Annotated in this window: 82 protein-coding genes, 1 rRNA gene and 1 riboswitch (1 of these 84 only partly in view); of the genes, 41 read left to right on the forward strand and 42 right to left on the reverse strand. The window is 71.0% G+C overall.

All coding sequences use genetic code 11. The features are described 5' to 3' along the window. The 6 genes from ACIBEJ_RS46775 to ACIBEJ_RS46800 all read left to right on the forward strand — a co-directional run. Positions 1-274: the final stretch of an NAD(P)-dependent oxidoreductase gene (locus ACIBEJ_RS46775; RefSeq protein ID WP_397189473.1), read on the forward strand. The gene continues 569 nt to the left of window position 1, outside the view; the window shows 274 of its 843 coding nt (coding positions 570-843); its start codon lies beyond the left edge, outside the window; it ends in the stop codon at positions 272-274. Then, positions 271-1,032, forward strand: coding sequence for an amidohydrolase family protein (locus tag ACIBEJ_RS46780; protein WP_397189474.1), 762 nt, complete (start codon positions 271-273; stop codon positions 1,030-1,032). Before ACIBEJ_RS46775 ends, ACIBEJ_RS46780 begins: the two co-directional genes overlap by 4 nt. Beyond that, a complete protein-coding gene (locus ACIBEJ_RS46785; protein WP_397189475.1) occupies positions 1,029-2,024 on the forward strand; it encodes a Gfo/Idh/MocA family protein in 996 nt (331 codons plus the stop codon). The genes ACIBEJ_RS46780 and ACIBEJ_RS46785 overlap by 4 nt, the downstream gene beginning before the upstream one ends. Beyond that, positions 2,021-2,770 carry a creatininase family protein gene (locus ACIBEJ_RS46790; protein WP_397189476.1) on the forward strand — a complete coding sequence of 250 codons (750 nt, stop codon included), beginning with the start codon at positions 2,021-2,023 and terminating at the stop codon, positions 2,768-2,770. Before ACIBEJ_RS46785 ends, ACIBEJ_RS46790 begins: the two co-directional genes overlap by 4 nt. Next, positions 2,767-3,489 carry an NAD-dependent epimerase/dehydratase family protein gene (locus ACIBEJ_RS46795; RefSeq protein ID WP_397189477.1) on the forward strand — a complete coding sequence of 241 codons (723 nt, stop codon included), beginning with the start codon at positions 2,767-2,769 and terminating at the stop codon, positions 3,487-3,489. The genes ACIBEJ_RS46790 and ACIBEJ_RS46795 overlap by 4 nt, the downstream gene beginning before the upstream one ends. A gap of 100 nt (positions 3,490-3,589) precedes the next feature. Then, a complete protein-coding gene (locus tag ACIBEJ_RS46800; protein WP_397189478.1) occupies positions 3,590-4,345 on the forward strand; it encodes a putative protein N(5)-glutamine methyltransferase in 756 nt (251 codons plus the stop codon). 11 nt (positions 4,346-4,356) lie between these two features. On the opposite strand, the gene ACIBEJ_RS46805 is transcribed toward ACIBEJ_RS46800, so the two are convergent. Both ACIBEJ_RS46805 and ACIBEJ_RS46810 read right to left on the reverse strand, forming a co-directional pair. Continuing rightward, on the reverse strand, positions 4,357-5,475 hold the full coding sequence (locus tag ACIBEJ_RS46805; protein WP_397189479.1) for a sensor histidine kinase: 1,119 nt from the start codon (positions 5,473-5,475) through the stop codon (positions 4,357-4,359). Continuing rightward, entirely contained in the window at positions 5,472-6,116 is a 645-nt protein-coding gene (locus ACIBEJ_RS46810) for a response regulator transcription factor (protein WP_397189480.1), read from the reverse strand. The genes ACIBEJ_RS46805 and ACIBEJ_RS46810 overlap by 4 nt, the downstream gene beginning before the upstream one ends. An 89-nt stretch (positions 6,117-6,205) precedes the next feature. Between ACIBEJ_RS46810 and ACIBEJ_RS46815 the strand changes: the two genes are divergently transcribed. The 4 genes from ACIBEJ_RS46815 to ACIBEJ_RS46830 are packed head-to-tail and all read left to right on the forward strand — an operon-like array spanning position 6,206 to position 9,586. Next, positions 6,206-6,706 carry a hypothetical protein gene (locus ACIBEJ_RS46815; protein ID WP_397189481.1) on the forward strand — a complete coding sequence of 167 codons (501 nt, stop codon included), beginning with the start codon at positions 6,206-6,208 and terminating at the stop codon, positions 6,704-6,706. Beyond that, positions 6,703-7,758 carry a peptidoglycan-binding protein gene (locus ACIBEJ_RS46820; protein ID WP_397189482.1) on the forward strand — a complete coding sequence of 352 codons (1,056 nt, stop codon included), beginning with the start codon at positions 6,703-6,705 and terminating at the stop codon, positions 7,756-7,758. The genes ACIBEJ_RS46815 and ACIBEJ_RS46820 overlap by 4 nt, the downstream gene beginning before the upstream one ends. After that, positions 7,755-8,411 carry an ABC transporter ATP-binding protein gene (locus ACIBEJ_RS46825; protein ID WP_397189483.1) on the forward strand — a complete coding sequence of 219 codons (657 nt, stop codon included), beginning with the start codon at positions 7,755-7,757 and terminating at the stop codon, positions 8,409-8,411. The genes ACIBEJ_RS46820 and ACIBEJ_RS46825 overlap by 4 nt, the downstream gene beginning before the upstream one ends. Beyond that, positions 8,408-9,586, forward strand: a complete 1,179-nt coding sequence (locus tag ACIBEJ_RS46830; RefSeq protein WP_397189484.1) for an ABC transporter permease — start codon at positions 8,408-8,410, stop codon at positions 9,584-9,586. The genes ACIBEJ_RS46825 and ACIBEJ_RS46830 overlap by 4 nt, the downstream gene beginning before the upstream one ends. An 11-nt stretch (positions 9,587-9,597) precedes the next feature. Here ACIBEJ_RS46830 and ACIBEJ_RS46835 read toward each other — a convergent pair whose 3' ends face one another. After that, positions 9,598-10,650, reverse strand: a complete 1,053-nt coding sequence (locus ACIBEJ_RS46835) for a quinone-dependent dihydroorotate dehydrogenase (RefSeq protein WP_397189485.1) — start codon at positions 10,648-10,650, stop codon at positions 9,598-9,600. Positions 10,651-10,656: 6 nt separating this feature from the next. Further along, entirely contained in the window at positions 10,657-11,307 is a 651-nt protein-coding gene (locus ACIBEJ_RS46840; RefSeq protein ID WP_397189486.1) for a response regulator, read from the reverse strand. Between the two features lie 19 nt (positions 11,308-11,326). Between ACIBEJ_RS46840 and ACIBEJ_RS46845 the strand changes: the two genes are divergently transcribed. Both ACIBEJ_RS46845 and lpdA read left to right on the forward strand, forming a co-directional pair. Then, positions 11,327-11,701 (forward strand): tautomerase family protein, encoded by a 375-nt coding sequence (locus ACIBEJ_RS46845; protein WP_397189487.1) that lies wholly within the window; start codon positions 11,327-11,329, stop codon positions 11,699-11,701. 20 nt (positions 11,702-11,721) lie between these two features. Beyond that, a complete protein-coding gene (gene lpdA / locus ACIBEJ_RS46850; protein WP_397189488.1) occupies positions 11,722-13,101 on the forward strand; it encodes a dihydrolipoyl dehydrogenase in 1,380 nt (459 codons plus the stop codon). A 93-nt stretch (positions 13,102-13,194) separates the two neighbouring features. On the opposite strand, the gene ACIBEJ_RS46855 is transcribed toward lpdA, so the two are convergent. Then, entirely contained in the window at positions 13,195-13,632 is a 438-nt protein-coding gene (locus tag ACIBEJ_RS46855; protein WP_397189489.1) for a DUF1772 domain-containing protein, read from the reverse strand. 69 nt (positions 13,633-13,701) lie between these two features. Beyond that, complete coding sequence (locus ACIBEJ_RS46860) at positions 13,702-14,412, reverse strand: TetR/AcrR family transcriptional regulator C-terminal domain-containing protein (RefSeq protein ID WP_397189490.1); 711 nt, start codon at positions 14,410-14,412, stop codon at positions 13,702-13,704. Positions 14,413-14,522: 110 nt separating this feature from the next. Between ACIBEJ_RS46860 and ACIBEJ_RS46865 the strand changes: the two genes are divergently transcribed. After that, the gene (locus ACIBEJ_RS46865; RefSeq protein ID WP_397189491.1) at positions 14,523-15,965 is read left to right on the forward strand and encodes a DHA2 family efflux MFS transporter permease subunit; all 1,443 of its coding nucleotides are present in this window, start codon (positions 14,523-14,525) and stop codon (positions 15,963-15,965) included. 53 nt (positions 15,966-16,018) lie between these two features. After that, a complete protein-coding gene (locus ACIBEJ_RS46870) occupies positions 16,019-16,213 on the forward strand; it encodes a heavy-metal-associated domain-containing protein (protein WP_397189492.1) in 195 nt (64 codons plus the stop codon). A 66-nt stretch (positions 16,214-16,279) separates the two neighbouring features. On the opposite strand, the gene ACIBEJ_RS46875 is transcribed toward ACIBEJ_RS46870, so the two are convergent. From ACIBEJ_RS46875 to ACIBEJ_RS46890, 4 genes are all read right to left on the reverse strand, one after another. Beyond that, positions 16,280-17,878 carry a beta-N-acetylhexosaminidase gene (locus ACIBEJ_RS46875; protein WP_397189493.1) on the reverse strand — a complete coding sequence of 533 codons (1,599 nt, stop codon included), beginning with the start codon at positions 17,876-17,878 and terminating at the stop codon, positions 16,280-16,282. After that, complete coding sequence (locus tag ACIBEJ_RS46880) at positions 17,875-18,702, reverse strand: N-acetylmuramoyl-L-alanine amidase (protein ID WP_397189494.1); 828 nt, start codon at positions 18,700-18,702, stop codon at positions 17,875-17,877. Before ACIBEJ_RS46880 ends, ACIBEJ_RS46875 begins: the two co-directional genes overlap by 4 nt. Before the next feature lie 28 nt (positions 18,703-18,730). After that, the gene (locus tag ACIBEJ_RS46885) at positions 18,731-18,979 is read right to left on the reverse strand and encodes a hypothetical protein (protein WP_184970160.1); all 249 of its coding nucleotides are present in this window, start codon (positions 18,977-18,979) and stop codon (positions 18,731-18,733) included. 93 nt (positions 18,980-19,072) lie between these two features. Further along, positions 19,073-20,110 carry a LacI family DNA-binding transcriptional regulator gene (locus ACIBEJ_RS46890; protein ID WP_397189495.1) on the reverse strand — a complete coding sequence of 346 codons (1,038 nt, stop codon included), beginning with the start codon at positions 20,108-20,110 and terminating at the stop codon, positions 19,073-19,075. Positions 20,111-20,255: 145 nt separating this feature from the next. Here ACIBEJ_RS46890 and ACIBEJ_RS46895 point away from each other — a divergent pair, with 145 nt between their 5' ends. Further along, the gene (locus tag ACIBEJ_RS46895; RefSeq protein WP_397189496.1) at positions 20,256-20,927 is read left to right on the forward strand and encodes a TetR/AcrR family transcriptional regulator; all 672 of its coding nucleotides are present in this window, start codon (positions 20,256-20,258) and stop codon (positions 20,925-20,927) included. Positions 20,928-21,081: 154 nt separating this feature from the next. On the opposite strand, the gene bldC is transcribed toward ACIBEJ_RS46895, so the two are convergent. Further along, positions 21,082-21,285: a developmental transcriptional regulator BldC gene (gene bldC / locus ACIBEJ_RS46900; protein WP_013133571.1), complete on the reverse strand. Its 204-nt coding sequence runs from the start codon at positions 21,283-21,285 to the stop codon at positions 21,082-21,084. A 334-nt stretch (positions 21,286-21,619) separates the two neighbouring features. Beyond that, positions 21,620-22,486 carry a hypothetical protein gene (locus ACIBEJ_RS46905; protein ID WP_397189548.1) on the reverse strand — a complete coding sequence of 289 codons (867 nt, stop codon included), beginning with the start codon at positions 22,484-22,486 and terminating at the stop codon, positions 21,620-21,622. Between the two features lie 108 nt (positions 22,487-22,594). On the opposite strand from ACIBEJ_RS46905, the gene ACIBEJ_RS46910 reads away from it, so the two are divergent. From ACIBEJ_RS46910 to ACIBEJ_RS46920, 3 genes are all read left to right on the forward strand, one after another. Beyond that, positions 22,595-23,674, forward strand: a complete 1,080-nt coding sequence (locus tag ACIBEJ_RS46910) for a Leu/Phe/Val dehydrogenase (protein ID WP_397189497.1) — start codon at positions 22,595-22,597, stop codon at positions 23,672-23,674. Between the two features lie 150 nt (positions 23,675-23,824). Beyond that, positions 23,825-24,058, forward strand: coding sequence for a DUF3073 domain-containing protein (locus ACIBEJ_RS46915; protein ID WP_397189498.1), 234 nt, complete (start codon positions 23,825-23,827; stop codon positions 24,056-24,058). Positions 24,059-24,138: 80 nt separating this feature from the next. Next, positions 24,139-24,546: a PPOX class F420-dependent oxidoreductase gene (locus ACIBEJ_RS46920; RefSeq protein ID WP_397189499.1), complete on the forward strand. Its 408-nt coding sequence runs from the start codon at positions 24,139-24,141 to the stop codon at positions 24,544-24,546. Here the strand turns inward: ACIBEJ_RS46920 and ACIBEJ_RS46925 are convergent. Together ACIBEJ_RS46925 and ACIBEJ_RS46930 are read right to left on the reverse strand one after the other, a co-directional pair. After that, positions 24,534-25,079: a dihydrofolate reductase family protein gene (locus tag ACIBEJ_RS46925; protein WP_397189500.1), complete on the reverse strand. Its 546-nt coding sequence runs from the start codon at positions 25,077-25,079 to the stop codon at positions 24,534-24,536. The genes ACIBEJ_RS46920 and ACIBEJ_RS46925 overlap by 13 nt on opposite strands. 71 nt (positions 25,080-25,150) lie before the next feature. After that, positions 25,151-25,774 (reverse strand): maleylpyruvate isomerase family mycothiol-dependent enzyme, encoded by a 624-nt coding sequence (locus ACIBEJ_RS46930; protein WP_397189501.1) that lies wholly within the window; start codon positions 25,772-25,774, stop codon positions 25,151-25,153. Positions 25,775-25,834: 60 nt separating this feature from the next. Here ACIBEJ_RS46930 and ACIBEJ_RS46935 point away from each other — a divergent pair, with 60 nt between their 5' ends. Further along, the gene (locus tag ACIBEJ_RS46935) at positions 25,835-26,806 is read left to right on the forward strand and encodes a sigma-70 family RNA polymerase sigma factor (RefSeq protein WP_397189502.1); all 972 of its coding nucleotides are present in this window, start codon (positions 25,835-25,837) and stop codon (positions 26,804-26,806) included. 142 nt (positions 26,807-26,948) lie between these two features. Here the strand turns inward: ACIBEJ_RS46935 and ACIBEJ_RS46940 are convergent, their stop codons facing one another. After that, positions 26,949-28,433 (reverse strand): MFS transporter, encoded by a 1,485-nt coding sequence (locus ACIBEJ_RS46940; RefSeq protein WP_397189503.1) that lies wholly within the window; start codon positions 28,431-28,433, stop codon positions 26,949-26,951. A gap of 59 nt (positions 28,434-28,492) precedes the next feature. On the opposite strand from ACIBEJ_RS46940, the gene ACIBEJ_RS46945 reads away from it, so the two are divergent. Beyond that, on the forward strand, positions 28,493-30,571 hold the full coding sequence (locus ACIBEJ_RS46945; RefSeq protein ID WP_397189504.1) for an AfsR/SARP family transcriptional regulator: 2,079 nt from the start codon (positions 28,493-28,495) through the stop codon (positions 30,569-30,571). Here the strand turns inward: ACIBEJ_RS46945 and ACIBEJ_RS46950 are convergent. The 5 genes from ACIBEJ_RS46950 to ACIBEJ_RS46970 are packed head-to-tail and all read right to left on the reverse strand — an operon-like array spanning position 30,554 to position 34,622. Next, positions 30,554-31,156 (reverse strand): GNAT family N-acetyltransferase, encoded by a 603-nt coding sequence (locus ACIBEJ_RS46950; protein WP_397189505.1) that lies wholly within the window; start codon positions 31,154-31,156, stop codon positions 30,554-30,556. The genes ACIBEJ_RS46945 and ACIBEJ_RS46950 overlap by 18 nt on opposite strands. Before the next feature lie 16 nt (positions 31,157-31,172). Then, positions 31,173-31,766 carry a DNA-binding response regulator gene (locus ACIBEJ_RS46955; protein ID WP_397189506.1) on the reverse strand — a complete coding sequence of 198 codons (594 nt, stop codon included), beginning with the start codon at positions 31,764-31,766 and terminating at the stop codon, positions 31,173-31,175. Continuing rightward, positions 31,763-32,989 carry a sensor histidine kinase gene (locus tag ACIBEJ_RS46960; RefSeq protein ID WP_397189507.1) on the reverse strand — a complete coding sequence of 409 codons (1,227 nt, stop codon included), beginning with the start codon at positions 32,987-32,989 and terminating at the stop codon, positions 31,763-31,765. The genes ACIBEJ_RS46955 and ACIBEJ_RS46960 overlap by 4 nt, the downstream gene beginning before the upstream one ends. 23 nt (positions 32,990-33,012) lie before the next feature. Continuing rightward, a complete protein-coding gene (locus ACIBEJ_RS46965) occupies positions 33,013-33,738 on the reverse strand; it encodes an ABC transporter permease (protein WP_397189508.1) in 726 nt (241 codons plus the stop codon). Then, positions 33,738-34,622 carry an ATP-binding cassette domain-containing protein gene (locus ACIBEJ_RS46970; RefSeq protein WP_397189509.1) on the reverse strand — a complete coding sequence of 295 codons (885 nt, stop codon included), beginning with the start codon at positions 34,620-34,622 and terminating at the stop codon, positions 33,738-33,740. Before ACIBEJ_RS46970 ends, ACIBEJ_RS46965 begins: the two co-directional genes overlap by 1 nt. Before the next feature lie 133 nt (positions 34,623-34,755). Between ACIBEJ_RS46970 and ACIBEJ_RS46975 the strand changes: the two genes are divergently transcribed. Next, the gene (locus ACIBEJ_RS46975; protein WP_397189510.1) at positions 34,756-35,577 is read left to right on the forward strand and encodes an SAM-dependent methyltransferase; all 822 of its coding nucleotides are present in this window, start codon (positions 34,756-34,758) and stop codon (positions 35,575-35,577) included. On the opposite strand, the gene purM is transcribed toward ACIBEJ_RS46975, so the two are convergent. Beyond that, the gene (gene purM / locus ACIBEJ_RS46980) at positions 35,574-36,602 is read right to left on the reverse strand and encodes a phosphoribosylformylglycinamidine cyclo-ligase (protein WP_397189511.1); all 1,029 of its coding nucleotides are present in this window, start codon (positions 36,600-36,602) and stop codon (positions 35,574-35,576) included. The genes ACIBEJ_RS46975 and purM overlap by 4 nt on opposite strands. After that, positions 36,599-38,035: an amidophosphoribosyltransferase gene (gene purF / locus ACIBEJ_RS46985; protein ID WP_397189512.1), complete on the reverse strand. Its 1,437-nt coding sequence runs from the start codon at positions 38,033-38,035 to the stop codon at positions 36,599-36,601. The genes purM and purF overlap by 4 nt, the downstream gene beginning before the upstream one ends. A 663-nt stretch (positions 38,036-38,698) precedes the next feature. On the opposite strand from purF, the gene ACIBEJ_RS46990 reads away from it, so the two are divergent. Then, positions 38,699-40,000, forward strand: a complete 1,302-nt coding sequence (locus ACIBEJ_RS46990) for a hypothetical protein (RefSeq protein WP_397189513.1) — start codon at positions 38,699-38,701, stop codon at positions 39,998-40,000. Positions 40,001-40,002: 2 nt separating this feature from the next. On the opposite strand, the gene ACIBEJ_RS46995 is transcribed toward ACIBEJ_RS46990, so the two are convergent. After that, positions 40,003-40,440 carry a sterol carrier family protein gene (locus ACIBEJ_RS46995; RefSeq protein WP_397189514.1) on the reverse strand — a complete coding sequence of 146 codons (438 nt, stop codon included), beginning with the start codon at positions 40,438-40,440 and terminating at the stop codon, positions 40,003-40,005. Positions 40,441-40,618: 178 nt separating this feature from the next. On the opposite strand from ACIBEJ_RS46995, the gene ACIBEJ_RS47000 reads away from it, so the two are divergent. Both ACIBEJ_RS47000 and ACIBEJ_RS47005 read left to right on the forward strand, forming a co-directional pair. After that, positions 40,619-42,580, forward strand: coding sequence for a PhoX family protein (locus tag ACIBEJ_RS47000; RefSeq protein WP_397189549.1), 1,962 nt, complete (start codon positions 40,619-40,621; stop codon positions 42,578-42,580). A 44-nt stretch (positions 42,581-42,624) separates the two neighbouring features. Beyond that, complete coding sequence (locus tag ACIBEJ_RS47005) at positions 42,625-44,505, forward strand: ABC transporter ATP-binding protein (protein WP_397189515.1); 1,881 nt, start codon at positions 42,625-42,627, stop codon at positions 44,503-44,505. On the opposite strand, the gene ACIBEJ_RS47010 is transcribed toward ACIBEJ_RS47005, so the two are convergent. After that, on the reverse strand, positions 44,469-45,878 hold the full coding sequence (locus tag ACIBEJ_RS47010; protein ID WP_397189516.1) for an MFS transporter: 1,410 nt from the start codon (positions 45,876-45,878) through the stop codon (positions 44,469-44,471). The genes ACIBEJ_RS47005 and ACIBEJ_RS47010 overlap by 37 nt on opposite strands. 73 nt (positions 45,879-45,951) lie before the next feature. Here ACIBEJ_RS47010 and ACIBEJ_RS47015 point away from each other — a divergent pair, with 73 nt between their 5' ends. The 3 genes from ACIBEJ_RS47015 to ACIBEJ_RS47025 are packed head-to-tail and all read left to right on the forward strand — an operon-like array spanning position 45,952 to position 47,203. Beyond that, a complete protein-coding gene (locus ACIBEJ_RS47015) occupies positions 45,952-46,608 on the forward strand; it encodes a TetR/AcrR family transcriptional regulator (protein WP_397189550.1) in 657 nt (218 codons plus the stop codon). After that, positions 46,605-46,778 (forward strand): hypothetical protein, encoded by a 174-nt coding sequence (locus ACIBEJ_RS47020; RefSeq protein WP_397189517.1) that lies wholly within the window; start codon positions 46,605-46,607, stop codon positions 46,776-46,778. Before ACIBEJ_RS47015 ends, ACIBEJ_RS47020 begins: the two co-directional genes overlap by 4 nt. A gap of 11 nt (positions 46,779-46,789) precedes the next feature. Further along, positions 46,790-47,203 carry a methylenetetrahydrofolate reductase gene (locus ACIBEJ_RS47025; RefSeq protein WP_397189518.1) on the forward strand — a complete coding sequence of 138 codons (414 nt, stop codon included), beginning with the start codon at positions 46,790-46,792 and terminating at the stop codon, positions 47,201-47,203. 30 nt (positions 47,204-47,233) lie between these two features. On the opposite strand, the gene ACIBEJ_RS47030 is transcribed toward ACIBEJ_RS47025, so the two are convergent. The 3 genes from ACIBEJ_RS47030 to ACIBEJ_RS47040 form a co-directional block, all read right to left on the reverse strand. Then, positions 47,234-48,625 carry an MFS transporter gene (locus ACIBEJ_RS47030; RefSeq protein ID WP_397189519.1) on the reverse strand — a complete coding sequence of 464 codons (1,392 nt, stop codon included), beginning with the start codon at positions 48,623-48,625 and terminating at the stop codon, positions 47,234-47,236. 88 nt (positions 48,626-48,713) lie between these two features. Further along, positions 48,714-49,376: a Crp/Fnr family transcriptional regulator gene (locus ACIBEJ_RS47035; RefSeq protein ID WP_397189520.1), complete on the reverse strand. Its 663-nt coding sequence runs from the start codon at positions 49,374-49,376 to the stop codon at positions 48,714-48,716. 33 nt (positions 49,377-49,409) lie between these two features. Beyond that, positions 49,410-51,419 carry an adenylate/guanylate cyclase domain-containing protein gene (locus ACIBEJ_RS47040; RefSeq protein WP_397189521.1) on the reverse strand — a complete coding sequence of 670 codons (2,010 nt, stop codon included), beginning with the start codon at positions 51,417-51,419 and terminating at the stop codon, positions 49,410-49,412. Between the two features lie 226 nt (positions 51,420-51,645). Here ACIBEJ_RS47040 and ACIBEJ_RS47045 point away from each other — a divergent pair, with 226 nt between their 5' ends. Beyond that, positions 51,646-52,530, forward strand: a complete 885-nt coding sequence (locus ACIBEJ_RS47045; protein WP_397189522.1) for a hypothetical protein — start codon at positions 51,646-51,648, stop codon at positions 52,528-52,530. 51 nt (positions 52,531-52,581) lie between these two features. On the opposite strand, the gene purL is transcribed toward ACIBEJ_RS47045, so the two are convergent. From purL to ACIBEJ_RS47075, 6 genes are all read right to left on the reverse strand, one after another. Beyond that, positions 52,582-54,837 carry a phosphoribosylformylglycinamidine synthase subunit PurL gene (purL, locus tag ACIBEJ_RS47050; protein ID WP_397189523.1) on the reverse strand — a complete coding sequence of 752 codons (2,256 nt, stop codon included), beginning with the start codon at positions 54,835-54,837 and terminating at the stop codon, positions 52,582-52,584. Next, on the reverse strand, positions 54,834-55,514 hold the full coding sequence (gene purQ, locus ACIBEJ_RS47055; protein ID WP_397189524.1) for a phosphoribosylformylglycinamidine synthase subunit PurQ: 681 nt from the start codon (positions 55,512-55,514) through the stop codon (positions 54,834-54,836). The genes purL and purQ overlap by 4 nt, the downstream gene beginning before the upstream one ends. A gap of 180 nt (positions 55,515-55,694) precedes the next feature. Beyond that, complete coding sequence (locus ACIBEJ_RS47060) at positions 55,695-56,078, reverse strand: ATP-binding protein (RefSeq protein ID WP_397189551.1); 384 nt, start codon at positions 56,076-56,078, stop codon at positions 55,695-55,697. A gap of 221 nt (positions 56,079-56,299) precedes the next feature. Next, positions 56,300-56,545, reverse strand: a complete 246-nt coding sequence (gene purS, locus ACIBEJ_RS47065) for a phosphoribosylformylglycinamidine synthase subunit PurS (RefSeq protein ID WP_379613994.1) — start codon at positions 56,543-56,545, stop codon at positions 56,300-56,302. Beyond that, positions 56,463-57,839 carry a hypothetical protein gene (locus tag ACIBEJ_RS47070; protein ID WP_397189552.1) on the reverse strand — a complete coding sequence of 459 codons (1,377 nt, stop codon included), beginning with the start codon at positions 57,837-57,839 and terminating at the stop codon, positions 56,463-56,465. Before ACIBEJ_RS47070 ends, purS begins: the two co-directional genes overlap by 83 nt. Further along, the gene (locus tag ACIBEJ_RS47075; RefSeq protein ID WP_397189525.1) at positions 57,736-59,109 is read right to left on the reverse strand and encodes a hypothetical protein; all 1,374 of its coding nucleotides are present in this window, start codon (positions 59,107-59,109) and stop codon (positions 57,736-57,738) included. Before ACIBEJ_RS47075 ends, ACIBEJ_RS47070 begins: the two co-directional genes overlap by 104 nt. Positions 59,110-59,477: 368 nt before the next feature. Here ACIBEJ_RS47075 and pdhA point away from each other — a divergent pair, with 368 nt between their 5' ends. The 5 genes from pdhA (at position 59,478) to ACIBEJ_RS47100 (ending at position 67,168) form a co-directional block, all read left to right on the forward strand. Then, a complete protein-coding gene (pdhA, locus tag ACIBEJ_RS47080) occupies positions 59,478-60,569 on the forward strand; it encodes a pyruvate dehydrogenase (acetyl-transferring) E1 component subunit alpha (protein ID WP_397189526.1) in 1,092 nt (363 codons plus the stop codon). Beyond that, positions 60,566-61,546 (forward strand): alpha-ketoacid dehydrogenase subunit beta, encoded by a 981-nt coding sequence (locus ACIBEJ_RS47085; RefSeq protein ID WP_397189527.1) that lies wholly within the window; start codon positions 60,566-60,568, stop codon positions 61,544-61,546. Before pdhA ends, ACIBEJ_RS47085 begins: the two co-directional genes overlap by 4 nt. 14 nt (positions 61,547-61,560) lie before the next feature. After that, positions 61,561-63,192 carry a dihydrolipoamide acetyltransferase family protein gene (locus tag ACIBEJ_RS47090; protein ID WP_397189528.1) on the forward strand — a complete coding sequence of 544 codons (1,632 nt, stop codon included), beginning with the start codon at positions 61,561-61,563 and terminating at the stop codon, positions 63,190-63,192. A 132-nt stretch (positions 63,193-63,324) separates the two neighbouring features. Next, complete coding sequence (locus tag ACIBEJ_RS47095; RefSeq protein ID WP_397189529.1) at positions 63,325-66,864, forward strand: glycosyl hydrolase 2 galactose-binding domain-containing protein; 3,540 nt, start codon at positions 63,325-63,327, stop codon at positions 66,862-66,864. A gap of 10 nt (positions 66,865-66,874) precedes the next feature. Further along, a complete protein-coding gene (locus tag ACIBEJ_RS47100; protein WP_397189530.1) occupies positions 66,875-67,168 on the forward strand; it encodes a Dabb family protein in 294 nt (97 codons plus the stop codon). Here the strand turns inward: ACIBEJ_RS47100 and ACIBEJ_RS47105 are convergent. The 3 genes from ACIBEJ_RS47105 to ACIBEJ_RS47115 are packed head-to-tail and all read right to left on the reverse strand — an operon-like array spanning position 67,165 to position 70,245. Continuing rightward, positions 67,165-67,389: a hypothetical protein gene (locus ACIBEJ_RS47105; RefSeq protein WP_397189531.1), complete on the reverse strand. Its 225-nt coding sequence runs from the start codon at positions 67,387-67,389 to the stop codon at positions 67,165-67,167. The two genes, ACIBEJ_RS47100 and ACIBEJ_RS47105, sit on opposite strands and share 4 nt — an antisense overlap. A 60-nt stretch (positions 67,390-67,449) precedes the next feature. After that, complete coding sequence (locus ACIBEJ_RS47110) at positions 67,450-68,385, reverse strand: MBL fold metallo-hydrolase (RefSeq protein ID WP_397189532.1); 936 nt, start codon at positions 68,383-68,385, stop codon at positions 67,450-67,452. A 54-nt stretch (positions 68,386-68,439) separates the two neighbouring features. Beyond that, entirely contained in the window at positions 68,440-70,245 is a 1,806-nt protein-coding gene (locus ACIBEJ_RS47115; RefSeq protein ID WP_397189533.1) for an acyl-CoA dehydrogenase, read from the reverse strand. A gap of 103 nt (positions 70,246-70,348) precedes the next feature. Here ACIBEJ_RS47115 and ACIBEJ_RS47120 point away from each other — a divergent pair, with 103 nt between their 5' ends. From ACIBEJ_RS47120 to ACIBEJ_RS47140, 5 genes are all read left to right on the forward strand, one after another. Beyond that, the gene (locus ACIBEJ_RS47120; protein ID WP_397189534.1) at positions 70,349-71,167 is read left to right on the forward strand and encodes a class I SAM-dependent methyltransferase; all 819 of its coding nucleotides are present in this window, start codon (positions 70,349-70,351) and stop codon (positions 71,165-71,167) included. Between the two features lie 4 nt (positions 71,168-71,171). Continuing rightward, a riboswitch (guanidine-III (ykkC-III) riboswitch) is annotated at positions 71,172-71,230 on the forward strand. A 35-nt stretch (positions 71,231-71,265) separates the two neighbouring features. Then, on the forward strand, positions 71,266-71,592 hold the full coding sequence (locus ACIBEJ_RS47125) for a DMT family transporter (protein ID WP_397189535.1): 327 nt from the start codon (positions 71,266-71,268) through the stop codon (positions 71,590-71,592). Positions 71,593-71,688: 96 nt separating this feature from the next. Next, entirely contained in the window at positions 71,689-72,072 is a 384-nt protein-coding gene (locus ACIBEJ_RS47130) for a VOC family protein (RefSeq protein WP_397189536.1), read from the forward strand. A gap of 24 nt (positions 72,073-72,096) precedes the next feature. Continuing rightward, positions 72,097-72,564, forward strand: a complete 468-nt coding sequence (locus ACIBEJ_RS47135) for an SRPBCC family protein (RefSeq protein ID WP_397189537.1) — start codon at positions 72,097-72,099, stop codon at positions 72,562-72,564. Beyond that, positions 72,561-73,475, forward strand: coding sequence for an NADPH:quinone oxidoreductase family protein (locus tag ACIBEJ_RS47140; RefSeq protein ID WP_397189538.1), 915 nt, complete (start codon positions 72,561-72,563; stop codon positions 73,473-73,475). Before ACIBEJ_RS47135 ends, ACIBEJ_RS47140 begins: the two co-directional genes overlap by 4 nt. Here ACIBEJ_RS47140 and ACIBEJ_RS47145 read toward each other — a convergent pair. Continuing rightward, positions 73,444-73,884, reverse strand: coding sequence for a hypothetical protein (locus ACIBEJ_RS47145; RefSeq protein WP_397189539.1), 441 nt, complete (start codon positions 73,882-73,884; stop codon positions 73,444-73,446). The genes ACIBEJ_RS47140 and ACIBEJ_RS47145 overlap by 32 nt on opposite strands. Before the next feature lie 75 nt (positions 73,885-73,959). Between ACIBEJ_RS47145 and ACIBEJ_RS47150 the strand changes: the two genes are divergently transcribed. Continuing rightward, positions 73,960-74,889 (forward strand): GNAT family N-acetyltransferase, encoded by a 930-nt coding sequence (locus tag ACIBEJ_RS47150; protein ID WP_397189540.1) that lies wholly within the window; start codon positions 73,960-73,962, stop codon positions 74,887-74,889. Here the strand turns inward: ACIBEJ_RS47150 and ACIBEJ_RS47155 are convergent. From ACIBEJ_RS47155 to ACIBEJ_RS47165, 3 genes are all read right to left on the reverse strand, one after another. Continuing rightward, positions 74,876-76,867, reverse strand: coding sequence for a molybdopterin-dependent oxidoreductase (locus ACIBEJ_RS47155; protein ID WP_397189541.1), 1,992 nt, complete (start codon positions 76,865-76,867; stop codon positions 74,876-74,878). The genes ACIBEJ_RS47150 and ACIBEJ_RS47155 overlap by 14 nt on opposite strands. A gap of 54 nt (positions 76,868-76,921) precedes the next feature. Next, positions 76,922-78,475, reverse strand: coding sequence for a M20/M25/M40 family metallo-hydrolase (locus ACIBEJ_RS47160; protein ID WP_397189542.1), 1,554 nt, complete (start codon positions 78,473-78,475; stop codon positions 76,922-76,924). Positions 78,476-78,569: 94 nt separating this feature from the next. Next, positions 78,570-79,658, reverse strand: a complete 1,089-nt coding sequence (locus ACIBEJ_RS47165; protein WP_397189543.1) for a M28 family peptidase — start codon at positions 79,656-79,658, stop codon at positions 78,570-78,572. 415 nt (positions 79,659-80,073) lie between these two features. Between ACIBEJ_RS47165 and ACIBEJ_RS47170 the strand changes: the two genes are divergently transcribed. After that, positions 80,074-82,479, forward strand: a complete 2,406-nt coding sequence (locus tag ACIBEJ_RS47170) for a flippase-like domain-containing protein (RefSeq protein WP_397189544.1) — start codon at positions 80,074-80,076, stop codon at positions 82,477-82,479. A 55-nt stretch (positions 82,480-82,534) separates the two neighbouring features. Here ACIBEJ_RS47170 and mgrA read toward each other — a convergent pair whose 3' ends face one another. Both mgrA and ACIBEJ_RS47180 read right to left on the reverse strand, forming a co-directional pair. Beyond that, on the reverse strand, positions 82,535-83,527 hold the full coding sequence (gene mgrA / locus ACIBEJ_RS47175; RefSeq protein WP_397189545.1) for an L-glyceraldehyde 3-phosphate reductase: 993 nt from the start codon (positions 83,525-83,527) through the stop codon (positions 82,535-82,537). After that, positions 83,524-85,572 carry a S9 family peptidase gene (locus tag ACIBEJ_RS47180; protein WP_397189546.1) on the reverse strand — a complete coding sequence of 683 codons (2,049 nt, stop codon included), beginning with the start codon at positions 85,570-85,572 and terminating at the stop codon, positions 83,524-83,526. The genes mgrA and ACIBEJ_RS47180 overlap by 4 nt, the downstream gene beginning before the upstream one ends. 412 nt (positions 85,573-85,984) lie before the next feature. Here ACIBEJ_RS47180 and ACIBEJ_RS47185 point away from each other — a divergent pair. Further along, positions 85,985-86,050 (forward strand): 16S ribosomal RNA (locus tag ACIBEJ_RS47185); the annotation flags it as partial.

Genomic DNA, 86,050 nt, shown 5'->3' on the forward strand with positions numbered 1-86,050 from the left:
CGGCGGTCTCGACGTGGAGAAGGTCCTGGCCTCGGTACGGCCCGGCGTGGCCGGCTCGCCCCTGCTGGACTTCCTGTGGGGCAGGCTGCGCGCGGGCGACCTGGAGCCCGGCTTCAAGCTCGACCACTTCATCAAGGACCTCACACTGGCGAGGGAGGCGGCGGGCGAGCTGGACCTGTCCGGGCTGGCCCAGGTGATCGAGGTGGCCGAGCGGGTCAGGGCGGTGCACGGCGGCGACCGGGGCACGCAGGCGCTGGTCAGGGCGGCCGAATGATCATCGACTCGCACGTGCACGTAGGCACCTGGAAGTATCCCGAAATTTCGGCCTACATCCCGGAAATGACGGACGTACAGGCCGCCGTCCTCGTCCAGTTCGTCGGCAACACCGACAACTCCTACCTGCTGCGCTGCGCCGAGGCCCACCCCGGCAGGTTCGCGGTCGTCGCCATGGTCGACACCGACACTCACGGCGCCCCCGCGCACGTCGCCCGCCTGGCCGCCTCCCCCCACGTCAAGGGCGTGCGCCTGTGGGCGGCCACCCGCTCGCCCGGCCCCGACCCCTACGCGCTGTGGCGGGCCGTCGCCGCCGCCGGGCTCGTGGCCAGCGTGCGCGGCCCGCTCGCCGACCTCGCCGACCCCGCCTTCGCCGAACTGCTCGACGAGGTGCCCGGCCTCAAGGTACGGCTGGAGCACCTCGGCTTCACCACCTACCCCGACGCCGACCGCGCCCACTTCGCCCGCTTCCTGGCGCTGGCCGAACGCCCGCTCGTCCACACCATGTGGGCCGGGTTCTACGCCAACAGCGGCCGGCCGTACCCGCACCCCGACGCCGACCCGTTCCTGCGCGAGGCGGTCGCCGCCTACGGCGCCCGGCGCATCACCTGGAGCGGCGACTGGAACCGGCCCGACCCCGCGCCTGGCGACTACAAGGCCGCGATCCACCACGTGCTGGAGCGCCCGTACCTCACCGACGAGGACAAGGACTGGATCCTCTCCGGCTCGTCCGCCGCGCTGTTCGGGCTGGGCCGATGACGCCCCGCCTGGGCATCGTCGGCCCCGGCGCCATCGCGGAACGGCACGCCGCCGCGCTCACCGAGGCCGGCGCGGACCTGGTCGCCGTCGCGGGTCCCGACCGGGAGCAGACCGCCGCGTTCGCCGCGCGGTTCGGAATCGGCCGCACGTACGGCGCCGCCGCCGACCTCTACGCCCACCCGGGACTCGACGCGGTCGTCATCGCCACCCCGCACGCCCACCACGCCGCCCAGACCATGGCCGCGCTCGACGCCGGCCTGCACGTGCTGTGCGAGATCCCGCTCGCCCTGAGCCTGGCCGACGCCGAGGCGGTCGCCGGACGGGCCCGCGCCGCCGGCAGGCAGGTCGCGGTGGCGCACACGCTGCGGTTCTGCCGGCCGTACCTGCGGGTGAAGGAGGAGATCGAGCGCGGCGCGCTGCACGCCACGCACGTGGTGGCGCGCACGCTGATGCTGCGCCAGGACGACACCGGCATGGGCGGACGGCCGCGCGGCTGGACCGACGACGTGCTCTGGCACCACGGCGCGCATACCGTGGACGCGGCCCTGTGGCTGCTCGGCGCCACCCACGCCGACCCGCACGGGACCCGCGCGGAGATGCAGGGAACCGGCTTCGAGGCGCACGGAACCGGCGTCGAGGTGCACGGGACGTGCGGTGAGCCTTGGCGGGACGGCCCGCCCATGGACGCCGGGGCGGTGCTGCGCGTCCCCGGCGGCGCGCTGGCCACGATCGCGCTGTCCTACCATTCGCGGCTGCCCGCCCGCGAGCTGACCGTCATCGGCGAGGAACGCACCCTGCACCTGTCCGGCGGCCTGCTGCGCGAGCACGACGGCACGGTCCTCGCCGACTGCGGCGACCGGATGGAGGCCGACGGCCTGGCCCGCCAGGACGCCGACTTCCTCGACGCGATCACCACCGGACGGCCGCCCGGCTGCTCCGTGGCCGACATCCTGCCCGCGATGCGGGTGCTGCACGAGTGGGGAGCACGATGAACGAGCTGGCCGCCATGGTCGCCGAGGAGGCCGCCGAGGCGCTGCGCACCGCCAGGCTGGCGCTGCTGCCGATCGGGGCGACCGAGCAGCACGGCAGGCACCTGACGCTGGAGACCGACTTCGCCATCGCCGCCGCCTTCGCCCGCCGGCTCGCCGCCGACCTGGGGCCGGACGCGGTGCTGTGCCCCGGCGTGCCGTACGGGCTGTCGGAGCACCACCTGGGCTTCCCCGGCACGATGACGCTGCGCCCCGAGACGCTGCTGGCCCTGCTGCGCGACCTGGCCGAGTCGCTGGCCGAGGCGGGCGTGCGCAAGGTCCTCGTGGTCAACGGCCACGGCGGCAACGTCGACGCGGTACGGCTGGCCGCCCGGATCCTGCGCCGCGACCACCGGGTGACGATGGCCCACGTCATGTGGGCGGGCCTGGCCGGCGACGTCATCGCGGAGCTCATGGGCAGCGAGCGCTACGGCCACGCCTGCGAAGGCGAGACCTCGGTGGCCATGGTGCTCGCGCCGCACCTCGTACGCGCCGACCGGATCGGCCCGCCCGCCGAGCCCCTGCCCGTCCTCCCGCACGCCGCCCCGCCCACGCCGAGGGTGGACATGGCGCTCGCCTACCACCGCCTGTCCGCCACGGGCGCGCTCGGCGACGCCCGGCTGGCCACGCCCGAGATGGGCCACAAGATCGTCGACACCGCCTACGGCCGGGCGCTGGAGTTCGCCCGCGCCTTCGCCGAGGAGGAATGATGCGGGTCCTGGTCGCCGGGGGTTCGGGGGCGGTCGGCGCGCTGGTGCTGCCCGCTTTGGCCGCCCGCCACACGGTACGCGTCCTGGACCTGCGCCCGCCCGCCGAGCCCGTCGGCTACGTGGAGTTCGTGGAGGGCAGCGTCACCGACCCCGCCGCGCTGAAGCGGGCGGCCGACGGCCAGGAGGCGCTCGTCTACCTGGCCATGGGCAGGAAGACCGGCTGGCGCGACGGCCTCGAATGGGCCCGCACCCACTTCACCGTCAGCGTCACCGGCCTCTACCTGACCGTCGAGGCGTGCGTCGAGGCCGGCGTGCGCCGCGTCGTCCTCGCCAGCAGCATGTCCGTCTTCGCCGACTACCAGGCCCGCGACTACGCCGCCGCCCCCCAACCCGACGCCACCGACGCCTACGGCCTCAGCAAGCGCCTGGGCGAGCAGGTCTGCGCCGCCGCCGTCACCGAGCACGGCCTGAGCGCCACCGCGCTGCGGCTGGTCGGGCCAATGAGCGACGAGGAGTGGCAGGGAGCCGGCGTCCCCGCCGTGATGACCTCGGGCAGCGACGTGGCCGCCGCCTTCCTGGCCGCCCTCGACCACAAGCGGCCCGGGTTCTCCGCCTACACGATCACCGGCGACCACGAGCGCCGCGTCCTCGACTGGTCGGCGGCCGAGCGTGACCTGGGGTGGCAGCCACGAGCTCGAAGGCGTCCGGATATCCTGTGAGCGACTTGAGGGGGTGAGACCGATTTCCGCATCAGAGACGCGGGCGATCTCACCAACCCTGTTCGGAGACGCCCGCCGGTAACCCCGAGAGGCGTCCCCTGTGTCACCCGAAGAAGTCATCACCAAGCTCCGTGCCGCCGGTTGCGTGTTCGCCGAGGACGAGGCGGAGCTCATCCTCTCCACCGCCGCCGACCCCGGCGAACTGGCCGCCATGGTCGCCCGGCGGGCCGAGGGCTTCCCCCTGGAGCAGGTCGTGGGCTGGGCGGAGTTCTGCGGACTGCGCGTGCGCATCGATCCGGGCGTGTTCGTGCCGCGCCGCCGTACCGAGTTCCTGATACGGCAGGCCGCGCGCCTGGCCCCCCACCCCGGCGTGATCCTCGACCTGTGCTGCGGCTCCGGCGCCATGGGCGCCGCGCTGGCCGTGCTGACCGGCGGCGAACTGCACGCGGCCGACGTCGAACCCGCGGCGGTCGCCTGCGCCCGCCGCAACCTGGGCGAGAACGTCTACCAGGGCGACCTGTTCGACCCGCTGCCGCCGAGGTTGCGCGGGCGGGTGGACGTGCTGCTGGCGAACGTCCCCTATGTCCCCACGGCCGACCTGGGCCTGCTGCCCACCGAGGCCAGGGACCACGAGCCCCGCGTCACCCTGGACGGCGGGCCCGACGGCCTGGACGTGCTGCGGCGGGTCACCGGGCAGGCCCCGCTGTGGCTGGCCCCCGGTGGGCTGCTGCTGTTCGAGACCAGCGAGCGCCAGGCGGACCACGCCGTCGAGGCGGTCAGGGACAGCGGGCTGAAGGCGCGGGTGCTGCGCTCGGAGGAGTTCCACGCCACGGTGGTCACCGGCCAGAAGCCCTGAGGCCCTGACGCTCAGCCGGGCAGGCGCACCGTGACCGACAGGCCGCCCTCGGAGCGCGGCTTGGCGGTCACGGTGCCGCCGTGGGCCTCGGCGATCGCCCGCACGATCGACAGGCCCAGGCCCGCGCCCCGTCCGGACTGCACCCGGTCGCCGTTGCGCCTGAACGGCTCGAACAGGTCCTCCACCTCGAACGGGGAGACCATCGGCCCGGTGTTCTCGACGGTGACGGCGCCGCCCCCGCCGTACGACTCGCGCAGGGTGATCCACACGTGCCCGTCGCGGGCGTTGTACTTGATCGCGTTCTCCACGAGGTTGAACACGCAACGCTCCAGGAACAGCGGATCGCCCTCGACCACGGCGGGCCGCAGGTCCTCGTGGACCGTCACGCCCCGCTTGGCCGGGGTGAGCTCCAGCGCGGTGCGCACCACCCGCTCAAGCTGGACGGGTTTGCGCGTGGTGAGCTCCTGCTCCGACTGCGCGAGCAGCAGCAGGCCCTCGATCAGCCGTTCGTAGCGCGCGTTGGTGCCCAGCAGCGCCCTGGCCAGCGCCTTCAGGTCGGGGGACGCCTCCGGCTCCTCCAGCGACACCTCCAGCACCGTCCGGTTGATCGCCAGCGGCGTGCGCAGCTCGTGCGAGGCGTTGGCGATGAACCTGCGCTGGGCGTCGAAGACCCGGTGCAGGCGGCCGAGCATCGCGTCGAAGGTGTCGGCCAGCCGCTTGACCTCGTCCTGCGGGCCCTCCAGGGCGATCCGCTCGTGCAGCGTGCTCTCCGACAGGCGCCGCGCGGTCTCGGTCACCGTGTTCAGCGGCTTCAGCGCCCGGTCGGCCACCAGATAGCCGATGACGACCGCGGCCAGCCCGATCATCACCATCGCGCTGATCGACCACTGAAGGACCTCGTTGAGCGCCTTGTCCGCGCGCTGTTCCATCTCGATCTGGGTCTGCTGGAACATCACGTCGCTGTCGGGCGCGGCCGAGCCGGGCGGCCTGGCGCCCAGGACCTTGACGAACTTCCCGTTCAGCGAGCGGGCGGTCAGCAGATAGGTGATCCACAGCAGCGCGGAGCCCGCGAGGAAGAAGAGGCCGCCGTAGATCAGGGTGAGCCGCATGCGCAGCCCGAGCCGCTTCACAGGCGGTACCCGCGGCCCGGAACGTTCACGATCACCGCGGGCGGGCCGAGCTTCTTGCGCAGGGAGGTCAGCGTGACGCGCAGCACCCCCGTGCCGCCCTCGGCGAACTCGTCCCACACGCTCTTGCGCAGCTCGGCCGAGGTCACCAGCGCGCCGTCCGCGCGCAGCAGCTCGTGCAGGACGTCGAACTCCTTGCGGTTCAGGCTCACGTCCCTGCCGTCGCGGGTGACCGTACGGCGGGCCGGGTCCAGCCGGATGCCCGCTCGCTCGACGACCGGCGCGCCGGCCCGGCCGGCCCGGCGGGCCAGCGTACGCACCCTGGCCACCAGCTCGGCGAAGACGAACGGCTTCACCAGGTAGTCGTCCGCCCCGAGCGTCAGCCCGTCCACCCGGTCGTGCAGTTGCCCGGCGGCGGTCAGCATGATGATCCGGCTGCGCGTCATGAGCTCGCGGCAGACGTCGTCCCCGTGCACCTCGGGCAGGTCCCGGTCCAGCACGATGACCGAGTAGTCGACGTAGGAGGCCAGATCGAGCGCCTCCTGCCCGTCGTAGGCCACGTCGACGGCCATCGCGTTGAGCCGCAGCCCCCGCGCGATGGCGTCGGCCATCTGTTCCTCGTCTTCCACGACAAGCACCCGCATGCTGCAAAGACTCACCGATGCGGTGTTAGAGCGGGGTAAGCCCGGCGGCTTATCCGCGTTTAGCACCCGCTCCGGTGAAGTGCGGTGCCATGAACCTTCGACTCGTTCCCGCCGCGGCGGCCATGCTCATGGCGCTCGCCGCCTGCGGTTCCACCAGCGCCACCACCGGCACCGGCGCCACCTCGGCCGGCGCCTCCGCCAGCCCGTCGGGCAACGCCCGCGACGCCCAGCTCAAGTTCGCCCAGTGCATGCGCGAGAACGGCGTCGACATGGACGATCCCGCCGAGGACGGCCGCATCGTCATGAAGGCCAAGCCCGGCACCGACCGCGCCAAGATGGAGAAGGCCCAGCAGGCGTGCCAGAAGCACCTCAAGGGCGTCATGGGCGACGGGGGCCAGAGCATGGACCCGGCCAGGCGCGACCAGATGGTGAAGTTCGCCCAGTGCATGCGGGAGAACGGCGTCGACGTCCCCGACCCCACCGCCAACGGCGGCATCATGATGACCGGCGGCCCCGGCGACGAGGAGAAGATGAAGAAGGCGCAGGAGTCCTGCAAGGAGTTCCGGCCGGGCGCGGAGAAGCAGTCGTGAGGAAGCTCCTGGCAGCGGCGGCGGTCGCGCTCGTGGGCGCGGCCGCCGCCTGGACGGCGACAGCCGTACTGAGTGACAGCGGCACGGGAACGGCGGCGCCCACGCGCCCGCCCGTGCCCGCCACCGCGGAGATCACCAAGCAGGACCTCGTCGACACGCAGACCGTCGACGGGACGCTCACCTACACCGACGAGCGCACCGTCGCCACCGACGCCCGCGGCACCGTGACCTGGGTGCCCGAGGAGGGCGCGCTGATCAAGCGCGGCCGCTCGCTGCTCAAGGTGGACCGCAAGCCCGTCACCCTCATGTACGGCAAGCTCCCCCTCTACCGCACCCTCGAACGCGGCGTGGAGGGCCCCGACGTGACCCAGTTGGAGCGCAACCTCAAGGCGCTCGGCTACGGCGACGACCTGACCGTGGACGACGAGTTCACCTACGCCACCTACCTGGCGGTCCTGGAATGGCAGGAGGACCGCGACCTGGAGGAGACGGGCAGGGTCGACGCCACGCAGGTCGTCTTCCAGCCCGGCGAGGTACGCGTCGGCGACGTCAAGACCGCCGTCGGCCGCAAGGCCGTGCCGGGACAGGAGGCCCTCAAGGTCACCGGCACCCAGCGGCTCGTCCACGTCGACCTCGACACCGACGAGCAGCAACTCGCCAGGAAGGGCGCCAAGGTCACCGTCGAACTCCCCGGCGGCGAACGCGCCAAGGGCAGGATCACCGAGGTCGGCACCGTCGCCCAGACCTCCGGCCGCGACGAGAACCAGACCACCACCATCGACGTCGACATCACCCTGGACAAGAAGCCCAAGACCAGGCTCGACCAGGCGCCCGTGGACGTGGAGCTGGAGAGCGAGCGGGTCAAGGGCGTGCTCACCGTCCCGGTCGAGGCGCTGCTGGCCACCCGAGAGGGCGGCTTCGGCGTCGAGGTCGTCGAGGGCTCGGGCAGCCGGATCGTCCCGGTCGAGCTGGGCGCGTTCGGCACCGGCCGGGTCGAGGTCAAGGGATCCGGCCTCGCGGAGGGCATGAAGGTCGGGGTGCCCGCGGCATGAGCGTCATCGAGCTGCGCGAGGTGACCAAGACGTACAACGGGGGCGTCCACGCCCTGCGCGGCGTGGACCTCAAGGTCGACTACGGCGAGCTGGTCGCGATCGTCGGACCCTCCGGCTCCGGCAAGTCCACGATGCTCAACCTGATCGGCACCCTCGACCGGCCGACCAGCGGGGTGGTGCGCATCGCCGGGCACGACATCTCCAAGCTGAGCGACCGCCAGCTCTCGGCGCTGCGCGCCAAGAACCTCGGCTTCGTCTTCCAGCAGTTCCACCTGTCGCCCGGCGTCAGCGCCCTGGACAACGTGGCCGACGGCCTGCTCTACACCGGCACGCCCCGCCGCGTACGCCGCGAGAAGGCGGCCGCCGCGCTCGAACGCGTGGGACTCGGCCACCGGCTCGACCACCGCCCCAACCAGCTCTCCGGCGGCGAACAGCAGCGCGTGGCCGTCGCCAGAGCCGTGGCGGGCGACCCGCCGCTGCTGCTGGCCGACGAGCCCACCGGCAACCTCGACTCCGCCTCCGGCGCCGAGGTCCTGCGCATCCTCGGCGAGCTGCACGCCTCGGGCACCACCATCGCGATCATCACCCACGACATGGACGTGGCCGCCTGGTGCCCGCGCCAGGTCAAGGTGCGGGACGGAGCCGTGTCATGAAGCCCGCCAGGCTCAGCCCCTCCGACGTCCTGCGGGTCGGCGCGGCCGGTCTGCGCAGCCGTCCGACCAGGGTCGTGCTGTCCGCGCTCGGCATCGCCATCGGCATCGCCACGATGATCGCGGTCATCGGGATCTCCTCGTCCTCCAGGGAACAACTGCTGCGCCAGCTCGACCAGCTCGGCACCAACCTGCTCACGGTCTCGGCCGGGCAGACGCTCTTCGGCCAGGCGTCCCAGTTGCCCGAGGACGCCGCCGGCATGGTCGAACGCATGGAGCACGTACGGACCGCCGGGGCCACCGGCGCCGTCAAGACCAACGTGCGCAGGACCAGCCACATCCCGGAGGCGGTCACCGGCGGCATCGCCGTACAGGCCGCGACCGTCCCCCTCCTCAAGACCCTGGAAGGCAGCGTGACGCAGGGGGCCTGGCTGAACGCCGCCACCGGCCGCCAGCCCGCCGTCGTCCTGGGCGCCAAGGCCGCCGAACGGCTCGGCATCACCAGAACCGGCGTGCGGGTCTGGATCGGGGACCGGTGGTTCACGGTCCTGGGCATCCTCGGCCCGATGCCGCTGGCCCCCGAGATCGAACGCTCCGCCCTGGTCGGCTTCCCCTCGGCGGAGAAGTACCTGGGCTTCGACGGCCACCCGACCACCATCTACGAACGCTCCGACGACGCGGCGGTGGCCGCCGTACGCGAGGCCCTGCCCCGCACCGTCAACCCGGAGAACCCGAACGAGGTGGAGGTCAGCCGCCCCTCCGACGCGCTGGCCGCGAAGGCCGCCGCCGCGGGCGCCTTCACCAACCTCCTGCTGGGCCTGGGCGCGGTGGCTCTCCTGGTCGGCGGCGTAGGAGTGGCCAACACCATGGTCATCTCCGTCCTGGAACGCCGCAAGGAGATCGGCCTGCGCCGCTCGCTGGGCGCCACCAGGGGCCAGGTCCGCATCCAGTTCCTGGCCGAGTCGCTGCTGCTGTCGGCGCTGGGCGGGGTGGCCGGCGCGTTCCTGGGCGCGGTGGCCACGGTGGGCTACGCGGTCTCCCGCGACTGGCCCCCCGTGGTCCCGCCGTGGGCGATCGGCGGCGCGGTGGCCGCCACCCTGGTCATCGGCACGGTGGCCGGCATCTACCCGGCGATGCGCGCCGCCCGCCTCTCCCCAACCGTCGCCCTCACGGTCTAACGGCGGGGCGGTCAGGCGGTGCGGGCTATGGCTTCGGTGATGGACTTCATGCCGTGGCGGCGCAGGCGGCGGCTCAGCTGGCGGTTGATGCGGGACGGCCAGAGCGGGCCGTTGTAGATCCAGCCCGTGTAGCCCTGGACCAGGGTGGCGCCGGCGAGGAGGCGTTCCCACACGTCGTCCACGTCCTCGACGCCGCCCACCGACACCAGCGTGAGCCGGTCGCCAACCCGGGCGCGCAGGCGGCGCAGGACCTGGAGGGAGCGGGCCTTCAGGGGGCGGCCGGACAGGCCGCCCTGCTCGCCGTCGTGCCTGATCGTGGTGTTGGTCGCGATGATGCCGTCCAGGCCCAGCTCAAGGGCGAGGTCCGCCACGGCGTCGACGTCCTCGTCGGCGAGGTCGGGCGCGATCTTCACCAGCAAGGGGGTACGGCGCGGCGTACCGTCGGCCACCTCCTTGACCGCCGCCAGCAGGGGCCGCAGCAGCTCGACCGCCTGAAGGTTGCGCAGACCGGGGGTGTTGGGCGAGCTCACGTTGACCACGAGGTAGTCGGCCAGCGGCGCGAGCCGCCTGGCACTGGTCACGTAGTCGGCGGCGGCCTCGGACTCCGGCACCACCTTGGTCTTGCCGATGTTGACCCCGACCACCACCGGCAGCCCCCGCGTACGGCGCAGCCGCCGCTCGGCCGCCGCCGCGCCGTGGTTGTTGAAGCCCATCCTGTTGATGACCGCCGCCTGCCCGACCCGGCGGAACAGTCTCGGCCGGGGGTTGCCCGGCTGCGCGTGGGCGGTGATGGTGCCGACCTCGACGTGCCCGAAGCCGAGCGCGGAGATCGCCTCGGCGCAGGCGGCGTCCTTGTCGAACCCGGCGGCCAGCCCGAACGGCCCGGGGAAGTGCACGCCGAACGCGCTCACCCGCAGCGCCGGGTCGTGCGGCGCCAGCCACCGGTGCAGCAGGCGCTTGAGGAACGGCAGCGCGGACAGCACCGCGAGCGCGCGGACGGTGGCGTGGTGCACGCTCTCGGCGTCGAACCGGCGCAGGACGAGCGTGAAGAAGAGGCGGTACATCACAGGTCAGGCTACCAATCCGGCCTCGTGGGCGATGATCGCGGCCTGCACCCTGTTGCGCACGCCGAGACGGGTCAGGATGGCGCTCACGTACGCCTTGACGGTGCCCTCGACGATGAAGAGCCTGGCGGCGATCTCGGCGTTGGACAGGCCGGCGCCGACGAGGGCGAGGACCTCGCGTTCGCGTTCGGTGAGCGGTTCGACGCGGTCGCGGGCGGCGGCGCCGCGCGACATCTGGCCGCCGGCGAGCTGGGTGATGACCCGCTGGGCGACCTTGGGGGAGAGGTAGGCGGCGCCGTCGGCGACGGCGTGGATGCCGGCCAGGAGTTCGCGCGGGTCGCCGGACTTGAGCAGGAAGCCGCTGGCGCCGACGTCGAGCGCCTTGGCGATGTAGTCGTCCTCGCCGAACGTGGTCAGCATGACGACCGCGCTGCCCGGCGCGGCCCGGCGGATCTCGGCGGCGGCGGCCAGGCCGTCCATCTTCGGCATGCGGATGTCGAGCAGGACCACGTCGGGGTGGTGGCTGATGGCCAGGTCGACGGCCTCCCTGCCGTCGGCGGCCTCGGCGACCACCTCCAGCTCGGGGTCGGCGCCGAGGATGGCTTTGACGCCGGCCCTGATCATGGTCTCGTCGTCGGCGAGGAGGATGCGAATCACGCTCTCTATATTGGCCGACATGGCACAGCTGAAGATTTACGGGCGCCGGGACGTGTGGGCCGAGCGGCGGCGCGAGGTGTCGGACTGGCTGCACGCGTGCCTGCGCGAGGCGTGGGGGCTGCCGGAGGACAAGCGGTTTCACCGGTTCCTGCTGCTCGACGAGGAGGACCTCGTCTGTCCGCAGCGCGGTGCCGAGTATCTGGTGGTCGAGGTGGTGTGTTTCACGGGCCGCAGTGATGACGCCAAGCGCGCACTTATCCGGAAAATCTATGAAAAATCGCCCCTCCGTCCCGAGGACGTGGAGGTGACGATCATCGAGATGCCCAAGGTCAACTGGGGCATCCGGGGGGTTCCGGCGGACGAGCTGGCACTGCCGTACAAGGTGGAGGTCTAGCGGACGGTATCGTCCGACGCATGAGCACTCACTATGACGTCGTCGTTCTAGGCGCGGGTCCCGGGGGATACACGGCTGCGGTCCGCGCCGCCCAGCTTGGCCTCAAGGCTGCGGTCATCGAGGAGAAGTACTGGGGTGGCGTCTGCCTGAACGTGGGCTGTATCCCCTCCAAGGCGCTGCTGCGCAATGCCGAACTGGCCCACATCTTCACCAAGGAGGCCAAGACCTTCGGCATCAACGGCGAGGTCACCTTCGACTACGGCGCCGCCTTCCAGCGCAGCCGGAAGGTCGCCGACGGCCGGGTCAAGGGCGTGCACTTCCTGATGAAGAAGAACGGCATCAAGGAGTACGACGGCCGCGGCCAGTTCCTCGACGCGAACACCCTCCAGGTGAACGGCGAGACGGTCACCTTCTCGCACTGCATCATCGCCGCCGGCGCCACCACCCGGCTCATCCCCGGCACGTCGCTGTCGGAGCGGGTCGTGACCTACGAGGAGCAGATCCTCAGCGAGAACCTGCCGAGCAGCATCATCATCGCCGGCGCGGGCGCCATCGGCGTCGAGTTCGCCTACGTGCTGCACAACTACGGCGTCAAGGTGACGATCGTGGAGTTCCTCGACCGGATCGTGCCGCTGGAGGACGAGGAGGTCTCGGCGGAGCTGGCCAAGCGCTACAAGCGGCTCGGCATCGAGGTGCTCACCTCGACCCGCGTGGAGAACATCGAGGACACCGGCTCGTCGGTCAAGGTCACGGTCACCCGCGACAAGCAGACCCAGGTGCTCGAAGCGGACAAGGTCCTGCAGGCCATCGGTTTCCAGGCGCGGGTCGAGGGCTACGGGCTGGAGAAGACCGGGGTCGCGCTGACCGACAGGGGCGCCATCCAGGTGGACGGCCGGGGCCGTACCAACGTGCCGCACATCTTCGCCATCGGCGACGTCACCGCGAAGCTCATGCTGGCCCACGCCGCCGAGGCCATGGGCGTCATCGCCGCCGAGACGATCGCGGGCGCGGAGACCATGGAGATCGACTTCGCGATGGTGCCGCGGGCCACGTACTGCCAGCCGCAGGTCGCGAGCTTCGGCTACACCGAGACCCAGGCCCGTGACCTGGGATACGACGTCAAGGTCCAGAAGTTCCCCTTCACCGCGAACGGCAAGGCCCACGGCCTGGGCGACGCCAACGGCTTCGTCAAGATCATCGCGGACGACACCCACGGCGAGATCATCGGCGCCCACCTGATCGGCCCCGAGGTCACCGAACTGCTGCCCGAGCTGACCCTGGCCCAGCAGTGGGACCTCACCGTGCACGAGGTGGGCCGCAACATCCACGCCCACCCCACCCTGGGCGAGGCCGTCAAGGAGGCCATCCACGGCCTGGCCGGCCACATGATCAACATGTGAGCGCGGGTCAGACCATCAAGAAAACCCCAGCCATGAGTCTGGGGTTTTCTTGATGCTCTGACCTGATCGGGTACTCGATCGACATGCGACCGCCTACAGGTAGGCGATGCCGACACCGACCAGGACGACGGAGGCGAAGCCCGCCACCGCGCGCAGCGTGTTCCAGCCCGTCCACCGGGGCGCGTACTCGGGGTACGACATGGTGCCCGCGTCCAGCTTGTTGTTCATCGGCACGTTGACGACGACGGTGACCAGGAACGAGCCGACGAAGTTCACGCCGGCGGCGAGGAAGAACCACAGGGCGGCCGGGGAGCCCGCCAGGAACCCGGCCACCAGCGCCGCGACCGGAGCCCCCATGAAGGGGATGTAGAGCCACGGGTTGAGGATCTTCCGGTTGATGCTCCGCATGGCCGTCTCGGCCGCGGCGGGGTCGATGGCGTTGAGTCCGGGCATGACCGACATCGAGAAGGTGTAGAAGAGACCGGCGATGGCGGCGTGCAGGACCAGGGTGATCAGCGCGAGTGTCATCATGCGACCATCGTGGCCCACCCGGCATGAGACGGTCCATGGCCTGAACGCTAATTGCCATACGAGTGCGTCTTACTTCATCCGGGCGGCCATGCCCTCGATCATGAGGTCGAGCCCGTACTCGAACCGTTGCTCCCCGTCGGGGTCGGTCAGCTCGTCCACATAGGTTGTGAGCATGGGGAACTGCTCGGGCGGCAGCGACTGGTAGTAGTCCTTGATCTGGCCCACGAAGTTGCGGATGTACTCCTTGCGGTCGTTCAGCCCCTGGGCGCGCATCCGCGCGAAGTGCAGCGAGCCCTCGAAGGCGTCTCCCGCGATGTAGAGCGACAGCCGGTCCACGGTGAACGAGGCGTCGCGCGGGTCCATCCCGGCCGAGATCAGCAGCGACATCATGTACTCGCCCAGCCTGAGCGCGTTGGGCCCGGTCGGCACCGACGACATGGCCGCCCTGGCGACGTCGGCGTGGCGGCCCAGCACCTGGTGCGACTCCAGCGCGTACGCGCGCAGTTGCGCCTTCCAGTTGGCGGGGTCGGGCTCGCCCACCTCGATCTCACCCAGGATCAGGTCGTAGATCAGCTCCAGCAGCTCGTCCTTGTTGGACACGTGCGCGTACAGCGAGGCCGGGCCCGTGCCGAGCTCCTGGGCGACCCTGCGCATGCTCAGCGCGTCGAGTCCTTCCGAGTCGAGGATCCGCAACCCGGTCTCCACGATCAACGCCTGACTGAGCTGCTGCTTCACCGGTTTGGGCGACTTGCGCCACGGCGGGGTGGGCACTGATGTCATGTTCTCCTCCTCGTGGAACAGTGTACTTGACACGAACGCTGTTCGTCATTAGAACAGTGTCTGTACACGAACGCTGTTCGTTCTAAGAACGTTGTTCCCCAGGAGTTCGCATGACCGTGACCACCGCCGCGGGCACCCCCGCGGACACCCAGCCCTACAGATGGCGCTGGGTCGCCCTCTTCGTCATCCTCGCCGCCGAGGTGATGGACCTGCTCGACGCGCTGATCACCACGATCGCCGCCCCGACCATCCAGCGTGAGCTGGGCGGCTCGAACGCGCTGGTCCAGTGGCTGACCGCCGGCTACGCGCTGGCCATGGCCGTCGGCCTGATCACCGGAGGCCGGCTCGGCGACCTCTACGGCCGCAAGCGCATGTTCGTGATCGGCGCCTTCGGCTTCACCGCCGCCTCGCTGCTGTGCGGCGTCAGCGGCACCCCCGAGATGCTGATCGCCTTCCGCGTCCTGCAAGGACTGTTCGGCGCCGTGATGATCCCGCAGGGCCTCGGCCTGATCAAGGAGATGTTCCCGCCGAGCGAGATCGGCAAGGCGTTCGCCGCCTTCGGCCCCGTCATGACCATCTCGTCCGTCGGCGGGCCCGTGCTCGCCGGCTGGCTCATCGACGCCGACCTGTTCGGCACCGGCTGGCGCATGATCTTCCTGATCAACCTGCCCGTCGGCCTCGCCGCCGCGTTCGCCGCGATCAAGTTCCTGCCCGAGTTCCGGCTCTCCAACGCCACCAAGCTCGACCTGGTCGGCATGCTGCTGGTCTCGGTGGCGGCGTTCCTGCTGATCTTCCCGCTCATCCAGGGACAGGAGCACGACTGGCCCGCCTGGACGTTCGTCTCCATGGGCGCCTCGATCATCGTCTTCGCCCTCTTCGGCCGCTACGAGACCGCCCGCGTGCGCAACGGCAAGGACCCGCTCGTCGTGCCCGCCCTCTTCCGCAAGCGCGCCTTCACCACCGGCCTCATCGCCGGGCTCGCGTTCTTCTCCGGAATGGTCGGCTTCGGCGTGGTCTTCAACCTCTTCACGCAAATCGGCCTCGGCTGGGGACCGCTCCAGGCCGGGCTCGCCGGCCTGCCGCAGGCCATCGGCGGCGTGATCGGCTTCGGCCTCGCGATGTCCGGCCTGCAGGCCAAGCTCGGCCGCGGCCTCATGCAGATCGGCTCGGTCGTGATGGCGCTCGGCGCCGCCACCCTCGCCCTGTTCATCCACCTGAACGGCACGCAGATCGGCTACTGGGAGCTGGCCCCCGGGCTCGCCCTGGTCGGCATCGGCATGGGCCTGACCATGGCGCCGTTCTTCGACATCATCCTGGCGGGCGTCGAACCCCACGAGTCCGGTTCGGCCTCCGGCACCCTCACCGCCGTCCAGCAGCTCGGTGGCGCGCTCGGCGCCGCCGTACTGGGGACGCTGTTCTTCAACCTGCTCAAGAGCCGGATGGCCTTCCCCGACGCGCTCCAGATCACGATCGCGGTGGAGATCGGCCTGCTGGCCGCCACGTTCGCGCTGTCGTTCCTGCTGCCCAGATTCGCCCGCGCGGAAGGACATTGAGCTTGTACGGCACATGCCCCCGGCATACCGGCCGGGGGCATACGATTGTCCCCATGAGCACCACGTACAACGTCACCGGCATGACCTGCGGCCACTGCGTCGCCTCCGTCAAGGAGGAGGTGGGGGAGGTCGCGGGCGTCACCGACGTGGACGTCGACCTGTCCACCGGCCTCGTCACGGTCACCGGCGCCGCCGACGACTCCCTCGTCCGCGCCGCCATCAAGGAAGCCGGCTACCAGGTCACCTGACCCCCGCACAACCATCCTTCCTCCGGGCGTGAACACCTCCGAAGGGGTTTCCAGGACCGTGGGCGGTCACATGCTGGGGCGGGTGGAGGTGGCGCTCTGGGCGAGTTGCTCCACGTGGTCCATGACCTCGGTCACCGAGACGACCCCCGGCCGGTGGGGACGGCCGCGCTGCCAGGGGCTGGGCCCCTCCAGCGACCGGTACTCCACCCCGAGCGCGTCCAGCCGCCCAAGATGCTCGCGGAGCCGTTCAGAGAAATCGGGACCCGCGGACCCCGACCAGCCCACCTCGGCCAGCGCGCACGCCCTCGGCCACGCCTTGTAGTCCAGCGTGCGCGCGTCCGGGATGCGCTCGCTCCACAACTGCGCCTGCAGCCCGAGCACGTGCCGGCGCTCGGCCAGCTCCCATGAGGAGGGCGCGGGGTCGAAGGCGGCCACGTCCGCGACGGTGACCGCGTCGCCGATCGCCAAGGGCTCGTCGGTCGAGGCGGCCTCGGCGTAGTCGAAGTACAACGGGAAGACCGGCGTGGCCACCACGTCGTGCCCGGCCGCCGCGGCCCGCCGCCCGACCGGCATGCCGCGCCACGGCATCACGACGGTGTCCGGCCGTAGGTCGCCGGCCACGAACGCCTCGTCCCACACCACGGCCCGCGTGCCCCGCTCGGCCAGCGCGTCGGCCAGCCGCCGCAGGAACCACGCGTGCAGCGCCGCCACCGACTCCAGCCCCAGCTCCCGGGCGTAGTCGCCGATCTCGGGGGAGGACTCCCACTGGTCGAGGACGACCTCGTCCCCGCCGACGTGCAGGTACGGCGTCTCGCCCAGCGCGCCCAGCAGCTCGTCGAAGATCGTCGTCAGGAACTCGACGGTGGCGGGCAGCGGCGACAGGATCGCGGGGGAGATGCCCCACCGGTCCAGCACCTCGACCGGCTCGCCCGTCGCCCCGAACTCGGGGTGGGCCGCCAGGATCGCCGAGGCGTGCCCCGGCACGTCGATCTCCGGCACGACCGTGACCGCCCGCGCCCGCGCGTACGCGCCGATCTCCGCGAGGTCGTCCAGCGTGTAGTAGCCGCCATGGGGAAGGCCGTCGTACGCCTCCGGCTGGCCGTAATGGTGCGTCGCGGTGCGCGGGCGGTGCGAGGCCACCTCGTGCAGGCGCGGGAAGGCCCGGCTCTCCACCCGCCAGCCCTGGTCGTCGACGAGGTGCAGGTGGAGCCGGTTGAGTTTGTGCACGGCCATCAGGTCCACGACGCGCAGGATCTCCCGCTTGGGGAAGAAGTGCCGCGCCACGTCCACGTGCAGGCCACGCCAGGAGTAGCGGGGCGCGTCCTCGATCCGCACACCGGGCACCCGCCACTCCGCCCCAGCCGTCCAGCGGTAGGAGGCGGCGGGCAGCAACTGGTGCAGCGACTGCCCGGCGTAGAACGCCCCCGCCCGGTCACCGGCCGCGATCTCGACGCCGCGCGAGCCGACCGTCAGCCGGTACGCCTCGGGCCCGAGAGCCGGGTCGAGCCGGATGTCGACGGCGCCGGAGTCGCCCGGCCGCAGGTCGAGGACGGGCAGCGCCAGGCGGGCCGCCTCGACGAGGTCGGCGGGGCCGGACACGACGGCGCCCGTGGCCAGCTCGTAGGAGCCGGACAGGCGGCTCAGCAGATTGGGGCGAGGAATCATGCCTTGAGATACTGCTGCAACCCGTTGGCCAACGCCAACGCGATGCGCTGCCGGAACTCGGGGTCGCGGAACTTCGCGGCCTCACCGGCGTTCTTCATGTTCCCGCACTCGACGAAGATCTTCGGCACCGTCGACAGGTTGAGCCCGCCGAGGTCGTTGCGGAAGTCGAGCGCGTCCTTGCCGATGTAGGTCGAGTACCGCAGGCCCGTGCCCTTCTTGAACGCCTGCCGTACCGCCAGGCCGAGCTTCTTGGAGTCGCCCACCACCGGGTCCACCGGACCGCCGATCTTCTCCGGCATGATCACGTGGAAGCCGTGGTTGCCCGGCGCGGAGCCGTCGGCGTGCACCGAGAGCGCGGCGTCGGCCTTGGCCTTGTTCCCGATGGCCGCGCGCTCGGTGATGCACGGGCCGACGCTGGTGTTGTCGGCCCTGGTCAGCTTCACGCTCGCGCCCCGCTGCTTGAGGATCTTGACCAGGCGGTTGGACACGTCCCAGGTGAAGGCCGCCTCGGTGTAGCGGTCGGCGGTCTCGGTGCCGGTGGTGTCGCACGCCTTCCACTTGGTGAGCACGTTCACCTTGCGGTTGACGGCCTTGGGGTCGCGGAAGTTGCCGCCGTTGTGGCCGGGGTCGATGACGACGACCTTGCCGTCGAGCGGCTTCGCGGCCTTGGCGGTCGCGGCCGGCGCGGGCTGCTGTGGCTGCGCCTGTACGTCCAGGCTCTGGCCGCCCGCGGCGTCACTGTTGGAGACGCCGTTGGCGACGCCCCCGCAGGCGGCGGTGGCCAGGCCGAGCAGGGCGAGAACGGTGGCAGGTAGAGCACGCATGCGCTCCAAGGTACGTCACGATCCGGTATCACCAGACGTGTTCGCCCACTTCCTGCCGCTGGAGCAGGGCCGCGAGCTCCCTCGCGTCCTCCGCGTCGAGGCCGAGCACCACGCGCGGGCGGCCCCACGGATGGTCGAGGGAGTGGGCGACGTAACTGGCCACGGATTCGGCGCCGACGTCGCTCCCCCTGCCCCTGCCGGCGCGCCAGTGTGCCCAGGCGCGTTCGAGCTCGGCCGCCGCGCGCTGGGCACAGGACACCAGTTCTGGATCACGCATGACTGTTCCCCCCGGAAAAGACGCCATGACGCTGACGAGTAAAGCGGGGAGACCCGCCATGGCATCCGGGATTGACCAGCCCTTGGGTAGCTCTTAGGCGGGTCCCGTGCTCCGCCGTACGATCAGCTCGGGGGTGACCTCACGGAGCCTGGCGGCCTTCGAGGGGTCGCCGATGCGGTCGCTGAGCAGGGCCGCGGCCGAGCGGCCCATCGTACGTCTGGGCTGGTCGACCGAGGTGAGCGAGATGTGGCGCGAGGCCGCGAGATGGGTGTTGTCGTAGCCGATCACCGACAGGTCCTCGGGGATGCGCAGCCCGAGGTCCGCCGCCGCCGACATGACACCCAGCGCGACCACGTCGTTGGCCGCGAAGATCGCGGTGGGCCGCGGCTCGCGGGTCAGCAGCGCCGTCGCCGCGTCCCTGCCGCTGTCCTCCGTGCACTCCGCGTGCTCGACCATGATGTACGGCGCCAGCGCGTGCCGCCGCATCGCGACCAGATACCCCTCGCACCGCGAGGAGCGGTTGCCCTCGATGTGCGCGATGCGCTTGTGGCCGTGTTCGACCAGGTGGTCGATGGCAAGCCGGGCGCCGAGCTGGTCGTCGTCGACCACGATGTCGACGCCGTCGAGCTCGATGTCACGTTCCCCTACGACGACCGTGGGCGTGTAGGAGGTCGCCTCGATGAGCGTCTCGCTGGTCGGCGCTATGCCTAAGAGCACCAGGCCGTCGACCCGGAGCTCCAGGAAGGCTTCCACCGCTTCGTCCTCGAACGCGGGGTCCCACTGGCTGTTGCCGATCAGCATGCGTAGCCCGTCGCCGTGCAGGCTCTCCTGGAGCCCGTCGAGAAACTCGGCGTAGAACGGGTTGTGTAGGTCGGCGACGAGCGCGCCGACGAGATGGGTACGGCCTTCGACGAGGCTGCGCGCCACGGCATTGGGGCGGTAGCCGAGCTCGCGCGCTGCCGCGAGCACGGCTTGCCGCCGATGCTCGCTCACGTGGGGGGACCCACGCAGCACGAGTGAGACGAGCGATTTGGAGACGCCTGCTCGCTCGGCGACGTTGCGGATGGTTGGCCTGGGCCGGGGCAGGGTGTCTACCTCGGCGACGGTCGTGTTGACGGGCGGTCCTGACATGTGTCTCCCCCGCGATGCGGATACGGGCACCTGTCTCACTGAACGATCGAGTTCGCCGCAGGGTACGGCTTTCATCAGGTAAGCCTGATCTCGACCCCGGCGGCGGGCGGCCGTTATTGGGCATGGAGTCGGATACTGTGCAGGTGTGACACCCGGGAAGTCCTCCGCCGAAGCGGCGCGCCCCGCACGGCGCAGGCTCAGCGTCGACCGGCGTCGGGAAGAACTCATGGCCGCGGCGCTTGAGCTGTTCAGCAAGCGCGATGCGGAAGACGTCTCCATCGACGACGTGGCGAGCGCCGCGGGCGCCTCACGGGCGCTCGTGTACCACTATTTCGGCGGCAAGCAGGAGCTGTATGTCGCCGCGCTGAAAAGCGCGGCAGAACAGTTGGAGTCCCGGCTTCGGCCGCAGGAGGGCGGCAGGCCGCTCGACGAGCTGGCCGCGGGCCTCAGGCGCTACTTCGACTTCGTCGAGGAGCACGCGGCCGGGTTCGCCGCGCTGCTGCGCGGGGGACCGGCCAACCGGGCCGGCGAGGTCGGCGAGATCGTCGACGGGGTCCGGCAGCGGTTGTTCCGCCTCATCCAGAAGCAGATGCGGGTCGAGCGGCCCACGCCCGTGCTGCGCACCACGATCGTGTCGTGGATCGCCTCCGTGGAGACGGCGGGGCTGGACTGGCTGGAGCACCGCGACATCGAGCGTCCCGTGCTGGAGAAGATGCTCGTGGACCAGATGATCGCGCTGCTCGGCGTCGCGGCCACCTACGACCACGAGGTGCGGACCCTGTTCGAGAGCCTGGCGAGCAAGCAGTTCCCCGCCTGACCCGGAGCGGGAAGGATGGCGCCGGGCGGGCGGCGCCAACTCCCGTTTGCGTCCCCCGACGCGCGGGGCGACATGACGTCGTCACGCTGGTGGACCGGGCCGGAGACCCTGGCCCACCGTGAAACCCCCCTATAGGTCCGTGACGACCTCGGAGTTACTCCGAGCGCTGCTGCGGAATCCCCGCCAGCAGCGCCCGGACCTCGGTCTCCCGGTATCGCCGGTGACCGCCGAGGGTACGAATCGACGTCAACTTGCCCGCCTTGGCCCACCGGGTAACGGTCTTGGGGTCGACCCTGAACATGGTCGCGACCTCGGCGGGCGTGAGCAGTGGCTCGGCCTCGGGTGTACGAGCTGACATTTGTGCGGCCTCTCCTCCGTGTGGACCGGCATCTGCGATCCTGCGACTGCCTTTGCGCGTGTCACGGATGTCCCCCTATGGCCCAGAGCGTGCGGCTTTTCTGAGCCATATGCGGCATCACCCGAAGTGACCATACCGCCACGCAGAGCGATTGGCGAGCCCTTCTTTGACCCAACTGCCCGCCCACATGGCGATGTCACGCTCGGTGATTCTAGCGACACGTTTCGTGGTATCGCAGTGAAAACGGCAAACTACTCAGTTCGCAGAAGCCAGCAGGCCTGACACGTGACCCACTCATGCCATGCTCTTGCTGGTCAGGACCCCTGTATGGGGTTCAGTTGGCAGATTCCAGAAGTTGCATTGACTTCCAGCGCAGGATCACCCGCTGATACATCGCGAACGCAAGTTCTTCTTGACCCGTGTCCAAACCGGTCAAAGCGGCAGAAAGCTCCGCTACAGACTGGTCCGCCTGAAGCGCGTCGTCGTCCATCAGATGGACGAGACCGCCGTAGTCGAGTTCGACCAGCGAGTGCGGATGGAACTCCTCCAGCCAGCGGGCCACGTCCTCCACGTCGAGCCCCGCCGCGACGTCGCCCAGATGCTTGCGCAGCACCTGCAGCGCCTTGGCCGAGCGCCGCCTGGCCTGCGCCATGGAGGTCACGTAGATGAGGTTGCGGCCGGTGGTCGTGGTGAGGTCCTGGCCCTTGGGCGGCGTGGAGCCCAGCACCAGCCACCGCTCGTTGCCGTCGAAAGGGATGAACCACGCCGGTGGCACGTGCCAGGTCGTGGTCCTGATGTGGGTGCGCAGCACCGACGAGCCACCCGTGCGCTTGAACCGGTCGAAGTCGTCGGCCGTCTGCTCGGCGATCGTCTTCGGGACGAAACGGTCCATCATCTTCACCGGAACCGTCCCGCGCAGCCGTGAGAACGCCAGCCACGAGCGCAGCCGCGTCTGCCAGGGGCAGACGTACAGGCGATCCTCAACGCGGCGCAAATAGGCGTTGGGGCTCTCCTGGGCGGGTGCGGGGTGCGGCGGCATGCCGAGCAGACGCCGGACGGACTCGCCGTGCTCGGCCTGCAGCGCGGTCGCCCGGCGCGGGCGGTCGCGCGACTCGGCGTATTCGGCCCAGACCTTCCGCTCAGACTCGCTGAAGGCGGTCAGCGGCTCATAGACGCGGAGGTACGCGGCGTAGGGCAGCACGGAAGGCATCGTGTCATGAAGACAGCCTGCTTGCACCGTTGCTGCCACTACCCTGAGAGGTGATCTCCGCCGCGAAGGGGCGGCGGAACCGGACAGGGAGTCACTACCGTGACCGACGTCTTCGGCACGTCCCACAAGGACGTTCACGAACAGGTCGTCTTCTGCGCCGACGAGCAGAGCGGCCTCCGCGCCATCATCGCGATCCACAACACCCAGCTCGGCCCGGCCCTCGGGGGCACGCGTTTCTACCCCTACGAGAGCGAGGGGGCGGCGCTGGCCGACGTACTGAACCTGGCCAAGGGCATGGCGTACAAGAACGCCCTCGCCGGCCTCGACCACGGCGGCGGCAAGGCCGTCATCATCGGCGACCCCGCGACGCAGAAGACCGAGCCCCTGCTGCGGGCCTACGGCCGCTTCATCGAGTCGCTCGGCGGGCGCTACATCACCGCCTGCGACGTCGGCACCTTCAGCCCCGACATGGACGTCGTCGCCAGGGAGTCGCGCTTCGTCACCGGCCGCACCGTGGAGCACGGCGGCGCCGGCGACTCCTCGATCCTCACCTCGTTCGGCGTCTTCCAGGGCATGCGCGCCTCGGCCGAGCGGGTCTACGGCACGCCGTCGCTGCACGGCAGGCGGGTCGGCGTCGAGGGCGTGGGCAAGGTCGGCCACCGGCTGGTCGACCTCCTGCGCGAGGACGGCGCCGAGGTGGTGGTCTGCGACGTCAGCGAGGCGGCGATCGAGCGGGTGCGCCTGCGCCACCCCGAGGTCGAGGTGGTGGCCGACGCCGCCGCCATGGCCGTCGCCGACATCGACGTCTTCGCGCCCTGCGCGCTGGGCGGCGCGCTGACCGACTCGGTCGTGGAGACGCTCCGCGCCAAGATCGTGTGCGGCGCGGCCAACAACCAGCTCGCCCACCCCGGCGTGGAGAAGCAGCTCGCCGACCGCGGCATCCTCTACGCTCCCGACTACGTGGTGAACTCCGGCGGGGTCATCCAGGTCGCGGACGAGATCGAGGGCTTCAACATGGACCGCGCGCGCTCCAGGGCGGCCAGGATCTACGACACGACTTTGAAGATCTTCGGAATCGCCGCGGAGGAGGGCGTACCTCCGGCTGTCGCAGCCGATAGGCTGGCAGAGCGCAGAATGTCGGAAGTCGGGCGAATCAGGGGCATTTGGCTGGGCGCCTGACGCCCCGCGCCCATACGACGTACCGAGCTGGGCACAAAACAGGTACGGTAATAGGCGAACGAGAGGCTGACGTCCGAAGACAGCGGCGTCAGCGAGTGGTGCGTTAGCGACGAGGGGTCGGGGACGACCCCACACGAGGGGGTCGAGCCAATGGGGCGCGGCCGAGCAAAGGCCAAGCAGGTCAAGGTTGCTCGCCAGCTGAAGTACAACAGCGGTGGCACAGATCTTGAACGTCTTCGCGATGAACTCGGGGTCGGAGACTCCAGCCACAACGACGACGACGCCGACGACCTCAACGATGAGCTGGCGGATCGCTATGCCGATTACGCCGACGACTACGGCGCTGAGGACGACGACGACGACCGTACGTCCGGCCGCCGGTAGCCGCTCTCCCGGTTGACGTCTTTCATCAGGCACCCGGCGCGACAACCCCGCGCCGGGTGCCTGTGTGATGTGATCCACTCATGAGCATGCCCTTGAGTGACATCGCCAGGAAGATCCTTGACGCTCCCAACATCGGCATCCTGGCCACCCTCAACCCCGACGGCAGCCCGCAGACCTCCGTGGTGTGGGTGGGCACGGACGGGGACGACGTCGTGATCTCCTCCCAGGCGGGCCGGCGGAAGGTCCGCAACCTGGAGCGCGACCCGCGCGCCAGCCTCAGCGTGTTCGACCTGGCGGACCCCGACCAGTACGTCGAGGTCCGCGGGGTGGCGACGGTCGCCGAGGACGAGGGCCGGCGGCTGGCGGTGGAGCTGGCGGAGAAGTACGAGGGCGAGGGCGCCGGTCAGGAGTACCTGGACCTGCCCCCGGACGTGGTCCGCGTGGTGGTCAGGCTGGCTCCCCGGCGTGTGATCGGTCACACGGGCTGACCCTGCCGGTAGTGCAGGTGCACCACCCCGGTGGTGAAGGTGGCCGAGCCGGCCAGCTCCAGCGGCAGGCGGCCGGTCGACGCGTCGAACAGCCTGGTCCCCGTTCCCAGCACGATCGGGTGGACGTACAGGTGCAGGTCGTCGACCAGCCCGGCGGCGAGCAGCGCGCGGGTGAGCGTGACGCTGCCGGTCATGCCGATGTTCCCGCCGGGCCCCGCCTTGATCCGGCGCAGTTCCTCGACCGCGTCGCCGCCGATCAGGGTGGAGTTGTTCCAGTCCGCGGCGCGCAGGGTGGTCGAGACGACCAGCTTGGCGACGTTGTTGAGGTGGTCGGCCATCGGGTCGCTGCGGTGGGGCCACGTCGAGGCGAACGCCTCGTACGTGGCCCGCCCGAGCAGCAGGGTGTCGGAGCCGGCCTGCTGGGCCATGACGGCCGTGGTCATCTCGTCGTTGACGTAGGGGAAGTGCCACTTCTCCGGCGACTCCACCACTCCGTCCAGCGAGACGAACAGTCCAGCGACGATCTTCCTCATCTTCGTTCTCCTTCTCGGTGGTCTCTGCTTCCACGTCGATCGGGAGATGTGACAGGGAACGCGGGCCGCGGTCAGCCCTTGCGCAGGATCGCCACGCCGTCGCCCGACAACTCGTCGAGATAGGCGTCCCGCCCGGTCATCGCCATGATCAGGGCCAGCGTCGAGCCGGTCACCGACGGCCCGGAGCCGCTCGCGAACGGCCCGTCGTCGGCGGCCAGCCGCAGCCCGCGCACCCGCCCCTTGGCCAGGACGATCTGGTCGGAGCCCACGTAGTACTCGGCCAGGCGGGTGAGCGTGCCGATCGGGTGGTCGCGGCGGATGCCCAGCGGGCGGCGGATGTCCGCGCCGTGGACGACGGTCTCGCCCAGCATCGCGATGAGCGGCAGCGGCGGCTTGGTCCTGCTCGTCACCGCGGCGCGGAAGCGCTCCAGCGTCTCCGCCGGCGACCCGCCCAACTGCTCGCGCAGCCGCATCACCACCTGCCGGTCGAAGTCGAACCGGCACCGCACCACGCCCGCCAGCCACCGCATCGGGGTGAGCCGGGCGCCCGAGGTCAGATGGGCCAGCACCTCGCGCACGCTCAGCCCCTCGCACAGGGACGGCGTCGCCCACCCCTCGTCCGTCAGCGCCGCCAGATCGGCCGCCAGAGCCGCCCGCTCGGCGTGGATCAGCGCCCAAAGTCCGGAATCTGTCATGTCAGAGCACCTCCTGTCGTCGCCAGGTAGGACTGCGGGCATGATGCAGAATCGTCGCCTGTGACGGAAAACACCGATCTGGCGCGGGCGCGGGCGGGGGACGACGCGGCGTTCACCCGGCTCGTCCAGCCGCTCCGGCGGGAACTGCACGCCCACTGCTACCGGATGCTCGGCTCCGCGCACGACGCCGACGACGCCGTGCAGGAGGCGCTGCTGCGGGCCTGGCGCGGGCTGGCCCGCTTCGAGGGGCGCTCGACGCTGCGGTCCTGGCTGTACACGGTGGCCACCCGGACCTGCCTGGATCTGGTTAAGGGGCGTGAGCGGCGGGCCATGCCCGTGGACCTCGGGCCGTCCAGTGAGCACGCGGTGCTCGACGCGGCTCCGGTGACCGAGCAGCGGTGGCTGGGGCCGTACCCGGACGTGGGGTTGAGCTATGAGCAGCGTGAGGCCGTCGAGCTCGCGTTCGTGGCGGCGCTGCAGCACCTTCCGGGCAACCAGCGTGCCGCGCTGCTGCTGTTCGACGTGCTGGGGTTCTCGGCCGCGGAGATCGCCGCGATGATGGACGCCTCGACGGCCTCCGTGAACTCCGCCCTGGCGCGGGCGCGCAGGGTCGTGGCCGAGCGGGTGCCGGGGCCCGGCGGGCAGGCCGGCGGCGACGCCCGCGCCCGGCAGCTCGCCACGGGGTTCGCGACCGCGCTCGAACGGGGTGACGCCGACGCGCTGGTGGCGCTGCTCACCGCCGACGTCACCTGGTCGATGCCGCCGCTGTCCCAGTGGTACGGCGGGCTGCCCGCGGTCACCGACTTCGCGGTCGAGGTGCCGCTGACCCGGTGCCCGAGCTGGCGCCACCTGCCCACGAGCGCGAACGGCCGGCCCGCCGTGGCCTTCTACCTCGGCGAGTCGGCCGGCGCCGTGCACGGGGCCTGGTCGATCACGCTGTTCGGGATACGCGACGACCGGATCGCCGAGATCACGTCCTTCCTCGGCGCCGACCACTTCCCGGCCTTCGACCTGCCCGTGGAGCTGCCCTGAGCGCCTTCCGGCACGCCGGCCCGCCCGTGGAGCTGTCCTGAGCGCGTCAGGCGTCTCCGAGCGGGGCCAGGCGTTTCTGAGCGCGTCAGGCGTCTCCGAGCGAGCCAGGCGTCTCCGAGCGAGCCAGGCGTCTCCGAGCGTGTCAGGCGTCCTGGCCGATCGGGCGCAGGTGCTTGAGCATGGTCAGCGCGCAGACCGCCAGGACCAGCACCAGCACCGCGCTGATCGCCGCCACGACGAGCAGCCCCTGGGAGAAGGCGCCCTGTGCCTCGGCCAGCAGCGCGGCGGCCTGCGCGGGCGGCAGGCCCGTGGCCGCGTCGATGGCCTCGCCCAGCGAGCCGCCGGCCTGCGGCGAGGTGACGATGCTGCCGTAGACGGCGGTGCCGACGCTGCCGAGCAGCGCGATGCCGAGCGCGATCCCCAGTTCGCCGCCGCACTCCGCGATGGCCGAGGCGGACCCGGCCCGCTCCTGGGGCGCGGAGCCGACGATGAGGTCGAGCCCGAGCGCGCCCACCGGCGCCATGCCGAGGAAGGCGATCGTGACGCCGGTGACCAGCATGGCGAGCCCGTCGCCCGCCACCACGACGGCGAACCCGGCCGCCGACACCACGAGCCCGGCCCCGACGACCACGCCGGGACGGAACCTGCCCGCGATGACCGGCGCCGCCAGCGAGCCGCCGACCAGGCCGAGCGCGGGCAGCGCCATCCACAGGCCGGCGGTCAGCGGCGACAGGCCCTCGACGAGCTGGAGGTGCTGGCTGACGAAGAGGTATACGCCGCCCTGCATCACCATGGCGAGCGCCAGGATCAGCAGCGCCGTTCTGAAGGACCGGTTGGCGAACAGGCTCGTGTCCACCAGCGGCTCGGCCAGCGTGCGCTGCCGCCGTACGAACGCGACGCCGCACGCCAGCCCGACCAGGACGGCCACGTACGCCACGACCTGGGCCGGATCGTCGGCCAGTTCCTTGAGCCCGTAGACGAGCGGCAGGAGCGCGGCCATCGACAGGGCCACGCTGGCCAGGTCGAGCCGGGCCGAGCCGCCGCCCGAGGTCTCCGGCAGGAAGGCGAGCCCGCCCAGCACGACCAGCGCCATGATCGGCACGCCCATCAGGAACACCGAGCCCCACCAGAAGTGCTCCAGCAGCAGCCCGCCGATCACCGGCCCGGCGGCCGCCCCGCCCATGAAGCACGCGGTGAACACGCCGATGGCGATGGCCCGCTGCCGGGCCCCGGGGAACAGCCCCGCCACCAGCGCCAGCGCCGAGGGCCCGATCGCCGCCCCGGCGACGCCCAGGAGCACCCGGGCGACGATCAGCATGGTCGTCGAGGTCGAGTACGCGGCCAGCGCGGAGGCGGCGGCGAAGGCGACCGAGCCGAGCAGCAGGAGCCTGCGGCGTCCGATCCGGTCGCCGAGCGAGCCCATCGTGATGATGAATCCGGCGATCATGAAGCCGTAAACGTCGGTGATCCACAGCAGTTCGATGGCACTGGGATTCAGATCGGCGGCCAGATGGGGCAGAGCCAGCATCAGAACGGTGTTGTCCACAGCGAGCAACAACGTCGCCAGGGCGAGCACGGTCAGTCCCAGCCATGCTCCCGCCCCGGTACGGGGAAGAGTAGTAGTCATGTGATCAGCCTCAAGGGCGGACGTTCGGAAAATGTTCGGAGGTGTTTAGGGTGGGCTTCATGCGCTTCGCCGTACTGGGGCCGCTTGAGGTGATCGCGGACGGCCACGCCGTCGCGGTGCCCGAGCGCAAGGTCCGGGCGCTCCTGGCCGGGCTGCTCGCCCACAACGGGCGGGTCGTGCCCGCGGTGCGGCTGATCGAGAGCCTCTGGGGGCCGGAACCCCCGGGCAACCCGCTGGCCGCGCTGCGCGCCAAGGTCTCGCAGCTACGCCGCGCGCTGGACGAGGCCGAGCCCGGCGCCAGGCTGCTCGTCGTCACCCGTGCGCCCGGCTACCTGATCGAGGCCGACACCGACGCGCGCCGCTTCCAGACGACGCTGGACCGCCTGCCGTCCGTGGACGACCCGGCCGCGCGGGCCGCCGTGCTCGCCGAGGCGCTGGAGTGGTGGCGCGGGCCCGCGTTCGCCGACTTCGCCGACGCGCCGCTCGTGCGCAGGACCGCCGACCGGCTGGAGGAGCAGCGCCTGGCCGCGGTCGAGGAGTACGCCGACGTACGGCTCGCGCTCGGCCAGGACGCCGCGCTGGTCGGCGAGCTGACCGAACTGGCCGCCCAGCACCCCCTGCGCGAACGTTTCCACGCGCTGCTCATGCGCGCCCTCTACCGGTCGGGACGGCAGGCCGAGTCGCTGGAGGTCTACCGCGCCCTGCGCGAGCGCATGCGCGACGAGCTGGGCCTGGACACCGCCCCCGAACTCGCCGCCCTGCACCAGGCGATCCTGGAACAGCGTCCCGCCCTGCGCCGCCCCGCCGCGCCCGCACCCGCGCCCGCCCCCTCCCGCCTGCCCGAGCCGCTGACCGAGCTCGTCGGCAGGGAGAAGGCGCTGGCCGACCTGCTCGCCCTGCCCGCCTCCGCCCGGCTGGTCACGCTGACCGGCAGCGGCGGGGTGGGCAAGAGCCGCCTGGCCCTGGAGGCCGCCCGCCGCCTGGCCGACGCCCATCCCGACGGCGCCCACCTGGTCGAGCTGTCCGCGTCCGCGGCGCCCGAGGTGACCGAGGCGGTCGCGGCGGCGCTCGGGCTGCGCGCCGACGGGCTCGCCGCCGCCCTGGGCGCGCGGCGGACGCTGCTGATCCTCGACAACTGCGAGCACGTCGTCGAGCCCGTGGCCAAGCTCGCCGACCTGCTGCTGCGCGCCGGTCCCGACCTGCGGATCATCGCCACCAGCAGGGAGCCGCTGGGCGTGGCGGGCGAGGTCGTGCGCGAGGTCGCGCCGCTCGACCCCGTCGCCGCCGCCCGGCTGTTCACCGCCCGCGCGCTCCCCGGCACACCGCTGCCGCCCGAGGACGCCGAGGCCGTCGAGGTGATCTGCCGCCGCCTGGACGGCATCCCGCTGGCGCTGGAACTGGCCGCGGCGCGCGTGCGGTCGATGGGCGTGCGCGCGCTCGCCGACCGGCTGGACGACCGGTTCCGCCTGCTGTCGGCCGGTCGCCGGGCCGGGCCCGCCCACCAGCGCACCCTCAAGGCGGCCATCGACTGGAGCTGGGACCTGCTGAGCGAGCCGGAGCGCGTGGTGTTGCGGCGGCTGGCCGTACAGGTGGGCGGGTGCACGCTGGAGGCGGCCGAGCGCGTCTGCGCGGTGCCCATGCCCCTGCCGGACGGCCCGCCCGGCGACGTCGAGCTGGCCGCGCAGGCGCAGGCGGCGGGGCTCGGGCCCGACCACCTCGACCCGGCCACGGTCGCCGACCTGCTGGCCCGGCTGGTGGACCGCTCGCTGGTCGTGCGCTCCGGGGGGCGCTACCGGCTGCTGGAGTCGGTGTCGGCCTATGGCATGGAACGGCTGCGCGAGTCCGGCGAGCACGACCTCGTCCTGCGCTGGTACGCCACGTACTACACGCAGCTCGCCGAGTGCGCCGAGGCGTACCGGACGGGGCCGGCCCGGCACCGCTGGGTGGGCAGGCTGGACGCGGAGGGCGCGAACCTGCGCGGCGCGCGGGAGGCGGCGGCCCTGCTGGGCGACACCCGGCTGGCCGACCGGCTCACCGGCTCGCTCGGCTGGTACTGGACCCAGACGGGACGCACGGACGCCCCGCCCGCGCCTTCGAGGCCCTCCGGCGCGCTGGCCACGCTAGGGGTTGGGGAGTGAGGGGTGGGCGGGCCAGGGCGAGGGGTTGAGGAGGGCCCAGCGTTCGTGGTCGCGCCAGGCGCCGTCGATGAACAGCAGCCCCTGCGAGGAGCCCTCGTAGTGGAAGCCGAGGCGCTGGATGAGCTTGAGCGAGGCGTGGTTGTCCGGCTGGATCTGGGCGTCCAGGCGGTGCAGGCGCAGTTGCTCGAAGGCGTAGCGCACGACGAGGGCCAGGCCCTCGCCCATGTAGCCGTGCCCGGCGGTGGGGGCGAAGGCCGCGTAGCCGAGCGAGCCGTTCTGGAAGCGGCCGCGGATGATGCTGTTGATGTTGACCATGCCGGCGATGTCGCCGCTGTCGCGCAGGCACACCAGCAGGCGGCGGGTGGTCGCGGGGTCGAAGTGGGTCAGGTAGGTCCTGAACTCCTCGGCCGTGCCGGGCAGCGACATCCACGGGTGGTGCAGCTCCTGGCTGGCCCTGGTCAGCGCGACGAACTCGGCCTCGTCGTGCCTGGTCATCGGCCGCAGCGTCACCCGCGCGGACCCCGGTTCCAGGCTCGCCAGGAAAGCCTCCACCTCGGCCGCGATCTGCACCAACCCCTCAGTCATGCGTGGCACTGTACAACTACAGCCAACCCCGCGACTCGGCCAGGTGCACCGCTTCGGCGCGGTTGCGGGCGCCGGTCTTGCCGATCGCCGACGACAGGTAGTTGCGCACCGTCCCCTCGGTCAGGAACAGGCGCCGGGCCAGGTCGGCCACGGTCGCGCCGTCGCGGGCCGTGCGCAGCACCTCGCGTTCCCGCTGCGTGAGCGGGCTCGGCCCGACGGCGCTCGCGCTCACGGCCAGCTTGGGGTCGATCACCCGCGCACCCTCCATCACCTGTCGTACGGCTGCCGCCAGCTCCGCGGCCGGGGCGTCCTTGACCACGAACCCGGCCACCCCGGCCTCCAGGGCCCGGCTCAGGTAGCCGGGGCGGCCGAACGTGGTCACGATGACCACCCGCTGCCCCCGCAGCCGCTCGGCCACCTCCAGGCCGGACATTCCCGGCATCTCTATGTCGAGCAGGACGACGTCCGGCCGGTGCTCGGCCACCGCCGCCTCCACCAGGTCGCCCCTGCCCACCTGGGTCACCACCTCGATGTCCGCCTCCAGATCGAGCAGCGCGGCCAGACCGCCCCTGACGAGCTCCTGGTCGTCGGCGATCAGCACGCGGATCACGGGACCTCCAGCGGGACCCGGGCCACCAGACGGTACCCACCCCCGGGCAACGCCCCGGCATCCAGCGACCCACCCACCCCGGCCACCCGCTCAGCCAGCCCGGTAAGCCCGTTCCCCCGCCCACTACCCCCACCACAAGACCCGCCAATCCCGCCAGGAGACCCGCCAAGTCTGCTTGGAGACCTGCCATCAAGCCCGCCGTCCAGCCCGTCACGAGGCCCGCCGTCAAGCCCGCCACGGGGCTTGTCTTCATGGTCTGGTGCTGGGCCGTCGTCGCGGACCTCCAGGCCCGCCCATGCCGGGTCCACGCTCAACGTGATCCAGCAGCGCCGCGCGCCGCTGTGGCGCAGGACGTTGGTGGCCCCCTCGCGCACCGCCCACGCCAGCAACGTCTCCACCGGACCGGGGATGGGCCCGCCCGCCGGGCGCACCTCCACCTCGACCCCGGCCAGCTCCAGCCCCCGCGCCGCCTTCTCCAGCTCCTCCGACAGCGCCGGGGCGCGGTAGCCGGCGACGGCGTGCCGTACCTCGTCGAGGGCCTGGCGGGCGGCGGCCTCGACGTCGCCCATCTCCCGCGCGGCCCGGCCGGGGTCGGTGCGGGCCAGCCGCGCGGCGAGCTGGCTCCTGATGGTGATCGAGGTCAGCGTGTGGCCGAGGGTGTCGTGCAGGTCCCTGGCGAAGCGCAGCCGCTCGTTGTCCACGGCCAGCCGCGCCACCTGGGCCTGCGCGGCGTCGAGCCGGGCGATCAGGCGGCCCATGTGCTTCAGCCCGTGGACGGCCCCCGCCTCGGCCAGGATGACGAGCAGGAGCCACCACGCGGGCTGACCGTGGTCGAGCAGGACGGCCATGGTCACCGCGGCGGTCAGAGCCACCCCGGCCGCGAACCCCGCCCCGCCGAGCGTCGCGGCGAGGCCGGAGACGACGTAGAGGAAGGCGACGAAGGCCCAGGGCGCCCCGAGCACGGGCGCCAGCGCGAGCGCGGCCGCGACCAGCCCGGCCAGCGCCCACCGCCTGGGCACCCCGCTCCTGTCGCTGAGCAGCCGCCAGACGATCGCGACCCAGCACCAGGCGAACAGCGCGAACCAGACGAGCGCCCACCCCGCGCGCAGCGGATCGGGCCCGGCGGAGAAGAACGCCCCCATCGGCCAGAGCGCCACCAGCAGCCACCCGCACATGCCCGCGCGTGCCGCCTGACGGCCCCGGGCGAAGTCGGCGCTCCGCACAGCGCTCCTCCGCACAGCGCTCCTCACAGTGCCCGACGGTAGCGCCAGGCGGCCAGTCCCGTGAACAGCAGCGTCCACGCGGCCAGCACGATCAGCGACCGCCCGGTCGGCCAGTCGCCCGCCAGGGCCCGCCAGCCGAGGGAGCCGGCCTGGTAGGCGGGGCTGTACTCGGCCAGCGTCCGCACGAACTCCGGCATGAGCCGCACCGGCAGCCACAGGCCGCCCAGGACGGACAGGCCGAAGTAGACGCCGATCATGGCCAGGTTCGCCGCCTGCCCGCTCATCGTGTAGCCGAAGGCGATGCCCAGTGCGGCGAACGGCATCACACCAGCCCAGATCAGCGCCACGAGCACGGGCCAGGTGGCGGGCGGCAGCCGTACACCGGAAAGGAGGCCGCCGGCGGCGAGCACGACGAGGATGCTCGGCAGGACCCCGGCCGCGCCCGCCAGCAGCTTGGCCGAGATGTAGCCGTGGGCGGGCAGCGGCGTGACGGCGAGCTGCCGCAGCCAGCCCTTCGAACGCTCCATGGCGATCGCGCCGCCGATGAACAGCGCGCCGCCCATCGCGCCGTAGAGGGCCATCGAGACCATCGAGTACGCGGCGAAGTCCACCTGCTGCGGCCCCTCGGGCACGATCCGCAGGACCTTCGTCCACAGCAGGTAGAGGGCGAGCGGGAAGGCGGTCAGGATGATGAGGCCGGCCGGGTTGCGGGCGGCCCGCCGCAGTTCGAGCCTGAGGTAGGAGCCCATCACTCGCCTCCCGTCAGGCTCACGAAGGCGCTTTCGAGGTCGGTTCCGGCCGTGCGGACGTTCCTGGCGTCGGCGAAGCCCGCGAACAGCGCGCGCAGCGTCGCGTCGGAGTCCTTGGTCCGCAGTACGGCGCCGCCGCCCTCCACCCGGACCTGGCGCACCCCCGGCAACGCCCCGAGCGCGTCCGCCTCGGGCCGGTCCAGCGTGACGTGGATCTCGCTGTCCCCGACCAGTTCCTTGATCTTCTCGACCGGCCCGTCGGCCACGACCCTGCCCCGGGCCAGCAGGATCACCCGGTCGGCGTAGTCGTCGGCCTCGGTGAGGTAGTGGGTGGCGAAGACGGCGGTGTGGCCCTGGGCGGTGCGCGCGCTCACCTCCTGCCAGAGGGCGCGGCGGCCGTCCACGTCGAGGCCGACGGTGGGCTCGTCGAGCACGAGCAGGCGCGGGTCGCCGACCAGGGCGAGGGCGAAGCGCACCCGCTGCCGCTGGCCGCCGGAGAGCCGGCCGATCCGCTGCCGCGCGAGGTCGTCCACGCGGGCGGCGCGCATCGTGTGCTCGACGGGCAGCGGCTTGGCGTACATGCCCGCGGTGGCCTTGACCAGTTCGTCCACCCGGACGTCCTCCAGCAGCCCCGACTCCTGCAGCAGGACGCCGACCAGGCCCCTGCGCAGCGCCTCGGCGGGCGGGTGACCGAAGACCGCGGCGGTGCCGGAGGTGGGCGGCAGCAGGCCGAGGGCGATGGAGAGCAGGGTGCTCTTGCCGGCCCCGTTCGGGCCGAGCACCGCGATCGTCTGGCCCTCCACGGCGGTCAGGTCGACGCCGTCGAGGGCTCTGGACTGGCCGTAGCGTTTGCTGACGGCGGTGAGTTCCAGCGCGTTTGGCATGGGAAAAGGCTGCGCGACCGGGTCATACCGACGGTAGTGCCGTATGTCAGGGTTGCGGCTACAGGGTAGCTGTGAGCGGAATATCCAGAATCATCCGCCGATCATGGGACCTGCGCCGCATACGATGGTTCCTGTGACCGAGCTAGAACGTGTTCCGCCCGGCGTCGATCCTTCCGTCCCCAGCTCCGCGCGTGTCTACGACTACCTCCTCGGTGGCAAGGACAACCTCGCGGTGGACCGGGCGGTCGCCGACAAGTTACTGGCCGTCGCGCCGGACACGAAGCTCGTCGCCCGCGCCGCCCGAGCCTTCCTGGTACGCGCCGTGCACCACCTGGCCCAGCAGGGCGTCCGGCAGTTCATCGACCTCGGCACCGGCATCCCCACCTCGCCCAGCGTGCACGAGGTGGCCAGGCGGACCAACCCCGCCTGCCGGGTCGTCTACGTCGACTACGACCCCGTCGTACGGCTGCACGCCGAAGTGCTGCTGGCCAGCGCGCCGGGCGTGGCCGGAATCCTGGCCGACGTCAGGGACCCCGACGCCATCTTCGCCGACCCGCACATCACCGGCCTCATCGACTTTGAGCAGCCGGTCGGGGTGCTGATGGTCGGCCTGCTCCACTTCGTCCTGGACGAGGAGGACCCCCTCGGCATCGTCAAGCGCTTCCGCGAGCGGATGGCGCCCGGCAGCCACCTCGTGCTCACGCACGGCATGCACGACAGCGACCCCGAGGCGAAACGGCAGCTCAGCGTGGCCACCGCCGGTTCGCCCATCCAGTCGGTGTTCCGCACCCGCGAGCGGGTGCTGGGCTTCTTCGACGGGTTCGAGCTGATCGGGCCCGGGTTCGTGCCCGTGCAGGACTGGCGGATGCCGGAGGACGAGGAGCCGGCCGTACCTCTGCTGGACGGCCCACCCCACGTGCTGATCGAGGCGGGAGTGGGCCGGATCCCCGGTTAGGAGGAGTAGCGGGCGACGCCGGTGCCCGGGACGATCTCGCCCAGGACCCACGCCGGCAGCCCGCGCGACTCCAGCAGGCGCAGGGCCGCGTCGGTCGCCTCGGGGGCGACGATCGCGGCCATGCCCACGCCCAGGTTGAACGTGCGGTCCATGGCCTGCTGCCCGATCGAGCCGTGCCCGGCCAGGACCTGGAAGACGGCGGGCACCGTCCAGGAGCCCCGCGACAGCACCGCGTCCAGGCCCGGCGGCAGGGAACGGGACAGGTTGCCCTCGACGCCGCCGCCGGTGATGTGGGAGTAGGCGTGCACCCCGACCGAACGGGCCAGCTCCAGGCAGTCGAGCGAGTAGATGCGGGTGGGCTCCAGCAGTTCCTCGCCCAGCGGGCGGCCCAGCTCGGGCAGCTCGTCGTCCAGCGACAGCCCGGCGTTCTTCACCACGTGCCGCACCAGCGAGTAGCCGTTGGAGTGGATGCCCGACGAGGCCAGGCCCAGCACCACGTCGCCCGCGCGCACCCGGTCGGGGCCGAGCAGGTCCGCGGCCTCGACCACGCCGGTGCCGGCGCCGGCCAGGTCGTACTCGTCGGCGCCCATGGCGCCCGGGTGCTCGGCGGTCTCGCCGCCGACCAGCGCCGCCCCGGCCAGGCGGCAGCCCTCCGCCACGCCGCCGACGATCTCGGCGACGCGCTCGGGCACCACCTTGCCGCAGGCGATGTAGTCGGTCATGAACAGCGGCTCCGCGCCGCAGACCACCAGGTCGTCAAGGACCATGCCGACCAGGTCGATGCCGATCGTGTCGTGCTTGCCGTACTGCTGCGCGATCATGACCTTGGTGCCCACGCCGTCGGTCGACGTGGCCAGCAGTGGCCGCTTGAAGCGCAGCAGGAGCGAGGCGTCGAACAACCCGGCGAAGCCGCTGGCGTCGTCGACCACCTCGGGCCGCCGCGAGCGCGCGACCTTCGCCTTCATCAGCTCGACGGCGCGCTCGCCCGCCGCGATGTCGACGCCGGCGGCCTCGTAGGTGCTCACTTGGTGCTCTCCAACACGTACTTCCCGACGTTGTCCTGGTCGATCGGGATCGGGTAGCTGCCGTCGAAACAGGCGCGGCAGAGGCGGTCGGCGGGGATCGTCGTGGCCTGGGTCAGGCCCTCCAGGGAGATGTAGCCGAGCGAGTCGGCGCCCAGGGAGGCCCTGATCTCCTCCACCGACAGCGAGCCGGCGATCAGCTCGGCGCGGGTGGCGAAGTCGATGCCGTAGAAGCACGGCCAGGAGACCGGCGGGGAGGAGATGCGCACGTGCACCTCGCGCGCGCCCGCCTCGCGCAGCATCTTGACGATCGCGCGCTGGGTGTTGCCGCGCACGATCGAGTCGTCGACGACGACCAGCCGCCTGCCCTCCACGACCTCGCGCAGCGGGTTGAGCTTCAGCCGGATGCCGAGCTGGCGGATGGTCTGCGACGGCTCGATGAACGTGCGGCCGACGTAGGAGTTCTTGACCAGGCCCTGGCCGTAGGGGATGCCGGACTCCTCGGCGTAGCCGACGGCGGCAGGGGTGCCCGACTCGGGCGTCGGGATCACCAGGTCGGCCTCGACGGGATGCTCGCGGGCCAGGACCCTGCCGACCTCGACGCGGGTCACCTGCACGCCGCGCCCGGCGATCGTGGTGTCGGGGCGGGCCAGGTAGACGTACTCGAACAGGCAGCCCTTCGGCTCGGCCACCGCGAACCTGCGCGAGCGCACGCCGCGCTCGTCGATCGTGAGCAGCTCGCCCGGCTCGACCTCGCGCACGAACGTGGCGCCGACGATGTCCAGCGCGGCCGTCTCGGAGGCGACCACCCAGCCACGCTCCAGGCGGCCGAGGACCAGCGGGCGGATGCCCTGCGGGTCGCGTGCCGCGTAGAGCGTCTTCTCGTCCATGAACACCAGCGAGTACGCGCCGAGCACCTGCGGGAGCAGTTCGGCGGCGGCGTCCTCGATGGAGCGGGAGCGGTCCTGCGCGAGCAGGGTGGTGAGCACCTCGGTGTCGGTGGTCGCCCGGGTGGTGCCCGGCTCCAGGCGCTGGGCCAGGACCGGGGTGTTGATCAGGTTGCCGTTGTGGGCGAGCGCGAGGCCGCCCTCGTCGGTGGAGCTCAGCGTCGGCTGGGCGTTCTCCCAGACGCTGGAACCCGTGGTGGAGTAGCGGCAGTGCCCGACGGCCAGGTGGCCGCGCAGGGTTCCGAGCACCGACTCGTCGAAGACCTGGGCGACGAGCCCCATGTCCTTGTAGACGAGGATCCGGCTGCCCTCGCTGACCGCGATGCCCGCGGACTCCTGGCCGCGGTGCTGCAGCGCGTACAGCCCGTAGTAGGTGAGTTTGGATACTTCCTCGCCTGGGGCCCACACGCCGAAGACACCGCAGGCGTCCTTGGGAGCACGGTCTTGGGGGTCCAGGTCATGGCCGAGTCGGCCGTCGCCCTTCAGCACATGCCTCAGTTTAGGTCGGAGGCTTCCGTGCTCGCACACCCGGGTGCGGGCGTGCCCTCCTCCTTGGAGCGCGCCAGCGGTTTTACGGCAACGTGTGCCAACCCTGGGCGGACTCTTACCGTGTCGCGCGGTTGCCCGGAGCGCACGCGCGCAAAGGTGGGGTATCCGGCTATGACGACCCCGTCGGGAGACGCAATCGTGACCACACCTGGGGACCCGGACGAGCCGCGCCCACCTGCGCACGGCCGTCCCGCACCAGACGCGCCAGACCAGCCGCCGCCCTCGCCGCCGCGCGGGTCCGGGCCGGACGACGACCTGCCGCCCGAGCCGCCCGACTCCGACGCGCCCTCCTCCTGGTGGGTGGAGGAGTCGGTGCCTTCGGGCGAGGACGAGACGGCGCCGCCGTACCGGGGCTCGCCGTACGAGCCGCGGGGATACGGCGCCGATGACCCTTACGGCGCTTCCGGGCAGGGTTACGGCGGTGAGCGGGCGTCCGGTTCCGGTACTTCCGGTGCTTCCGAGCCTTCAGGGCCTTCCGAGCCTTCAGGGCCTTCAGGGCCTTCCGGGGCTTCCGGGGCTTCCGGGGCTTCCGGTGCTTCTGGTCAGGGGCGGGAAGAGTCTGAGGCTTGGGGTGGTGCGGCGGCTGAGGAGCCGATCCAGCCTGTGCCGCCCGTGGTGCCGCCGACCTCGCCGCCCGCGCCCGCGCCCGAGCCGTCTCCGTGGAGCGATCCCGACGTGCCCGCGCCGCAGGACACCACCGCGTACGAGATCCCGGAGTGGGCCCGCGACGACACGCCTCCGGCCGGGACGCCCGAGCCGGACCGGCCGTGGGAGAGCCCGCAGGGTTCCGACGCGGGGGAGACGCAGGCGTACCCGGTGCCGGGTTCCACGCCGTCGTACCCGGGGTGGGAGAGCTCGTCGCCGTCGTCGGGCTGGGAGAGCCAGGGCGGTTCGCCGTCGTCCGGGCCGCAGCCGTCGCGCTACGACCCGCCGACCCCGCCAGAGCGCCCGACGTTCGCTCCGGCCAGCCCGTATGAGGGCGGCCCCAAGGAGTACGGCACCGGCGCCACCTACGGCGAGCCCACCGAGAGCGGCACCCCGGGCTCTGGCCCGGCCGGAGCGGCTGGCGCAGGTGGCACGGCTGGCGCGGCCGGTGCGGCCGGGGCCGCTGGTGTGGCGGCAGGCGCTGCCTTCGGCGCGGAGTCCCCAGGCGAGCGGCGCACCGGCGAGAGCCAAGGCGACCAGGGCGCCGGCGGACAGAGCGCCGCAGGTCAGGGCGCTGCGGGTCAGGGCGCCGGTGGACAAGGTGACCAGGGCTACGGCGGCCAGGCCGCGGGTGGACAGCCCTCCGGTGGCTATGGCGCGGGCGGTCAAGGCGCTGCTGGTCAGGGTCAGGGCGGTCAGGGTGGTCAGGGTGGGGAGGTGCCTTATGGGGCGGGGCCGCCTCGGGATCCCTACGCGGCCGCGGCCCAGAGTCCGGCGGAAGGTCCGGTCCCCGGCGCCTCACCCTACGGCGGCGCCGACCCGTCGGTCCCCGGCTCGACCCCGTCCAGCCCGTACGGCGGCGCCCCGGGCGGTCCCGCCCAGCCGCCCTCCGGCGGGCCCGCCTACACCCCGCCGCCCGGCGGCGCGAGCCCGTACCCGCAGGACTGGCAGCCCAAGAAGCCCGGCAGCGGCCTGGCCGTGGCGTCGCTGGTGCTGGGTGTGGCGAGCCTGTTCCTGCTGCTGGTGTGCTTCACCGGCGTGCTCACCGCGATCATCGCGATCGTGCTGGGCGCGGTGGCGCTGTCCAAGGGCGGCAGCAAGGGCATGTCCTGGACCGGCATCGGCCTGGGCATCCTGACGCTGGTCCTGGCGATCTGCGGGTTCTTCGCGATCCGCGCGTACTTCTCGGAGTGCGCCAACCTGCCGCCGCAGCTCAGTGAGCGCTGCGTGCAGAACAAGCTCCCCTGGAGCACCCCCTGACGTCATAGGGGGAGAAAGTCCGACAGATTGGCACGGGCGCCGCTCGCTGAGACGGCGCCCTTCGCCATTGCCTCGTCCCATCCGATGCGGCCGAGCGCCAGGTCGATCCAGGTGCGCGCGTCGGTCTCGACCACGTTGGGCGGCGTCCCCCTGGTGTGCCTGGGCCCTTCGATCGCCTGCACGGCGGCGTGCGGCGGCACTCTGACCTCGACGGTGCGCCCGGGCGCCTCGGCGGCCAGCCGTTCCAGCAGATGCCGCACGGCCAGCCGCTCGGCGGCGCGCTCTGGAGCGGTCCCGCGGTCGTAGGCGGTGACCACGGCCCCGACGAGCGCGTCGGCCAGCCGGGCCGCGGGCCCGTCGTATTCTGGCTGGTCGTTGGCGATGAGCTGGGCGTCGAGCGCGGCCCTCAGCTTGTCGGGGTCGATCTTCCTGGCTGCCACGTCCCCATTGTCCAACACCCCCAGCCAGCGTTCATCGAGGCGGTGAGCGTCGTTCACCGGTGGTTCCGAATGCGGCCGTAACGTCCCGGCGGAACGATTGCGCACCACCTTGGAGGACCCCGTGTTGCTGCCCCTGCTCAACGACTCGCACAAGGGCGGCCGATCCGCCCTCACGTGCATGTTCCGATGCGGCAACGCCTGCGCGCACGACGTCGCCAACCGCAGCGGCAACGCCTACTTCAGCGACATCGCCACCGAGGCCCTGTCCCGCCGCGGCGCCCTGCGGGCCGGCGCCCTTGGCGCGCTGGTCGTCGGCGCGGGGGTGGCGGGAGCCGTACCCGCGATGGCCGAGCCTGGGGAGCCGGAGGGAGAGCTGTCCGCGGCCGGGTGGCACCACCACGGCGACCTGCGCTTCACGCCCGTCGCGCCGAACAAGGACGACGCGCTGCGCATCCCGAACGGCTACCGCTCCTCCGTCGTGGTGCGCTGGGGCGACCCGGTGCTGCCCGACGCCCCCGAGTTCGACTTCGACAACCAGACGGCCGAGGCGCAGGCCAAGCAGTTCGGCTACAACTGCGACTACGTGACGCTCTTCGAGATGGGGCGCAACCGCGGGCTGCTGTGGGTCAACCACGAGTACACCGACGAGTCGCTGATGTTCCGCGGGTACACGGCGGCGACGGCCACGCCGGAGCAGATCAAGATCGCGCTGGCGGCGCACGGCGGCTCGGTCGTGGAGGTCGAGCGCGTCCGCAACACCGGCGAGTGGAAGCTGGTGACGAAGGGGCGGCGGCGCTACAACCGGCGCATCACCGCCCAGACCCCGATGCGCTTCACCGGTCCCGCCGCGGGCCACGACCTGCTGAAGACGGCGGCCGACCCGGCCGGCCGCAAGCCGGTCGGCATGCTGAACAACTGCGCCGGCGGCACCACCCCCTGGGGCACCGTGCTGACCGCCGAGGAGAACTTCGACCAGTACTTCGTCAACGGCGACAAGAACAACCCCAACACCGCCCGCTACACGATCCCGACGAACATCCAGGCGAGCAACCGCCGCTTCGACAAGGTCGAGGAGCGTTTCGACCTGTCCAAGCACCCGAACGAGGCCAACCGGTTCGGGTGGATCGTGGAGATCGACCCGTTCGACCCGGACTCGACGCCGATCAAGCGCACCGCGCTCGGCCGCTTCAAGCACGAGGCCGCCACCACGTCGGTCGGGCGTGACGGCCGCCTGGTGGTGTACATGGGCGACGACTCCCGCTTCGAGTACATCTACAAGTTCGTCTCGAAGAGCCGCTACATCCCGGGCTTCGACCGCCACAACCGCTCGCTGCTCGACGAGGGCACGCTGTACGTGGCCAGGTTCTCCGGCGACAGCCCCAAGGAGGAGATCGACGGCTCCGGCAAGCTGCCCGCCGACGGCGCCTTCGACGGGTCCGGCGAGTGGATCCCGCTGGTGTCCGGCGCGGAGTCGCACGTACCGGGGATGAGCGCGGCCGAGGTGCTGATCTACACGCGCACCGCCGCCGACAAGGTGGGCGCGACCAAGATGGACCGGCCCGAGGACATGGAGCGCAACCCGGTCACCGGCGCGGTCTACGTGGCGCTGACCAACAACACCGCCCGTACCCCCGCCCAGGTGGACGAGGCCAACCCGCGCCCGTCGAACAAGCACGGCCACGTGCTGGAGATCGTCGAGGGCCGCGGCAACGGCTTCGCCTGGTCGCTGCCGCTGGTCTGCGGCGACCCGAACGACGCCTCGACCTACTTCGCCGGGTACGACAAGACGAAGGTCTCGCCGATCTCCTGCCCGGACAACCTGGCCTTCGACCGCGACGGCAACCTGTGGATCTCCACGGACGGCAACGCGCTGGGCAGCAACGACGGCCTGTTCGTCACCCCGATGCGGGGTCGCGAGCGCGGGCACGTACGCCAGTTCCTGACCGTGCCGGTGGGCGCGGAGACCTGCGGCCCGATGGTCACCGACGACCAGCGCAGCGTCTTCGTCGCCGTCCAGCACCCGGGCGAGATCGACGGCGCCACCCCGGACAACCCCGCCAGCCGCTGGCCCGACGGGGAGCAGCCGCGCCCCTCGGTCGCCGTCGTCTGGCACGGCCAGGGCCGCAAGATCGGCTCCTGAAAGGCGCTTGACCTCAAGTTTGGTTGAGGCCCTACGGTCGATCCATGAGCATGGAGATGACCGCATGGCACCAGCTTTACTCGATGAACAACAACCAGCGTGACCGAAGACGCCTGTCCAAGGCCACGCTGAAACGCATAGGCGGCTTCGCCCGCCCTCACCGCCGCAGGATCACCCTGTTCCTGGTGCTCAGCGTGGTGATGGCGGGCCTCGCCGTACTGGCCCCCGTTCTCGCGGGCCGGGTCGTGGACGCCATCGTCAAGGCGCAGCCCCTGAGCGTCGTGATCGGGCTGGCCGCGCTCATCGCCGGGCTCGCGCTGGCCGAGGCCGGCCTCGGGCTGGTCAGCCGCTGGCTGTCGGCGGGCCTGGGCGAGGGGCTGATCCTCGACCTGCGCACCGCGGTGTTCGACCACGTCCAGCGCATGCCGGTGGCCTTCTTCACCAGGACGCGCACCGGCGCGCTGGTGAGCCGCCTGAACAACGACGTCATCGGCGCCCAGCGCGCCTTCACCGACACCCTGTCCAGCGTCGCGGGCAACGTGGTCACGCTTCTGCTGACCCTCACGGTCATGATCGGGATCTCCTGGCAGATCACGCTGCTGGCGCTGCTCCTGCTGCCGATCTTCGTACTGCCGGCCCGCCGGATGGGACTCAGGATCGCCGACCAGCGCCGCGAGGCCGCCGACCACAACGCGGCCATGAGCACCCAGATGACCGAGCGGTTCTCGGCGCCTGGCGCGACGCTGGTGAAGCTGTTCGGACGCCCGGCGCGGGAGTCGGCGGAGTTCTCCGCCAGGGCCAGGCGGGTGCGCGACATCGGGGTGCGCACCGCGATGACCCAGTACGTCTTCGTCACCGCCCTCACCCTCGTCTCGGCCCTCGCGCTGGCGCTCGTCTACGGGCTCGGCGGCTTCTACGCGCTGCGCGGCCAGCTCGACCCCGGCTCCGTGGTGGCGCTGGCGCTGCTGCTGACCCGCCTGTACGCGCCGCTGACCAGCCTCGCCAGCGCCCGCGTCGACGTCATGAGCGCCCTGGTCAGCTTCGAGCGGGTCTTCGAGGTGCTCGACCTGGAGCCGCTGATCAAGGACAGGCCGGGGGCGCGGGCCGTACCCGATGGTCCGGTGAGCGTGGAGTTCGACGACGTGCGCTTCGCCTACCCCGCGGCGGACAAGGTCTCCCTCGCCTCCCTGGAGGAGGTCGCGACGCTCGACACCCGGGGCGGCGAGCGGGTGCTGCACGGCATCTCCTTCACCGCCGAGCCCGGCCAGATGATCGCCCTGGTCGGCTCCTCGGGCGCGGGCAAGTCGACGATCGCGCAGCTCCTGCCGCGTCTGTACGACGTCGACGAGGGCACGGTACGGCTCGGCGGCGTGGACGTGCGCGACCTGAGCGCCGACTCCATCCGCCGGACCCTCGGCATGGTCACCCAGGACGGCCACCTCTTCCACGACTCCATCCGCGGCAACCTTCTGTTCGCCCGCCCGGAGGCCACCGAGGAGGAGATCTGGGACGCCTTGCGCAGGGCCCGGCTGTCCACGCTGGTCGAGTCGCTGCCGGACAGGCTGGACACCGTGGTCGGCGAGCGCGGCTACCGCCTGTCCGGCGGCGAACGCCAGCGCCTCACCATCGCCCGCCTGCTGCTGGCCAGGCCGCAGGTGGTGATCCTGGACGAGGCCACCGCCGCGCTCGACTCCACGAACGAGGCGGCCGTGCAGGCGGCGCTGGCCGAGGCGCTCGACGGCAGGACCGCCCTGGTGATCGCCCACCGCCTGTCCACGATCCGCGCCGCCGACCAGATCCTGGTGATCGAGGACGGCCGGGTGGCCGAGCGCGGCACCCACGAGGAACTGCTGGCCGCCGGGGGTCGCTACGAGGAGCTCTACCGCACTCAGTTCGCCGACCCGGCCATCTCCACCGCCGCGTGATCGTGCGTACGGCGCCGCCGCCGCAGAGCCGACAGGCTCACCGGCACCCCGGCCAGCACGATCACCGCCGCGATCACCAGCGTGAACTGGTAGGCGTCGAGGAAGGCGGGCAGCGGAGCCAGGCCGCTGCCCGCCTGCCGGGAGGTCAGGATCGCGCCGAGCACGGTGATGCCGAGCAGCCCGAAGACCTCGCGGGAGACGTTCAGCACGCCCGAGGCGACGCCCGAGCGGCCCTCCGGCAGCGTGTCGAGCACGGCGCTGGTCAGCGGCACCAGCAGGCCGCCGCCGACGCCGTAGACCAGGAACCAGGGCAGCACGTCGAGGTAGCGGCCGTCTGCGCCCACCCCGGAGAGCATGAAGATGGCCGCGGCCATGAGCGTGAGGCCGATCGCCACGGTCGGGCCGATGCCGAAGAGCCGTGCCACCCGCTGTGACAGCAGGGCGACGACCGCCATGACCAGCGCCATCGGCACGAACGCCGCGCCCGCCTCGGTGGGGGAGAAGCCGAGCACGTTCTGCAGCCACAGCGCGCTGAAGAAGTAGATGCCGAAGACCCCGAACGACCAGATGCCCATGCTCAGGATGCCGCCGCTGAAGACCCGGTCGCGAAACAGGGACACGTCGATCATCGGCTCGGCCGCGCGGGACTCGGCCAGGACGAAGGCCACGGCGCCGGCCAGTGCCACGGCGAAGGCGGCCAGGATGACGGGGGAGGTCCAGCCGGCCGACGAACCCTCGATGAGGGCGAAGGTCAGGGCGAACAGGGCGAGGGTGGAGGTGGCCAGTCCGGGGAGGTCGAGGCTGTGCCGTACCGGCTGGAAGGAGGGGCGCACCGCCCACCAGGCCAGCCAGAACGTGGCGACGCCGAGCGGCACGTTGATCAGGTAGATCCAGCCCCAGTGCAGGTACTCGCTGATGAAGCCGCCGGTGACCGGGCCGAGCGCCATGGACAGCGCGCCCGCCGAGCTCCATATGCCGACGGCCCTGGCGCGTTCGGCGCGGTCGCGGAAGATCTGCGACAGCAGGGCCAGCGAGGTCGGCGTGAGCAGTGCCGCGCCGACGCCCTGGACGGCGCGGGCGGCGATGAGCGTGCCGCCGGAGGCCGACAGGCCGGCCAGCAGCGACGAGATCGTGAAGACCGCCAGCCCGGCCAGGAAAACCCGCCGCGCGCCGAACAGGTCGGCCAGCCGGCCGCCGGCCAGCATGAGCCCGGCGAAGAGCAGGATGTACGCCGTCGTGATCCACTCCAGCCCCGAGATCGTGAGGCCGAGCTCCCGCTGGATCGTCGGCAGTGCCGTGTTCTGGATGTTGTTGTCCAGGTAGGTCATCGTCGTCCCGAGCGTCACAGCGCCCAGGGCCCACCATCTCCGCATGATCCTTCCCTCCTGTACGCCGTACTTGTACGACGTACAGGAGACCTTGTACGGCGTATAGTTGTCAACCGTGATGGGAAAACTGAGCGCCGAGGCCATCGTCGAACGCGCCCTGGAGATCGGCGACGCCGAGGGGCTCGACGCCGTCACGATCCGGCGGCTGGCCACCGACCTCGGCGTCACCCCGATGGCCCTCTACTGGCACTTCAAGAACAAGGACCTGCTGCTCATCGGCATGGCCGACCACCTGATCGCCGGCTTCGAGGTCGGCGCGGGCGACGACCGGCCGTGGCTCGACCGGTTGCGCGACCTCGTCGAGGGCCTCATCAGGACGCTGCGCAGGCACCCGTGCGCCAAGAACGTGCTGGAGCAGATCGACCAGACCCGGGTGCCGCGCTTCCTGGCCGTCTGGGACCGGGCGCTCGGCCTGGCCAGCGAGGGCGGGTTCGGCATGGAGGAGAGCTGCCTGATCACCAAGTACATCCTGCAGAGCGCCATCGCCATCGCCGACGCCCCGGTCCACTTCCGCGCCGGCTGCACGCCGGAGGAGGCGCGCGAGACGCTCAGGGTCAAGCGGGTGGGCCTGGAGTCCCTGCCCGCCGACCGCTACCCGAACCTCGTGGCGATGGCCGCCCCCATGGTCGGCGACCTCGACCCCGGCTTCTACGACTCCTTCGGCGTCGACCTGATCCTCAGCGGCATCGCCGCCCTGGCAGGATCGAGGGCATGAGCTTCGAGCTGATCTGCGAGATCGAACCGCCCACCAAACCCGATCTGAAGCACGTCAGACACCAGATCGGCACGCTCAGCAAGATCGCCCACTCCTTCCTCATCCCCGACAACCACATCGGCCGCGCCACGGCGACAAGCTCACGAGCGGCAACCGCACCGGCGACCTGACGGTCCGTTCGATGATCGAGGAGGCCAGGGCGTTCTCGCCGGGCTTCAAGGTCGGGGCGGCGGCGGGCCATCGTCCGCTGCCGGCGTGGAAGCGGGCGGCCGACTTCCTGTTCGTCCAGGTCAGCTTCGACGTGGAGGCCCTGCTGCGCTGGCGCGAGGCCAACCCCGTGGACGTGCCCGTCTACGCCGGGGTCATGGTCCTGGCCAGCGAGTCCCACGCGCGCCGCCTGGCCGGCGCCATCCCCGACATCGCGATCCCCGACTCGATGATCACCGCGCTGGCCGCCGACCGCATGGCCGGGGTCGAGGCGGCCTGCGAGCAGGTCCTGGCCATCCGGGACTCCGGCGCGTACGACGGCGTCCACCTCATCCCGGTCGCCCGCTACCGCGACGTGGAATCCCGCCTCGCCACCGAACTCAGATGACCACTCCGCGACCGCCGTGGGGCGGGATGGTCACGCGTGTTTGGGGGAGCGGGCGAGGGTGGCCAGGAGGGTGCCGAGGAGGGCAACGGCGAACAGGACGGCGTAGGCGCGCTGGAAGCCCGACATGAGCTGGTCCACGGCCACCGGTGACAGCCTGGACAGCGTGGCCGCGTACACCTGGTCGCGGACCTCCGGGCTCACCGAGCTGGTGATCAGGCTCAGCGACATGCCCACGCTCAGCACGACGCCCACGTTCATGATCATGACGCGGAAGCCGTTCACCACCCCCAGGCTGCCGGTGGGCAGCGCGGACATCACCTGCGTGGTGTTGCCGGTCAGGAAGGTCCCGCTGCCGCATCCGGCCAGGAAGAGCCCCACCCCGATGACCCAGTACGGCGTGGCCGGGTCCGCCGTCAGCATCAGCGTCCCGAGACCCAGAGCGCTCAGGACCGCCCCGGCGACCGACACCGCGTAGGGAGACATCCGGCGCCCGAGCATCCCGGCCACGGGCGAGGCGAGGCCCATGCCCACCGGCACCGGCAGCACGCTCAGACCGGCCGTGAACGCGTCCAGCCCGCGGGCCGACTGGAAGTACAGGGCGACGACCAGGATCAACGCCGACCGGGCCAGCGCGTTGCAGAACGAGGCCAGGTTCGCGCAGGCCAGCATCCTCCCGGCGAACAACCGCATGTTGAGCACCGGGTGCGAGGCCCGCCGTTCCACCACCACGATGAGCGGGGCCAGCACCAGGAAGACGGCGGCGCCGGTGAGCACGACGGGGCTGGACAGGCCGCGGGAACCGGCCTCCGACAACGCCAGCAGCACCGCGGACAGGGCGGCGAACACCAGGACGTTGCCCAGCGCGTCCACCGGCTCGCGCGGCCCGCGCGGCATCTTCCGCAGCGTCACCGCCCCCCACACCAGCGCGATGACCCCGGCGGGCACGTTCACCCAGAAGATCCACTGCCAGCCCGCGGTGTCGGCGATGAGCCCGCCGAGCGTGGGCCCGGCGAGCTGGGCGACGGACAGGGTGCCGATGTAGACGCCCATGCCCTGGCTGAGCCGGTCGGGCGGGAAGGCGTCGGTGATGATGACGGTTCCGTTGGCCAGGATCATCGCCGCGCCGACGGCCTGGACGACGCGCATCGCGACCAGGAACCACACGTCCGGCGAGAACCCGGCCAGCAACGAGGCCACGGTGAACAGCGCGAACCCGGCCAGGTAGATCTCCCGCCGCCCGAGCAGGTCGGCGACCCGGCCGAAGAAGACGAGACTGGCGGTGTTGACCAGCAGGAACGCCAGCAGGATCCAGCCCGACTCGAACGGCCCCGCCTCGAAGTGCCGCACCACGGCAGGCAGCGCGACGTTGAGCGTGCTGCCCGCGATGCCGATCAGGATGAGCCCGAGACTGGTGACGGACACGACCTTCCAGGCATACCTGAGGCGACTGGCGTAATCGGGGGAGACCGCGACCATGCCCTCCACTATGACGTACGACGTACGTCCGATTTCACCTGGCCCGCTTGCGCAGCCCCTCCAGGTCGTGGATGACCACGCGCCGCCGCCCGGTCTCGATCAGCCCCCGGTCGCGCAGCGAGCGCAGCGCCTTGCTGACCGCCTCCCGCGAGGCGCCGGTCCAGCCGGCCAGCTCGTCCTGGGACAGGGGCAGCGCCACGCGTACCCCGCTGTTGGTCTTCTCGCCGTAGCGTTCGGCCAGCTCGATCAGCCGGGTCGCCACCCGCCCGGTCGTGTCGAACGCGCCGTACTCGATCCGCTTGCGGTCGGCGTCGCGCAGCTTCTCGGTGACGAGCTGCATGAGCAGCACCGCGACCCGCCCGTGCGCCCGCAGGTACGCGGGGAAGTCCTGGACCACGAACCCCGCGATCGGCTCCAGCGCCGTCACCGTGGCCGAGCGCGGCGAGCCGTCGATCGACGACATCTCGCCGATCAGCGCGCCGGGCCCGCGGATGGCCAGCACGACCTCGGTGCCGCCGCTGGTGTGCGAGGAGCACTTCACCCGCCCCTCGGTCAGCACCAGCACCCAGTCGGAGGTGTCGCCCTCGGCCATGACCGTCGTGCCGCGCTCCCACCGGCGCGGCCGTCCCGCCGCGCGCAGCGCGGCGACCTCTTCCGGAGTGAGCATCGAGGTGAACTCGCCGGGCTCAGGGTTCATGCCGCGATTATGACGGTACGGCTGCCGCCCCTTCTATGGCATTGTCAGCAGAACGTGGGCCTCCACCCGCTCGTCCTTGCCCTTGAGCTCCAGCTTTCCGAGCGGCCGGGTCGTGACCCCGGCGCCGAGCTGGGACAGCGTGGTCGCCCCGATGACCACCGACCCGGGCTCGGCGACGCCCTGCAGCCGCGCGGCCACGTTCACGCAGTCGCCCATCGCGTTGAAGCCCCGCAGCTCGGGGCTGCCGATGTTGCCCACGAGGGCGGGCCCGGTGTTGACCCCGACCCGGAACGTCGGCCACTCCACCTCGCCGCCCCTGCTCTCCGCGGCGATCTCCCCGGCCGCCTCCTGCATGGCCAGCGCCGCCCGGCAGGCCGCCGCCGCGTGGTCGTGCTGCGTGGCCGGAGCGTTGAACAACGCCAGCAGCGCGTCCCCGACGAACTGCACGATCGTGCCGCCGTTGTCGAGGATGCACGGCACCGCGGCGGTGTGGTAGCGGTTGAGCATCTCCACGATCTCGCCCGGCGTGACCCGCTCGGAGAACGTGGTGAACCCCTTGAGGTCGGCGAACAGCGCGGTGAGCTGCTTGAGCTGCCCGCCCAGCGCCGCCTGCTCGGGGTCGGCGAGCAGCGCGTTGGCCACGTCGGGCGACATGTACTGCCGGAACAGCGTGTTGAGCTCGTGGTAGAGGCGGGCGTTCTCCAGCGAGATCGAGAGCTGGCCCGCCAGCGTCGCCGCGAGCGCCTCGTCCTGGGCGCTGCGACCCAGCGGCACCTCCAGCGCCCCGGCCAGATGTCCCTTCACGGTCAGCGGGTAGGCGACGAGCCGGTCCCGGTGGACGGGCGTGTGCCCCTCGAAGACGTACTCGCGGGAGCCGATGTCCACCCGCCCGTCGGCGACCAGGCCGATCCTGACGTCCCCGTACGCCTGCCGGACCCGCTCCAGGGCCGTGGCCAGCAGCTCCGTCTCGGGCAGGCCCACGCGGGTCTGGGCGCTGACGTCCACGAGCGCGGCCAGGCGCTCCGACAGCCGCCGCTCGTTGGCCAGAGCCTCGCCGGCCCGGTCGAGCACGGCCGCCTGGCTCTCGGTCAGGTCGAACTTGCCCGCCAGGCGGGTGGCGGCCAGGGGTTCGCCGCGCCGTACGTGCTCGACCAGCTCTTCCAGGGCGCGGTCGTAGTCGGCCTTGATGCGCGCCACCGTCGCCGAGAGGGCGACGGCGTCGAACAGCCCGGCGCTGGAGCCCTCGCGGCGGAACTTCAGGTACGCGCTGTAGCCGACGAAGACGAAGGCCAGGGTCAGCAGGACGTGCCAGAGCCACCAGGTCAGGTGCCAGTTGAGCTGCGACGTCCCGGCCAGCATCGCCTCGCCCAGGAGCGCGTAGGCGGTGGTCAGGCTGATCAGCATGGCCGCGGGGCGTCGGCGGTGGATGAGGAACATCATGACGGTGGCCGCGCCGTACAGCAGGATGCCGGGGATCGAGCCCCAGACCAGCCAGTCGGCGTGCCGGTTGAGCGGCGGGTCGCTGAGCGGGGTGAGGCCGGGCAGCAGCGAGGCCAGCCCCCACAGCACCATGAAGCCGATCAGCGCGCCGCGGATGACGTGCTGGGCCTCCAGTACGCGCGCCGCCGCCCGATCGGCCAGCGGCAGCGCGGAGGCGAACGCGAACCCGGCCGCCACGGTGAGCCCGACCTGCTGCCCGATGTCGAACCCGAGCGAGCCGACCGGCAGGATCACCCGCGGGGTGGCCAGGCCGTGCAGGAAGAAGAACCCGGCGCTGGTCAGGAACACCATCGACACGAGAAACAGCCGCGCGTCCTGCCTGCGGCGCGACGCCTCGCTGACCATGAGGCCGAGGGTGACGTTGAGTCCGGCGACCGCGAGGATCATCCAGAAGTGGCTGGGATTGTGCTGCCACATGACGTTGAGCTGTTCCTGCGCGAGGAGCAGCCAGAGCCCGAGCAGGGGCAGCGCGAGATGGATCGCCCAGACGACGGCTCTGACCGGCTGGGTCGCGGGCGGGAGGTAGGGACGGTCGGTAGGCAACGTGCGCCCTCCGCGGTGACGTGGGCCCCGAACAGTCCTGATTATCCCCAAGTCCCGGACCGCGCAGTGCGTCGTTTTACGCAGACCGTCAGTCAGAGTTGGTCAGCCCAGTTCGTTACTCTTTGTAAGTTATGAACACGTTATGTGATGGCTGTCATCCCTTGGAACGGTTGAAGCGTGAACCTCATGCTCACCACGAGCATCAGATTCCCCTGGAAGGACAACCGTGGCCCTCAAGACTCGCGTGCTCCCGCTCGCCGCCGCAGGCGCGCTGGCCGCCTCGCTGCTCACCGTCGGTGGCGTCGCCACCGCCTCCACCTCCTCGGCGGCCGAGGTGCACGCGTGCGTGCACAAGAAGACGAGGTACGCCCGCATCGTCAACCCGACCACGCCGTGCAGGAAGACCGAGGTCAGGGTGCTCATCGGGGGCGGCGGGCACAGCACCTCCGGCGTCCAGGGCCCCCAGGGCGACCGCGGCCCCGCGGGCCCGGCCGGCCCCACCGGCGCGACCGGTCCCATGGGCCCGAAGGGCGCCACCGGCCCGCAGGGCCCGAAGGGCCTGGACGGCAAGCCCGGCGAAAACGGCGCCCCGGGCAAGGACGGCGCGACCGGTCCCAAGGGCGCCGACGGTAAGGACGGGCTGAACGGCAAGGACGGCGCCACCGGTCCCAAGGGCGCCGACGGCAAGGACGGGCTGAACGGCAAGGACGGCGCCACCGGCCCCAAGGGCGCCGACGGCAAGAACGGCCTGAACGGCAAGGACGGCAAGGACGGCGAGCGCGGCCCGGCCGGACCCGCGGGCCCCAAGGGCGAGAAGGGTGAGAAGGGCGAGCCCGGCACCGGCGGCGGCAACTACACCACCTACACGGAGCACAGCTCGATCGGCTACACCTCCGGCACCGCCTCGTGCAAGGGCAACGACATGGCCACCGGCGGTGGCTTCTCCGGGATCTCGGCCCGCTACACCGTCACCGGCAGCATGCCGTCGGGCGCCAAGAGCTGGACGGTGACGATCACCAAGGACAACAACAACGACAGAAGCGTCGCGGAGGCCAACTCCCACGGCGCCGACAACGGCACCGTTTACGTGGTCTGCCTGAAGAAGGCCTGACACGTGCCGAGGGGCCGGTGCGAACGCCACCGGCCCCTCAGCACCACATAACTAGCCCAGCAGCTCAGGCAGCGTACCCTCGTGCGTCTCGCGCAGTTCGGCGAGCGGCACCTCGAACACGCCCTCCACCGCCAGCGAGGACCCACCGGTGACCCCGAGCCCGTAACAGGGCACTTCGTGCCGCGCGCACAGCGCCGCGAACTCCTCGAACGCCTCCGGCCTGACCGCCACCAGCGCCCGCGCCGACGACTCGCTGAACAGGTCCGTGAACGCGTCCCCGGTCAGCGAAGCCGAGACCGTGGCCCCGACCCCGGCCGCAAGGCACGCCTCGGCCAGCGCGATCCCCAGCCCGCCGTCGGACAGGTCGTGCGAGCCCTCCAGCAGCCCCCGCCACGCCGCCTCCACCAGTACGGTGGCCAGCGCCGCCTCGGCGACCAGGTCGGCCTCGGGCGGCAGCCCGCCCAGGTGGCCGTGCGCCACGTGCGCCCACTCGGACCCGCCGAACTCGGCCTTCGTCTCGCCCAGCAGCGCGACCCGCAGCCCCTCGGCAGGGAACCCGGACGGCACCCGCTTGGCCACGTCGTCGATGACGCCGAGCACGCCCACGACGGGCGTCGGGTGGATGGCGGTGCTGCCGGTCTGGTTGTAGAAGGAGACGTTGCCGCCGGTCACCGGTACGCCGAGGGTCTTGCAGGCGTCGGCCAGACCGCGTACGGCCTCGGCGAACTGCCACATCACCTCCGGGTCCTCGGGCGAGCCGAAGTTGAGGCAGTTGGTGACGGCCAGCGGCTTGGCGCCGGTGACGGCCACGTTCCTGTACGCCTCGGCCAGGGCGAGCTGCGCGCCCGCGTAGGGGTCGAGCTTGGCGTACCTGCCGTTGCCGTCGGTGGACAGCGCGATGCCGCGGGTGGTGGGCTCGGCGCCGGCCATCACCTCGGAGATGCGCACCATGCCCGCGTCGGCCGGCTGGGCCAGCACGGTGTTGGAGCGCACGTACCTGTCGTACTGGGAGGTCACCCACTCCTTGGAGGCCAGGTTCGGCGAGCCGAGGAGCTGCAGGAGCGCGGCCCGCAGGTTGTCCGGGCGCTCCAGGCGGTCGGGGGTGTCGGCGTTGAGCGCGGGCTGGCCGACCGGCTCGTGGTAGGGCCGCTCGTACACCGGTCCGTCGTCGGCCGCGGTGCCCGGCGGGATGTCGACGATGACCTCGCCGTCCCAGGTCATGATCAGGCGGCCGGTGTCGGTCACCTCGCCGATGACGACGGCGGGCACGTCCCACTTCTCGCAGATGGCCATGAAGGCCGGGATGTCCGACGGCGTGACGACCGCCATCATCCGCTCCTGGGACTCGCTCATGAGGATCTCCTCGGGCCGGAGCGAGGGATCGCGGAGCGGGACCAGGTTGAGGTCGACGTGCATGCCGCCGGTGCCCTTGGCGGCCAGCTCGGTGGTGGCGCAGGAGACGCCGGCCGCGCCGAGGTCCTGGATGCCGACGACGACGTCGGCCGCGTAGAGCTCCAGGCAGCACTCGATGAGCAGCTTCTCCATGAACGGGTCGCCCACCTGTACGGCGGGCCGCTTGGCCTGCGACTCGTCCTCGAAGGTGGCCGAGGCCAGCACCGAGGCGCCGCCGATGCCGTCGGGCCCGGTGGAGGCGCCGAACAGCACGACCTTGTTGCCGGGGCCGGGCGCGGTGGCCAGCTTGATCTGGTCCTTGCGCAGCAGGCCGACGCACAGGGCGTTGACTAGCGGGTTGCCGATGTAGCAGGGGTCGAAGACGACCTCGCCGCCGATGTTGGGCAGGCCGAGGCAGTTGCCGTAGGAGGAGATGCCCTCGACGACGCCGGGCAGCACCCGCTTGGTGTCCTGCTGGTGGGCGCCGCCGAAGCGCAGCGCGTCCATGACGGCGATCGGGCGCGCGCCCATCGACATGATGTCGCGCACGATGCCGCCGACGCCGGTGGCCGCGCCCTGGTGCGGCTCGACGTAGGAGGGGTGGTTGTGCGACTCGATCTTGAACGTGGCGGCCCAGCCGTCGCCGATGTCGACGACGCCGGCGTTCTCCCCCATGCCGACGAGCAGCGCCTCGGACTTGGGGGCCTTGGTGGCGAACTGCCGCAGGTGCACCTTGGAGGACTTGTACGAGCAGTGCTCCGACCACATGACGGAGTAGATGGCCAGCTCGGAGCCGGTGGGCCGGCGGCCCAGGATCTCCTTGACCCGGTCGTACTCGTCCCGCTTCATCCCGAGCTCGGCGAAGGGCATCGCCTCCTCGGGCGTCTCCGCGGCTCGCTTCACGCTGTCGGTCATGCGTTCACCAGCTTCCTGAGGATGGAGGTGAAGAAGGCGCGCCCGTCGGTGGAAGGGGCGCCGACCAGGTCCTCGACCGCGTGCTCCGGGTGCGGCATGAGGCCGACGATGTTGCCGGCCTCGTTGGTGATGCCCGCGATGTCGTTGAGCGAGCCGTTGGGGTTGCCGAGGTAGCGGAAGACCACCCGGCCGCCCGCCTCCAGCTCGGCCAGCGTCTCGTCGGAGGCCACGTAGCGCCCCTCGCCGTGCTTGACCGGCAGCACGATCTCCTGACCGGCCGCGAAGTCGTGGGTCCAGGCGGTCTGGGCCGACTCCACGCGCACGCGCTGGTCGCGGCAGACGTAGTGCAGCGAGGCGTTGCGGGTCAGCGCCCCGGGCAGCAGGTGCGCCTCGCACAGGATCTGGAACCCGTTGCAGGTGCCGAGCACGGGCAGGCCCGCCCTGGCCGCCGGGATCAGCTCGTCCATCAGCGGCGCGAACCGGGAGATCGCCCCGCACCGCAGATAGTCGCCGTAAGAGAAGCCACCGGGCAGGAAGACCGCGTCGACCCCCTTGAGGTCGTGGTCGGCGTGCCACAGCGGAACGGCCTGCGCGCCGGCCAGTGCGACGGCGCGTGCCGCGTCCTGGTCGTCGAGTGTGCCGGGAAACGTGACTATGCCCACGCGGGCAGCGCTCATGACTTCATCCCCTCCGAGGATTGAGCACGCGCGCGCCACCATCTCTTGCTGGCGGATGGCGGTCTGCGGCGGTGCCCACAATCTATCGGGTGCGCGGGCGTGCCTCAGTGAGGGCCTCCGGATGCGGACATGCCGCTGGTACGGCGGGGCGGTGGCCTGCCGTACGGAATGGGGGGATTGTCAGACGGCGGCGAGCTCGCGCGGCCGGGTGTCGGCCTCGTCCCACGCCAGCCGCTTGCGCAGGTGGACGGTGGTGCCCTGGCCCGGCGTGACGCCGAAGGAGATCTCGTCGACGACGGAGCGCATGATCAGCAGACCGCGCCCGTTCTCGGTCTCGGGTGGTGGGAAGTGCAGGGGCATCGAGGGCAGCCCGGCGCCGTTGTCGGCGACGCGGACGTCACAGCGGCCGTAGCCGATGGCGGCCGTGACCTCGTAGCGGTTGGCGGGACCCCCGTGCCGCACCGCGTTGGAACATGCCTCGGAGACGGCGAGCAACATGTCGGCGATGCAGCTTTCGCTCACGCTGAGTGAGCGCATAGCATCGCCGAGCACTCGCCTGACCATCGGTATGCCGATCGCATCCCGAGGCAGTGCCAACGAGAACTCAATATCCACCGGACCCCTCCCGGCGCCAGAACGTCACCTGGAGTAGGTTTCCCCGAGAAATCAGGGCTAACCGCAAAATCACGTTGTTGTTATTTAGTATTGGTAAGCCCGTGGGATTGTGGCACAGCAAAACCCGGCTTTAAGCCGCCAGGGGCAATTCTGGTGCCAAACGTACGCTTCTACCCCTCAACCCGCACGACGTAGTCCTCGATGACGGTGTTGGCCAGGAGCGTCTCGGCCATCTTTCGGACGTCCGCAAGTGCCGCCTCGTCGGCGGGGCCGTCCAGTTCGATCTCGAAGCGCTTGCCCTGACGGACCGCGGAGACCCCGGCGAAGCCGAGCCTAGGCAGGGCTCGGGCGATCGCCTGCCCCTGCGGGTCGAGAATCTCCGGCTTCAGCATGACGTCGACGATGACGCGCGCCACTTGGGTCCTCCTGGGATGGCGATGGTGGTCGGGTGCCGAGGGTCAAGCCTAGTGCCAGGCAGACCAGCGGAATCGCCGGGATGACGTAACGCACGTCGTAGGCGGCCAGGAAGGGCGGGGAGACGACCAGCGCGAGCGCCGCCACGCCGGGCAGCAGCGCGTCCCAGCGCCGCCGGACCAGCGCGGCGGCCAGCGCTCCGGCCAGGCCCAGCATCAGCACGGGGAAGGGCAGGTAGCCGAAGCGCTGGTAGGCGCGCAGCCAGCCGGCGAACGGCTCGACCACGCGGGTGGCGGCGGGGCCGTTCTCGTAGGACTCGGCGATCTCCTTCACCGAGCCGTTCAGCGGGCGCTCGGCGGCGGGGAACTTGTAGGGCGTCTTGTCGGTTACGGCGGTGCGCTCCCAGCGCAGCAACTGGGCGAGGTCGGTGGCCACCGCGCCGAGGTAGGAGCCGGGCTGGGCGAGGATGGCCTTCCTGGCGAACTCGCCCGCCAACTGGTTGCGGTGGGCCGAGCCCGGCACCTTGAGCAGCGGGGAGAAGCTCTCCCACAGCCAGTACGGCGGGTAGGGGCGCTGCTCGACCGGCATGTTCGGGCAGAGCACGGCCAGGCGTTCCGGCGGTCTGATCACCGCGCAGTCGGCGAAGCTCATGGTCCTGGACCACAGGAAGTTGCCGTCCGCCTCGGTCAGCGCGAACTTGCCCTTCTCGACCTTGGTCCAGGTGGCGTACGCGCCGAGCGGCACGATCCCGGCCACCAGGAGGGCCAGCAGGGGGCGCCAGCCGTACCGGCGGATGAGCAGGTAGACGGCGGTGAGCACGAGCAGCGGCAGGCCGACGGTGCGGGTGATGCCCGCCAGGCCGAGCAGCAGCCCGCCCACGGCGGCGGTGGCGGGGGTGACCCGCCAGACGATGAGCGTGATCGCGCCGCAGACCAGCACGATGAAGGCGAGGTCGGCCATGATCATGTGTTCCAGCAGGACCATGAACTCGTCGAAGAGGATCGGCGTGACCAGCAAAGCCGCGCCCCAGCCCGGCAGGCCGCGGCGGCGCAGCAGCAGGTAGATGCCGACCGCGAGGGCCAGGCCGAGCAGGTGTTGCAGGACGGTGATCAGCGTGAGGCTGTGCGCGGGGCGCAGCAGCGCCAGCAGCAGGGAGTAGCCGGACGGGCGGGTGGTGCCGGGGGCGAGCTCCTCACGCAGGAAGGCGAAGGAGTCGCCGAAGAACAGCAGCGACGGGGGGTAGCCCAGGACGGCCAGCAGGCGCAGCGCGATGGCGGGGACCAGGGCGATGATCAGAGCGCGGTGTGCTGACAAGGGAACTTCGCTTCCTCGGGAGACCGCGATCCAGGTTAATAGGAAATGTCACCATCCCGATCGCCAGGCAGGTCAGCGGCATTGCGGTCAGCACGTAGCGGACGTCGTAGCCGCTCACGAACGGCGGCAGGGCCACCAGCACCACGGCCGCCAGCCCCGGCAGCAGCGCCTCGGGCCGCCGCCTGACCGCCGCGGCCGCCAGTGAGCCGAGCAGACCCAGCGTGAGCAGCGGATACGGCAGGTAGCCGAAGCGCTGGTAGGCGCGCAGCCAGCCGGCGTAGGGCTCGACGAGGCGGGTGCCCACGGGGCCGCGCTCGTAGATTCCGGGCGCGCGGTCCTTCACCGGGCGCTCCTCGCGCGGGAACTGGTACGGGTTGCGCTTGCCGGGCACCACCCGCGCCGAGGTGCGCTCCCAGCGCAGCAATTCGCCGAGGTCCCTGCCCACGGCCGCCAGGTACGCCCCCGGCTGGGCCACGATCGCCTCGCGGGCGAAGCGCCCGGCGACCGCGTTGCGTTCCTTGACCGGGATCCGGTTGAGCGTCCCGCCCCACATCCAGAACGGCGGCGCCGCCCGCTCCCCGGCGGGCTGGGTGGGGCAGAGCCGGGTGTCGGCGGGCCTGATCACCCGGCAGTCGGCGAAGGTCATCGTCCTTGACCAGAGGAACATGCCGTCCGCCCTGGTCAGGGATGGTGAGCCGGTCTCGGCGAAGGCCCAGGCGGAATAGGCGAGCAGCGGCGCCAGCCCGGCCGCCGCCAGCCGCAGCACCGGCCGCCGGCCCGCCCTGCGCAGCGCCAGGTAGGCCACGCCCAGGACGAGCACCGGCAGGCCGATCGTCCTGGTGAGCGCGGCGGCCGCCAGGAGCAGGCCGGCGGTGCCGTACCGGCCGGTGAGCAGGGCGAGCACCCCGCCCGTCACCAGCGCGGCGAACAGCGCGTCGGCCATCACCATGTGCTCCATGAGGATGAGGAACTCGTCGAACAGCAGCGGGCCGACCACCAGCGTGGCTCCCCACCCGGGCAGACCGCGGCGGCGTAGTAATGCATAGACCGAAACCGCCAGCGCGAGCCCGAGCAGGTGCTGGACGGCGGTCACCAGGGCCAGGCTGTGCACGGGGCGCAACAGATGCAGGAAGATGGAGTAACCCGCAGGTCGGAACGTTCCAGGGACAGGCTCGCGGAGGTAGGTGAAGGAGTCGGCGAAGAACAGCAGGGCCGGGGGATATCCGGCCATGGTCAGCACGCGCAGAACCACGGCGGGCACCAGTGCCGCGACCAGAAACCGGTGGTTTCCGGGCAGCACAAAGAGACGTGACAGCGATATCACGCAGGCTCCTTTGGCGGTCGTTTACCCCTTCTTGCCGTCTGTTGTCGAAAGGGTTCACGCCCGTTACGTGGGGAACGGGGACGACATGGGGCTTGCGCGAAGGGCTGTGGCCTCTGCCACCATGTCCCCATATGTGGACGAACCACCACCAAGTGGTTCGGACGCCCAGAAGGCCGGCCGCCGGTGGCAACCCCACCCACCCCGGCCCCGGACTGCACAGGAGCGGCCATGAGCGAGCTTGTCGAGGTCATCGATAGACGCAGCACGTTGGTCACGAGCCGGACGAAGGAGGTCTCGTGACCGTCGACGCCTCTCGTGGTGCCGAGGCACCCCCGGAGCTCGTCCAGTTGCTCACCCCCGAGGGAGAGCGCGTCGAGCACCCCGACTACGACATCGACCTGACGCCTGAGGAGATCAGGTCGCTCTACCGCGACCTCGTGCTGGTACGCCGGATCGACCTGGGCGCGGTCGCGTTGCAGCGTCAGGGCGAGCTGGGCATCTGGGCGTCGCTGCTCGGCCAGGAGGCCGCCCAGATCGGGTCAGGACGGGCGCTCACCGACGCCGACATGGCCTTCCCGACCTACCGTGAGCACGGCGTGGCCTGGTGCCGCGACGTCGACCCGGTCAAGCTGCTCGGCCTGTTCCGCGGCGTCAACCACGGCGGCTGGGACCCCGCCGAGCACAACTTCCACCTCTACACGATCGTGATCGGCAGCCAGACGCTCCACGCGGTCGGCTACGCCATGGGCATGCAGCGCGACGGCGGCGACGGCGCGGCGATCGTCTACTTCGGCGACGGCGCCTCCTCCCAGGGCGACGTCAACGAGTCGTTCGTCTGGGCCAGCGTCTTCAACGCCCCGGTCGTCTTCTTCTGCCAGAACAACCAGTGGGCCATCTCCGAGCCGATCGAGAAGCAGAGCCGCATCCCGCTCTACCGGCGGGCCTCCGGCTTCGGCTTCCCCGGCATCCGGGTGGACGGCAACGACGTCTTCGCCTGCCTGGCGGTCACCCGCAAGGCGCTGGCCGACGCGCGCAGCGGCCAGGGGCCGACGCTGGTCGAGGCGTTCACGTACCGCATGGGCGCCCACACCACCACCGACGACCCCACCCGCTACCGGGTCGCCTCCGAGCTGGAAGCCTGGAAGCTCAAGGACCCGATCGAGCGGGTCAAGGCGTACCTGTTCAAGCAGGAGCTGGCCGACCAGGCGTTCTTCGACGCCATCGACGCCGAGGCCGAGCAGCTCGGCGCCGACGTGCGCAGGCGCTGCCTGGAGATGCCCGACCCCGAGCCGCTCGACATCTTCGACCACGTCTACCGCGAGCCGCACGCCCTGATCGACGAGGAGCGCGCCCAGTTCGCCGCCTACCTGGAAGGGTTCGAGAAGTGAGTGTGCTCAGCCTGTCCAAGGCGCTCAACGAGGGCATGCGCAAGGCCATGGAGGACGACCCCAAGGTCCTCATCATGGGCGAGGACGTCGGCAAGCTCGGCGGCGTCTTCCGCGTCACCGACGGCCTGCAGAAGGACTTCGGCGACGACCGCGTCATCGACACCCCGCTCGCCGAGTCCGGCATCATCGGCACCGCCATCGGCCTGGCGCTGCGCGGCTTCCGCCCGGTGTGCGAGATCCAGTTCGACGGCTTCGTTTTCCCGGCCGCCGACCAGATCATCACCCAGCTCGCCAAGATGCCCATGCGCTCGCTCGGGGCGATCAAGCTGCCGATCGTGGTCCGCATCCCGTGCGGCGGCGGCATCGGCGCCGTCGAGCACCACAGCGAGTCGCCGGAGTCGTACTTCACCCACACCGCCGGGCTGCGCGTCGTCGCCTGCTCCAACCCGCTCGACGCCTACTCGATGATCCAGCAGGCCATCCACAGCGACGACCCGGTCATCTTCTTCGAGCCCAAGCGCCGCTACTGGGAGAAGGCCGAGATCGACACCACCACCACCGACTGGTGGACCCCCTTCGACCAGGCCTCCGTGGTACGGCAGGGCACCGACCTCACGCTCGTCGCCTACGGCCCCATGGTCAAGACGTGCCTGGAGGCCGCCGCCGCGGCCGCCGAGGAGGGCCGCTCCCTGGAGGTCGTCGACCTGCGCTCGCTCAACCCCCTGGACACCCCGCGCCTCATGGACTCGGTGCGCAGGACCGGCCGGGTCGTCATCGTGCACGAGGCGCCCGTCTACAGCGGCTTCGGCGCCGAGCTCGCCGCCCGGATCACCGAGCAGTGCTTCTACCATCTGGAGGCGCCGGTCCTGCGGGTCGGCGGCTTCTCCACCCCCTACCCGCCGTCGAAGCTCGAAGAGCACTACCTGCCCGACCTGGACAGGGTGCTCGACGCCGTCGACCGCGCCTACGCCTACTGAGAGGGGGACCCGTCATGCGACGCGAGTTCAAGCTCCCCGACGTCGGCGAGGGACTGACCGAGGCGGAGATCGTCCGGTGGAAGGTGAAGGCGGGCGACGCGGTCAAGGTGGACCAGATCGTCGTCGAGATCGAGACCGCCAAGTCCATCGTGGAGCTGCCCATCCCGTGGGACGGGGTGGTCGCCGACCTGATGGCCGAGGAGGGGCAGACCGTCGACGTGGGCGTGCCCATCATCGCCGTCGACACGGGCACGGGCACGGGCACGGGCACGGACGCGGGTTCGGGCGCGGGTTCGGGCGCGGGCTCGGGCGTGGGCGCCGACACGGCCACGGGCGCCGGCGCCGGTACGACCGCCGACCAGGCCGCGGGGACTGTGGCGGACGCCGGGGACGCGGGGAACGCCGGGAACGCCGAGGACGCGGAGCAGCGTGCGGAGGCCCTGGCCGACGACATGGTGCCCAGGCCCCCCGCGGAGGGGGCCGTGGAGCCGGGCGCCCACGGGAGCCCGGCGCCCAAGGAGGAGCGCCAGGCCGTCCTGGTGGGCTACGGCGTCAAGACCGGCGCCGCCAAACGCCGCCCGCGCAAGCAGCAGCCCGCCGGCACCACGCCCCCAAGCCAAGCCGCCGCCCCAGCCACAGCCACAGCTCGGCCCCAGGCCCAGCCCCAAGCTCAGGCCCAGCCCCAAGCTCAGGCCCAGGCTCAGGCCCAGGCTTCTGCGGCTTCTGTGGCGAATCCGGACCGTACCGAGGTCACCGGACCGCCGGCGGCCGAGGGCACCGCGCGGGTCGCCGTGCTGGCCAAGCCGCCGGTGCGCAAGCTCGCCAAGGACCTGGGCGTCGACCTCACCACCCTGAACGGCACCGGCCCCCAGGGCTCGATCACCAGGGAGGACATCCACGCCGCCGCGCAGGGCGGTCAGGAGGTCGTGGAGCGGCCGGCCGTACAGGAGGAAGAGCGCATTCCGATCAAGGGCGTGCGCAAGATGACCGCGCAGGCCATGGTGGCCAGTGCGTTCACCGCCCCGCACGTCACCGAGTTCCTGCAGCTCGACGTGACCGCGACCATGGACGCGGTCAAACGGCTGCGCGCGGTGCCGGACTTCGCCGAGGTCAAGGTCTCGCCGCTGCTGCTGGTGGCCAAGGCGGTGCTGGTGGCCGCCCGGCGCTACCCCATGATCAACTCGACCTGGGACGAGCAGGCGCAGGAGATCGTGGTCAAGCACTACGTGAACCTCGGGATCGCCGCCGCCACCCCGCGCGGCCTGGTGGTGCCGAACGTCAAGTCGGCCCACACGCTGTCGCTGCCCGAACTGGCCGAGGCGCTCGGAAAGCTCACCGAGACGGCCAGGGCGGGCAGGACGCAGCCCGCGGAGATGTCCGGCGGCACGTTCACGATCACCAACGTGGGCGTGTTCGGCGTCGACACCGGCACTCCGATCATCAACCCGGGCGAGTCGGCGATCCTCGCGTTCGGCCAGGTGCGGGACATGCCGTGGGTGGTGGACGGCGAGCTGGCGGTGCGCAAGGTGACGACGCTGGCGCTGTCGTTCGACCACCGGATCATCGACGGCGAGCTGGGCTCGCTGTTCCTGCGTGACGTGGGCGCGATGCTGGAGGACCCGCTGCGGATGCTCGCCTGGAGCTGACGCCACGCGGCAGGCCGCCACCCGCGACGGGTGGCGGCCTGTTGTGTTCTGTGGCTTCAAGGGGATTTACGAGATCCGATTTGGTTGTTAAGAAGGTTTATTAACAAACGGACTCATCCCAGCGGGGTGCCCATGGCCCGATTACTCGTCGCGTTGTCGCTGCTCATGGCCGCTTTCGGAATCACGCTCCCGGCCCATGCCGAGGCGCCGTCGGTGACGGCGCTGCCCGGCTACAAGATCCAGTCCTCGGCCAGGGTGAGCGATTCCGGTGCCGCCATCTCCACCCCGGGGTACGCCGCCACCGGCTGGTACCCCGTCGGCCCGCGCTCCACGGTCCTCGCCGGCCTCCTGGAGAACGGCGTCTACCCCGACCCGTTCTACTCCACGAACATGCAGTCCATCCCCACCGCCGACTTCGACGTGGCGTGGTGGTACCGGGCCGACTTCACGCTCGGCGCCGAGAGCGGGATGCGCACGCTGCTCGACTTCAGCGGGGTGATCTCCGGCGCCGACGTCTGGGTCAACGGCGCCCAGGTGGTCAGCGGCGCGGCCGGCGCGTACACGCGGCACGAGCGCGACATCACCCCCCAGGTACGCGCGGGCGTCAACTCCATCGCCTTCCGGATCAACCCCAACAACCCGAACAGCCACCTCACGATCGGCTGGATCGATTGGGTGCAGTTGCCCCGCGACGACAACATGGGCATCTTCCGCGACGTGCTGATCAAGCGCACCGGCGCGGTCTCGCTCAACAACCCGCACGTGATCACGAACCTCGCCGTGCCCGCCATGGACCGCGCCGACCTGACGATCAAGGCCGACGTGCGCAACCACACCGCGAGCCCGGTGACCACCACGGTCAGGGGCACGATCGGCGCGCTCACGTTCAGCCAGGACGTCACCCTGGCCGCGGGCGAGACCAGGCGTGTCTCGTTCGCCCAGACGATGACCGATCCGCGGGTCTGGTGGCCGCACACGATGGGCGGTCAGCCCCTCTACGACCTCGGCCTCACCGCGACCGTCGGCGGCGTCACCAGCGACACCGTCAGCGAGCGCTTCGGCGTGCGCAAGGTCGAGTCGGCCAAGAACGCCTCGGGCCGCCGCTACTACAAGATCAACGGTCGGAACCTGCTCATCAGGGGCGGCGGCTGGTCGCCCGACATCTTCCTGCGGCCCAGGCTCGGCTACCTCGAGGACAAGCTCCGCTACGTCAAGGACCTCGGCCTCAACACGATCAGGGTCGAGGGCCACCTGGAGGGCGACGAGCTCTACGACCTGGCCGACGAGCACGGCATCCTGACCCTGCCCGGCTGGGAGTGCTGCAACAAGTGGGAGGGCTCCTTCGCCGCCGCCGACTACCCGATCGCCAAGGCGTCGATGGTGGCCGAGGCCGTCAGGCTGCGCAACCACCCGAGCGTGATCTCCTTCCTCATCGGCTCGGACAACCCGCCGCCCGCCCAGAAGGAGACCGGCTACCTGGAGGCTCTGCAGAGCGCCGAGTGGCAGCTCCCGATCGTCCCGGTGGCCAGCGACAAGTCCAGCCCGCAACTGGGCAACTCGGGCATGAAGATGCCGGGGCCGTACGACTGGGTGCCGCCGAACTACTGGTACAACAAGCGCGAGGGCGGCGCGTTCGGCTTCAACTCCGAGACCAGCGCCGGACCCGACGTCCCGACGCTCGACTCGCTCAAGCGCATGATGACCCCGGCCCAGATCGACTCGCTCTGGCAGAACCCGGGCGCCACGCAGTACCACCGCTCGCCCTCCAGCACCTTCAACAACCTGTCGATCTACCACAACGCCCTCAGAGGCAGGTACGGCGTGCCCTCCGGCCGCGAGGACTACGTGAAGAAGGCCCAGCTCGCCCAGTACGAGGCGGTCAGGGCCCAGTTCGAGGCGTACGGCCGCAACTTCACCGACTCCGCCAACCCCTCCACCGGCGTCATCTACTGGATGCTCAACAGCGGCTGGTCCTCGCTGCACTGGCAGCTCTTCGACCACTACCTCGACCAGGGCGGCTCCTACTGGGGCGCGCGCGAGGCCAACAAGCCGCTGCACGTCCAGTACTCCTACGACGACGACTCGGTCGTCGTGGTCAACTCCACGGTGAACCCCGCCCAGAACCTCCAGGTCAAGGCCGACGTCTTCAACCTCGACGGCACCCAGAAGCACTCCGGCGCCGCCACCGTCGACGTCCCCGCCGACGGCGGCAAGGCGACCGCGCTCACGATCCCGTCCATCTCCGGCCTCAGCTCGACCTACCTGGTACGGCTGACGCTCCACCGCGACGGCCGGGAGATCGACCGCAACGTCTACTGGCTGTCCACCTCCGACGACGTCATCAACTGGTCGGGCAACACCTGGTACTACGTCCCGACCTCCAGCTACGCCAACCTGACCGGCCTGAACTCGATGCCCAGGACCTCCCTGAGCGTCAGCGCGACGGCCGGCACGGTGACGATCACCAACACCGGCACGGCCCCAGCGCTGTACCTGGACGTCAGGATGGTCGACGCGGCCGGCACGCCGGTCCTGCCCATCACCTGGTCCGACAACGCGATCAGCCTGTGGCCGGGCGAGTCGAGGACGCTGACCGCGAGCGGCACCGGCGCGAACGCCAGGGTCTCGGGCTGGAACACCGCCACGGTCACGGTCCCGACCGGGCCGCCGGACGTCGAGCGGCCCACCCCGCCGGGGAACCTGCGCGTCACCGGCACGACGTCGTCGTCGGTCTCCCTGGCCTGGGATCCGGCGACCGACAACGTCGGCGTCGTGGGCTACGACGTCCAGGGCGGCCCGTCGGTGACCGGCACCACCGCCACCGTCTCCGGGCTGCGGCCGGGCACGCCGTACACCTTCACGGTCCGCGCCCGCGACGCGGCGGGCCTGGTCTCCGAGCCGTCCAACGAGGTCCAGGCCACCACCGGCAGCGGCCCGGCCGAGCACCAGGCGGAGGACGCCACCATCTCCCAGGGCGTGGTCGAGTCGAACCACGCGGGCTTCACCGGCACGGGCTTCGTCAACATGGACAACGTGGTCGGCTCGTACGTGGAGTGGACCGTGGACGCCGCCGCCGCGGGCCCGGCGAACCTGGAGATCCGCCACGCGAACGGCACGACGGTCAACCGCCCGCTGAACGTCAACGGGACCGTGGTCGACTTCCCCGGCACCGGCGCCTGGACGACCTGGCAGACCAGGACGGTGCCGATCCAGCTCCAGGCGGGCGTCAACAGGATCAGGGTCACCTCGACCACGGCCAACGGCGGCCCGAACCTCGACCGCCTGATCGTGGCGCCCCGGCCGCCCGGTTCGGACCACCAGGCCGAGGACGCCGTGATCTCGCAGGGAGTTGTCGAGTCGAACCACGCCGGCTTCACCGGCACCGGCTTCGTCAACTATGACAACGTGACCGGCTCCTACGTCGAGTGGACGGTCACCGCCGCCGCGGCCGGCACCGTGAACGCGGTGATCCGCTTCGCCAACGGCACGACGGTCAACCGCCCGCTGAACGTCAACGGGACCGTGGTCGACTTCCCCGGCACCGGCGCCTGGACCACGTGGCAGACCAGGACGGTGCCGATCCAGCTCCAGGCGGGCGTCAACAGGATCAGGGCCACCGCCACCACCGCGAACGGAGGACCCAACGTGGACCGGTTGTCGATCGGCCCCTAGGCTGACCGGCATGATCCGTCACATCGTGCTGCTGACCTGGTCAGAAGAGGCCACCGACGCCCAGAAGGCCGCCGTGGCCGAGGGACTGGCGGCGCTGCCCGGGGCGATCCCGGAGCTGCGCCGCTACGAACTCGGCACCGACCTCGGCCTGGGCACGGGCAACTCCGACTTCGCGGTCCTGGCCGAGTTCGACTCGGTCGCCGACTACGAGGTCTACCGTGACCACCCCGTGCACCAGGCCGTGATCGCCGAGCGCATCAAGCCGATCCTCGCCGCGCGCGCCGCCCTGCAGGTCGAGTTCTAGACCTCCGGGGGGTTGTTCTCCCGGTGCATCAGCCGGTCCTCGGAGGTACGGCCCCGCTTGGGCGCCAGCACGATGCTCAGCACCACCCCGACCCCGCCGACGATCATGAAGATCAGGCCGATGACGTCCATGCGCACGGCGTTGCCGAACACGTTGGGATCGATGGCGAATCTCAGGATCGCGCCAAGCGTGAGGAAGAAGATACTGACCCCGACACCCATGGCGACCTCCGGAGGGAATGAGCGCGTACGCAGTCGGTCATACCCGAGTATGAGTGATCGTCACGCGAGGCACGTAAGTGGCCGCCCGCCGTTGTAGGTGATCATGTCCATGACGGCGGCCACGATGTCGATCTGTCCGCCCCTGGGCAGGCCGTCCAGTTCGGCGTAGGCGCGGTGGAGGTTGCCGACGAGGCGTTCGGGGTCGAGGAGTTCCGCCCACGGCCCCAGGTCGGTCTCCCTGGCCGCCTCCAGCGGCGTCAGCCCGGCCGCCCTGCCCTGTTCTGCGGTGGCCAGCATGAACCGCGCGTACTCCTGGACCCGGTCGATCACCTCCGGTCCGCACGGCTCGCCGTGCCCGGGGACGATCGTCCGCGCGCCGAGTTCCCTGATCTGGTCGAGCACCTCGATCGACCCGGCCACCGAGCCCGTCAGCAGGAACGGCGTGCCGCCGTTGAACAGCAGGTCGCCGGAGAACAGGACCCGGCGCTCCGGTATCCACACGTACACGTCGTTCGTGGTGTGTGCCGGCGTGCCCGGGTGCCGGACCTCGCACCGCAGTTCGTCCACATAAATCGTGATCTGGTCGGTGAAGGTGAGGAACGGGGGCACCGCCTCCAGGTCGCCCCACTCCACCGCGGACCAGGCGGACCGGTAGTCGGGGATGCCCTCCGCCAGGATCATCTGCCTGGCCAGCTCGTGGCCGACGATCGTGGCCTCGGGGAAGAGGTAGTTACCGAAGGTGTGGTCGCCGTGGTAGTGGGTGTTGACCAGGGTCGTGACGGGCCGGTCGGTGACCCGCGCCACCGCCTCGCGCAGCGCCCTGGTCCGCCGTTCCGTGGCGCAGGCGTCGATGCTGACGACGCCGCGCCGTCCGGCGAGGAACCCCGCGTTGTTGATCCACCAGCTCCCGTCGGGCTGGACGTAGGCGTAGACGCCGTCCGAGACCTCCTGCGCACGGGCCGGAGGCAGGGGGTGATCGTGCCGCGATGAGCTCATGGGCCCGACGGTAGACCGCCCGCCGGGCGGGGGCGAGCGGTCTTTGCCGATCCGTCAGAAGGCCTCTTCTGGAAGCTCCATCAGCTCCAGGCCGGTCGCGTCGAGGATGCGCCGCTCGGCGGCGATCCGCGGCAGGACGGTTCCGGCGAAGAAGGAGGCCGCGCCGACCTTGCCCTGGTAGAAGGCGTCCTCGCCCTCCGACAGGCGGGTCAGCGCCACCTCCGCCTGGCGCAGCAGCAGCCAGCCGATGACGAGGTCGCCGAGGGCCAGCAGGAACCTGGTGGTGTTCAGGCCGACCTTGTAGACCTCGTTCGGCGCCTCCAGCGAGCCCAGCGCCCAGCCGGCCATCTTGTCGCCCATGGCCTTGACCTCGGCGGCGGCCTCGGCGAGCAGCTTGCGCTCCTCCTTCAGGCGGCCGTTGCCGGCGTCGGAGGCGGCGAAGGCGTTGATCTCGGCCAGCAGGGAGCCCACGGCGGCGCCCTGGTTGCGCAGGATCTTGCGGAAGAACAGGTCGAGGCCCTGGATCGCGGTGGTGCCCTCGTACAGGGAGTCGATCTTGGCGTCCCTGATGTACTGCTCGATGGGGTAGTCCTGGAGGTAGCCGGAGCCGCCCAGGGTCTGCAGCGAGCGGGAGAGCAGCTCGTAGGAGCGCTCCGAGCCGACGCCCTTCACGACCGGGAGGAGCAGGTCGTTCATGGCGTGCGCGGCCTGGTCGTCCGGGTTGATCTGGATGGCGTCCTGGAAGGTCGCGGTGTACAGGACCAGCGCGCGCATGCCCTCGGCGTAGGACTTCTGCAGCATGAGCTCGCGGCGTACGTCGGGGTGGTGGGTGATGGAGACGCGCGGGGCGCTCTTGTCGGCCATCTTGGTCAGGTCGGCGCCCTGGAGGCGGGACTTGGCGTACTCCAGCGCGTTCAGGTAGCCGGTGGACAGCGTGGCGATGGCCTTGGTGCCGACCATCATGCGGGCGTGCTCGATGACCATGAACATCTGCTTGATGCCCTCGTGCACGTCGCCGACCAGCGTTCCGACGGCCGGGTGCTTGTCGCCGAAGGTGAGCTCGCAGGTCGTGGAGACCTTGAGTCCCATCTTCTTCTCGACGTTGGTGACGTAGGCGCCGTTGCGCTCGCCGATCTCGCCGGTGTCCAGGTTCACGTGGTACTTGGGGACCAGGAACATCGACAGGCCCTTGGTGCCGGGGCCGTGGCCCTCGGGGCGGGCCAGCACGAGGTGGAAGATGTTCTCCGACATGTCGTGCTCGGCGCTGGTGATGAAGCGCTTGACGCCCTCGATGTGCCAGGTGCCGTCGGGCTGCTGGACCGCCTTGGCCCGGCCGGCGCCGACGTCGGAACCGGCGTCGGGCTCGGTGAGCACCATGGTGGCGCCCCAGTTGCGCTCGATGGCCAGTTCGGCGAAGCGCTTCTGGTCGGTGGTGCCGGTCTTCCACAGGGTGTAGGCGAAGTTGGGGCCGGCGGCGTACATGTACAGTGCCGGGTTGGCGCCCAGGATCATCTCGGCCGTCGCCCACGCCAGGCTGCGCGGGACACCGGGTCCGCCCAGGTCAACGGGCAGGTCGAGATGCGCCCAGCCACCGTCCACGAGCGCCTTGTAGGACTTCTTCACGCCCTCGGAGACGGTCACGGTGCTCGTGGCGGGGTCGAAGACCGGCGGGGTGCGGTCGCCCTCCTCGAACGAGTCGGCAAGGACGGTCGTGGACAGGCGGTTGACCTCGGCGAGAATGCTCCGGGCGACGTCCTCGTCGACCTCCGCGTACGGCCCGGCGCCGAGGATGTCGCCGCGACCGAACACCTCGAAGAGGTTGAACTCCAGGTCGCGCACGTTGCTCTTGTAGTGGCCCATGGCTGCTGATCTCCTTGAACCGCGGCGTTAGTCTACTGGCCAGTAACCTTACTAGCTATGCTACCCGCGGGTAACCACTGGTATGCGTGGCATGCTCGTCTGCATGGACGCCGAAGAACTCTCCGCCCTGTGGCGGGAGCGCCTGGGTTCGTGGGCCATTCCTCCGGAAATCCTGGAGAAGGCCCCGGCCGATCCTTGGGGTCACCACCCGGCCAGGTTCGCCGCGCTCACCGACCGCGCGCTGGCCGAGCCCGACCGCGGCCCGACGATGACGCGGCTGGCCGAGGCGCTGCCCGACGGCGGCACCGTCCTGGACGTCGGCTCGGGCGCCGGCGCCGCCTCGCTGCCGCTGCACGAGCACCTGGGCACAGTGATCGCCGTGGACACCTCGCCCGAGATGCTCGCCGCGCTCGGGCCCAGAGCCGACAAGCTCGGCGTTGAGGTCGTCACGATCGAGGGCCGCTGGCCCGACGTGGCCCCCGAGGTGCCCGTCGCCGACGTGGCTGTGGCCGCCCACGTCGTCTACAACGTGCCCGATCTCACCGGATTCCTCCGCGAGCTCGACGCCCACGCCCGCCGCCGCGTCGTGCTCGAACTCACCCACCGCCACCCGATGAGCTGGCTGGCCCCGCTGTGGGAGCACTTCCACGGCGTCCGCCGCCCCGTGCGGCCCGTCGCGGAGGACGTCGTGGCGCTGGCCGCGGCGATGGGCTTCGACGTGCGGGTGGAGGAGCGCGAGTCACCCCTTGACCGCTTCGGCACGCTGGAGGAACTGGCCGCCTCCGCCTGCCATCGCATCTGCCTCGACCCCGGCCGCGCGCCGGAGGTGGCCGAGACCGTGATGGAGCTCGGCATGTGGCCCGTGCCCCGGGACCGCTGGGTCACGATCTGGTGGGAATGCCCGGAGGGCGCCCGCCGTTAGACGGGATGAGCGACAAGCTCCCGGACGAGACGCGCCGTACCCGGTTCGCCAAGACGACGCACGACATTGTCGACTCGTTCGCAAGGGAGTGCATCGTCATGGCGTGGATCCTGCTCGTCATCGCCGGAGCCCTGGAAGTGGTGATGGCCCTGTCGCTCAAGATGAGCAACGGGCTGTCGCAGCTCTGGTGGAGCGTCTCGTTCCTGGTCTTCGCGGTCCTGAGCTTCGGACTGCTGTCCTACAGCCTCAAGTCGCTCGAGGTCGGCACCGCCTACGCGGTCTGGACCGGCATCGGCGCCGTGGGCACCGCGATCGTGGGCATGGTCGCCATGGGGGACAACGTGTCGGTCGTCCGGGTCGCCAGCATCGCGTTCATCGTCGTCGGCATCGTCGGACTCAACCTGGCGGGCGGCGCCGCCCACTGACCCCCCTTCACGGACTTGGCCGTGCGGTCTGTTCCCCTGCCGCACGGCCGCATAACCGGCTTGACGGTTTTGGTGGTGTTCGATTGGCTGGGGTGCATGATTGAGATCCATGCCATCACCATCGACTCGGCCAACCCCTACGAGCTGGCCGCCTGGTGGTCCGAGGCCACCGGCCTGCCGCTCGGCGAAGGCGACGTCCCCGGCGACGACGAAGTGATGTTGCGCACCAAACAGGACCCCTACCTGCTGTTCGTCAAGGTCCCCGAGGGCAAGACGGTCAAGAACCGCATCCACTTCGACGTCAACGGCACCGAGGGCCGCACCCGCGACCAGGAGGTCGAGCGCCTCGTCGGCCTCGGCGCAACGATCGCCGCCGACCGCCGCACCGCGGACGGCCCCGGCTGGGTCGTCATGCGCGATCCCGAGGGCAACGAGTTCGACGTCTGCAGAAGCCAGGCCGAGAGAGGCTTGCCCGAATAAAGTTCGGTCGATCACACTGGGCGGATGAGCGAGCCAAGCGCGTCCGCGCGCATCGAGATCGCCGCCCCCGCACAGCGGGTCTACGAGATCGTCACCGACCTCGCCAACCTCGGCGCGTGGAACGCCGAGTGCCGTAAGGCCCGCTGGGTCGGCGAGGTCAAGGAGCCCAGAAGGGGCGCGCGCTTCGTCGGCGGCAACCGCAACGGCGCCCGCCGCTGGTCCACGAGCTGCACCGTCACCGCCGCGGAACCCGGCCGCGCCTTCGCCTATCACGTGCGCGCCGGGGGCGTGCTCGACGTGGCCGTCTGGCGCTTCGACCTGACCCCGACCGACGAGGGCTGCCTGGTCGAGCAGAAGACGTGGGACACCCGCGGCCCGTTCGTACGGGTCGTCACCGGCTGGGCCACCAACGTCCCCGACCGGGCCCGCCACAACGCCGCGAACATGGCCACGACGCTGGAGAACCTCAAGCGCGTGGCGGAGCGCCGATGAAGGCGGTCGTCTGCACCGAGTACGGCAAGCCCGTCGAGATCGTCGAGACCCCCGACCCCGTCCCAGGACCCGGGCAGGTGCTCATCGAGGTCGAGGCGGCCGGCGTGAACTTCGTCGACGGGCTCATGGTCCGCGGCGGCTACCAGATCAGGCCGCCGCTGCCGTTCACACCCGGGTACGAGGTGGCCGGCCGGCTGCCCGACGGCACGCGGGTGCTGGCCGTCACCGGGCTCGGCGGGTTCGCCAGCCACGTGGTGGTGCACGCGGCGCAGGCCGTACCTCTGCCTGATCATTTGGACGCCGCGCGAGCGGCGGCCTTCGCGCAGAGCTACTGCACGGCGCTGTTCGCGCTGCGGGAGCGGGCGGGGCTGCGGCCGGGTGAGCGCGTGCTGGTGCTGGGCGCGGGCGGCGGGGTCGGGCTGGCCGCGGTTCAGGTGGCCAAGGCCATGGGGGCCGAGGTGCTGGCGGCGGCGTCGAGCGCGGACAAGCGCGCGGCGGCGACAGGGGCCGGGGCGGACGAGGCCGTCGGCTACGACGACCTCAAGGCCACGGCGCGCGCCTGGGGGGTGGACGTGGCGGTCGATCCTGTCGGCGGCGCGCTGTCGGAGCAGGCCCTGCGCGCGCTGCGCGAACGGGGGCGGCTGCTGGTGGTGGGGTTCGCCTCCGGTGAGATCCCCCGGCTTCCCGCCAACCAGGTGCTGCTGCGCAGCCGGTCGGTCGTGGGCCTCGACTGGGGTGCGTGGTCCATGACCCATGCGGCGGAGAACCGGGCGATGCTGGAGGAACTGCTGGCCATGCCGGGCATCGATCCGGTGGCGCCGCATGTGCGGCCACTGGAGGAGGCGGGGCGGGCCATGGCGGATCTGGTGGAGCGGCGGGTCACTGGGAAGATCGTGCTCGCCCCTGCATGACGAACGTCAGGACGGCGGCGATCAGGTAGACCAGGGCACCGTGCCACAGCGCGTCCCAGGCGGCGCCGAAGACGCCCTCGCCGTCGAGGACGAGTTGCACCGGGTAGTCCAGGACGGCCGAAATGCCGGCCGGAAGCAGTGCGAACTTCCACGGGTGCTTCAGCGACCACTGCCTGGCCTGGCGGGTGACCCGGTCGCTGACGTCCGGGTTCGCGACCGCGCCGATGGCGGCGATCAGCGCGAACAGGTTGATGCCGAGGCCGAGCGCCCAGGACATGTCGTCGAAACCGGAGAACACCCAGGCCAGAGCGGCGACGGCGCCACCACCGACCACGGCGGCCTTCCAAGGGGCGCCGCGGAGGGCGGCGCCGGAGAGCGACATCTCGTCGCGGCGGCTGATTTCGTTCATGGCCTCAGGTTGCCCTTTCGCTGCCCTTGTTCACATCGGGGATGGACCCTGACCCGTCCCTGACATGATGCGGACATGCCTGAATTCACCATTGAACGCCTGACCACGGCCGACGCCGAGCGCCTGCGTGAGGTGCGGCTGCGCGCGCTCACCGACGCCCCCGACGCGTTCGGCTCCACCTATGAACGTGAGGCCGCCTTCCCCATGGAGACGTGGGCGGATCGCCTGGCCAACCCCGACGCCGCGTACTTCGCCGCCACGTCCGGCGGTGAGATCCACGGGATGGTCTGCGGCCTGGCCGAGCGGCCGGAACAGGTGCACCTGCTGTCCATGTGGGTCGCCCCCGAGGCCAGGGGCGCCAAGGTGGGCTCGCGGCTGGTGGACGAGGTGGTCGCCTGGGCGCGCGGCAGGCAGGCCCAGGAGGTCGAGCTCTGGGCGGTCGACGTGAACGCCGCCGCCCGTGGCCTGTACGCGGCCAAGGGCTTCCTGCCCACGGGCGAGGTCATGGCGCTGCCGTCCAACCCGGCGCTGCTGGACTCCCAGTACGTGCTGTCGCTGGTCTTCCGGGCGGCACGGGCCGAGGACGTGCCCGCGGTGGTGGCCCTCATCGCCGACGACGCGGTCGCAGCCCTGCGCACCGGCGCGTACGGCCCCGCCCACGAGGCCGCCTTCGCCGCCATCCAGGCCGACCCCAACAACGAGCTGATCGTGGCCGAGCTGAAGGGCGAGATCGTCGGCACGATGCAGCTCACCTACATCCCCGGCATCTCCCGCAACGGCGCCACCCGCCTCCAGGTCGAGGCGGTACGCGTCGCGGCCCACCTGCGCGGCCAGGGATGGGGCCGCAGGATGATGGAGTGGGCGCACGCCAAGGGCCGGGCACGCGGCTGCGTGATGGTGCAGCTCACCTCGGACAAGCAGCGCGAGGACGCGCACCGCTTCTACCGCTCGCTCGGCTACTCCCAGTCCCACGAGGGGTTCAAGCTGCCGCTCACACCGGGGTGAGCTCGACGACGTTGTCGTGGTAGACCGCGCCCCTGCCCATGTCGGCGTCGCGCTCGTCCACCACGGCGTTCACGTTGGCCGCGCCGGGCGAGAACTTCGGCCAGTGACCCTTGGGCGAGGCCACGACCCCCGCGGCCACCCGGTCGCTGATCTCCACGTCGGCCAGGAACTCCCCGTTGGCGTTGTGCACGCGTACCCGCTGGCCGTGGCTCAGCCCGCGCGCCGCCGCGTCGGCGGCGTTGACCAGGACCACGGGGTCCTTCGCCCGCCTGCGCAGTTCGGGGTTGTTGCCGAAGACCGTGTTGAGGAACGTGTGGGCGGCCGGGGTGATCAGCGTCAGCCCGTCCCTGCCCGCCGAGTCCGGCGGCGTGTACGCCTTGCCGGGCGGCGGGAAGCGCAGCCGTCCTGACCGGGTCGGGAAGCCGTCGGCGAAGGGCGCGAAGGGCTTGGGGTAGCTCATCCGCATCCATCCCTCCTTGCGCAGCCGGTCGAGCGTGATGCCCTCCAGCGACGGGTGCCCGCTCGACAGCAGTTGCCCGGCCAGCTCCAGGTCCGTGTCGAACAACGACGGCTCGGTCATGCCCATGCGCTCGGCCAGCCGCCGGAAGGTCTCCGTCGTGGACAGGCACTCGCCGGGCGGCGCGACCGCGGGCTCGTTCCACATCAGGTAGAGGTGGCCGTACCCGGCGTGCAGGTCCATGTGCTCGGTCTGCATGGTCGTGGGCAGCACGATGTCGGCGTGGTCGGCGGTGTCGGTCGGGAACTGCTCCACGACCACGGTGAACAGGTCCTCGCGCAGCATCTCGCGGCGGATCCTGTTGGTGTCGGAGGTCGAGGCGAGCGGGTTGGCGCCGTAGACGAACAGGCACTTCACCGACGGCAGCTCGGCGGCCAGCCGGGTCATGGGCAGCGTGCGCACCGGCTCGGCCAGCAGGTCCTCGCGGGTGTCGATGGTGAAGCGCACGTGGTCGCTGGTCGAGTACGCCACGCCGCCGCCCGGGTGACGCCAGTCGCCGGTCACGCCGGGGATGGCGGTGATGGTGCGCATGGCCGTACCGCCGCCGGCGTGGCGCTGGATGCCCATCGTGGCGCGGATCGCGGTCGGGCGGGTGTGGGCGAGCCTCATCCCCAGGCTGTGGACGGACGCGGCGGGGATGCCGGTGATCTCGGCCACGCGTTCCACCGGATATTCCAGGATTTCTGCGCGGAAGTCATCCCAGCCCTCGGTGTGCGCGGCCAGGTACTCCTCGTCCTGCCCGCCCTCGGCCAGCACCACGTTGAGCAGGCCCAGCGCCAGCGCGGCGTCCGTGCCCGGCCGGATCGCGAGGTGCTCGTCGGCCTGGTCGGCGGTGCGCGTCCTGATCGGGTCGATCGCCACCACGTGCGCGCCGTCGGCCCGCGCGTCCTGGATGAACTTCCACAGGTGGTGCCCGCTGGTCAGCGTGTTGGTGCCCCAGAGCAGGATCAGCTTGGCCTGCGCGAGGTTCTCCGGGTCCATGCCGCCCGCGGTGCCGTTGGCCCGCCGTAGCCCGGCCGAGCCCGCGGAGGAGCAGATGTTGAGCCAGTGCCGGGAGGCGCCCAGCATGTTCCAGAACCGCCGCCCGGCCACGCCCTCGCACCCTTGCAGGTAACCGAGCGACCCGGTGCCGTTGTAGGGCCAGATCGCCTCGCCGCCGTGCTCGTCGACGATGGCGCGCAGCCGGGTGGCGATCTCGTCGAGCGCCTCGTCCCAGCTGATCCGCTCGAACTGCCCCGACCCTTTTGGCCCGGTACGGCGCAGCGGATACAGGATCCGGTCGGCCGCCTGGGTGTGCTCCAGATACCGGTTGACCTTCACGCAGAGGGCGCCCCGCGTGTACGGCTGGTCGGGATTGCCGCGCATCTTGACGGCCTTGCCGTCCTCGACGGTGACGACCCAGGAGCACGTGTCAGGGCAGTCCAGCGGACATGCCCCCAAAACCTGCAGATTTCCCGACATAAAGTACAGCTTACGAAAGAGCGCCCCGGGATCACCCGAGGCGCTCCGTCGTCGTCAGCTCGTCGCCGCGGGCACCTCGTCGTGGTGAGCGGTGGCGGCCATCCGCGCCGCGGGCGGCGTGTGCGGCGCCCCCGGCTTGTGGATGGCGTCCAGCGCCGCCTTGCTGTAGGTGTACTTGCCCGCCAGGGCCGCGATCGCGTCGGAGTTCACGTCCAGCGCGGTCTCGTCGACGTTCCCGATCCCGTCGCACTCGCTGTGGTAGCACGGGTCGTACGGCTCGCCCGCCGTACCGCCGAAGAGCTTGGCCTCTTCCTCGGTCTTCTTCTTCTCGGCCCCGGTGAACAGTCCGCCGCCGGCGATCCCGGCGTCGATGAACGCCTTGTAGTCCGAGCGCCCGTCGAACTCGCTCGGCTTGAACGGCAGGCCGCGCCCGCCGTAGAAGCCCTGGAAGTCCTTCTCCAGTTGCGCCGAACCGGCAGGCCCCGGCACCCCGAACGCATCGCCGTCACCGTCGTAGATGTGGTACGCGAAGTTCGGCGAGCCGATCATGTCGTAGTTCAGGTAGAGCCCGATCGCGTTCTTCTCCTCCTGCGACAGCGACTCGACGTAGTGCTTCGACCCGAGCAGCCCGAACTCCTCCGCGCCCCAGAACCCGAACCGCACCTTGTTGGCCGGCTGGAACCTGGCCATCCGCAGCGCGACCTCCAGCACGCCCGCCGTGCCCGAGCCGTTGTCGTTGATGCCCGGACCCTCCTGGACGCTGTCCAGGTGGGCGCCCATCATCACCACGTTGTCGGCCCGGCCGCCGCGCGACTCGGCGATCACGTTGTAGGTGGTGCGCTTCTCGACGATCGGGTCCCAGTTCAGCTTGACGCTCGCGCCGGGCGTCGAGGCCAGGTCGGAGCCCACGGCGAAGCTCGTGAAGAACGACGGGATGGTGATCGACGGGTCGCTCAGCGCCGGGTTGAGGTCCACGTCGGTGCGGCCGGGCTGGCCCTCGTTGAAGACGATCACCGCGCTGGCCCCGGCGTCCTGGGCGTTCTTCGCCTTGACCCCGAAGTTGCAGGTGCCGCGCTGCATGAGCGCCACGTTGCCCTTGACGAACCCGGTGAAGTCGCCCGGTTCGCAGCCCGAGGTGGACGACGGCTGCGGCGCGGGCGGCAGCACCAGGTCCACGGCCTGGAGCTGGCCGGTGGCCCCGCCGGCGGGGGAGTCGCCCATCGCGACGTAGTCGCTGAAGAAGCCGTTCTTGTACGCCTTCGGGCTGGGCGAGAGCCGTTCGAGCACGGGCTTGGTCTTGTAGCCGTCGAAGGTGAACTCGAACGGCTGGACCGTCACCTTGTAGCCGACGGCCCGCAGCAGCGTGGCCACGTAGTCACGCGACAGGTCGTAGCCGCGGCTGCTGGAGACGCGGGTGCCGCCGCCGGCCTTGGCGAGCAGGTCGAGCACGCGCAGGTGGCGTTCGACGTTCTTGCCCTTGACGGCCTGGACGAGCTGGCGGGACGGATCGCGGCCGTGGTCGGCGTGGGCGGGAGCGGTCAGGGCAAGGGGGGTGACGAGTGCGAGCGCGGCCGCACCCAGCACGCCTGCGGACAGGCGACGACGCATAAGGCTCCTCGGTGAAAAGTGCAGCTATTCCCCCCGATAGCGTGAAAAATATGCTGAAGGGGGGTTGCTGGGGAAGGTGTTGCCCCGGAGTTTGTTATCCGGCCAGGCGGCCGACCGCCGCGGCGACCGCGTCGGCCGTCACCTCCAGCGCCTTCACGCTGATGTTCCGCAACGTGTCGCACGGCTGGTGGTAGCACGTGTCGAGTGGCCGGCCCGCCGTACCGCCGAACAGACCGGCCTCCTTCTCCGTCTTCTTCTCCTCGCCGCCGGTGAACAGCCCGCCGGAGGCGATCCCGGCCGCGACGAACGGCCCGTAGTCCGAGCGGCCCGTCAGGTCCGCCGCGCGGAACGGCAGCCGGCGCTCGCGGAAGAACCGCTGGAAGGCCCGCTCCACCCGGGCCGACCCCTTCGGCCCCGCGCCCGCGCCGGTCCGCTCGGAGTCGTCGCTGTCGAGGATCGAGAACGTGTAGTTGGGCGAGGCGATCATGTCGAGGTTCAGGTACGCCGCGATCCGCCCGCGCTCGGCCGGAGACAGGCTCCGCACATAGTGGCCGGACCCGAGCAGGCCCACCTCCTCCGCGCCCCACCACGCGAACCGCACCGGCCGCCGGAGCGGCGTCCGGGCCGCCCGCAACGCGATCTCCAGGGTCGCCGCGCTGCCCGAGCCGTTGTCGTTGATGCCGGGCCCGTCGAGCGTCGAGTCGAGGTGCGCCCCGACCATCACCGCCTTGCCCACGCCCCGCGTCTCTGCCAGCACGTTGTGCGTGATGCGCTGCTCGCTCACGGTCTTCGTCACGACCCTGACCGTCTTCAGCCTGCCCACCTGCGCGCCGGCCTCCGGCGGCACCCCCACGACCGGGATCGGCTGCGGCGCCCCCGCGCTGCCCGAGAAGGAACCCTTCTGGTCGACCACGATCAGCGCCCTGGCCCCCGCGGCGGCCGCGTTGCCCGCCTTCACCTCGAACATGCACGTGCCCCGCCGCACCACCGCGATCCGCCCGGCGCGAAAGCCCTTGAAGTCACGGGCCGCGCACCCCTCGCCCGCGGCCTGCGGCGCAGCGGTCACGTCCCCGGTCCCCGAGTACCTCAGCGTGCTCACGCCCGAGAGGGTCCGCCCGCCGCCCTCCACCACCGCCGGAGCCAGTTCCCGATAGAAATCGAAGGCGAACGGCTGAAGCCGCACGGTGTAACCCGCGTCACGTAGCCGCGCGGCCACATAGGCTGCAGATGCGTCGTATCCGGGCGTGCCGGCTGCCCGGGTGCCCCCGTGTGCGTCAGCGATGGCTTGGAAGGCCTGGAGATGTCCTAGTACGTTGTCCACCTTGACCGCATCTACGAGCGGTTCGCCCGGCGCGGCTAGGGCCAGGATCAGCATCGTATGAGTGATCATGGCCTGAGGATGCCAACGTTGGCCGCGAATCGGGGTTAGACGCGTCGTCGCTGGGCGAGTCCTTACCCTGGGCGTTGCTTCAGCAGACGATCGGAGAAACTAGAGGCCAAAGATCGTACGGTCTGGCCCGGAAGGTACAGAATCGCGTTCGGTGGCGGAAATCAGAGAACGGGACGACACGGCGGACCTCTCGCAGAGGAACCCGGCCGTGGTTGAGCCGCGCGAGGAAACAGCGGCCGGCGACAAGGACGCGGACGTCTACGTCGTCGAACCGCTCCTGCCCCAACGCCTGCGCCGCCCCTCCGACCTGCTGCGCTTCCTCGCCGCCCTGCTCGCGCTCGCCGCCGTCGTCCTGCTGTCGCTGGTCGCCAAGCAGACGCTGAACGGCCTGGCCGGCGACGTCGCCGAGGGCGCCAACCTCGTGCCCAACCTGCTCAGCCGGGTCGCCGCCTTCCTCGGCGGCGGCGCGGTCCTCATCGTGCCGGTCGCCTTCGCGGTCGAGCGCGTCTTCCACCGCGACGGCCTGCGCGTGGCAGAAGGGCTCATCGCGGCGATCATCGGCCTGGTCGGCTCATTCCTCATCGGCGAGTGGGTCATGTCCTCCGACGCCGCCGGCGACCTGCGGCAACTGCTCACCGGCAACCGGCCGGGGGTGGAGCCGTTCAACACCCTGCTCACCTCGGTCGTCGCCTACAGCACCGCCGTACGCATCTCGCGAAGACCCACCTGGCGGGCGCTGATCTGGACGGTCATCGCGCTCGACGTGCTCTCGCTGTTCACCAGCAAGCAGCTCACGCTGCCCAGCGCCATGGTCACGATCGTGGCCGGCATGGCCATCGGCTACGGCACGCTGTACGGCGTCGGCAGCCCCAACACCAGACCCGCGGGCAGCGCCGTCATCGCCGCCCTGCGCAAGCTCTCCTTCCAGCCGGTCAGCGCCCGGCGCATCGCCGACGACCACCAGGGCAGCCGCCGCTACGCGGTCAAGCTCCACGACGGCACCAGCCTCGACGTCACCGTTCTCGACCGGGACCGGCAGGTGGCCGGCCTGCCGTACCGGCTGTGGCGGCGGATCAGGCTCAACTCCGAGACCAGGCGCAGGGCGATCAGGTCGCTGCGCGCCGAGCTCGAGCGCGAGGCGCTCATGGCCTACGCCGCCCAGGCGGCGGGGGCCTCGACCCCGCGCCTGCTCGGCACCAGCGAGGTCGGCACCGAAGCCGCGCTCCTCGCCTACGAGCACCTCAGCACCCGCCCCCTCGACGCGCTGCCCGACTCCGAGATCGACGACGACCTGCTCGCCCAGATCTGGGAGCAGCTCGAACTGCTGCGCCTGCAACGGCTCGCCCACCGGCGGCTGACCGGCGACAGCATCCACGTCGACACCGACGGCAGGGTCGTCCTGACCGACGCCAGGAGCGGCGAGATCGCCGCGGGCGACCTGCTGCTGCGGCTCGACGTCGTGCAGTTGCTCACCTACCTCGCACTGCGCGTCGGCGCCGAGCGCTCGGTCGCCTCGGCCGCCCGCGTGGTGGGCGAGGACGCGCTGGCCGGAGCGATGCCGCTGCTGCAGAAGATCGCGTTGACCCGGCAGACCAGGGCCGCGCTGGCCAAGGACAAGGGGCTGCTGCCGGCCATCAGGGAGCAGATCGAGGCGCTCAGGCCGCAGGCCAAGGTCGAGGAGATCCGGCTGGAGCGGTTCCGGCCGCGCACGCTGGTCACGATCATCGCCAGCACGCTGGCCGCGTACTTCCTGCTGTCGCAGCTCAGCCAGGTCAACCTCGTCACCGTCATCACCACCGCCAACTGGGCGTGGTCGCTGCTGGCGCTGGCCGCCTCGTTCGTCAGCTTCATCGCCGCCGCGCTCATGCTGCGCGGGTTCGTGCCGGAGTCGCTGCCGTTGTGGCGGACGGTGCTGGTGCAGTTCGCCTCGTCGTTCGTGAAGCTGGTCGCGCCGCCCGCGGTGGGCGCCGTCGCCATCAACACCCGCTATCTGCAGAAGCGCGGCATCCCGCCCGCCTCGGCGGTGGCCAGCGTGGGCGCCTCACAGCTCGTCATGCTGATCGCGCACATCAGCCTGCTACTGCTGTTCGCCTACATCACCGGCTCCAGCACGGCCACCTCGTTCACGCCCTCGCGCGGGCTCGTCCTGGTGATGCTGGCCGTCGCGGTGCTGATCGTCGCCGTGCTCGGCGTGCCGCCGCTGCGCAGGATGCTCACCAAGCGGCTGCGCTCGCTGTTCTCGAATGTGCTGCCGCGCCTGCTGGACGTGCTCCAGTCGCCGCGCAAGATGTTCGAGGGCTTCGCCGGGACCGTGATGATCACGATCGCGTTCGTGACCTGCCTCGACGCCTGCGTCTCCGCGTTCGGCGGGGACATCTCCTTCACCGCCGTCGCGGTGGTCTTCCTGACCGCCAACGCGATCGGCTCGGCCGCGCCCACACCGGGTGGTCTGGGCGCGGTCGAACTCGCGCTCGCGGGCGGCCTCACGGTGGCCGGCGTCGACAGCGCCGTGGCCACCTCGGCCGTCCTGCTCTACCGCCTGCTCACGTTCTGGCTGCCCGTCCTACCGGGATGGGCGGCCTTCACGTGGCTGCAGAAACATGAGGCCCTGTGATGGATCCCGGAGCGAAGCGAGGAATTCATCGCAGGGTGTGCCGAGCGAAGCTCGGCTAATCAGACCCCGTGAGCTTGTCGATCTGGGCCAGTTCGTCTTCGGTGAAGGCCGGGCCGTTCACGCAGGCCACGTTGTCCTCCAATTGCTTCACGCCGCTCGCGCCGATCAGCACGCTGGTGACGCGCGGGTCGCGCATCGCCCAGGACAGGGCCATCTGGGCGAGCGTCTGGCCGCGCTGCTGGGCGATGCCGTTGAGGCCGCGCGCCAGCTCACGGTCGCGCTCCGCCCGCTCGGCCGTCAGGAACCTGCTGGTCGCCGCCCGCGAGTCGGCCGGCACGTCCTTCAGGTAGCGGTCGGTCAGCAGCCCCTGCGCCAGCGGCGAGTAGACGATGCAGCCCATCCCCGCCTCCTCCAGCACGTCCAGCAGCCCCTCCTCGATCCGGCGGTTGATCATCGAGTAGGACGGCTGGTGGATCAGCAGCGGCGTGCCCAGCTCACGCATGATCCTGGCCGCCTGCGCCGTCTGCTCGGCCGAATAATTGGAGATGCCCGCGTACAGCGCCTTGCCGGACCGGACCGCGTGGTCCAGCGCCCCCATCGTCTCCTCGAACGGCGTCTGCGGATCGGGCCGATGGCTGTAGAAGACGTCCACGTAGTCGAGCCCCATGCGGCCCAGCGACTGGTCGAGGCTGGCCAGCACGTACTTGCGCGACCCCCACTCGCCATACGGGCCAGGCCACATGTCGTAACCGGCCTTCGTCGAGATGATCAGCTCGTCCCGGTACCGCGCGAAGTCCTGGGCGAAGATCGTGCCGAAGTTGCGCTCCGCCGAGCCGTACGGCACGCCGTAGTTGTTGGCCAGGTCGAAGTGCGTCACGCCCAGGTCGAAGGCCCGTCGCAGGATCGAGCGCGAGTTCTCCAGCGGACGGTCGTCGCCGAAGTTGTGCCACAGCCCCAGCGAGACCGCGGGCAGCCTGAGCCCGCTGCGCCCGCTCCGGTTGTACGGCATGCGGTCCTGATACCGGCTCTCGTCCGCCTGGTAGGTCATGCGGTGCCCCTTTCGATGATCCAGGAGAGCGCGAACGCCTCCTCGCGCCACGCGTCGTAACGTCCGCTGCGGCCGCCGTGCCCGGCGCCCATCTCCGTCTTCAGCAGGAACGGCCCGCCGTTCGCGATCGCCCGCAGCCTGGCGATCCACTTCGCGGGCTCGTGGTAGAGGACCCGCGTGTCGTTCAGGCTCGTGATCGCGAGAATCGGCGGGTACGGCCGGCCGTCCACGTTCTCGTAGGGCGTGTAACTCTTCATGTACGCGTAGACATCGGAGTTGTGCAGCGGATCGCCCCACTCGTCCCACTCAATCACGGTCAGCGGGAGCGACGGGTCGAGGATGGTGTTCAGCGCGTCCACGAACGGCACCTCGGCCACCACCCCCGCGAACTCCTCCGGAGCCAGGTTCGCCACCGCGCCCATCAGCAGGCCGCCGGCGGAGCCGCCCCTGGCGATCACCCGCTCGCTCCAGCCCGCCGCCTTCAGGTGCCGCGCGGCGGCCACGAAGTCGGTGAAGGTGTTCTTCTTGCGGGTCATCTTGCCCTCTTCGTACCAGCGGCGGCCCATCTCGCCGCCGCCGCGCACGTGCGCGATGGCAAAGACGAACCCGCGGTCGAGCAGGGACAGCCTCGCCACGGAGAAGCTCGGGTCGATCGAGGTCTCGTAGCTGCCGTAGCCGTACAGGACGGTGGGGGCGGGCTTGGCGGCGTCCTTGCGCTTCACGATCGAGATCGGGACGCGGGTGCCGTCCTCGGCCGTGGCCCACTCGCGGACCTGCTCGTAGTCGCCGGAGTCGTAGCCGCCGAGCACCGGGCGCTGCTTGAGCAGGATCAGCTCGTGCGTGGCCAGGTCGTAGTCGTACACGCTGGGCGGGGTGATCATGCTGGTGTAGGCCAGCCGGAGCCTGCCGGTGGAGAACTCGGGGTTGCCCGCCGGGCTGACGTCGTAGAGGGGCTCGGGGAAGTCGATCTCGTACGCGTCGGCGTCCTTGGGCAGGACGCGCAGGCCGGTGAGACCGTCGCGGCGGAAGTGCACCACGGCGTGGTTCTCGAAGGCGTCGATCTCCAGCAGACGGGTGTCCTCGCGGTGCCCGATCAGCGGCGTCCAGTCGCCGGGGGAGCCGAGCGGGGCGGTGGCGATCTCGAAGTTCTCCGCCGCCTTGTTGTGCAGCACGTAGAAGAAGTCGCCGGCGTGCTCGACGCCGTATTCGACGCCGGTCTCGCGGGGGCGTACGAGCTGGAACTCGCCGGACGGGTCGTCGGCGGCCAGGAGGCGCACCTCGCTGGTGATCTTGCTGCCGGCGCCCAGGACCAGGTAGCGCTCGCTGCGGGTCAGCCCGATGCCGACCCAGAACCGCTCGTCGGACTCCTCGTAGACCAGGACGTCGTCCTGGGTGCCGAGGGTGTGGCGGTAGACCTGGTACGGGCGCCAGGCGTCGTCGACCCGGGTGTAGAAGAACGTGGAGCCGTCGGCGGACCAGGCGCCGCCGTAGAAGATGTCCTCGATCTCGTCGGGGAGCGTCTCGCCGGTGGTCAGGTTCTTGAAGCGCAGGGTGAAGCGCTCTGCGCCCTTGTAGTCGGTGGAGTAGGCCAGCATCGTGCCGTCGGGGGAGACCGCGCTGGTGCCGACCGAGAAGAACGGGCTGTCGCCGGCCAGCTCGTTGCCGTCCAGCAGGATCTGTTCGTGGTCGAGGATCTTGCCGGGCTGGATCTCCGGCGGCTCGTCTCCGGTGGCGGGGACTCGGCAGGAGACGGCGTACTGCTTGCCCTCTTCCGTCCGGGTGAAGTACCACCACGCGCCCTTGCGACTGGGCACGGAAAGGTCGGTTTCCTGCGTCCTGCTCTTGATCTCTTGGAAGACCTGCTCCTGGAGGTCGGCCAGGTGAGCGGTCTCCTGTTTGAGATACGCGTTCTCGGCTTCCAGATAGGCGACCGTGTCGGGATCTTCCTTGTCGGTCAGCCACGCGTATTCGTCGATCACGGTGTCACCGTGATGGAGACGCTCAGTCGGGACCTTCTTCGCCGTCGGCGGCGTGTTCCTGCTCACGGGGGGAGTCTATGTTCGGCTGTGATCGTTCTGTGTTGCGGAACGTGTCCCGAGTGGTCTGGGGCGCTGCTAATCTTCTAAAGCCGACGCAGTGCGGCGCAACCAACCACCTCTCTCGGGTGGCTCTGGCGTGTGCTGGGTCGGTATCCCCTGGTGACGCGCTGGTTCCGGTGATCGATTTGCTAGTCGGTCGCGGAGCGAGTAAGTTAGAGGGGTTGCCCCGGAGACGGGGTGGTCGAAATTCCCGCAGGTCAGCCCGCGAGTGTCAATTTGACACCAAGCGGACCGGCTGAAAGAATTAAGACACAACGAAACACCGTTTCTTGAGAACTCAACAGTGTGTTAAAAGCCAGTGCATGAAGTTTCATGCAACACCTCGTCTGTATTGATGAGATTTGCTTGGTTCAAACATCTTATGGAGAGTTTGATCCTGGCTCAGGACGAACGCTGGCGGCGTGCTTAACACATGCAAGTCGAG

It is taken from the genome of Nonomuraea sp. NPDC050790, from assembly GCF_044456745.1.
Lineage (GTDB): Bacteria > Actinomycetota > Actinomycetes > Streptosporangiales > Streptosporangiaceae > Nonomuraea.

Coding starts and splice junctions, on each gene's coding strand:
- ACIBEJ_RS47145 (WP_397189539.1), bottom strand. CDS start 73,884: ATGAACGAAATCAGCCGCCGCGACGAGATGTCGCTCTCCGGCGCCGCC.
- ACIBEJ_RS47160 (WP_397189542.1), bottom strand. CDS start 78,475: ATGCGTCGTCGCCTGTCCGCAGGCGTGCTGGGTGCGGCCGCGCTCGCA.
- ACIBEJ_RS46815 (WP_397189481.1), top strand. CDS start 6,206: ATGAACCTTCGACTCGTTCCCGCCGCGGCGGCCATGCTCATGGCGCTC.
- ACIBEJ_RS47130 (WP_397189536.1), top strand. CDS start 71,689: ATGATTGAGATCCATGCCATCACCATCGACTCGGCCAACCCCTACGAG.
- ACIBEJ_RS46835 (WP_397189485.1), bottom strand. CDS start 10,650: ATGTACCGCCTCTTCTTCACGCTCGTCCTGCGCCGGTTCGACGCCGAG.
- ACIBEJ_RS47100 (WP_397189530.1), top strand. CDS start 66,875: ATGATCCGTCACATCGTGCTGCTGACCTGGTCAGAAGAGGCCACCGAC.
- ACIBEJ_RS47035 (WP_397189520.1), bottom strand. CDS start 49,376: ATGAACCCTGAGCCCGGCGAGTTCACCTCGATGCTCACTCCGGAAGAG.
- ACIBEJ_RS46945 (WP_397189504.1), top strand. CDS start 28,493: ATGCGCTTCGCCGTACTGGGGCCGCTTGAGGTGATCGCGGACGGCCAC.
- ACIBEJ_RS46860 (WP_397189490.1), bottom strand. CDS start 14,412: ATGACATCAGTGCCCACCCCGCCGTGGCGCAAGTCGCCCAAACCGGTG.
- ACIBEJ_RS46810 (WP_397189480.1), bottom strand. CDS start 6,116: ATGCGGGTGCTTGTCGTGGAAGACGAGGAACAGATGGCCGACGCCATC.
- ACIBEJ_RS47120 (WP_397189534.1), top strand. CDS start 70,349: ATGGACGCCGAAGAACTCTCCGCCCTGTGGCGGGAGCGCCTGGGTTCG.
- ACIBEJ_RS47090 (WP_397189528.1), top strand. CDS start 61,561: ATGCGACGCGAGTTCAAGCTCCCCGACGTCGGCGAGGGACTGACCGAG.
- bldC (WP_013133571.1), bottom strand. CDS start 21,285: ATGTCAGCTCGTACACCCGAGGCCGAGCCACTGCTCACGCCCGCCGAG.
- ACIBEJ_RS46795 (WP_397189477.1), top strand. CDS start 2,767: ATGATGCGGGTCCTGGTCGCCGGGGGTTCGGGGGCGGTCGGCGCGCTG.
- mgrA (WP_397189545.1), bottom strand. CDS start 83,527: ATGACCTACCAGGCGGACGAGAGCCGGTATCAGGACCGCATGCCGTAC.
- lpdA (WP_397189488.1), top strand. CDS start 11,722: ATGAGCACTCACTATGACGTCGTCGTTCTAGGCGCGGGTCCCGGGGGA.
- ACIBEJ_RS46965 (WP_397189508.1), bottom strand. CDS start 33,738: ATGGGCTCCTACCTCAGGCTCGAACTGCGGCGGGCCGCCCGCAACCCG.
- ACIBEJ_RS47135 (WP_397189537.1), top strand. CDS start 72,097: ATGAGCGAGCCAAGCGCGTCCGCGCGCATCGAGATCGCCGCCCCCGCA.
- ACIBEJ_RS47015 (WP_397189550.1), top strand. CDS start 45,952: ATGGGAAAACTGAGCGCCGAGGCCATCGTCGAACGCGCCCTGGAGATC.
- ACIBEJ_RS46950 (WP_397189505.1), bottom strand. CDS start 31,156: ATGACTGAGGGGTTGGTGCAGATCGCGGCCGAGGTGGAGGCTTTCCTG.
- ACIBEJ_RS47000 (WP_397189549.1), top strand. CDS start 40,619: ATGTTCCGATGCGGCAACGCCTGCGCGCACGACGTCGCCAACCGCAGC.
- ACIBEJ_RS46870 (WP_397189492.1), top strand. CDS start 16,019: ATGAGCACCACGTACAACGTCACCGGCATGACCTGCGGCCACTGCGTC.
- ACIBEJ_RS46930 (WP_397189501.1), bottom strand. CDS start 25,774: ATGACAGATTCCGGACTTTGGGCGCTGATCCACGCCGAGCGGGCGGCT.
- ACIBEJ_RS46915 (WP_397189498.1), top strand. CDS start 23,825: ATGGGGCGCGGCCGAGCAAAGGCCAAGCAGGTCAAGGTTGCTCGCCAG.
- ACIBEJ_RS46970 (WP_397189509.1), bottom strand. CDS start 34,622: ATGCCAAACGCGCTGGAACTCACCGCCGTCAGCAAACGCTACGGCCAG.
- ACIBEJ_RS46865 (WP_397189491.1), top strand. CDS start 14,523: ATGACCGTGACCACCGCCGCGGGCACCCCCGCGGACACCCAGCCCTAC.
- ACIBEJ_RS46925 (WP_397189500.1), bottom strand. CDS start 25,079: ATGAGGAAGATCGTCGCTGGACTGTTCGTCTCGCTGGACGGAGTGGTG.
- ACIBEJ_RS47105 (WP_397189531.1), bottom strand. CDS start 67,389: ATGGGTGTCGGGGTCAGTATCTTCTTCCTCACGCTTGGCGCGATCCTG.
- ACIBEJ_RS47115 (WP_397189533.1), bottom strand. CDS start 70,245: ATGGGCCACTACAAGAGCAACGTGCGCGACCTGGAGTTCAACCTCTTC.
- ACIBEJ_RS47150 (WP_397189540.1), top strand. CDS start 73,960: ATGCCTGAATTCACCATTGAACGCCTGACCACGGCCGACGCCGAGCGC.
- ACIBEJ_RS46780 (WP_397189474.1), top strand. CDS start 271: ATGATCATCGACTCGCACGTGCACGTAGGCACCTGGAAGTATCCCGAA.
- ACIBEJ_RS47020 (WP_397189517.1), top strand. CDS start 46,605: ATGAGCTTCGAGCTGATCTGCGAGATCGAACCGCCCACCAAACCCGAT.
- ACIBEJ_RS46785 (WP_397189475.1), top strand. CDS start 1,029: ATGACGCCCCGCCTGGGCATCGTCGGCCCCGGCGCCATCGCGGAACGG.
- ACIBEJ_RS46825 (WP_397189483.1), top strand. CDS start 7,755: ATGAGCGTCATCGAGCTGCGCGAGGTGACCAAGACGTACAACGGGGGC.
- ACIBEJ_RS47005 (WP_397189515.1), top strand. CDS start 42,625: ATGAGCATGGAGATGACCGCATGGCACCAGCTTTACTCGATGAACAAC.
- ACIBEJ_RS47110 (WP_397189532.1), bottom strand. CDS start 68,385: ATGAGCTCATCGCGGCACGATCACCCCCTGCCTCCGGCCCGTGCGCAG.
- purQ (WP_397189524.1), bottom strand. CDS start 55,514: ATGAGCGCTGCCCGCGTGGGCATAGTCACGTTTCCCGGCACACTCGAC.
- ACIBEJ_RS46845 (WP_397189487.1), top strand. CDS start 11,327: ATGGCACAGCTGAAGATTTACGGGCGCCGGGACGTGTGGGCCGAGCGG.
- ACIBEJ_RS47140 (WP_397189538.1), top strand. CDS start 72,561: ATGAAGGCGGTCGTCTGCACCGAGTACGGCAAGCCCGTCGAGATCGTC.
- ACIBEJ_RS46855 (WP_397189489.1), bottom strand. CDS start 13,632: ATGATGACACTCGCGCTGATCACCCTGGTCCTGCACGCCGCCATCGCC.
- ACIBEJ_RS46880 (WP_397189494.1), bottom strand. CDS start 18,702: ATGCGTGCTCTACCTGCCACCGTTCTCGCCCTGCTCGGCCTGGCCACC.
- ACIBEJ_RS47060 (WP_397189551.1), bottom strand. CDS start 56,078: ATGGTCAGGCGAGTGCTCGGCGATGCTATGCGCTCACTCAGCGTGAGC.
- ACIBEJ_RS46920 (WP_397189499.1), top strand. CDS start 24,139: ATGAGCATGCCCTTGAGTGACATCGCCAGGAAGATCCTTGACGCTCCC.
- ACIBEJ_RS46830 (WP_397189484.1), top strand. CDS start 8,408: ATGAAGCCCGCCAGGCTCAGCCCCTCCGACGTCCTGCGGGTCGGCGCG.
- ACIBEJ_RS46875 (WP_397189493.1), bottom strand. CDS start 17,878: ATGATTCCTCGCCCCAATCTGCTGAGCCGCCTGTCCGGCTCCTACGAG.
- ACIBEJ_RS46790 (WP_397189476.1), top strand. CDS start 2,021: ATGAACGAGCTGGCCGCCATGGTCGCCGAGGAGGCCGCCGAGGCGCTG.
- ACIBEJ_RS47095 (WP_397189529.1), top strand. CDS start 63,325: ATGGCCCGATTACTCGTCGCGTTGTCGCTGCTCATGGCCGCTTTCGGA.
- ACIBEJ_RS47025 (WP_397189518.1), top strand. CDS start 46,790: ATGATCGAGGAGGCCAGGGCGTTCTCGCCGGGCTTCAAGGTCGGGGCG.
- ACIBEJ_RS46940 (WP_397189503.1), bottom strand. CDS start 28,433: ATGACTACTACTCTTCCCCGTACCGGGGCGGGAGCATGGCTGGGACTG.
- purL (WP_397189523.1), bottom strand. CDS start 54,837: ATGACCGACAGCGTGAAGCGAGCCGCGGAGACGCCCGAGGAGGCGATG.
- ACIBEJ_RS47125 (WP_397189535.1), top strand. CDS start 71,266: ATGGCGTGGATCCTGCTCGTCATCGCCGGAGCCCTGGAAGTGGTGATG.
- ACIBEJ_RS47010 (WP_397189516.1), bottom strand. CDS start 45,878: ATGCGGAGATGGTGGGCCCTGGGCGCTGTGACGCTCGGGACGACGATG.
- ACIBEJ_RS46885 (WP_184970160.1), bottom strand. CDS start 18,979: ATGCGTGATCCAGAACTGGTGTCCTGTGCCCAGCGCGCGGCGGCCGAG.
- ACIBEJ_RS47155 (WP_397189541.1), bottom strand. CDS start 76,867: ATGTCGGGAAATCTGCAGGTTTTGGGGGCATGTCCGCTGGACTGCCCT.
- ACIBEJ_RS46890 (WP_397189495.1), bottom strand. CDS start 20,110: ATGTCAGGACCGCCCGTCAACACGACCGTCGCCGAGGTAGACACCCTG.